We start from the raw sequence: 115,343 nt of genomic DNA, 5'->3' as shown, positions 1-115,343 counted from the left end.
GAAACACCACCTGCACCCGGCGGCGCAACTGCTGGTTGGTGGGCGTGTTGCGCATGGCGGGCTGCTGCCACGCCTGCCCACCCACCTGCAGTTGTCCCGTCGAGGGCAACAGCCCCAGGATGGCCTGGGCCAGCGTGGACTTGCCCGAGCCGGATTCGCCCACCACGCCCAGCGTCTGACCGGGCAGCAATTGCAAGGTGGCGCCCTGCACCGCCACAAACTCGCCTTTTTTGAACCAGCCCTTGATGCCCGGCAGCGGCGTGGGGTAGACCACGCGCAGGTCTTGCGTCCGCACAACGGGCGCGGTGCCTGCGGGCGGGTCGGCCTCGATCACATCGCGGCGCGGCTGGCTGGCGATCAGACGGCGGGTGTAGGCATGCTGGGGTGCGCCGAAGACTTCGGCCACCGGCCCCTGCTCTACCAGCACGCCTTGCTCCATCACCGCCACGCGGTCGGCAAAGCGGCGCACCAGGTTCAGGTCGTGCGTGATCAGCAGCACCGCCATGCCGGTCTGGCGCTGCAGGTCGCTCAGCAGGTCCAGGATCTGGCCGCGCAAGGTCACGTCGAGCGCGGTGGTGGGCTCGTCGGCCAGCAGCAGCTTGGGACTGCTGGCCAGGGCCATGGCGATCATGGCGCGCTGGCGCTGGCCGCCGCTGAGCTGGTGCGGAAAGCTGTTGCCGCGACGCGCGGGCTCTGGGATGCCGGTTTGCGCCAGCAGATCGATGGCGGCCTGCGCGCACTGGGCACCGGTGAGGCCTTTCTTGAGCAGCAGGATCTCGGCGATCTGCTGGCCAATTGTCATCAGCGGGTTGAGCGCGGTCATGGGCTCCTGGAACACCATGGCGATGTCGCCGCCGCGCACGCCGCGCATCTCGCGCTCAGTCATCGCCAACAGGTCGCCCCGACCCTGCAGCAGGGCCCGGCCCGTGATAGCGGCATTGCCCGCCAACCGCAGCAGGCTCAGCGCGGTGATGGTTTTGCCCGAGCCGGATTCGCCCACCAGCGCGAGCTTTTCGCCTGCGGCCAACGAGAAGTTGACGCCGCGCACCACCTCCTTGGCGCCGAAGCGCACATGCAGGTCGTGGACTTCCAGCAGCGCGGGTTTCATGGCGGATGCAGTCATGGTCACAGATCCGCCTTTCTGGGATCGAGCGCATCGCGCAGCGCGTCTCCCATGAAGGTCAGCAGCAACAAGGTGACCACCAGCACGCCAAAAGTGGACAGCGAAATCCACCACGCATCAATGCTGTTCTTGCCCTGGCTCAGCAGCTCGCCCAGCGAGGGCGTTCCCGGCGGTACCCCCAGGCCCAGAAAATCGAGCGAAGTCAGCGCCAGAATCGCGCCGCTCATGCGGAACGGTAAAAACGTGACCACGGGCGTGAGGCTGTTGGGCAGGATGTGGCGCCAGATGATCTGGCTGTTGCTCACGCCCAGCGCACGGGCTGCCTTCACGTAATCGAGCTGACGGTTGCGAAGGAACTCAGCACGCACATAGTCCGACAGCCCCATCCAGCCAAACAGGCTCAGCAAGATGAGCAGCAGCGCAATGCTGGGCGCAAACACCGCGCTGAAGATGATGAGCAGGTACAGCTCGGGCATGGAGCCCCAGATCTCGATGAAGCGCTGGAACGCCAGGTCGGTCTTGCCGCCAAAAAAGCCCTGGATGGCCCCTGTGATAACGCCCAGCAGCACGCCCGTGGTGGTGAGCGCCAGGCCAAACAGCACGCTCACCCGAAAGCCGTACAGCAACTGCGCCAGCAGGTCGCGCCCCCGGTCGTCCGTGCCCAGCCAGTTGTCGCCCGTGGGGGCCGAGGGGTTGGGCGCCTTGGCAAAGTAGTTGAGCGTATTGGGGCCGTAGCGGTTGAGGGTGTACAGCGCCCAGTTGCTGCCGGTGCTCAGCCGCTGCTGGATGAAAGGATCCAGGTAGTCGGTGGGGGTTTCGAAGTCGCCGCCGAAAGTCTTCTCGGGGTAGTCCTTCAGCAGGGGGAAGTAGGTCTGCCCCTCGTAGCGCACGATGAGTGGCTTGTCGTTGCTGACCAACTCGGCGCACAGGCTCACCAGCACCAGGGCGCAGAAGATCAGCAGGCTCCAGTACCCCAGGCGGTTGCGCTTGAAGCGCAGCCAGGCACGGCGGGACGGGGAGAGTGAAATGGGGGTAGCAGCAGGACTCATCGGGGCCATCGGTGCGTTTGGGCTAGTCAAACTTCACGCGCGGGTCCACCCACACATAGCAAAGGTCGCTGATGAGTTTGGTGACCAACCCGATCAGCGTGAACAAATACAGCGTGCCCAGCACCACGGGGTAGTCGCGGCGGATCACGCTCTCGTAGCTGAGCAGGCCCAGGCCGTCGAGCGAGAACAGGGTTTCGATAAGCAGGGAACCTGCAAAGAACGCGCCGATGAAGGCGGCGGGAAACCCCGTGATGATGGGGATGAGCGCGTTACGGAACACATGCTTCCACAGCACCTGGCGCTCGCTCAGGCCCTTGGCGCGGGCCGTGAGCACGTACTGCTTGCGGATCTCTTCGAGGAACGCGTTCTTGGTCAGCATGGCAGTGACGGCAAAGCTGCCCAGCACCATGGCTGTGACGGGCAGCGTGATGTGCCAAAGATAGTCCACGATGCGCGCGCCCCAGCTCAGCTCGTCCCAGTTGGCCGACGTGAGCCCCCGCAGCGGAAACCACTGCAGCTGCCCGCCAAAAATGACCAGCAGCGCCACGCCCAGCACAAAGCCCGGGATGGCATAACCCAGCAGGATGAGCAGCGTGGTCACCAGGTCAAACCGCGACCCGGCACGCACCGCCTTGGCCACGCCCAGCGGCACGGCGACGAGGTAGCTGATGAAGAAGGTCCAGAGGCCCAGGCTGATGGAGACCGGCAGCTTCTCTGCCACCAGTTGCCACACGTCCTTGTTCTGGAAAAAGCTCTTGCCCAGATCAAAACGCGCGAACTGGCCCAGCATCTGGATGAAGCGTTCATGCGCTGGTTTGTCAAAGCCGTACAGGGCCTTGATCTGCTCCAGCCGCTTGGGGTCCACGCCCTGAGCGCCCCGGTAGCTCAGGCCACCGCCTTCGGCACCGCCGCCGCCCACGCCAGCCTTGGCCTCGGCCATGTACTGCTCCACGGGGCCGCCCGGCACGAACTGAATCACCACAAAGGTCAGCAGCAGCACGCCCAGCAGGGTGGGCAGCATCAGCAACACGCGTTTGAGGATGTAGGCAAACATGGGTGGGCTGGCGGGTGGTTATTTCTTGTCGGGCGCGGTCTGCGGTGGAATGCGTGCCCACCAGGTGTCGATGACCCAGCTTTCACCGCTGGAGTACGGTGGCACCGTGGCGGGCTTGGCCAGGCGCCAGGCGTTGTACGCCATGCGATGGGTGCCGGCCGTCCACTGCGGAATCAGGTAATGGCTGTGCGCAATGATGCGCTCCAGCGCATGGCAGGCAGGCAGCAGTTGCGCCTCGGTTTTGGCAGAGGTCATGGCCTTGATCATCGCGTCCACCGCCGGGTTCTTGACACCCGCGAAGTTGCCGGAGTCTTCCGTGTCGGCGGCCTGGCTGCCGAACATATCGGCAAACTCCTGGCCGGGGTTGTTGGTGCCCTGGAAGGCAATCGTGGTGATGTCAAAGTCGAACTTCTGCAGGCGCTGCTGGTACAGCGCAAAGTCCACCGAGCGGAAGCGCAGCGTAACGCCGATCTTTTCCAGGTTGCGGATCCAGGGAGTGATGGTGCGCACGCCACCTTCGTTGCTGTCCATGTACTCCAGCACCATGGCCTCGCCCTTCGCGTTGCGCAGGGCGCTATCGCGCACCTCCCAGCCCGCCTCTTTGAGCAGTGCCTGCGCCCGGCGCAAGTTGGCACGCAGTGACGAATCGCCGTCGGTGCGCGGGGGCACGGTCATGGGACCGAAGGCGGCTGCAGGAATGTCTTTGCGATAGGGCTCCATCAGCGCAAGCTCTTCGGGCGACGGGCTGCCTTTGGTTTCGCAGGCCGTGTTGCCAAACAGGCCATTCACGCGCTGGTAGGCGCCGTAGAACATCTGGCGGTTCATCCACTCGTAGTCCATCGCCAAGCCCAGGGCCTCGCGCACCCGCGCGTCCTGCAGCAGCGGGCGGCGGGTGTTGAGCACGTAGCTCTGAAAGCCCGACGGCAGCTTGTGCTTGAACTCGCCCTTGACCAGCTCGCCGGTGTCGAACTTCTTGCCCGTGACGCGGCGGGCCCAATCGCCTGCGCTGAAGAACCGCATGAGGTCGAACTCGCCCGCTTTCAGGGCCTCCAGACGCGCAGTGTTGTCCTTGTAGATCTTGACCAGGATGCGGTCGAAGTTGGCCGTGCCCTTGCGCACGTTGAGGTCGCGCGCCCAGTACTGGGGGTCGCGCACGTAGGTGATGTCCTTGCCAAACCGCACGGGCCCGATCTTGTAAGGGCCGCTGCCGATGGGGATATCCATCACCACCTGGTCAAAGGGCTTGGCCTTGCCGTTTTCCACCCCCCAGTCGCGGCTGAACACCGGCAAGCCGCCCACGGTGATGGGAAGCTCGCGGTTGGGTTGCTTGAAGCGGTAGCGCACGGTGCGGTCGTTGATCACATCCACGCCCGCCACCTCGATCAGCAAAGTCTTGTACGCAGGCGAGGTGAAGGGACCCACCAGCGTTTCGTAGCTGTGCTTCACGTCCTGGGCCAGCACGGGCTTGCCGTTGTGAAACCGCGCCTCGGGCCGTAGGCGGAAGGTGGCAGACAGTCCATCAGGGGCGACTTCCACGTCCTCGGCCAGCAGACCATAGCCGGTCGCGGTCTCGTCCATGGAGCCCACCAGCAGCGAGTCGAACATCAGCGACGACAGGTAGGCCGGTGCGTTGCCCTTGATGGTGAACGGGTTGTACTTGTCAAAGGTGGACGTGCGCAGGTTGCTCACCAGCCGCAACTCACCGCCCTTGGGGGCCTCGGGATTCACATAGTCGAAATGCGCAAAGCCCGCCGGATAGCGCGGCGCGCCCCACAAGGCATACGCGTGCGCTGCCCACGCTGGAACAGCACTCCCCATCAGCAACAAAGCCAGCCAAAACCGCATGCGACAATTCTGCACTACGTTCGCAGGGGCTTGCAGCCAAAGCCGCATATCCACATGCACCGGGCGCCAAGCCTGCATTCCGCTATTCCACAAGGAGATTTCACATGGGTTTTCTGACCGGCAAGAAGCTGCTCATCACGGGCGTGCTGTCCAACCGCTCCATCGCCTACGGCATTGCCAAAGCCTGCCACGAGCAAGGCGCCGAACTGGCGTTCAGCTACGTGGGCGAGCGCTTCAAGGACCGCATCACCGACTTTGCGGCCGAGTTCAACTCCAAGCTGGTGTTTGACTGCGACGTGGCCAGCGATGAGCAGATCGCGCGCATGTTTGCAGACCTGTCGCAGACCTGGCCGAAGTTTGACGGCTTTGTGCACAGCATCGGCTTTGCACCGCGCGAGGCCATTGCGGGCAACTTTCTGGACGGCCTGAGCCGCGAAGGCTTCCGCATCGCCCACGACATCAGCGCCTACAGCTTCCCGGCCATGGCCAAGGCGGCCCTGCCCTACCTGAACGACAAATCGTCGCTGCTGACCCTGAGCTACCTGGGCGCGCTGCGCTCCATCCCCAACTACAACACCATGGGCCTGGCCAAGGCCAGCCTGGAAGCCAGCGTGCGCTACCTGGCCGAGGCAGTGGGCCGCACCGAGGACGGCCGCAGCATCCGGGCCAACGGCATCAGCGCGGGCCCCATCAAGACGCTGGCTGCCAGCGGCATTAAGGACTTTGGCAAGCTGCTCAGCCGCGTGGCCGATGCCTCGCCCCTGCGTCGCAACGTCACGATTGAGGACGTGGGCAATGTGGCGGCCTTCCTGCTGTCGGACCTGGCCTCTGGCATGACCGCCGAGATCACCTATGTGGACGGCGGCTTCAGCCAGACGGCGGGCCTGAGCGCCGACCAGGTGTAAATCCTCGCCAGGGCTGCACGCTCACTACGTAATTGGCTTCTAGCGCACATAAATCATGCGCTAGAAGCTATTTTTTTTGATAGCACCACCCAATCTATGCTCCGCAGACACTGGCTGGCCTGTATGGGCCTTTCACCCCTGGCGGCACTTGCAATACCCCAGGCCTGGGCCGCCGACGCACCCGCCCTGTTGCTGGCCAATGTGTACCGCCCCGGCATGCGGCTGGCGGACTACTGGGTGAGCGAAAAATACGATGGCGTGCGCGGCTTTTGGGACGGCCACACGCTGCGCACGCGGGGTGGTGAGACCGTGGCGGCCCCGGCATGGTTCACTGCCGGCTGGCCTGAAACTCCCATGGACGGCGAGCTGTGGGCAGGACGCGGCCGGTTTAGCCACGCCCAGTCCACCGTACGCCAGCAGCAGCCGGACGATGCCGCCTGGCGCGAGATGCGCTTCATGGTGTTTGACCTGCCTGCGCACGGCGGCACGTTTGACCAGCGTCTGCCCGCACTGAACAAGCTCGTAGAGTCGCTGGACCAGCCATGGGTGCAGGCGGTGCCCCAGCAGCGCGTAGCCAGCGACGCCGCTTTGCAAAAGCTGCTGCTGCGCACCGTGCGCGCAGGTGGCGAGGGGCTGATGCTGCACCGGGGTGCATCGATGTACCGCGCAGGGCGCAGTGACGACCTCATCAAGGTCAAGACGCACGAAGACGCCGAGGCCAAGGTGGTAGCCCATCTGCCCGGCCAGGGCCGCCACGCCGGGCGGCTGGGCGCGCTGGTGGTGGAGATGCCTTCGGGCCAGCGGTTTCGGCTGGGCGCCGGGTTGACCGACGCGGAGCGCGACCACCCGCCGCCCGTGGGCAGCTGGGTGACCTACCGCTTCAGAGGCACCCACGACAGCGGTGTGCCACGCTTCGCGAGTTTTGTGCGGGTGCGGGACGACATGCCGCCCACCCGCTGACGGGGCCACCGCAAACCCGAGCTGATTTCGACGAGGTGGCGATACGCGAGCTGAGCGCGGCAGCGCATGCCGCCTCGCCCCCATCCGTTGCGCAATCAGTTGGGCAACAACACCTTGTCCACGACGTGGATCACGCCGTTGGACTGGTACACGTCGGCAATCGTCACCGTCGCCGTACCGCCCTTTTCGTCCGTCACCATGACGGCATTGCCGCTGGCCTTGGCGGTGAGTGTTCCGCCCGCCACCGTCTTGAGGCTGGTCATGCCTTTGCCATCGGCAATCATCTTGGACAACGCGGCAGCGTCGTACTTGCCTGCGACCACATGGTAGGTGAGCACCTTGGTCAATGTGGGCTTGCTCTCGGGCTTGAGCAGCGTGTCCACCGTGCCGGCGGGCAGTGCGGCAAATGCCGCATTGGTGGGCGCAAACACGGTGAACGGGCCAGGGCCCTTGAGCGTCTCCACCAGGCCCGCCGCCTTGACCGCAGCCACCAGGGTGGTGTGGTCCTTGGAGTTCACGGCGTTGTCGATGATGTCCTTGCTGGCCAGCATGGGCGCACCGCCCACCATGACCTGCGCCATGGCAGGCATTGCGGCAGCTGCCATGGCAGCGGTCAGAGCGATGGTGGACAGGCGGGCGTTGAATCGAAGGGTCATGAAGATCTCCTGAGTGGTTTGTGAAGGCAGTCACCGCATGAGAGTCACGCGGCTGATAGTCAATACGACCCCAACACCACAACGGATTCAAGCGCATAAAAAAATCGCTCCACCAGCCAAGCCGGGGGAGCGATTTTTGAAGGGCTGGTGCACCGATGCACCTGCGCCAAGACGGGCGCTTACACGTTGCGTCCGTACGGGCCGTCGTCGCCCACCTGCACCAGGTTCTTGGCAGTTGCCAGCGGCTTGGGGTTCTTGCCGGGCTTGCCTTGTTCTGCCACGCAGTCGGCGTAATAGCGCACTTGGCCGTTCTCGTCTTCCACCTCGACCAGGCCGTGGATATCGGTCTCGAAACCGGGGCACAGCTTGGCGAATTCGCGGGCGAACTTGAGGTAGTCCACGATCTTCTTGTTGAACACTTCGCCCGGAATCAGCAGCGGAATGCCCGGCGGGTACGGCGTGACCAGGCCCACAGTGATGCGGCCTTCCAGGTGGTCGATCTCCACGCGCTCGGTGGTGCGGTGCGCGATGTGCGCGTACGCGTCCGAGGGCTTCATGGCGGGCGTGAGGTCCGACAGGTACATCTCGGTGGTCAGGCGTGCAATGTCGTACTTGGCATACATCTCGTGCACGTGCTGGCACAGGTCCTTGAGGCCCATGCGCTCGTAGCGCTTGTGCTGCTGGCAGAACTCCGGAAGGATGCGCCACATCGGCTGGTTCTTCTCGTAGTCGTCCTTGAACTGCTGCAGCGCGGTCAGCAGCGTGTTCCAGCGGCCCTTGGTGATGCCGATGGTGAACATGATAAAGAAGCTGTACAGGCCCGTCTTCTCCACCACCACGCCGTGCTCAGCAAGGTACTTGGTCACGATGGACGCAGGAATACCGGTCTTGTCGAACTTGCCGTCCAGGCTCAGGCCGGGCGTGACGATGGTGGACTTGATCGGGTCCAGCATGTTGAAGCCGTCTGCCAGCTGGCCGAAGCCGTGCCACTTGCTGCCCTTCTTGCTCTTGCTGTCGCTGCGGATGATCCAGTCTTCCGCACGGCCGATGCCCTCGTCGGTGAGCTTTTCAGGGCCCCAGACCTTGAACCACCAGTCGTTCTTGCCGAATTCTTCCTCCACCTGGCGCATGGCGCGGCGGAAGTCCAGCGCCTCCAGGATGCTTTCTTCCACCAGCGCGGTGCCACCGGGCGGCTCCATCATGGCGGCGGCCACATCGCAGCTGGCGATGATGCTGTACTGAGGGCTGGTGCTGGTGTGCATCAGGTACGCCTCGTTGAACAGGTGGCGGTCGAGCTTGGTGGTCTGCGAGTCCTGCACCAGCACATGCGATGCCTGGCTGATGCCGGCCAGCAGCTTGTGGATGGACTGCGTGGCGTAGGTCACGGAATGCTTGGGGCGCGTGCGCTTCTTGCCCATGGCGTGGTAGCTGCCATAGAACGGGTGGAACGCGGCGTGCGGCAGCCAGGCCTCGTCAAAGTGCAGGTTGTCGACATAGCCGTCGAGCATGCCCTTGATGGTCTCGGTGTTGTACAGAACACCGTCATAGGTCGATTGCGTGAGGGTCAGCACGCGGGGCTTGACCTTCTTGGCGTCCACGCCCTTGAGCAGCGGGTTGGCCTTGATCTTGGCCTCGATGGCCTTGGGCTCGAACTCGCTTTGCGGAATCGGACCGATGATGCCGAAATGGTTGCGCGTGGGCTTCATGAACACGGGGATGGCGCCGGTCATGATGATGCTGTGCAGGATGGACTTGTGGCAGTTGCGGTCCACCACCACCACGTCGCCGGGGGCCACGGTGTGGTGCCACACCATCTTGTTGGACGTGGACGTGCCGTTGGTCACGAAGAAGCAGTGGTCGGCATTGAAGATGCGTGCCGCATTGCGCTCTGATTCCCCAATGGCGCCGTTGTGGTCGAGCAGCTGCCCGAGTTCTTCCACCGCATTGCACACGTCGGCGCGCAGCATGTTTTCGCCATAGAACTGGTGGTACATCTGGCCCACCGGGCTCTTGAGGAACGCCACACCGCCCGAGTGGCCGGGGCAATGCCAGCTGTACGAGCCATCTTCGGCGTAATCCAGCAGCGCCTTGAAGAACGGGGGCTGCACGCCCTCCAGGTAGCTCTTGGCTTCGCGGATGATGTGGCGCGCCACAAATTCGGGGGTGTCCTCGAACATATGGATGAAGCCATGCAGCTCGCGCAGGATGTCATTGGGCAGATGGCGGCTGGTCTTGGTTTCGCCGTGCACGTAAATGGGCACATCGGCGTTCTTGCGGCGCACTTCGCCAATGAAGTTGCGCAGGCTCAGCACGATGGGGTCCAGCCCCTCGCCCACCGTGAACTCTTCATCGTCGATGGACAGAATGAAAGCGCTGGCCCGGCTTTGCTGCTGGGCAAACTGCGACAGATCGCCGTAGCTGGTGACACCAACCACTTCAAAGCCCTCGGCCTCGATGGCCTGCGCGAGCGCACGAATGCCAAGCCCCGAGGTGTTCTCGGAACGGTAGTCTTCATCGATGATGATGATGGGAAAGCGAAACTTCATGCGCAGCCTCCAGGGAGCCGTGGCCTGCCCGGCCAAAAAACGAAATAGGCGCGAAGTGTAAGGAATAACGTTGACGCGCCTTTGAACTGCCATTCTTTTGACCCAGAATGTGGTGCAACAAACACAACCACACGAGGAGGTTCGACATGGAGGCATCCACCATCTGGTGGCTGGCAGCGGGGGCCGTGGTCGTGGCAGAGCTGCTGACCGGCACGTTCTATTTGCTGATGGTGGCCCTGGGCCTGGTAGCCGCCGCCCTGGCCGCCCATCTGGGCCTGGCATCCGCGCTGCAGATAGTGTCGGCCGCTATCGTGGGCGGCGGGGCTGTCGTGGCCTGCTACCTGGTGCGCAAAAAGCGACCTGGCGACCCGTCGGCACGCGCGGACCGCAGCGTGAACATGGATGTGGGCGAAACCATCCTCATCGAGAGCTGGAGCCCCGACGGCACCACCACCGTGAAGTACCGGGGCGCCCAATGGACGGCCATCCACCGCCCCGGGGTCACCCCCTCGACCGGCATGCACCGGGTCGCCGAATTGGTGGGCAACCGCCTGCTGGTGGACCCGCTGTAAGCACCGCAGATCCTTTACCGAACCGCCAAGAAAGGCTTCTCATGGAAATTGCCATCGTCCTCCTGATCATTGCCGTGATCTTCATCGCCCGCTCGGTCAAGGTCGTGCCCCAGCAAAATGCATGGGTGAAAGAACGCCTGGGCAAATACGCGGGTACGCTGACCCCGGGCCTGAACTTTCTGATCCCCTTCGTGGACAAGGTCGCCTACAAGCACAGCCTGAAGGAAATCCCGCTCGATGTGCCCAGCCAGGTGTGCATCACGCGTGACAACACGCAGCTGCAGGTAGACGGCATCCTGTACTTTCAGGTCACCGACCCGATGCGCGCCAGCTACGGGTCGAGCAACTACATCATGGCCGTGACCCAGCTGGCGCAGACCTCGCTGCGCTCGGTCATCGGCAAGCTGGAGCTGGACAAAACCTTTGAGGAGCGCGACATCATCAACGCGCAGGTGGTGCAGGCCATCGACGAAGCTGCCCTGAACTGGGGTGTGAAGGTGCTGCGCTACGAAATCAAGGACCTCACCCCACCCAAGGAAATCCTGCACGCCATGCAGGCCCAGATCACAGCGGAGCGTGAAAAGCGCGCACTGATCGCGGCCTCCGAAGGCCGCCGCCAGGAACAGATCAACATCGCCACGGGCGAACGCGAGGCCTTCATCGCCCGCTCCGAGGGCGAAAAACAGGCGGTCATCAACAAGGCCCAGGGCGAGGCCGAATCCATCAAGGCCGTGGCCGAAGCCAACGCCCAGGCCATCGAACGCGTGGCAGCCGCCATCCGCCAGCCCGGCGGCGAACAGGCCGTGCAACTCAAGGTGGCCGAAAGAGCCGTGGATGCCTACAGCCAGGTCGCGTCGGAAGCCACCACCACCCTCATCGTACCCAGCAACATGACCGAGGTGTCAGCGCTGATCGGCTCGGCCATGAAGATGGTGCAGACATCCCAAAAGGCAGGCTGACGGCGCATCGGTCAGCGGAAATTTTCAGGCGATACCGACCTCTGACCGGAATGCCCTAATCCTGTGGCTATAATCGAGGGCTTCGGAGAGGTGGATGAGCGGTTTAAGTCGCACGCCTGGAAAGCGTGTGTGGGCTAATCCCCACCGCGGGTTCGAATCCCGCCCTCTCCGCCACATATCAACCCAGATGATTTCGGTCATCTGGGTTTTTTGTTGTCTGGCGGGCCTTTTTTGCGCACAGCGGCTTTGTGTGCCTCGGCTACGCGCTCAACCTCGCCCACGGGACGCTCCGGTTGATGTGCTGTCACTAAACCCCTTGGAGGTCTGCACATGCTGATGCGTTGGAAGTCCTTCGGTATCTGCTGGGGGCTGGCAACCCTGATGGTGCCAGCATGGGCCGATGGGACGCTGTTCAAAGTGCCCACCCGCGACGGGGTGACCCACAAGCTGTTCTGGGAGGCTGCGCCGAAAGCCAAGGCCACGGTACTTCTTTTTCCAGGCGGCGCGGGCGGGTTCGGCAAGGTGGAGGATGGCCGCGCCACCGGTGGCAACTTTCTCGTCCGCTCTGCGCCGCATTTCATTGCGCGCGGCTACAACGTGGCGATCTTTGGGCGGCCCAGCGACATGGAGCTGGGCTGGACCGAACGCACAGGTGCGGCGCACATGACCGACATCGCCAAGGTGCTGGAATTTGTGAAGCGCCGAAGCGACCTGCCGGTGTGGGTGGTGGGCACCAGCCGAGGCACAGTGTCCGCGACAGCCCTGGCCATTCATGTCAAAGACCCGGCGATTGCAGGGCTGGTGCTGACCTCCAGCATCGTGCGCCGAAGCACACCGGGCGCGGTGCCCGCACAAAACCTGCAAGCCATCGAGCTGCCGGTGCTGGTCTACCACCACGCCAGGGACGGCTGCAAACACTGCCAGGCCAGCGACACGCCTGCCATCCTCGAAGGGCTGACGCGGGCGCCCGTCAAAAAGCTAATGGTGGTGGATGGCGGTTCCAACCCGGTGGGAGACGAGTGCGCGGCGCAGCACTGGCATGGATTCATCGGCATGGAGCAGGAAGCGATTGGACAAATTACCGCGTGGATTCAGGCGCCCAAGCCTTGAACCCTATCCGGCGGGGAGGACACGAGTGGGTTGCTCCAAGGGCCTCCTCCGAAGCACGTCCACAGTGCACTCCAGGCGCCGCTCAGCGGGCCTATTCAGTGCAAATCCCCCAGCTGACGGGAAGCCGAAGGTTTCTGGATTCTTTGTAAAGGCAACAGCCCGTAACAGTTGCCCATAGACACCCGGTATCGCACTTGTCTTACACGCGGAACTGCGGCACTTTGCTGAAATCCTAGCCAGCAGCCATTGAGGTTGCCCTGGGAGGTCATTGCGGCCCCTCACCCCTTTTTGCTGAAAAGTCCTTCATCATGAAACGCCATTCCTTACCGCCGGGAGCGCGCGCGCTGATCGCGTTCATCGGCACCGTGGTGCTGGCAGTGCTGGCGGCGGTGTCGTTGTTGATGCCGGATGTGGCTGTGCAGTCTGTGGACTCGATGTCGAGCGGGCTCACGGGGCTGGATCAGATCTTGTCCACCAGCTTTCTGGACCACTGAGCGCCGGAGCCAGCCGGCATCGTTGGCGCTGCGCTGCAGCGTGTGTGGGTCCAAAGAGCAACACAGTAGCAAAAAGCATAGCATCGGAGTACCATTCGGCGCTGCACACCGGGAGTTTTCGGTGGCATTCTGGAATGGAGGACGATCGTGACCACACGTTTTCGCATCTCTGCAAACCGTTTTTCCTTGATTTATTACCCAAAATTCTGGGGATCGATGGCGCTGCTGGCCGTTTTGGCTGGCTGCTCCAGCCCCCGCGACAACGCCCTGGACGAGTTCTCGCGCTGGTATGACGGTGCCAGGGCCCAGGCGCAGGCAGGGGCCATGAGCTGGAGCGAGCTTTACAAGCAAAGCTTTGACCGCCTCACCGCCCTGCCCCCCTCGCTGCAGCAGGACACGCGCCTTGAAAACACCGTGTTGCTGCTGTCTGTAGCCCGCAAGCTGGAGTCCAACGAAATCAGCCCCCAGCAATTCGCCATGGAGCGGGACGACATCGAGACCCAATTGCAGGCCCGCCTGCGTTGATAGAAGCGGCTGCCAGCGGGGACCAGAGCCCTGCTACTGGCCCAAAGTGACTGCGAGCTCGCCTGTTTAAAAGCCACTTGTCGGCGCCTCGCTCCGGGTATCCAATGCCTCACCCATCGCCCCCGCTTGGCATGACTGGCTAACGGGGCAAGCCCGCCGACTGCTCAACCACCCTCACGCGGCGGCGCAAGGCGTCGGCAGCATCCGTGTCTCCAGCGGCTTCGGCAAGTTGCACCTGCAGCAGCAACCACGCCATCAGCGGCCTGCGCCAGCCCTGTGCCGACGCGGTTTCGGTGGCTGCGGCAATGACTGCGGGGCTGGCCTTCCCTGTCTGCAACAAGACGCCCGCCGCCACCAAGCGTGAAAGGGGGTCGGCAATGCCGGCCAAGCTGGCAGCGGTGCCTGCCGTGGCGACGGCACGCTGTGCAGGCGGCAACAAAGCCACCTGACCGGCTTGAACGCGGCCAGCCAAATAGTCGGCATAGGCCTGCTCGGGCGCTGCGGCATCGGCGCGCAAGGCCTCAAAACGCTCGCAGGGTTCGGTGACCAGACTCGCCACCTGGGCCGCACAGCGCATCAGTTCCAGGCGGGCGAGCAGATCGGGGCGCCCCGTGCGCGCCACTTCGGCGCGGGCACGGTCCCACTCGATTTTTTCCACGCGCGCATTGCCAGACAAGTAGGCCTCGATGGCCTTCTGGGCCGCACCCTGGGCGTTCATCTGCCAGTCAGGCACTGGGGGTTGGCTGGAACACGCTGCCACCGCAAAGGCGCAGCCGATGGACAGGAGCCGCAACGCAGCCCGCAAACGAGGTGCAGCAGAGGGTTTCATGGCAGCTTCAGCTCCGTGTCGCGTGCAAAGGGCCATTTGCGGTTGATCTCGTTGACCAGGCTTTCCACCTTGCGCAGGTTGCTTTCCACCTCGGCACGCAGCGCGCCCAGGTCGGTGGTGGCTTCGCGGGCATTGGCGCCGATGGCCTGGGCCTCCACCAGCACCGCGTCCACCTTCTTGAGGCTGGTGCGGGTGTCGGCCAGCAAGCCGTTGAGCTGGGCCACGGTGGCGCGCACCTCGGGCACCAGCGCGTCCTTGTTGCCCTCGCTGCCAAACACCTGTTTATCGGCGCGAGCGGCCATGCCGTCCAGCCGTGCCAGCAGCGCGTTGGTGCGCTCCAGCGTGGCCACGATCTTTTTCGCGTCGGTTTCGTTGCCCATCAGCACGCCCAAGGCACCGCCCGGGCCATTGAGACGCTCCGTGAGGGCCTTGACGTTGGTCAGGGTGCTGCCCAGCGCGGCGTCGGGCGATGTGAGGGCGTTCAGGTTGGTCAGCAGCTCGCGCGCCGTGGCCATAAGCTGCGGGATCTCCGCCGTGGCGTCGCCGCGCAACACGGGCCGCACGGCGCCATCGGGCAGTGCGGGGTCGGTCAGGATACCGGAGTACGCCCGGATGTTGGTGCCTCCCACCAGGCCGCGCACCAGCGTGAACACGCTGGACTCGCGCAGCCAGTGCGCGTCCTTGCGGGGCACGTCCACCAGGATGCGGGCGTTGCCCGATTCGGCCAGCTCGATGCGCCGCACGCGGCCAATGGGGAAGCCCGAGAAGGTCATGTCCATGCCCACCACCACGCCTTCCGAGTCATCGGCCGTCAGCACCAGCGTCTGCGTGGGCTCGAAAGCGCCCCGCGCATACAGCAGGTACAGGCCCGAGCCCACGATGAGCGCCAGGGTGAACAGCAGCAGCGCTGCAGCCTTGAGTTCCAGATAGGCCACCGGGCGCAGGGTCTCGACCGGGGGAATATCAGCCCCGGCAGGAGGTGCAGCGGGGCCATGCGATGGCTTGGGAGAGTGGTCGTTCATGTCGTGGGGTTGTGCGGGTGGGTCCGGGTGGGTGCGACTGGCGCAGGCCGTCAGTAGTAATTGCCCATGAGCGATGCCACCTCGATCAGCAGCAGCACCGCAAACATGCGGGCCAGGCCACCCAGTTCCGAGTCGGGCTGCGTGCGCTCACCGCTGTCATACAAGCCAGCCGCCATGGGAATGAGCGCCACGGCCAGGCTGAAGAACAGGGTCTTGAGCACAAACACCATGGTCACGCTGGGCGAAAACACTTGGCCGAACATGCGCGTGTAGCTGGACAGGCCCGCCGTGTTGAAGCCGTACACCCCCAGGTACGCCAGCACCAGCGCCACCACGCAACTGAGCGCAGCCAGCGTGACGCAGGCAAACACTCCGGCAATCACGCGGGGCAGCAGCTCGATGCGCACCGGGTCGGAGCCCTGTCGGCGCAGCGCCTCGAACCGGCCGGTGAGCCGCAGATGCGCCAGCTGCGAGCCGTTGGGGATGGTGCAGCGCATGGCCACAAACAAGGCGGCCGTGAGCGGGATCAGCTCCAGCACCAGCACGCGGATCACCATCTCCAGCGCGTAGCGCGACAGGCCGTAGCTCAGCGCCGTGACCACCACGATGCGTGTGAGCACCAGGCTGATGAGCGCGGCCAGCACCGTAAAGCCCAGCAGCACCGGCGCCGTGTCCAGATACAGGTGCCGGGCCAGTGCGCGGCGCGTGCCCTTGCCGTAGCTGGACGGCGACAACACCAGCACCAGCACCACCGCGCCCAGGTACAGGATGCGCCACCAGGCCACCGCCCAGCGCCGCGCCGTGTTCCACACACGTTCGGGCAGGGAGAGGCCGGGAAGGCGCGAGATCATGGGCGGATCATAGCGGGGGCATGCGCCAGGGCAGCCCGTGGCAGGTTGCTGGAGATATTTGGGCCATTTTCGGGCGGTAGCGCTAGAAGAATATGCCTGAGCAGCTATAAATTAAGTAGCAAATAACCCCTACAGAGCCACGCCGCACAACAACTGCTCACACATGCCGTTTGCCCTGGCTGGGCGTGGCGGCGGCGCCCACGGGCTGCGCGTCGGCCCGTGCGTGCAGCGCTTCGATGATGTGACAGGTAGCATCCGCGCCATCGCAGCGGCTGCGCAGCGCCTGCAGGTCAGCCTCCAGCGCCTGCAGCTCGGCCAGGCGGGTGCGCACATGCACCAGGTGTGCATCCAGCGTGTCGCAGGCGGCATGGCAGTCCGTTTTGCTGTCCCAGTCCAGCGCCAGCAGGGTCCTGACCTCGTCCAGCGACATGTCCATGGCGCGGCACAGGCGGATGAAACGCAGCTGGTGCACGTCGGCGCTGCTGTACAGGCGGTAGCTGTTGTCGCCGCGCGCGCCGGGCGGCAGCAGCCCCTCTTTTTCGTAATACCGGATGTTGGCGGCCGACACGCCAGACTGCTGGGCGGCCTCGCCGATGCGGAACTGTGCAGCGTTGGGGTCCATGGGCTTGACCTTCAAGTGACTTCAAGGTTTCCAATGATGCCATCGCTATCACAAACCGCCAGGAGAAAACACCATGTCAGCCCATTGCCATCACGGCCACCACGACCACGGCGCGCCCGGCCACAGCCACGACGCCCCCGCCAGCGCAGACCCGCGCTACCGCCGCATCCTGTGGATTGCACTCATCGTCAACGCCGCCATGTTTGTGGTGGAACTGGGCGCGGGCACCCAGTCGGGCTCGGCGTCGCTGCTGGCCGACGCCATCGACTTTCTGGGCGATGCGGCCAACTACGGCCTGTCGCTGTGGGTGCTGGCCATGGCGCTGACCTGGCGGGCACGTGCCGCGCTGCTCAAAGGGGCCAGCATGCTGGCCTTTGGCGTGTTCGTGATCGGCCGGGTGGCCTGGGGCGTGTGGCAAGGGGTGCCGCCCGAGCCCTTCACCATGGGTGGCGTGGGCCTGCTGGCGCTGGCAGCCAACCTGGGCGTGGCCGCCCTGCTCTACGCCTGGCGCGAGGGCGATGCCAACATGCGCGGCGTGTGGCTGTGCACGCGCAACGACGCGCTGGGCAACCTGGCCGTGATGGCCGCTGCGCTGGGAGTGCTGGGCACGGGCACCGCCTGGCCCGATCTGGTGGTGGCCGCCGTCATGGCCGGCCTGGCCATTAGCGGCGGCTGGAGCGTGATCCGCCACGCACGGCAAGAGCTGGCCAGCACCGCCGGCGCCCCCGCAGCGCACGGGCACTGAGCCATGCGCGTACGCCTGTCCACTCCGCTCCATGCACCGCCCGAATGGGTAGCTGCGCAACTGCAAAGCACCGCCGTGTTTCGCCACATCACGGCGCCCCTAGTGTGGTTCACGCGCCCCGGCGGCGCGCCCTGGCCCGCCCACTGGTCTCCCGGGGATCTGCCAGTGCAGATGTGGCTGCTGGGGCTGCTGGGGCTGCTGCCTCTGGGCACCCAAACCGTGCGCATCTCCATCGAGCCCCCCGCGCAGGACGGCGCATGGCCCACGCTGCGCGACAACGGCGAGGGCACGCTGATGCGGCGCTGGGACCACCGCATCACGCTGCAGCCGCTGCCGGACGGCCGCACGCTCTATACCGACGACATCGACGTGGTCGCGCGCCACCTGCCCTGGCTGATGACGCCCCTGAGCGCGGCGTTTGCCCAGGTGTTCTACCTGCACCGACAGCGGCGCTGGCGCCAGCTGGCGGCGCGCCACGCGGCAGAACCCATGGCTGAGCCCTTGCACACGCAGCGCGCGTTCGACCACCTGTTGGCTGCGTTTGCGCGCGATGCCGGCGCACCACCCGCCACCCGCTGGCACTGGCTGGAGGCCGCGCATGTGCTGGGGCAGACCACGCTGTCCCTGCATTGGCGGTCGCACACAGCGATGCTGCGCTACGCTCTTCAGTTGCGCGACCTGCGCGAGGCCGGTGGACAGGTGCTGCGGCTGGCCCTGGTGCCGCTGGGCCATGCGCTGGCGCGGCTGCCCATTGGCAACACGGGGCGGGCACGGGTGAGTGCGCTGGCGCCCATGGCGCCGCAGCTGCACATCACGCGGCTGATTGACGGGGCGATGGCAGCTGTGTGCCTGCAGACCGCCCCGTTTTTGCCAGAAACTGGCGATAGCGCTTGATTTGTATGCGCTAGCAGCTATCAAATCAGGAGTAAACAACCAACGGGCAGTGCCGCCACCGGGCACCCGGAATTTGACGCACGACAAGCCCGGCATGGGGCTTGCATGGTCCAATCCACTGCCTGTGCGCCGCCCTCTGCCCCGGGGGCTACGGGCACAGCCGTCATTCCTTTTGCTTTTTGCCCATGCCCTCCCGCGCCCCTGCCGCCCCCGCAACCCCTGCCCCACTGGTCGTGCCCCACAGCCTGACGGAAGACGCCGTGGCCATCTTCACCGGGGTGTTGCTCATCTCGGTGGGGGTGGCGTTTTTCACCAGCGCGGGGTTGCTCACAGGTGGCACGGCGGGGCTGGCGTTTTTGCTGCACTACGCCACGGGCATCGGCTTTGGCAAGATCTTCTTTGTGCTCAACCTGCCGTTTTACTGGCTGGCGCTGCGCAAGCTGGGCCGGGCGTTCACGGTCAAGACCTTCATCGCGGTGCTGCTGCTGTCGCTGCTGACTGAGCTGCAGTCGCAGTTCCTGCAATTTGCGCAACTGCAGCCGCTGTACGCGGCCATTGCGGGCGGGCTGATCACGGGAACGGGCTTCCTCGTGCTGTTCCGCCATCGCTGCAGCCTGGGTGGCGTGGGCATTGCCGCGCTGTACCTGCAGGACCGCTACGGCTGGCGCGCGGGCAAGGTGCAGATGGCTGTGGACTGCGTCATCGTGCTGCTGGCGCTATGGACGGTAGATCCCCTGCGCGTGGCCTGGTCCATTGCGGGCGCCGTGGCACTCAACCTGGTGCTGGCCATGAACCACCGGCCGGGCCGCTATATGGCGGTTTAGGGCGGTGTAGTACTACGACGACACCTGCCAGCCCAGCCCACTGTGCAGCCGCTGCTCCAGCGCCTCGATGGGCACCGGGCGGCTGAACAGGTAGCCCTGCCACAGCGTGCAGCCGTGGCGCTCCAGAAACGCGCGCTGCGCCTCGGTCTCCACGCCCTCGGCAATCACGTCGATGCCCAGGCTCTGCGCCATGCCGATGATGGTCTGCACGATGAGCGCGTCGGTGTGCTGGATGCCGATGTTGCGCACAAAGCTCTGGTCGATCTTGAGCTGGTCCAACGGCAACCGCGTGAGGTACGACAGCGACGACTGGCCGGTGCCAAAGTCGTCCATCGAAAAGCGCAGGCCCAGCGCGCGCAGCGCGTTCATCTTGGCGATGGTGTCGTCCACGTTGTCCAGCGCCAGACTCTCCGTCAGCTCCAGCTTCAGGCGGTCGGGCCGCGCCCCGGTCTGGCGCAGCACGGCCACTACCTGCTCCATGAAGTCGGCCTGGCGGAACTGGCGGGCGCTCACGTTCACCGCCAGTTGCAGGTGGGCGGTGGCCGGGTCGTCCTGCCAGCGGCGCAGCTGGGTGCAGGCCGTCTGCAGCACCCACAGGCCGATGGGCAGGATCAGCCCGGTCTCTTCGGCCAGCGGGATGAATTCGAACGGCGGCACCATGCCACGCGCCGGGTGGTTCCAGCGGATCAGCACCTCGGCCCCGACCACATGCTTGCCGCAGCCTACCTGCACCTGGTAGTGCAGCGTGAACTGGCCCTGTTCCAGCGCCGTGCGCAGGTCGTTCTCCAGCGCCGCGCGGGCCGTGACAGCGGCCTGCATGCGGGGGTCAAAAAAGCGGATGCCGTTGCGCCCTGCGGTCTTGGCGGCGTACATGGCCAGGTCGGCGTGCTTGACCACATCTTCCACCGTCTGCCCCTGGCCGCTGAACAGCACGGCGCCCACACTGGTGGTGCTGTGCACATGGTGCGATGCGAGCTGGTAGGGCTGGTTGAGCGCAGCCAGAATCTTCTCGCCCACCGCCTGCGCCTGCTCGGCCGCATCGGTGGCAAGGGCGCCCAGGTCTTCCAGCAGCACCAGAAACTCGTCGCCGCCCAACCGCGCGACGGTGTCGCCCTCTCGCACGCAGGCCGTGAGCCGCTGGGCCACCTGCTGCAGCAGCACGTCGCCCATGTCGTGGCCCAGGGTGTCGTTCAGGGTCTTGAAGTGGTCCAGGTCCAGGCACAGCAGAGCCCCTTGCAGGCCCGCGCGCGCACTGGTGGCAAACGCCTGTTGCAGGCGGTCCATCATCAGGCGGCGGTTGGGCAGGTGGGTGAGCGGGTCGTAGAACGCCAGGTGCTCGATCTCCCGCGCCGCCGCCGCGCGCTGGGTGATGTCGCTGAGGGTGGCCACGTAGTGCGTTAGCACCCCGTGCTGGTCCGTGACGGCGGTGATGGCCATGAAGTGCAAGTTCACCTCGCCGCTCTTGCAGCGGTTCCACAGCTCGCCCTTCCACTCGCCGGTGCTGGCCAAGCTGGCCCACATGGCATCAAAAAACGCCTTGTCGTGGTGGCCCGAGGCCAGCAGGCTGGTGCGGCGGCCCACCACCTCGTCGGCGCTGTAGCCAGTGATGCGGCTGAACGCGCGGTTGGTGCGCAGGATGAGGGTGTCCGCGTCGGTGACGATCATGCCCTCTTGGGACTCGAACGCAATGGCCGCAATGCGCAGTTCGTTCTCGTCGCGCTTGCGGGCCGAGATGTCCTTGCCCACACCCCGGTAGCCGCAAAACACACCGTCGTCATCAAACACGGGCGTGCCGCTGATGGACACCCAGTACGAGCAGCCCTGTTGGTCGCGGCGCTCGAACTCGAAGTCGCGGAACTCCTGGTGGCGCTCCAGCAGCGCGCGGTGTTCTTCCCACAGCGCATCGCTCATGCCCGGTGCGGCCAGCTCCCAGCGGGTCTTGCCCATGTGCAGCGCGGCCTCCTGCACCAGTCGGTCATCGGCCCGGCCCTCGACATGCGTGAGGCGAAACTGCGCGTCCTGCTCCCAGTACCAGTCGGACGACAGCGCCGTAAGGGTGCGAAAGCGCGCCTCGTTGTCCTCCAGCTTGCGACGCACCCGGTAGGACTCGCTCACGTCGCTGAACACCAGCACCACGCCCACGATCTGCCCCTGCGCGTTGCGAATGGGGGCGGCGCTGTCGGCAATGTGGTACTCGGCGCCATGCCGGGCCAGCAAGGTGGTGTGGTTGCTCAATGCCACCACCTGGCCCCGGTCCATCACCAGCTGCACCGGGTCTATCTGCGGCTCGCGGGTGCCGGCGTTGACGATGTGGAAAACCTCGGGCAAGGGCTGCCCCGTGGCCTGCGCCAGGGGCCAGCCCGTCAGGCGCTCGGCCACCGCGTTCATGCGGGTGACGCGGCCCTGCGCATCGGTGGCGATCACGCCATCGCCGATGGAGTGCAGCGTGATGGCCAGGTTTTCCTCGCTCTGGCGCAGTTCGGCCTCGGCTTTCTGGCGGGTCAGCGCCATGCGGTCAAACCGGCGGCCCAGCTCGGTCAGCTCCTGCAGGCCCGTGGCGGGCACGCGCGACACATAGCGTCCCTCGGCCAGCTCGTCCGTGGCATGCAGCAGGCGCCGCAGGGGCCGCATCACGCCGCGCCGCACCCCCACCTGCGCCACGGCAAAGGACAGCACCAGGCCACCCAGCAAGAACGCCATCTCGGTCCACATGCGGCGGTTGGCTGTGGCGTACAGGTTGTCCAGCGGCACGGCCAGGCTCATGGTGGCCACGGGCTTGCCGCCCGCCTCGATGAGTGGCTGGAACACCACCAGCTCAGGGGTGCCATCTGCGCGGGTGCGCTGGCGCTGCCCCTGCGGGGTCTGCAGCACCAGGGCGCGGAACTCGGCATCGGCAAACGGAGCCCCCAGCTCGCTGGCATCGGGCGGGTAGCGCGCCAGCACGCGGCCGTCGGGGTCGGACACGCGGGCCACCGCGCCGTCCGGCAGCCCCAGGTCGGTAAGCCGCAGGCTCCACCACTCCAGCGACACCACCGCCACCGCAGCGGCCACCACGTCTTGCGTGCCCGGCGGAATCACCGGGTAGGCAAAGTTGACACTGGCCACCTGGGCAGCGCGGTCTACCTGGAAGCTGCCCACCGCAAAGTCCCGCCCAGAGATCGTCTGCTGAAAATACGGGCGGTTGGCCACATTGACGGGCGCCTTCAGCGGCCGCGCATTGCACAGCAGCTCACCATCCGCCCGTGGTACGCCGATGTTGACGTAGGTGGTGTTGAGCGACAGCACTTCGGCCAGGTAGCGCCCGCACTGGGGAGCGGAGGGGTCGTGCACCTGCGGCATGGCGGCCAGCTGCTGCAGAAACTGGCGGGTGTTCTGAATCAGCCGTTGCTGGGTGCCGGCCACCGACTGCAGGGTCTGCAGCGCGCGCTCTTCGGCGGCAGCGATCGCGTCTGTGCGGTGGGTCCGTGCCTGGTACACCACCAGCAGCACCGCCGGCAGCGTGGCCCACAGCACCAGCCAGCGAATCCGCGCGGACAAGGTGCTCCACATTCCAGCGACCCATGGGGGCATACCGACCTTTCTGTGCAAGAGAAAGACGCTTGGAAACACGTTGGCCGGGACCTGCGGAAAAATGGACAGGTGGGAACTGACGTGTTTCGTCACATGGTACTGCCCATGTTCCAAAAAGGCATGCACGATTTGCGCGGGTTTGCCCTCAGGGTCCTTGGCCGGTTGCCCCGGCGCGCCGGGCCAGAAAAGGGCGTGCCTGGGGAACCTTGGGCCGCCCCGCCGTATCATTGAAGGATGCGTCGCGGCTTTTTCTTCCTGCTGATGGTGGTGCTGGTCCTTCGGGGCCTGACAGGCACGGCCATGGCGGCGGGCATTGTGGCGCCGCTGCTGCCTGCAGGCCCGGCGCAGCACACTGCGGCGCATCAGCCCATGGCGGAAGGCATGGCCCACGACCACAGCCACCCGCACGATCATTCCGCAACCCTTGCCCAGGCCGAGGGCTTGGCACCCGCCGACGCCCATGCGCACCATGGCAGCCCGGCCGCCGAACCCGCCCTCGACCACAGTGCCAGCCATGCTGCAGCGTGCCAGGACCACGGCACGGGCTGCCCGACTCACAGCAACCACGACCACCACAGTGCCAGTTGCTCGGCCTGCGAAATCTGCCATTCGGCTATGCTGGGCCTGCCCGCATCGCTGACCCCCGCCCCCCTGCCCGCCGGAGCCCTGCTGCCCCTGGCTTCCGCGCAGTTTGACAGCGCCCCCGCAGCGCTGGCCATCAAACCACCCATCGCCTGATCTCCGACGCCCGAAGTGCGTCTGCCATAGCCTGATGGCCCCTGAACAACGGGGTTCGTCGGGCGGCAGCAGTGCACTGTTTTTTCGTTCGTTGTCTGGAGATCGCCATGCGCGCCCCTGCTATTTTTCTCTCCTCGCCGTCGCCCGGGCCATCGTGGCCCATGCGACTGGCTTGTCTCGCCCTGTTGTCGCCCTTGCTGGCGCAAGCCCAGAGCCCATCTGCACCCGACGCTACCCGCGCCGATGCACCCACCGCTCCCCTGCCCTACACGGCCATGCCACCGCAGCCCCCGCTGGTGGACGCCTTGCCCACTCCCCAGGCCTGGCGCCAGGCACACGAGGCCGTGGGCGCATTTCCGCGCGGCCATGCGGACATCGTGGCTTGGGAGGCGCAGCGCGGTTCCGCACCGCCCCCCGCGCCCGCATCCTCCGCAGCGGCCCCCATGCCACACCACCACCAGGGCATGCAACACGGCATGCCCCATGGAAAGCCGCCTGGCACAGCCCATGAGATGCACCACGGCAGCGCAGGGAGTGCCCACCCCGCCCACCACTCCGAACAGAAGGGCAAGCCATGACCAGCACCCACCGCCTTTCGGTGCTGGCCGCCGCCGCCCTGCTGGCGGGCTGCGCCAGCGTGTCGCCCGACGGCCTGCGCAGTGATGTCACATCGCTGACGGCTGGCCGTACCGCCGGTGTGGCGCAGGCGGCCTTGCCTGCCATGGACCCGAGCGCCCGCGCAAGGGCCCAGCAGTCCATCGACGGCTGGCTCGCACAGCCCCTGACACAAGACGCCGCCGTGCGCATTGCCCTGCTCAATAACCCCGGCCTGCAAGCCCGGCTGGCCGCACTGGGCGTGGCCGATGCCGAGCGGGTGCAGGCCATCTCGCTGCCCAACCCGCACCTGACCCTGGGGCGTTTCACCAACAGCCAGGAGCGTGAGATCGAACGCACCCTGGCCTTTGGCCTGATGGATCTGATCACCCTGCCCTGGCGCACCCAGCGCGAGGCCGAGCGCCTGCAGATCGCCACGCTGCAAGCCGCGCAGGACGTGGTGCAACTGGCCGCAGACACCCGCCGTGCCTGGCTGCGCGCCGTGGCGGCCGAGCAGGTGGCTGCCACGCACGACCGCATGGTCGAAGCCGCCGAGGTAGGGGCCGAGCTGGCGCGCCGCATGGCGCAGGTAGGCAACTGGAGCCGCCTGCAGCAGGCCCGCGAGCAAGCCGTGCTGCACGAGGCCAACAGCCAGCGCGCCCGCGCCCGGCTGGCGGCTGCCACCGCCCGCGAAGACCTGAACCGCCGCCTGGGCGTGTGGGGCGGGCAGGCGCAATACCATCTGGCACCGCAACTGCCCCCTCTGCCCGCCACCCCCTTGCCCGCAGACGGTATCGAAGCCACCGCCCTGCGCGAGCGGCTGGATGTGCAGGCCGCGCGCCGCCAGCTCGACACCCAGGCCACGCGCCAGGGCTGGAGCCGTGCAGGCGCCGTGTTTGGCGACATCGGCCTGGCGTACAGCCGCAACACCACCACCGAGCGCGACACCGGCAATAGCGACGTGAAGCGCGGTTGGGAGATCGAACTGCCCCTGCCCCTGTTCGACTGGGGTGGCGCAGCCCGTACCCGCGCCCAGGCCGAGGTGGAGCAAAGCGCCGCCCAGCTGCAAGACACCGCCGTGCGCGCCCGCAGCGAGGTGCGTGCCGCCTGGCTCACCTACCGCACCGCCCTCGACCTGGCGCGCCAGCAGCAGGCGGAGGTCGTGCCCCTGCGCCAGCTCATCGCCGACGAAACCACGCTGCGCTACAACGGCATGCTGGCCAGCGTGTGGGACATGCTGGCCGAAGCACGCAACAGCACGCAGGCCGTGGCCAACGCCATCGAAGCGCAGCGCGACTTCTGGCTGGCCGAGACCGACCTGCAATTGGCGCTGACGGGTACCTCGCCCGGTGCCCTGCAGGGCCTCACCTCCGGCGCCGAGGCCTCCACCACCCCACAAGGCCATTGACATGAACCGCCGCAATTTCTTTTCTGGCGCCGCCACGGCCGTGGCCGCAGCCTCCGTCAGCCGCGTGGCCCTGGCCGCGCTTCCCGAGCCCGCCACGCAGTCCAGCGCCGACACCGCGCCGCCGCTGCACCCGCCCACGGGCCGACCCTACAACCCGGTGGTCACCCTGAACGGCTGGACCGCCCCCTGGCGCATGAACGCAGGCGTCAAGGAGTTCCACCTGGTGGCCGAACCCGTGGTGCGCGAGGTGGCGCCCGGCTTCATGGTCAACATGTGGGGCTACAACGGCCAGAGCCCAGGGCCGACCATCGAGGTGGTCGAAGGCGACCGCGTGCGCATCTTTGTCACCAACCGCCTGCCTGAACACACCACCATCCACTGGCACGGCCAGCGCCTGCCCAATGGCATGGACGGCGTGGGCGGCCTCACCCAGCCCGCCATCCAGCCGGGCAAGACCTTTGTGTACGAGTTCGTGGCGCGCCGCCCCGGCACCTTCATGTACCACCCGCATGCCGACGAGATGGTGCAGATGGCCATGGGCATGATGGGTCTGTGGATCACCCACCCCAAGGGCAGTCACCCGCAGATTGCGAAGGTGCAGCGCGACTACGCCTTCCTGCTCAACGCCTTTGACGTGGAGCCCGGCAGCATGACCCCCAAGGTCAACACCATGCTGGACCACAACATCTGGTGCTGGAACAGCCGCGTGTTCCCCGCCATCAGCCCGCTGGTGGCGCGTCAGGGCGAGCGCGTGCGCATCCGCGTGGGCAACCTCACCATGACCAACCACCCTATCCACCTGCATGGGCACGAGTTTGAAGTGACCGGCACCGACGGCGGCCCCGTGCCCAAGAGCGCGCGCTGGCCGGAGGTGACCACCGACGTGGCGGTGGGCCAGATGCGGCAGGTGGAGTTCATTGCCGACGAACCCGGCGACTGGGCCCTGCACTGCCACAAGAGCCACCACACCATGGGCGCCATGGGGCACGCCGTGCCCACCATGATCGGCGTGGACCATCGCGGACTGGTGGGCAAGATCCAGAAGATCGTGCCCGACTACATGGTGATGGGCGAGCGCGGCATGGCCGACATGGGCGCCATGGAGATGCCGCTGCCCGACAACACCTTCCCGATGATGACCGGCGCCGGCCCCTTTGGCCCGCTGGAGATGGGCGGCATGTTCACCACCCTCAAGGTGCGTGCCGACCTGCCCGCAGGCAGCTACGCCGACCCCGGCGACTACAGGCAGCCAGGCGGCACCCAGGCCTTTGAATGGCAAGGCGCGCCAGCCACCAAACCCCGCCCCGCACGCACCGACACCCCAGGCACGGCCCCGGGCGCCGCCAATGCGCGCAAGCCGGCTGCCAGCGGCCACCAACATTGACGCTACCAATCGCCATGAACACTATCAAATTCATAGCTACCTGGGCAATATGCACTATCGCATTCGGCACTTTTTCTGCCTATGGGCATGAAAACATGCCCCACCGCACCACCACAGCCCCCGTGGTCAAAGAGCAAAAGGACTGGGGCATTGCAGGCGACGCTCAGCAGGTGCGCCGCACCATCACCGTGCGCATGGGTGACGACATGCGGTTCAGCCCCCGCCACATCGAGGTGCGCGAGGGCGACACCGTGCGGCTGCGCGCCGAGAACAAAGGCCAGGTGCTGCACGAGATCGTGATCGGCACCAAGGCCGAGCTGGACGCGCACGCCGCGCTGATGGCCAAACACCCCGGCATGGAACACGACGAGCCCTACATGGCCCATGTGGCCGCAGGCAAGAAAGGCGACATCGTGTGGCAGTTCAACCGCGCAGGGCAGTTCGACTTTGCCTGCCTCATCCCCGGCCACTACCAGGCGGGCATGACCGGCACCATCACCGTGCTCCCCCGCAACCCCTGATGCCAGGAGAAACACCATGACCCTCCCACGCCACCGTTCCACACACGCCCCCGCCAGCCCGCCCCGCCGCCAATGGCTCGCCACCACCCTGCCCCTGCTGGGCGCGGGTTTAGCTGTCGCTTTACTGCCGGGTGAGTCCCGCGCCGCCAACAGCACACCCACTCCGCTGGAAGTGTGGAAAGACCCCAACTGCGGCTGCTGCCAGGACTGGGTGGACCACATGCAAGCCAACGGCTTTGCCGTGAAGGTGCACGCCACCGGCAACAACGCCGTGCGCGCCCGCCTGGGCCTGCCGCAAAAGCTGGGCTCGTGCCACACCGCGCTGGTGGGCGGCTACCTGGTGGAAGGCCATGTACCCGCCAGCGACGTGCGCAAGCTGCTGCAGCAAAAACCCAAGGCCCTGGGCCTGGCCGTGCCCGGCATGCCCGTGGGCTCGCCCGGCATGGACGGCGCCGTGTATGGCGACCGACGCGACCCGTACGACGTTCTGCTGGTGGCCCATGACGGCGGCACACGCGTGTTCAACAGCTACAACAAAAAGGCATCGACATGAAAAAGCACCTCTTCTGCATCCCGCTGGCTGCCAGCCTGCTCGTCTTGGGCACAGGGCCCGCCCTGGCCCAAGCCCCCGCAGCAGCCCCCGCAGCAGCCGCAGCAGCCGCCGCAGACAGCCACAGCAGCCACCACCCCGCAGCCGCCGCATCGCCCGCGCCCCAGGGGGAGCTGAGCGAAGGTGAAATCACCCGGTGGGACCCGCGCACCCTGCGCCTCACCCTCAAGCACGGCGAGATCAAGAACCTGGAGATGCCGCCCATGACCATGGTGTTCCGCGTGGCGGACGCCAGCGTGGTGGGCGATCTGAAACCCGGCGACAAGGTGCGTTTTCGGGCCGAGCAGATCAGCGGCGCCTACCACGTCCAGCGGATCGAGAAAGCGCCCTGAAGCGACTCCACGCGCAGCGCCAGGGCCCTGATGCTGCGCAACTGTCGGACGGCGCATGGGCACCATAATCAACGGCCATGAGTTCCTCCAACACACTGGCTGGCGACGCTGGCAGCATCACCCGCGTGGCAGGCATCGAGGTCGGCCACTTCACCGAAACCCGTCGCCCCACGGGCTGCACCGTCATCATCACCCGCGAGGGCGCCGTGGCCGGGGTGGATGTGCGGGGTGCCGCCCCCGGCACGCGCGAGACGGATTTGCTCCACCCCTCCAACCTGGTGGACAAAGTGCACGCCATCATGCTCGCGGGCGGCAGCGCCTGGGGGCTGGACGCCGCCACCGGCGCCGTGCGCTGGCTCGAAGAGCGCGGCGTGGGCTTTGACGTGGCCGTGGGCCGCCTGCCCATCGTGCCTGCCGCCGTGCTGTTCGATCTGCTGGTGGGCGACATGCGCATCCGCCCCGATGCGGCAGCGGGCTACGCGGCGTGCGAGGCAGCCTCCACCGCCGACCCGGCCGAAGGCAACGTGGGCGCGGGCACCGGCGCGGCGCTGGGCAAGATCTTCGGCATCCAGCGCGCCATGAAGGGCGGCATCGGCACCGCCTCGGTCACCGTGGACGGGGTCACAGTGGGCGCGCTCATCGCCTGCAATGCGCTGGGCGACGCGATCGACCCGGACACGGCACAAGTCATTGCCGGAGCCCGCACCGACGACGGCCTGCGCCTGCGCGACACACGCCGCGCCCTGCTGCGCGGCGACCCGCCCCAGCCCCTGCTGGCGGGCACCAACACCACCATCGGCGTGGTGGCCACCGATGCGGTCATCACCAAGGTGCAGGCCCACCGCCTGGCCGTGGCCGCGCACGACGGGCTGGCACGCAGCATCAACCCCGTGCACACCATGTCCGACGGCGACACCCTCTTCAGCCTGGGCACAGGCCGCAGCGGCAAGAGCCTGGGCATGATGGTGCTGGCCACCATGGCGGCCGAGGCCACGGCCATCGCCACCGCGCGCGCTGCGCGGGCGGCCCGGGCCATCACCACGGCGGAGGGCTTGTACCTGCCATCGGCGGCGGAACTGGGCCGATAAGCTGCCCACCACATGGGGGCGATGCGATAAGGTTCGCCGGACGCCTGCGCGGTCGCCCTGCCGCGAGCAACGCCCTGGGGAGATTCAACGGGCTGTGTCCGTCGCGTCCACCAGCTTGTCCATGCCCTCACGCTCCAGCCGGTAGCTGAGTCGGTCAGCCACCCGGGTCGCGCCCAGCCCCTCATAAAACGCCCGCCCGCGGTGGTTGCCGGCCTTCACATTCCAGTCCATGCGGGCGCACCCATGCTCCAGCGCATAGCGTGCGACCCATGCCATGAGCGCTTGCCCCACACCCGCATTGCGGGCCTGCTCACCCACATAGAGCTCTTTCACCTGGCATTGCCCGCTGCTGTGCGGGTGTGGGTCCACCAGGGAGTGCTGCAGCACGATGGCGGCCAGGCCAACCGCCCGGCCGTCTGCACGCACCGCCACCACCAGGCGCAGCGGTGAGGTCTCGGACAGCAGCCGCTCCCGCAGGTGGGCCCAGACCTGTTCGCGCGCGGGCGCAGGCTGCGGGTCGTCAGGCGCGCGGTAGTGGGCATGGAGTTCACACAGCAGGTCTGCCAGGGATTCGTGCTGGGCTGGGGTTACAAGCGCAATGTGCATGCGCCACATTTTGCAAGCTGCCTATGCTGATAAAAAAGCGCTGCGACCCCGGCCACACCGGTGCCTGGGTCGCCTTCATTGCGCGGCCGCTCCCGCGCAGCTGCGGCAGCAGATCACCCAAGGGCATGGCGCGCGCACCGAGCGATCAGGAAGACCACCTGGTCCTGCGCCTCAACGCCCTCGGCAATCAGTCGCCCGTGCTGAGGGTGTTGCAGACCAGTGCCCTGAGCCTCACCGCCCCATGCCTTGCAGATTGAACGACATGCCCAACAGGTACCGCTGCTACGAAAGTATTTCCACCGTTGGCGCTGCCGACAACCCACCGCAAGGGCGGCTGACCGCCCTATGATGCAGATGGTGGGCGGTGCCCAGGGGTCGGGACCGTCTGCCCCACCCTCATCCCCATGACCCCGGATCGGAACAAGGAGAGTCAACCCATGAGAGACCATACGTTTCAGAAACGTGCATGGCTGCTGTGCCTGCCCTTGCTCGTGGGCACACCGCCCGCACAGGCGCAGGACCAGCTGGTGGATTTGCAGTCCAGCGGCGGCTACACCTCCTACCGCTTGGCGGACGATGTGACCCAGGTGGACCTGGTGGAACAAACCCAGGGAGCGTGCCGCTTCAACCGCACCTGGGGCTATGACCTGACCAACCGCGAGCTGTGGACCAACGGTGGTTGCGGCGGTCGCTTCAAGATTACGCGGACCTATGCCTCTGGCAACAACAGCGGCTCCAATGCCGGGGCGGCGGTAGCGGCCGTAGCCGCCATTGCAGGCATTGCCCTGTTGGCCAACCACAACCGTCACGACGACGACCGGCGCCCCGAGTACCCGGGCTACCCCGGCCAGGGTGGCGACTGGGGGCGCGAGATCCGCGTGGATGGCCGCCTGTGCCTCGATGTGCGGGGTGGCAAGTTCCAGCCTGGCACCACCTTGCAGGTGTACGAATGCAACGGTACGGCATCCCAGCGTTTTACAGTGGGGCGCGGCGGCGAGATCCGCGTACGCGACCTGTGCGTCGATGTGGACCGTGGCGACCCACGGGATGGCGCTCGGGTGGTGCTGTGGTCCTGCTCGGGCTCGCGCAGCCAGAGCTGGTTCACCCGGGGTGGGCAGATCGTGAGCCAGCTCACCGGCAAATGCCTGGATGTGGACGCCGGCCAGGTCCGCCCCGGGGCGCACACGATGGTGTGGCCCTGCAACCGCAGCCCCAGCCAACGCTGGTGGTGGTAAGGAGCCCCCATGCAAAAAAATCTGCAACGGATCTCTGCAAGCGCCTGCTCCCTCGTGCTGGCACTGGCGGCCCACACAGCCAACGCAGCCGACACGGCGGTATCGTCACCCACCACGCCACCCCGCCCTGCCAAGGCCCACAAACCGGTGGCCTCAACCCTCACCCACAGGCTGCAAGCCATCTGCTCGGCAGCCGACCTCAACCACGACGGCAACGTGTCGCTGGACGAGTTTCACCAGGACATCGTGCAGGGCTGGCACAGCCTGGGCCCCGATGCAGAGGGTTACGTCCATCTCGCCCACCTCAGCCAATTGCCCCGCATCGGCAAAGGCCAGCTGAGGCGGCTGGCTGCAGCTGACAAGGATGGGGACGGAAGGCTGTCGTTCACCGAGGTGGTGCAGGCCCGCATGGCCTACTTCGAAGCGGCAGATGTGGACCAGAACGATTTGCTCTCGCTGCAGGAATGCATGGCCTACGAGCGCCAGCGCAGGCGCCTGCCGCAGTAGAAGGCTGCGCCGACGATTTCAACGCTCCCGCCAATCCAAGCCGGAGCAACTCCTGGGGCGTGAAACGTGAAGACAAGTGCTGATATGCGGCGCTATAGCTCCTGCCCGGATAATCCACCGGCTTGCTGATTGCGCGACAGGGCTCCGGAACGACCCTGTTGCGCTGGCGGGTCATCCCGGTTGGCTGAAGCGCCACTTTCGCCCTGTTTTCGCTCCGTTGGTCCATCCCCCATGCCCCAGGCCTTTCGCAATACCTTTTTCACCCTGCGCGATCTGATTGTGTCAGCGGGCCCCCTCGCCTTCCTGGCGGTCGGGCTGCTGGTGCTGGCCTATTGGTGGCTCAACCCCAATCCCCCCAAGACGGTGACCCTGGCCACCGGCCCCGCCCAAAGTGCCTATGAAGAGTTTGGCAAGCGCTACCAGAAGGCACTGGCTGTCGACGGGATTGATGTGGTACTGCTGCCCAGCGAGGGCTCGTCGCACAACCTGCAGCTGCTACGGGACGGCCAGGCTGATGTGGCCTTTGTGCAGGGCGGTACGGCCGAACTGCAGCCCGATGACCCGGACAACCTCGTGTCCCTGGGCAGCCTGTTTGTGGAGCCGCTATGGCTGTTCTACCGCACCGACGCAGCAGAGCGCATGCACAACGCCCCTCGGCTTGATAGCCTGAGGCAGCTGCGCGGCTGGCGGGTCAATGTGGGATCAGAGGGCAGCGGCGTGCCCACGCTGATCGAGCGCCTGTTGCAGGCCAACAAGGTAGAGCCTGGGTCGGTCAAGCTGTCGAGGCTGGAGCAGACCCCTGCCACGGTGGAGTTCCTCGCCGGCCGGCTGGATGCCCTGGTGTTTGCCTCGGCGCCCGAATCGCTGATGGTACAGATGCTGCTGCAGACACCTGGCGTGCAACTGCTGGATTTTGCGCAGCACGAGGCCTACGCGCGGCGGTTTCCGTTCCTCACCCCCGTGACCTTGCCACGCGGCGTGGTGGACCTTGCAGCCAACGTGCCCCAGCGCGATGTCCGGCTTGTGGCCACCACCACGTCCCTGCTGGCGCGCGACGGCACACACCCCGCCCTGCTCACCCTGTTTGCCCAGAACGCCCAAAAGCTGCACAGCGGCGCAGGCTGGTTCAACCGGGCGCGTGAGTTCCCCAACACGCGCGGTAGCGAGCTGCCGATTGCCAAGGAGGGCGACCGGGCCATGAACGAGCCAGTGCCCATGCTGCAACGCTACCTGCCGTTCTGGCTGGCCAACCTGATCGAGCGCATGTGGCTGGTGCTGGGCATCTTGCTGGCCATCATGCTGCCGCTGTCGCGCATCGTCCCGCCGCTCTACCAGTTCCGGGTGCGGTCACGGGTATTCCGCTGGTATGGCCGCCTGCGCGAGATCGAGACCGACCTGGAGATGGGCAAGAGCGACCCTGCAAGCCTGCTGCGCACCCTGGACAGCCTGGAAGCCCAGGCCGAAAAGGTGAGCGTGCCTTTGTCGTATGCGGACGAGCTGTATGCCCTGCGCAACCACATCCACCTGGTGCGCAAAAAACTGCTGCGCGCGTCGGAGGGGGCTGGAGGATCGACCGACTACAGCACTCCGGGTGAGGGGATGACTGAAAACAGCATGAAGGGAACAGGGAGCGCAGCAGGAACTGGGCATTGACCCAGGCTTCAGTGGCCAGTGGCACAAGGCCGCTGGCAGCACTCAAAGAGCCACCCGCAGCGCAGGTGTCTTTCCGCTCAGCGATTCTTGGGGGTCTTGGCACCCGAAGCCGGGGCCAGGGGAGCGGACTTGGACAGCGGCGCCATTCGGGAGCTAGAGCCCGTACGACCCTCAGACGACTTGCGGTCTGCCCCACCCGTCTCCGCAACGCCCGAAGCGCGGGCCGCCGGCTTGGCGGGTTTGGGAAGCTGGGCCGGCACCACGCGCAGCGAGCCTTCAGCCGCCAGCTTGTCTCGCATGCGGCGGGTCATGGACTGGGTGCTGGCATCGGGCGCAGTGAACAGAAACAGGGTGCCGTGCGGGCTGGCCCAGGTGAGTTGGGTGCGCACCACCCGGCCATTGGTCACCAGTTCCACCCACGCCCCGATGACAAAGTCAGCATAAGGGTCGGGGGTGTCCAGCGGGGTCTGAGCGCTGTCCTGCAGGGCAGGAGCGGAAGCCTCGGGCGGTTCAGCCAGTTCTGCCACCTCGGAGACCGCTTCGGGCTCGGCCGCAGGGGCCGGTGCGAGGGCAGCTGGCGCCGGCTTTTCAAAAGCAGCCTGGTGTAACGCCACCAGCCGCTGCAAGAAAGCACTGGTCTGCACCGCTGGGTAGTTGATGGTCTTGAGCCCTTTGCGCAGTTTGGCCAGCAGGCCAGGGATGGCCTCGTTGAGGCGGTCCGTCTCCTGGCGGGTAAGGTCCGGCTGCGCCGTCCACAGCAGCACCGGGACCAGCGCCAGGTAACCACTGGGGTCGTCGTCCTGGCTATCATCGCCGCGCATCACCTGCGCCAGCGCCACCACGTCAGCCCAGGGGCCCGCCGCGAAATCCAGTACGTCCGACGGCACTTTGTCCACATCGGGCAATTTGCGAATATCGGCTGCGATCTTCTCGGCCAGCAATTCGCGCTGCTCGGCCTGCAACTTGGCTTTCTGTTCGGCCTCCTGATGGGCCTTGATCTTTTGTTCCTGAGTGTCCCAGGCCGACTGCAGCGCCTTGAGCACGGTGTCGAAGGGCCCCGCATCCTTGACCTCATGGGCGGACAGGTGGCCCACCGCCTCCGTCACCAGCCGCATGAAACGACTGAAACCAGGCTCCGTCTCTGCAGTGAATGCCAGGCTGCGTTGCGTCAGCTCGTCGAGCAGGCGGCGTGCAGGGTGATTGCTGTCGGTAAAAAACCGTCCGTCGTGGTGCACCAGTTGCTTGAGCGCGGGCTCCAGGCTCTTGACCGCCTGCTGCACGGGAGGCAACAAGCGGGCGTCCTGCGCGATGTTGGCCATCATGCGCCCCACCACCTCCACCGCCATGGCGGTGGACTGGGTTGCGGCCTCCATGGGCATGGCGGCATAGACCACCGGTGCCACGCCAGGCCCCCGCCAGCCGGCCAAGGGCACGGGCAAGGACCCGGGCTGGCTGACCGTGCCGCCCCCGGCCAGTCGGCCCACCAGACGCTCCAGCTGGGCCATGTCTTCAATCGCTTCGGCGGCTGCGCCTGACGGGTAGTAGCCCCCTGCCAGCGATGACTGGGCGCTGACGGCTCCCGCACGGGGGTCCACCCAGCCTGGCTGACCCGCGCCGCTGGGCACCACCACCGCCTGTGCGGGCACGGCTCCGTAGACAGGAGCCGGGGCAAACGGATCACCCCCCGCCAGCATCTGACGCAGGATGCCGACAGTGAGCAGCGCCTCTTCAGCAGCATCCACAGGCATGGGCACCATGGCACCTTGCTGCGACTCGCCGCTCCAGCCCGTGCTGGAACCCATGCCACGCCCGTAGCCGGTGTTGCCATAGTCGCCCATGGGCGCATTCATTGACGGGCCATAGCCCGAATAGCCGCCTCCGTACCCCGTGCCAGGGCCACCGTAGCCAGACCCGCCGTAACCGGTGCCGGGGCCTGCGCCGCGTCCGCCGCCCGAAGGCGTGCCGAGCACCGCATAGCCCACCGGCTGCACGCCATGCTCGCGCAAGCTCTGGGCGGTTTTTTTGTATTCCTCGGCCAGCAGTTTGCCCAGCAGGTCGCGCATGTGCTGCATCCACAGCTGGCGGACCTCTGCGGAAACGCCGGTCTCACCCACCACCTGCTGCAGCGCGCGGATGTAGCTCTCGGGCCTTAGCGGATTGCGTTCAGGCTGCACACTGCGCAAACCTTGCGCAGCGCTCACCAGGGTGTTGAGTTCTGCCAGCACGGCGTCCGTGGCATGGAGCGCAGACTGCTGGGCCTTGGATAGCTCCACCTGGGCCTGCATCTCGCTTTCGTCCATGAGCGAAAGCTCGCCAAAGTCCATGCCGGTGTCGTCGGCCGAACTGCGCCCCTTGGCGACTGCAGGGCCTTCGGCAAAGATTTCGAGCAGGGCCATGGGATAGCCCTTGACCAGCGCTGCCTCGTGCTCATTGAGCAGGCGCAGCGCATCGCTGAGCAAATTGCGCTGCTGGATGTTGCGGCTAGCCGACTCCTCGCTGGTCAAGGCACTCTGGGTGACCTTGACGAGCTGCCCCATCAGGGCCTCGCCCCCGCGAACGGCGTTGACAACGCAGGCGCGGAAAACGGTTCTCAGACGCGAGGCGGGCAGGGACATGGTGGGAGGGAGGAATCGGGCAAGAGGTTTCCAGATGCAATCCTACTTGACCTCGGCCCTTATTTGAGGGCCTTGAAACGCATCCGCTTGGGCTTTGCACCCTCTTCACCGAGTCGCTTCTTCTTGTCGGCTTCGTACTCCTGGTAATTGCCGTCAAAGAACGTCCACTGGCTGTCACCTTCGGCGGCCAGGATGTGCGTGGCAATACGGTCCAGGAACCAGCGATCGTGGCTGATAACCAACACTGTACCCGCGTATTCAAGCAAAGCGTCTTCCAGCGCGCGCAGCGTTTCCACGTCCAGGTCGTTCGAGGGTTCGTCCAGCAGCAGCACGTTGCCGCCTGCGATCAGCGTCTTGGCCAGGTGCAGTCGGCCGCGCTCACCGCCCGACAGCATGCCCACCTTCTTTTGCTGGTCGCCGCCGTTGAAGTTGAAGCGCCCTGCGTAGGCGCGGCTGGCCATGGTGAACTTGCCGATGTTGATCATGTCCAAGCCGCCGGAGATGTCTTCCCACACGGTCTTGTCGTCCGACAGGGCATCACGGTGCTGGTCCACAAAGGCCATCTTCACGGTCGAGCCGATCACGACCTCGCCGCTGTCCGGCTGTTCGCGACCCGCGATGAGCTTGAACAGGGTCGACTTACCGGCACCGTTGGGGCCAATGATGCCGACGATGGCGCCGGCTGGGATGTTCATGGACAGGTTGTCGATGAGCACGCGGTCGCCAAATGACTTGGTGACGTTCTTGAACTCGATGACCTGCGTGCCCAGGCGCTCGGCCACAGGAATGAAGATTTCCTGCGTTTCGTTGCGCTTTTGGTATTCGTAGTCGCTCAGTTCTTCAAAACGTGCGATACGCGCCTTGCTCTTGGCCTGGCGGCCCTTGGCGTTCTGGCGCACCCACTCCAGTTCCTTCTTCAGGGCCTTGGCACGGGCCTCTTCGCCCTTTTGCTCGGACTCCAGGCGGGCCTGCTTCTGGTCCAGCCAGGTGCTGTAGTTGCCCTTGTAGGGGATGCCGTAGCCCCGGTCCAGTTCCAGAATCCACTCGGCGGCGTTGTCCAGGAAGTAGCGATCGTGGGTAATGGCCACCACGGTGCCCGGGAAACGGTGCAGAAACTGCTCTAGCCAATCCACCGACTCGGCGTCCAAGTGGTTGGTGGGCTCGTCCAGCAGCAGCATGTCGGGCTTGGACAGCAGCAGGCGGCACAGTGCGATGCGGCGCTTCTCGCCCCCCGAGAGCAGGCCGACCTTTGCATCCCATGGGGGCAGGCGCAGTGCGTCGGCCGCGATTTCGAGCTGGTGCTCGGAGTCTGTGCCGGCCGTGGCGATGATGGCTTCCAGGCGCGCCTGCTCTGCAGCGAGGGCGTCAAAGTCGGCATCGGGCTCGGCGTAGGCGGCATACACCTCTTCGAGCTTGGCCTTGGCGGCAAACACTTCGCCCATGGCCTCTTCCACGCTTTCGCGCACCGTGTGCTCGTTGTTGAGCTGCGGCTCCTGGGGCAGGTAGCCGATCTTGATGCCCGGCATCGGGATGGCCTCGCCCTCGATCTCCTTGTCCACGCCCGCCATGATCTTCAGCAGCGTGGATTTGCCCGAGCCGTTCAGACCCAGCACGCCGATCTTGGCGCCCGGGAAAAAGCTCAGGGAGATGTCCTTCAAGATCTGCCGCTTGGGCGGCACGGTCTTGGAGACGCGATTCATCGAATAAACGTATTGGGCCATGGAGGGTTCTAGCTCGCGAAAGTGGGCAGGAAGTCTGCATCCGAGCGGGTTTGGAGGACCATTTGGAGCAATCCAAAAAGGCACCGAACGCGCTCTCAAACCTTGGATTATCGGTCCATGCGACAATACCCCCGTTGTGGGCTCCAGTTGCCCGCCACATCAGCACACTGCTGGGGACGAAGGAAGCCACGCTTCCGGGCTCCCAATCCTGAACCTCATCAGCCTGAGACTGGCTCGGCAACCTCCCGGTTGCACGACAGGCGGATACCCAGCGCCCCGGACGGGCGCATCCAATGACATGACATTTGACGAACTGAACCTGGCTCCTGCCATCCTGAAGGCTGTGCACGAAACGGGCTATGAAACCCCCACGCCCATTCAGGCCCAGGCCATTCCCGCTGTTCTGGAAGGCCACGACCTTCTAGCCGGCGCGCAGACTGGCACCGGCAAGACCGCTGCGTTCACCCTGCCCATGCTGCACCGCCTCTCGCAAGGCACTGCACCCAAGAACAAGTTTGGCGGCAAGGGCATCCGCGCCCTGGTGCTGACGCCCACCCGCGAACTCGCCGCCCAGGTCGAAGAATCTGTGCGCGAATACGGCAAGTACCTGGACATCAACTCCACGGTGGTCTTCGGCGGCGTGGGCATGAACCCGCAGATCGACCGCATCAAGCGTGGCGTGGACATCCTGGTGGCCACCCCCGGCCGGCTGCTGGACCTGCAGCAACAGGGCTTTCTGGACCTGTCCACGGTAGAAGTGCTGGTGCTGGACGAAGCCGACCGCATGCTGGACATGGGTTTCATCCACGATGTGAAGAAGGTGTTGGCCCTGGTGCCCAAGGACAAGCAAAGTCTGCTGTTCTCGGCCACTTTCAGCGATGAGATCCGCGAGTTGGCCAACACCCTGCTCAAGAACCCCCAGAGCATTCAGGTCACCCCGCGCAACACCACGGTGCAGCGCATCTCGCAGGTGATTCACCCCGTGGGCCGCGGCAAGAAAAAGCAGGTGCTGCTGCACATCATCCAGCAGCACAACTGGAGCCAGGTGCTGGTGTTCACGCGCACCAAGTTCGGCGCCAACAACGTGGCCGAGTTCCTGACCAAGAACGGTGTGCAGGCGATGGCACTGCACGGCAACAAGAGCCAGAGCGCCCGCACGCAGGCCTTGGCAGGCTTCAAGAGCGGCGAGATCCGCGCCCTGGTGGCCACCGATATCGCTGCGCGCGGCATCGACATTGATGACCTGCCGCACGTCGTCAACTACGAAATCCCCAACGTCCCTGAAGACTACGTGCACCGCATTGGCCGCACGGGCCGTGCTGGCGCTACCGGCGAGGCCGTGAGCTTGGTCTGCATGGACGAAGAAGGCTTCATGATGGACATCGAGCGCTTCACCAAGCAGCAGATCCCCGTGCAAGTCATCGAAGGCTTTGGCCCCGAGCCTGGTGAAAAGGCCGAGCCCATCGCCATGGGCCGCCAGACCATCTGGGGCGGCGCAGGCAAGCCCCCGAGCCGTGACGTGATGCAGGCTGCTGCCAAGGCCGCCCGCACCGAAATGATGGAACGCATCCGCACCAACAAGGCCAGCCAAGGCGGCGGCCAGGGTGGCGGCGGCGAGCGCGGCCCTCGTGCCGGCAATGGCGGCGGTGGCCGCTCCGGCGGCGGCGCGCCCCGCAACGCCCAGGGCCCGGCCGGTGGCGGCCGTGGCGGACAAGGTGGTGGTCGCGGCGGCCCGCGTGACGGCGCATCCCAGGCACCAGCACGCAGCCGGGGCCCACGCCCAGAGGGCGGTGGCGGCCATCGCTACGATGACGCACAACCCCCCCGCGCCAATGCGCACCTGGGCACCCACCTGGGTCACAGCAATCCAGGCCATCGCAGCTCGGGCCATGGTGCGGGCGGTCAGCCCGACCCCATGCGCACCAGCGTGGACAGCATGGCTGAACGCGGTCGCCGTGGTGGTGGCGGTGGGTATCGCAACTCTGGAGGTGGTGGCTATGGCGGCGGATCAGGCGCGGGTGGCGGTGGTGGCCGGGGCAACGGGTCTCGTGGGCCAGGCGGTCCTCGCGGCTCTTTTAACCGCTGAGTCACGCACGGCGCCTTCTGCCCCCGCAGCGGGCGCGCCCGAGACCTCGGGCACCACGGTCCATGTGCTGCATGCCAAGGGGCGGCGAGCCCCCGCGCTGACCCATCCCCGCCTGCAACTGCATGCGGTGGATTTTGCGGCGATGCCTGCTTTGCCCCCGGTGGATGACGTCTACATCACCCTGGGCACCACCATGGCTGCAGCAGGCAGCCAAAGCGCGTTCCGCGCGGTGGACTACGACGCCGTGATGGCCACGGCCCGCGCTGCGCGTGCGGCTGGCGCGACCCGTTGCGGAGTCGTCACCGCCATGGGGGCCAACGCGCAGTCGCGCATTTTTTACAACCGCGTCAAAGGCGAGGTAGAGCGCGACCTGCAGCAGCTGGGTTTCGAGACACTGGTCATCGCGCGCCCCTCCCTGCTCATGGGCGAGCGCCGGGCGCTGCAGCAGGCCCACCGGCCCGCCGAATCGCTGTCACTCAAGCTGTTTCAGTGGCTGAACCCCCTCCTGCCCGCCGACTACCGCGCCCGCCCGGGCGCCGATGTGGCCCGGGCGCTGGTCCATGCCGTACAGTCGGGCCGCCCCGGGCTGCAGGTGCTGTCCGGCCGTGCGCTGCAGCCTGGCTGACAGGCGGCTGCAGCCCTGTGACCACAACGACGCTGCCCGCCCTCCATGCGCCCCACCGAATTCCCCCAACCGCTGGACACCCTGATGGTGGCCACCTGCAATGTGCTCAACCTGGCCAACCCGGGTCGCCTGTTCTACGAGAACCAGGACCCCTACAGCCAGACCGAGTTTGAGCGCAAGATCACCTGGCTGGGCGAGCGCTTTCGGGCACTGAACGCCGATGTGCTGGCCGTGCAGGAGGTCTGGGACGATGCGGCTTTCAAGGGGGCGTTGGGCCGGGGTGGCATGCGCTACGACTTTGTCGCCGTACCAGGGGCCGAGAACAACGACACCCAGCAAGGTGCGCAGGGCACACCCCGGGTGGGCCTGGCCACCCGGCTCAAGGTCGAGGCTGTGCAGTCCTTCGCCGACTTCCCCCCGGGTTTTCAGGTGGACGTGCCCGGCATTGGCCAACACACGCGCTTTGAGCGTCCGCCCCTTGTGGCCACCTTGCGGATGAAACATGGCCAGACCCTCAACGTCCTCACCGCCCATCTCAAATCCAAGCGCCCCAAGTTTCTGCAGGATGCCCTGGGCCAGCCGACCGAGGACCGGGACGACCGCAAGGTGGTCGCACTGGCCTCGCTGCGCTCCCTGATCATGCGTGGCGCCGAGGCCATGGCCCTGCGTTGCCTGGTGATCGACCTGCTGCACCGCACCAGCGTGCCCCTGGTGGTCCTGGGCGACTTCAACGACACCCCCGACAGCGTCACCACGCAACTGATCTGCGCCACCACCGACATTGCCTACGACCGGACGGCCCGCGATGTGGCACTGTTCAATGCGTACGACCTGCAGGGAGATTTCGCCTTGAAAAAAGACGTGGCCTACTCCCACATCCACCAGGGCGCCCCCTACGTGCTGGACCAGATCCTGGTCAGCGAGGAGTTCCTGCCCAACGGGCGCAACAGCGTGGGTGATGTGCGCCGGGTGGATTATTTCAATGACCACCTGCATGAAGGACGCGACCGCACGCGCTCGGACCACGGCTTTGTGCGCGCCCTGTTGCGGTTGAAGCTGCCCAGTCCGCCTCCGGCTCAGAGCGCATCCATGCCGCCCGCCGACGCCACCGTCCCCAGCGACCTCCCCCGCTGATCATGGGGTCCGCCCAAGCCACCACGCGTTTGCAACGGGATGTACGCTGACAAGGAGAGGCGGGTGCGCGCAGGTAACATCCACGTACAAAGCGCCCTACTCGCCCCACATCCGGGGCTCTCTCTGGCAGCCCACACCATGACCCAGCACACATTCCAGCGCGGCCGCGCCGATGCCACCCCGCTTTCACGCCCTGAACCACGGATCACGCGCTGGGCCGCTCCGGCCACACTGGCAGCGCTGCTGCTGACAGCCTGCGGCAGCACCCCGCTGCCGCCCTGGCCCTCCACGCCAACGGCCCAGCAGCGCAGCGCCCCCGCGCCACTGCCGCGCGTCCAGCAAGGCACCGTGGTCCCCGCCCCGCTGGGACAACAGACACCCGCGCAGGTGCCGCCACAGCGCGCCGCCGTGGTGGCCAGCCCCCTGCCCCAATCCGCACCGCTTCTGGTGCGCGACGAAGCGCCCATGGCTCCGCCCTATGGCGATGCAGTGGCCGCGCGGTTCCCCAACCCGTCGGTGGTCTACAGCACCCCCGGTCTGGGGGCCGACCGCAGGGCCTTCACGACCAATGCGGAGGTGGGCCAATGGCTGCGCAGCCTGAGCGACAGCGTGCCCCGTGGCGGCACGCGCACCCAGTTGCTGCAGATCGGCACCTCGCAGCGCGGCGAGCCCATCCAGGGCCTGCTGGTCACACGTGCTGCCGGCACAGACCCTGCCAGCCTGGACAAGAGCGGCCGCCCCACCGTCGTACTGATCGGGCAGCAGCATGGCGACGAACCCGCCGGCAGTGAAGCCCTGCTGGTCATCAGCCGCGAACTGGCCCAGGGCCTTCTTGAACCGCTGCTGGACCGCATCAACGTGGTGGTGGTGCCCCGCGCCAACCCTGATGGCGCCGAGGTGGGCACGCGCGTTACTGCCAACGGCGTGGACATGAACCGCGACCACCTGTTGCTCAATACCCCCGAAGCCCGCGCCTTGGCGCAGGTCATCAACGACTACCGCCCCATCCTCGTCGTGGACGCCCACGAATACACCGTGGTGGGCCGCTATCTGCAGAAGTTCAACGCCATCCAGCGCTACGACGCGCTGCTGCAATACACCACCACCGCCAACTACCCCGAGTTCCTCACCAAGGCGTCGCAGGAGTGGTTTCACCAGCCCATGGTGGCCGCCCTCAAGGCCCAGGGTCTGACGAGTGACTGGTACTACACCACCTCGACCAACCTGCAGGACAAGCGCATCTCCATGGGCGGCACCCAGCCCGACACGGGGCGTAACGTCCACGGCCTGAAAAACACGGTCAGCCTGCTGATCGAGACCCGGGGTGTGGGCATTGGCCGCATGCACATCCAGCGCCGCGTGCATGCGCAGGTCACCGCCATCACCAGCGCCCTGCGCACCACCGCCGAACGCGCCGCCAACCTGGAGCAGGTGCGCTCGTTCGTGGCTCGCGACGTGAGTGCCCTGGCCTGCCGTGACCAGGTGGTCATCGAGGCCGAGGCCACCCCCACCCAGCGCGACCTGGACTTTCTGGACCCCGAGACCGGCGCCGACCGCAGTATTCGCGTGGACTGGAACTCATCGCTGACGCTGCGCAACACCAAGGTGCGTGCGCGACCCTGCGGCTACTGGCTGTCGGCGGACGCCAGTGCGGCTGTGGAACGCCTGCGCCAACTCGGCATCCAGGTCATGCGGGTGGCAGAGCCAGGCTCCGTGCTGGCCGAGAGCTACCGCGAAACCGCGCGCGAAGCCGGCAACCGCCAGGACGTGATCGGCACCATTGCTGGTGGCGGCGACATCGTTCGCGTCCAGGTGTCCACCCAGCGCAGCGCCATCGACGCGCCCGCTGGCAGCTTCTATGTGCCGCTGAATCAGCCGCGTGCCAACTTGGCCGTGGCTGCGCTGGAGCCCGACACGCAAAACAGCTACTTTGCCAACCACCTGATCCAGGAGCTGGGCCAGAGCGCACGCGTGATGGCTGTGCCCTCTCTGGTGTTTGAAGAAACGGATTGACCCTCGCCGTGAGGCCGACCTGTTCAGGGCGTGAGACTGGGATTTGTTGCTCAAACGGGGGCCGATGGGACACTCCGTGAAGACGCCGTCCGGAAGCTGCGCTGCCCCCCGAGTGCCGCTATCAATTTGCTATCAATAAAATAGCTGGTCAGGCATATTCTTCTAGCGCAACCGGCAGATTTGACTCACATCACGCCGGTCCGTGCAGTGGCGCAGGCCGCGTGGCACGGGACTGACGCTCCCGGGCACGCTCTAGCACGTGGCGTGTCATGGCCTGCGCCAAGGCATCTTCTGCCAGGAACACCTGAGCGTGGCTGCATTCCCGCACCAGTCGTTGGGCCTCGTCCTCATTGTGGCTGCGCACCACGATGTCTACACCCGGGTTCAAGGTCTGCGCGGTCTCGATCATCTGGCGCACCTGCAATGCGTCCGGGGTGGCCACCACCAGCATCGCGGCCCGCGCGATGTGCGCCTGTATCAGCACGGCAGGCTCCACCGCGTCACCAAACACGGCGGCCACGCCATCGGCCCGCAAGGCTTCCACCAGCTCCCGGTTCTGCTCCGCCACCACAAACGGAATATCGTTGGCCACCAGCGTTGCCGCCACACGCCGCCCTACCCGGCCGTAACCAACCAGCACCACCTGCCGCGCGAGGTAGCGCGAATCGGTGGTCGTGGGTAACTCGGCCAGGGGGTCATCACGCTGCTCCAGCCGTCTGGCCCACGCGGACCGGGCACGCAGCCAGTCTTGCAACGGTGCAATGGCACGGAACAACAACGGGTTGAGCGCCATTGAGAACAGGGCGCCCGCCAGCACCAGACTGGCCCCCTCCGGCGGCAGCAGGCCCAATGAAGATCCCAGTGCGACCAGAATGAACGAGAACTCCCCAATCTGCGCCAGACTGGCCGATACAGTGAGCGCCGTGTTGAGCGGATACCGGAACGCCAGCACCAGACCCGCTGCGGCCACGGTCTTGCCCAGCATGATGATGGCAACCACCGCCAGCACCTGCAGCGGACGCTCCCACAAGACCGCCGGGTTGAACAGCATGCCGACGGACACGAAAAAAAGCACGGCAAACGCATCGCGCAGCGGCAGTGATTCGTGCGCAGCACGGTGGCTGAACTCGGACTCCCGCATCACCATGCCTGCAAAGAAGGCCCCAAGCGCAAACGACACGCCAAACAGTGCTGCCGAGCCAAACGCAATGCCCACCGCCGCGGCCACCACACACAGCGTGAACAGTTCACGCGACCCGGTGCGCGCCACTTGCCACAACAGCCAGGGAAACAACCTGCGCCCCACCAGCAGCATCAGCGCCACAAACCCGCCCACCTGCAGCAGCGTCCACCCGAGCGTGCGCCAGAGCTGCGCGGCATCCAGGTCGGCCCCGGAGCCGCCTCCCAGCCATCCCCCGAGCGGTGGTAGCAGCACCAGCACCAGCACCATGGCCAGGTCCTCCACCACCAGCCAGCCCACCGCAATACGACCGGTGTAGCTGTCCAGAATCCCCAGCGTCTCCAGCGCACGCAGCAGCACCACCGTGCTGGCCACCGACAGCGCCAAACCAAACACCAGAGCCCCCCCCATGCCCCAGCCCCACCACAGGGCCAATGCCATACCGAGCGACGTCGCCACCATCATCTGCACCACGGCGCCCGGCACGGCAATCTTGCGCACCGCCAGAAGGTCGCCCCAAGAAAAATGCAGCCCTACGCCAAACATCAGCAGCATCACGCCGATCTCCGCCAACTGGCTGGCCAAGGCTGCATCGGCAACAAAACCAGGAGTGAACGGGCCGATGGCCACCCCCGCCAGCAAATACCCCACCAGGGCTGGCAGCCGCAAACGGGCGGCCAGAAAGCCCAGCACCAGCGCTAAGCCCAAGGCGGCAGCAATGGTGTGGATCAGCGTGACGCTGTGTGGCATGGGCAAATGCTCCAGAGGGCAGGCAAAACGAGGGGATGACCCGGTTATAACCGCATCACCGTCCCGGCAGCAAAATCGCCCCGGCGGCAGCGCCAGGAGCACCGGTCAGGGCGGGTATGATTAGCGCCCTGCGCCAAGCAGTTGCGGACACTCCGCAAGCCCGTCCGGCCACACAGCCGGCCAACATCCATCTGCCCGTAGCTCAACTGGATAGAGCAATAGCCTTCTAAGCTATAGGTCGGGGGTTCGAGTCCCTCCGGGCAGGCCAGCCGCCCAGCTGGTAGCTTTCAATCTCCCCACTCATACCAATCAATCCGTTCTGACGAGTGTGGAACAGCCAAGCAATGCGCGCACGGGCTGGATGACGGATGCGGATCAAACACTTCGTCGCGCTCAGCCCCAACCCTAGCGATTGGGCTGCGGCACAGCAGCGTAATTCATGGCGATGGCCTGGACCACGGCGCCGATCAGAGCCGTATCGCCGGCGCTTTGCGGCAACACGTCGCGCACGATCTGGACTGCGTATTGAAGTTGCTCTTTGGCCAAGGCCGCAGACATGGCGTTGCCGCGTTTTTCACTGGGCGACGCGTCGCGAATCACAAGGCTCATCAGAAACTCCCGAAAGGTTAAGCACGCAGTATGCGCCGTGCGGGACTGTGGTGCGCTGAAGGCTGGGTTATTGATGGAGAAAACCTATTTAGTCCGCGAGGCTGCAAATAGATAAGCGCACGACAACAACCTGAGCCCCAAAGCAAAAAGCGCTGCAACATTTCTGTTGCAGCGCTTTGCTGTTTTGGGGTGGCTGATGGGGCTCGAACCCACGACAACAGGAATCACAATCCTGGACTCTACCAACTGAGCTACAGCCACCGTAGCTTTGTATTATAGCCCGGGATTTTGGCCCCGGACATCAAATCGCTTAATTTTCTGCAGTGACTGCCGTCACAGCCTCAGGGCGCGGCGCCTTGATCTGCACCTTGAAGCGCTGCTTGAGCAGTTCATAGTACGCCAAGCCCTCGGCCGTGGCCAACCACTGCACGTATTGTTGGCGCTCCTGCTGCGCACGCTGTGCATCCGGCGCCTGGCGCGGCACCACGCGGTTGACCTTGACCACGGCGTAACCGGCAGTCCCCAAGTCCACGCCCGTCCAGCCGGGAAGTGTCTCGGCGGGGGCTCGCAGCGCGGCGTCGATGAGGGCGCGCGGCAGGTTCTGGGTTTGTTCACGAGAGACCTCGGTCGCTGCAGCCAGGCCAGTGGCAGAAGACGGTGCGGCCTTCCATGCGGCTAGCTTGGCCTCGCCTTCCTTGCGTGCGAGTTCGGCAGATTTCTCAGCCACATACAAGGTGCGGACACGGGCCTTCACTTCGTCATACGGCAGCGTCAGCGCAGGGGTGTACGCGGTCACACGGCCAGCAGCCATCTGGCTGGGGCCCACTTCCACCGCCTCGGTGTTGCGCTTGTTCTGCAGCGAGTCGGTGGCGAAAAGCGCTTCGAGGAACTTGGCATTGGCCAGCGGGCCCTTGGCACCTGCGGCAGGGGTCCGGGTCACGCCCTTGGCCGTCTGGATCTTCAGCTTGAGCTTGTCCGCCACCGGCTGGAGGCTGTCCGCCTGCTCATACACACCGTTGGTGAAGGCTTCTGCCACCTCGGCAAACTTGCGCTGCGCCTGTTGCTGTTTGAGCTCTGCCTCCATGGTGGGGCGCAGTTCTTCAAACGTGGGCTGACGGGGTGTCTTGATATCGGTGAGCTGGATGATGTGGTACCCAAACTCGGTCTCCACCAGGTCGCTGATTTCGCCTTTCTTCAGCGCAAAAGCAGCCTCTTCGAAGGGCTTGACCATGGCACCCCGGGCAAAGAAATTCAGGTCACCGCCCGCAGTGGCAGAGCCCTTGTCGTCAGAGGACTTCTTCGCGACTTCGGCAAAGGTGCCTGGCGCCTTGCGCACCTGGGCCAGCAGCTCGGTGGCACGGGCCTTGGCCTTCTCGCGATCTGCAGCGGATGCATCCTTGGGAGCATTCACCAGGATGTGGCTCGCGCGGCGCTCTTCCTTCGCCGTCATGCGAGCCACGTTCTCTTTGTAGTAGGTCCGCAGGTCGTCTTCACCCAGGGTGATGGAGGCACGCACGCTGTCGAGATCGAGCACCACGTACTCGATGGCTGCCTGTTCCAGTTGCTGGAACTGGGCAGGATGGGCTTTGTAGTAAGCCTCCAGGTCCGCATCCGTGGGGGTAACCTTGCTGGCGAAGTCGGTGGCATTGAAGCGCGCAACCTGGATCTCGCGGCGCTCGTACAAAGCGTCGAGCGCGAGCTTGACCTGGGCATCGGTACCAAATGCAGTGCTCATCACACCACCCATCACCTGGTTCACCGAGATGTCGCGGCGCACATTGGCTTCAAACCCTTCGGGTGTCAGGCCTTGCGCGGCCACCAGGGCGCGGTAGGCGTCAGCATCGAGCGTGCCGTCCGGGCGCTTCAGCCCTGCAATCGCAGGGATTTCCTGCAGGCTGCGGGCCAGGCGGGCATCGCTGGTCACAAGGTGCATCTTTTGCGCCGCAGCTGCCAGCACGCGGTCACGCACCAGGCGCTCCAGCGTGGCATAGCGGGCACTGGGAGAGTCCAGCAACTTGGGATCGACCGAGGGAGACTGGGCACGAATGCGGTCGGTCTCCATGCGATGGGCATTGTCCCAGTCCGTCTGGTTGATGTTGTTGCCATCGACACGGGCCACTACCGGGCTCTTTTCAGAGAAATAGTTGCGGTCGATGCCTACCAGCACAAACGAAGGAATGATCAGCAAGAACAAGAAGATCATCACGATCTTGGAGTGCTTGCGGATGGATTCAAACATGGTCGATCTTTCAGAAGACAAAAAACAAAAGGCGAACTTGCGTTCGCCTTTGTTCGGTGGTGGTGGGTCCTGACGGTCTCGAACCGCCGACCTACTCCGTGTAAAGGAGCCGCTCTACCAACTGAGCTAAGGACCCTACCTAAACTGATCCTCAGTTCAAGGCGTCTTTCAATGCCTTGCCAGGACGGAACTTTGGAACTTTAGCAGCTTTGATTTTAATCGTAGCGCCAGTGCGGGGATTGCGACCGGTGCGGGCAGCACGCTTGCCCACGGCAAAAGTACCGAAACCGACGAGCGACACGGTGCCGCCCTTCTTGAGAGTCTTCTTGACGGCCTCGATCGTGGATTCCAGGGCACGCGCAGCAGCGGCCTTGGAGATGTCGGCGTTGGTAGCGATGTGCTCGATCAATTCGGTTTTGTTCACAAGAAGCCTCTCGGAAAAGAGTTAATGGAATGTCTCGCGGATATCTGGTCTTCACACGCTTGCAAGCACAGCCGGGGGCTGGTGGAGAACAAGCGGGGGAATGACTGGCATACACAGCAGTGGCTGCTGCATCAGATTAAAGCCATCGAGTTTCAGAGTGTCAATACAACACGCTGTTTTGCGTCAGCGATGTTTTGAATTCTAGTCGTATTTCACGCTGCGACAGGGCTTGGCGGGCGTTTTTGTCTCAAACACGCCGTATGGGCAGCATTCCGTATTGACACCCCGCAGCCAGCCGTACTCAACGGGCTGTGAGCGCCTGCGCGATGGCTTTGCCCACATCCTGCGTGCTGCCCGTGCCACCCAGATCCGGGGTGCGAGGAGCACCACTACCGGGTTGCAAAACGGCCTCAATCGCGGCCAGCACAGCGTCGTGCGCAGCGCGGTACCCCAGGAAGTCCAGCATCATGGCGCCGCACCAGATCTGCCCGATGGGGTTGGCGATGCCCTTGCCTGCGATGTCAGGCGCCGAGCCGTGCACGGGCTCGAACAGCGACGGCATGGTGCGTGTGGGGTTGAGGTTGGCGCTGGGCGCGATGCCGATGGTGCCGGTGCAGGCCGGTCCCAGGTCGGAAAGGATGTCGCCAAACAGGTTGCTGGCCACCACTACATCAAAGAAGTCGGGGCGCTGCACGAAGTGGGCCGTGAGGATGTCGATGTGGAACTTGTCCACCTTCACATCGGGATAGGCCTTGGCCATCTCGGCCACGCGCTCGTCCCAGTAGGGCATGGTGATGGCGATACCGTTGGACTTGGTGGCGCTGGTCAGGTGCTTCTTGGGGCGAGACTGGGCCAGCTCAAACGCGAACTTGAGCACGCGGTCCACGCCATGGCGCGACATCACTGTCTCCTGCATCACGATCTCGCGCGGAGTGCCTTCGTACATGCGGCCACCGATGCTGGAGTATTCGCCTTCGGTGTTCTCGCGCACGATCAGCATGTCGATCTCGCCGGGCAGGCGCGGGCTGCCGTCACGGCGCACCACAGGGGCGATCACGCCCGGCATGAGGCGCGCGGGCCGAAGGTTGATGTACTGATCGAACTCGCGGCGGAACAGCAGCAGCGAGCCCCAGAGCGAGACATGGTCGGCGATCTTGTCGGGCCAGCCCACCGCGCCGAAGTAGATGGCCTCATGGCCGCCGATCTGGTCCTTCCAGTTGTCGGGCAGCATCTTGCCGTGCTTTTCGTAGTAGTCCCAGCTCGAAAAGTCGAAGTGGTCGAAATGCAGGTCAATGCCAAACTTGCGGGCGGCCTCGTCCAGAACGCGGAGGCCCTCGGGCATGACCTCTTTGCCAATGCCATCACCGGCAATGACTGCAATGCGATGCTTCGCCATTCAGATGCTCCTGAAAATATAGCTGCCTGCGCTTATCTCACTAGCGCTTCAGACATCAAAGACTTGAAAATTATTTGACGCGCGCCCGGATCTCGGGCAACGCCTTCTGCAGGTAGTACACCATCGACCAGACGGTGAGCACCGCCGACGCCCAGATGAGCCAGGTGCCCCACACGCCCGTGTCGATCACGCCGAACAGGCGCCCGTCGTACAGCAGGAAGGGGATGGCCAGCATCTGCACCGTGGTCTTCACTTTGCCGATCATGTGCACGGCGACGCTCTTGCTCGCACCGATCTGCGCCATCCATTCGCGCAGCGCCGAAATCGCAATCTCGCGGCCGATGATGATGAGCGCCACGAACACATCGGCACGCTGCAGATGCACCAGCACCAGCAGCGATGCACACACCAGAAACTTGTCGGCCACCGGGTCGAGGAACGCGCCGAAGGACGAGGTCTGGTTGAGCTTGCGGGCCAGGTAGCCGTCCAGCCAGTCCGTGGCGGCAAACACGATGAACATCACCGTGGCGATGAGGTTGCGCGTGGCCGGGTCCAGTGGCGCGTAGAACACCCCCACGATCAAAGGTATCGCGACGATGCGCGTCCAGGTCATCAAGGTGGGGATAGTCCAGAACATGGCGGCGATTGTGTCACGGCGCGGCCGTGGACCGGTGCGGGGCTTATCGCAGGGCCTTGTAAATTTCTTCTGCCAACTCGCGTGAGATGCCATCGACGGTCGCCAGGTCCTCGACACTGGCCGCTGCCACGCCACGCACCCCGCCAAAGCGCTGCAGCAGCCGCGCACGCTTCTTGGGGCCCACGCCCGCAATTTCTTCGAGCTGCCCACCGCCCACACGCACCTTGGCGCGCGCAGCGCGCATGCCGGTGATGGCAAAGCGGTGCGCCTCGTCGCGGATCTGGGCCACCAGCATGAGTGCGGCCGAGTCCTTGCCCAGGTAGACCTTCTCACGCCCATCGGCAAAGACCAGTTCTTCCAGCCCCACCTTGCGGCCTTCGCCTTTCTCCACGCCCACGATGCGGGTCAGGTCGAGCCCCAGCGCGGTGAACACCTCGCGCGCCACGCCCACCTGGCCCTTGCCGCCGTCGATGAGCACCAGGTCGGGCAGGCGTGCAGCCCCTTTGCGGGTGGGCGCGCCAGCTTCCGCGTCGGGTGCGGCAAAGTCGATGCCCCCCTCCTCGCGCTGCGCCTCCACCACCTTGCTGTAGCGGCGTGTGAGCACCTGGCGCATCGCGGCGTAGTCGTCTCCACCGGTGATGCCTTCGATCTTGTAGCGGCGGTATTCGCTGCTCTGCATCTTGTGGTGGTGGAACACCACGCACGATGCCTGCGTGGATTCGCCGGCCGTGTGCGAAATGTCGAAACACTCGATGGTGAGCTGGTCCAGGTCTTCAGGCGGCAGGTCCAGAGCCTCGGCCAGGGCCCGCGTGCGGGCCTGCTGCGAGCCCTCCTCGGCCAGCAGCCGCGCCAATTGCAGGTCGGCGTTCTTCTGCGCCATATCCAGCCAGGCGCGGCGCTGTTCACGGGGCTGATGGATCGCGTTCACGCGCAGGCCACTTTGCTCGGTCAGCGCATCCAACAAGGCTTTGTCCACGGGCACGCTGGTCACCAGCAACGGCGGCACGGGCACGCCGATGTAGTGCTGGGCAATGAAGGCTTCGAGCACCAGCGCCTCCACCGGGCGCGCGGGGCGAGACGGGGTAGCCACCGCCTCGTCTGCGCCATCGCCGCCCTCTTCCTCAAACACCGCCGCCGCATCTTCCACATGCACCGGAAAGTACGGCCTATCCCCCAAGTGACGGCCGCCGCGCACCATAGCCAGGTTGACGCAGGCGCGGCCGCCTTGAACGCGCACGGCGAGGATGTCTACATCCTTGTCATCCACCGTCTCGATGGACTGCTGGTGCAGAACGCGCGACAGAGCCTGGATCTGGTTGCGCACTTCGGCCGCCTGCTCGAATTCGAGCTTGTCAGAGTGCGCCATCATCCGCACCTCCAGCGCCTGCAGCAGCTCCTGCGTTTCACCACGCAGCAGCGCCTCAGCATGCTGCACGTCGGCGGCATAGGCCTCCGGCGAAATCAGGTCCACACAGGGCCCGGTGCAGCGCTTGATCTGGTACAGCAGGCAGGGCCGCGTGCGGTTGGCAAACACGGTGTCTTCGCAGGTGCGCAGCCGGAAGACCTTTTGCAGCAGCTGGATGGTTTCCTTGACGGCCCAGGCGCTGGGGTACGGGCCGAAGTAGCGGTGCTTTTTATCGACCGCGCCCCGGTAGTACGCCATGCGCGGAAACACCTGGCCCGGCGCGTCACCCCGCGTGTGGGCGCCCGGCGTGCCGGTGATCTTGAGGTAGGGGTAGCTCTTGTCGTCGCGGAACAGGATGTTGAACTTGGGGTTCAACGTCTTGATGAGGTTGTTTTCCAGCAGCAGCGCCTCGGCCTCGGAGCGCACCACCGTGGTCTCCATGCGCACGATCTTGCTGACCATGTGACCGATGCGTGTGCCGCCATGGTTCTTCTGGAAGTAGCTGGACACCCGGCGCTTGAGGTTGAGCGCCTTGCCCACATACAGCAGCGCATCCTGCGCGTCGAAATAGCGGTACACGCCCGGCAAGGCGGGCAGCGCAGCCACCTGCGCCAGGAGTTCTTCGGAATGCACATCAGACATGGCGCGTATTGTGGCCTCGGGCGCCGCCTGCCCCATTCACTATCAAAAAAATAGCTGCCAGCGCATATTCAACCAGCGCTTGCAGCCATTTTGATCAAAAACACCGCCCCTCGGTCACTCCGCCTCGATCTTCGAGGTCTTCACCACCTGCGCCCAGTTGGCCAGATCGGCCTTCACCTTGTCACCCAGCTGCGCCGGGGTCTGGTAGTCGGCCGTGGCGCCCTGCTCCTGCGCCTTTTGCTGGAAGGCTGCGTTCTGCACCACGGTGCGGATATCGGCCGTGAGCTTGTCCACCACGGCCTTGGGTACGCCGGCCGGGGCAAACACCGCAAACCACGAGGTGGCATCGACCTTGGGGTAGCCCGCTTCGGCCGTGGTGGGCACATCGGGCAGGCTGGGCAGGCGCTGCTTGCCCGTCACGGCCAGCACGCGCAGCTTGCCGCTGGCGATGTGGGGCATGAACGGCGGTGCAGTGCCAAAGGTCAGGTCTACCTGGCCGCCCAGCAGGTCCTGCAGCGCGGGGCCCGTGCCTTTGTAGGGCACGTGGACCATCTTGATGCCGCCCTGCTGCTCCAGCATCGCACCCGTGACGTGCTGCAGCGAGCCGTTGCCCGACGAGGCGTAGTTGAGCTTGCCGGGGTTGGCCTTGGCGTAGGCGATCAGCTCGGGCAGCGTCTTCACTGGCAGGTCGGCCCGCACCACAATGATCTGCGGGGCGGAGATGACGTTGGCCACGGGCTGGAAGTCGCTCTGCTCCCACTGCTTTTGCTTGGTGATGTGGGGCGAGATGACGTGGTAGCCCGAGTACTGCATCAGCAGCGTGTACCCATCGGCCTCAGCCCGCTTGACGGCGCTGGCCGCAATGTTGCCGTTGCCCCCGCCCTTGTTGTCTGCGATGACCGACTGGCCCAGCACCGGCGCCAGGGCCTGCGCCAGCATGCGGGCCGACAGGTCGGTGGTGCCGCCTGCGGCGGTGGGCACCACCAGGGTCACGTTCTTGGAGGGGTAGGCGCCCTGCGCCGCTGCGTGGCCGATAAAGCCCGTGGCCAGCGCGGCGAGGGCCAGGGTGGTGAACTGCTTGCGGGTGGTTGTCATGAAAGCGATGTCTCCGTTGTCGTTGTTGTCAAAAATCTGAAAAGCGAGGAACCGTTGGGTGCAAAGAAAGAAGCGCGGTCAATCGACCGTGGCGCCCGTTTCCTTGACCACGCGGCTCCACTTGGGCAGGTCGGACTGCACCAGCGCCGCCAGTTGCGCCGCCGTGCCCTTGAAGGGCTCACAACCCACGGTGGCCAGTTTCTCGACCACATCCTTGTGCTCCAGCGCGCGGGCCACCTCGGCCTGCAGTTGCGCGACGATGGGCGCGGGTGTGCCGGCCGGGGCAAACAGCGCATACCAGGGCGCCTGGCCAAAGCCCTTGATCGTCTCGCCAATGGTGGGAGCGTCGGGCAGCGCCGCCACGCGCTTTTCATTGACCACGCCCAACACCTTGAGCTTGCCCGCCTTGATGAACGCAATGGCCGACGGCAGGCTTTGCACCGACAGCGGCACCTGTCCGCCCACCACGTCGGTGGCGGCAGCGGCGGAGCCCTTGTAGGGAATGTGTTGCAACTGGATGCCTGCGGCCTTTTGCAGCATTTCGCCGATCAGGTGGTTCAGCGTGCCATTGCCCGCCGAGGCAATCGAATACTTGCCGGGGTTGGCCTTGGCCAGGGACACCATTTCGGCCACGGTGTTGGCGGGGAACGAAGGGTGCGCCACCAGCACATAGCCCGCAGTCGCCACGGGCGCCACGGGGGCAAAGTCCTTCACGGGATCAAAGCCGGGATTCTTGTAGAGCGCGGGACCAATCACGTGGGCGCTGTCGGCTGTGAGCAGCAACGTATAGCCGTCGTTGCGAGCTCGGGCCGTGGCGCCGGTCGCCAGTGTGCCGCCCGCACCAGGGCGGTTCTCCACGATCACGCTCTGGCCCAGTTGCTCACCCAGCTTTTGCGCCACCACGCGCGCAATGGCATCGTTGGCACCGCCTGCGGCCTGGGGCACGACCACGGTGATGGGCTTGGAGGGGTATTTGTCCTGCGCGCCCGCCGCAAAGGCGGCAGAGCACAACACGGCAGCCGTGAAGAGGCGGCGGGACAGTGGGGCGGGGAAGGTCATGGTTTTGTCTCCTGTTGTGATGGGGGGTGCTGGCGCGTCCGCATTCAGCGGGACAGCGCTCTTTCGCGGATGGCATCGAAATCGGCAGGCACCGGGTGCAGCGTCAAGCGCGGCCCCGCCTTGGCGATCTGGCTCGGAATGTCGTGGCCGATGAGCGCAGGCAACTGCTGCGCGGCGGCCACCAGTCGGGCCAGGTCCACGCCCGTGTCGTAACCCATCAGCGCGAGCGCGTGCACGATCTCTTCGCTGCACACATTGCCGCTGGCGCCCGGCGCGTAGGGGCAACCTCCCAGGCCGCCCAGGGACGCATCAAACCGGTCAGCACCCGCGTCGATGGCCGCCAGCACATTGGCAAGGCCCATGCCGCGCGTATTGTGGAAATGCAGGGTGAACTCCACCCCCGGCCAGCGTGCGCGGGCTGCCGCCGTGAGCTGGTGCACCTGCGTGGGGTAGGCCATGCCCGTGGTGTCGCACAGCGTGATGCCGCACACGCCCACGTCCACAAAACGCTGCACCCAGCCAAACACATCGGCCTGGGCCACATCGCCCTCCATGGGGCAGCCGAACACACACGACAGCGACACATTCACCGCCACGTTGGCGCCCTGCGCCAGGGCCACCACCTGCGCCAGCGCCGCGAACGACTGTTCCTGCGTCATGCGCAGATTGGCCAGGTTGTGGGTGGCGCTGACGGACATCACCAGGTTCAGTTCATCCGTGCGCGACTCGATGGCACGCTCGGCGCCGCGCAGGTTGGGCACCAGCGCGGTGTAGACCGTGCCAGGGCGGCGCGTGATCTCGCGCATCACCATCTCGGCGTCTTTCAGCGCGGGGATGGCGGTAGGCGATGTGAACGAAGTCACCTCGATCTTGGACAGCCCGGCTGCAGACAGTGCATTGCACAGCGCGATCTTGTCAGCCGTGGGCACGAAGGCCTTTTCCATCTGCAGGCCATCGCGCAGCCCCACTTCCTGCATGTGGATGCGGCGACCTGCGCCTTGCCAAACGGTGCTGGGTGCGTTCATTGCACGACTCCTTTGCTGCGCAGCAATGCAATCTGCTCGGCATTGAGCCCCATTTCTGCCAGCACCGCATCGGTGTCATCGCCCAGGTGCGGCGCGCTGCTGCGGATGGTGCCCGGCGTGGCCGAGAGCTTGGGCACGATACCCGGCACCTCCACGCTGTAGCCGTCACGCGTCTGCTGGGTCAGCAGCATGTCGCGGGCGCGGTAATGCGGGTCTTCGGCGATGTCCTTGGCGGTGTAGACCTTGCCCGCAGGCACGCGGGCGGCGCCCAATGCATCCAGCACCTGCTGCACGGTGCGCCGCGCGCTCCAGGCGCCAATCGCAGCGTCAATCTCTTCCACACGCGCCACGCGGCCGGTGTTGTTGGCCAGATCGGGTGCGGCGCCCAGGTCGGGCCTGCCAATCGCGTCCATCAGCCGCTTGAAGATGCTGTCGCCATTGCCCGCCACCAGCACCCAGCCGTCCGTGCAGGGGTACGCGTTGCTCGGTGCAATGCCCGGCAGCGCACTGCCTGCCGCCTCGCGCACGGCGCCAAAGGCACTGTATTCGGGAATCAGACTTTCCATCACGTTGAACACGGCCTCGTGCAGCGCCACGTCAATCACCTGGCCTTTGCCGCCGTTGACCTTGCGGTGGTACAGCGCCGTGAGCACGCCGATGGTGCCGTGCAGCGCCGCCAGCGTGTCACCAATCGACACGCCCACCCGCACCGGCACTCGGCCGGGCTCGCCCGTCAGATGGCGCAGGCCGCCCATGGCCTCGCCAATGGCACCAAAGCCTGGCAGGTCGCGGTAGGGCCCCGTCTGGCCGTAGCCAGAGATGCGCAGCATCACGAGGCCGGGGTTGAGTTGGTGCAACTCTTCGGGCGACATGCCCCAGCCCTCCAGCGTGCCGGGGCGGAAGTTCTCGACCAGCACATCGGCCTCGGCAATCAGCTGACGGGCGATGTCCTGGCCTTCCTTTTGGCGCAGGTCCAGCGCCACGGAGCGCTTGTTGCGCGACTGCACCTGCCACCAGACGGAGGTGCCTTCCTTGATCAAACGCCAGTTGCGCAGGGGGTCGCCAGTCTCTGGCGCTTCGATCTTGATCACGTCGGCGCCAAACTCGCCCAGCGTCTTGCCGCAGAACGGCCCGGCAATGAGCTGGCCCATTTCGATGACGCGCACGCCTTGCAGTGCGGCAGGGGAAACGGCGGGGGAAGCAATGGAATCCATGGGTGGGGTTGTCTCCTGAGGCCAGCCCCACGCTGGGGCGGCTCGGGGCGAATGATGCGCAGGGCGCGCGGGGCCGTAAATCGCTCAAGCAACAAGATGCCATCGCAAACCGGCATGGCAGCGGCTGCGCTTGTTACCATCAGGCCCCCATGAAATTCGACCCCGTCTCCCTGCGCCTGTTTGTGGCCGTGATGGAAGAAAGCACCATCGCCGCCGCTGCTGCGCGCGAGCACATCGCCGCATCGGCTGTGAGCCGCCGCCTGGCCGACCTGGAAGACGCGCTGCGTGTGGCGCTGTTCACCCGCAGCAACAAGGGCACCGAGCCCACGGCTGCCGCCTATGCGCTGCTGAACCTGGCGCGTGGTGTGCTCAACGACCTGGACGGCATCGCCAGCCAGATGCGTGACTACGGCGCGGGCGTGCGCGGCCATGTGCGGGTGGTGGCCAACATCTCGGCCATCACGCAGTTTTTGCCCGCGCAGCTGCAGAGCTTCATGGCGCTGCACCCGCAGGTGGACGTGCGGCTGCAGGAGCAGATCAGCACGGCCATCGCCCAGTCCGTGGCCGAGAACGCGGCCGACGTGGGCATCCTCAACCAGGGCCAGTACGGAGACCGCGTGGTGCAACTGCCCTACCGCACCGACGAGCTGGTGCTGGTGGTGCCCACGGGCCATGCGCTGGCGCGCCGCAAGTCGGCCCGCCTGGCCGACGCCCTGCCCTACGACTTTGTGGGCGCGCACCCGGGCAGCGCCATCAACAACCAGCTGACCCGCGCCGCCTCCGAAGCCGGCCTGCCGCTGCGCCTGCGCATGCAGGTCACCAGCTACGACGCGCTGTGCCTGATGGTGGCCGCCGGCCTGGGCGTGGGCGTGATGCCGCGTGGCAGCGCCGCGCTGTACAAGGGCTCGCAGCCCATCCGCGTGGTCACGCTGAACGAGCCTTGGGCGCACCGGCAGCTGGTGCTGTGCGTGCGCTCGGAAGAATCTCTCTCCAGCGTGGCGCGGCTGCTGGTGGACCACCTGCGCGCGCAACCACCGAATTCCGCCCCATGACCCTGCCCCGCCCCCTCCCTGCCCTGCAATGGGATGTATTCTGCCGCGTGATCGACAACTTTGGCGACATCGGTGTGTGTTGGCGGCTGGTGGCACAGCTGGCAGGCCTGGGGCACCGCGTGCGCTTGTGGGTGGACGATGCCTCGGCGCTGGAATGGATGGCCCCTGCAGGAAGCCCTGGCGTGGAAGTACGCCCCTGGGGCGCACCGCCGCCGGGCCCGCACGAGTCCCCCCCCGATGTGATGGTGGAGGCGTTCGGCTGCGACATCGCTCCTGAATTCATAGCATATAGCGCAATTTCTACTAGCGCTTCTGGGCAAAAACGCCCCAAACCGGTCTGGATCAACCTGGAATACCTGTCTGCCGAGGCTTACGTGGAGCGCACCCACCGCCTTCCTTCGCCCATCCTGTCGGGCCCGGCGTCGGGGTGGACGCGCTGGTTTTTCTATCCCGGCTTTACCGCCGGCACCGGCGGCCTGCTGCGCGAGCACCATCTGATGGAGCAGCGCGAGGCGTTTGACCGCAGCGCCTGGCGTGCAGAGCACCGGGCTCTGTTCGGGGCGGGGGACGAAGCGCCGGGCACGCGCTGGGTGTCGCTGTTCTGTTACGAGCCTCCCGCGCTGGCCGACCTGCTGCAGCAATGCGCGCAGCGGCCCACCCAGCTATTGGTCACGCCCGGCCGCCCGGCCGCCGCCGTGCGGGCGGCCTTGGCCGAACCCGTGAACAGCGCAACGGCACCACTCCCGCATGAAAAGCGGGGGCAACTGTCCTTGTCTTACCTGCCCCACCGGCCTCAGCCAGCGTTTGACGAGATGCTGTGGGCCTGCGACTTCAACGCCGTGCGGGGCGAGGACTCCCTGGTGCGCGCGCTGTGGGCGGGCCAGGCCTTTGTGTGGCACATCTATCCGCAGCACGACAACGCCCACCACGACAAGCTCTGGGCGTTTCTGGACTGGCTGCAGGCACCAGCGTCGCTGCGGCGATTCCACGCCACCTGGAACGGACTGGACGCCGCGCCTCTGCAATGGCCCGATGACGACACCCTGGCCGAGTGGACCGCCTGCACCTGCGCAGCCCGTGCGCGCCTGCTGACGCAGGACAACCTTGTGGCGCAACTTTTGGGCTTTGTCGCCGAAAAACGGTAAAATCCGAGGCTTTGCGCAAATCAGGCGCGGCATGTCAGTGCCCACGCCCTGCGCACTTTCGCCGCAGAACATGCACCGGCGCGCAAACCAGGCGGTTTGCCAGCCCGCGCGTTGAGCGGCCCCAACCCAAGCAACTTGCTATGAAAATCGCTCAAGAAATCCGCGCCGGCAACGTCATCATGCACGGCAAGGACCCCATGGTGGTCCTGAAGACCGAATACGCCCGCGGCGGCCGCGGTGCAGCCACCGTGCGCATGAAGCTCAAGAGCCTGATCGGCAACTTCGGCACCGAAGTCGTGTTCAAGGCCGACGACAAGATCGACAACGTGATCCTGGACAAGAAGGAGTGCACCTACTCCTACTTCGCCGACCCCATGTACGTGTGCATGGACACCGAGTACAACCAGTACGAAGTGGAAGCCGAAAACATGGGTGACTCGCTGAACTACCTGGAAGACGGCATGGCCCTGGAAGTGGTGTTCTACGACGGCAAGGCCATCTCCGTGGAACTGCCTACCAGCATCGAACGTGAAATCACCTGGACGGAACCTGCCGTCAAGGGCGACACGTCCGGCAAGGTGCTCAAGCCCGCCAAGATCGCCACCGGCTTCGAAGTGGCCGTGCCCCTGTTCGTGAACCAGGGCGACAAGATCGAAATCGACACGCGTACCGGCGAATACCGCAAGCGCGTCTGAGGCACCTTCTGCCCCAGTCACAAAAGAGGCTTCCCGAGGGAAGCCTTTTTTATGGGTCATTTTTGGGGTCTGGCGCCTGACGGACAAGCGCCTCAAGCTATCAAAAAAATAGCATTCAGCCCCTACAGCACCGTCACACCGGCACGGCGACCAAGTCGTGCCCTTGCGTGCCCACGACGCGCGCCTTGGTGAACTCGCCCACCTTGAGCTGCTTGCTGATCTTTTCGGGCGGCAGCAGGTGCACCACGCCATCGATCTCAGGCGCATCGGCGTAGCTGCGACCTCGGCCACCCTTCTTGCCCATGGCAGGCGCATGGTCCACCAGCACCTGCATGGTCGCGCCCACGCGGCGCTGCAGCTTGGCAATCGAGACTTCCTCGGCCACCGCCATGAAGCGGGCGCGGCGCTCTTCGCGCACTTCCATGGGCAGCATGCCGGGCAGCTCGTTGGCGGCGGCGCCGTTCACGTCACTGTAGGCAAAGCAGCCGGCACGGTCGATCTGCGCCTCGCGCACAAAGTCGAGCAGGTGCTGGAACTCTTCCTCGGTCTCACCCGGAAAGCCTGCGATGAAGGTGCTGCGGATGACCAGCTCGGGGCAGGCCTCGCGCCAGCGCTGTATGCGCTCCAGATTACGTTCGCCGCTGGCGGGGCGCTTCATGCGCTTGAGCACGTCGGGGTGGCTGTGCTGGAAAGGCACGTCCAGATACGGCAGCACCTTGCCCGTGGCCATGAGCGGGATCACTTCGTCCACGCTAGGGTACGGGTACACATAGTGCAGGCGCACCCAGGCACCGTAGGGCTCAGCAATTTCGCCCAGCGTCTGCACCAGCTCCAGCATGCGGGTCTTGACAGGCTTGCCGTCCCAGAAGCCGGTGCGGTACTTCACGTCCACGCCATAGGCCGAGGTGTCTTGGCTGATGACCAGCAGCTCCTTCACGCCGCCCTCGAACAAGGCCTTGGCCTCGCTGAGCACGTCGCCGATAGGGCGCGACACCAGATCGCCACGCATGGAGGGAATGATGCAGAAGGTGCAGCGGTGGTTGCAGCCCTCGCTGATCTTGAGGTAGGCGTAGTGCTTGGGCGTGAGCTTGATGCCCGCCACACCAAAGCCGCCCGGCACCAGGTCCACAAACGGATCGTGCGGCTTGGGCAGGTTCAGGTGGACGGCGTCCATCACTTCTTGCGTCGCATGCGGGCCCGTCACGGCCAGCACACTGGGGTGCATCTGCCGCACCATGTTGCCGCCATCCTCGCCAGCGCGCGCGCCCAGGCAGCCCGTCACGATGACCTTGCCGTTCTCGGCCAGGGCTTCACCTATGGTGTCCAGGCTTTCTTTCACGGCATCGTCAATGAAGCCGCAGGTGTTAACGATGACCAGGTCCGCGCCCTGGAAAGTCTTGGAAGTTTCGTAACCCTCGGCGCTCAATTGCGTGAGGATCAGTTCGGAATCAGTCAAAGCCTTGGGGCAGCCCAGGCTGACGAATCCGACTTTGGGTGTTTTGGTGGGGGCAATTGCTTCGCTCATAACCCCGTATTGTCCCAGTTCCCGCGCAGGGCCGGTAAGGTGGCCCATTCAGTTCCCTGCAGACCACCGTAGGAGCGTGGGCCGGGCACCCGTCAAATCGCGGCGGCGACCCCGGAAAGATTGCCCCTGCGGGTCGGCGGCTCAGAGGGTCAGCGCTTGATGCCAAATGCTCCCAGCATCTGCTCCGTCTGCTTTTGCATTTGCTCCTGCATCTGGGCCAGCATGGTCTGCGATTGCTCGACATAGTTGCCCATCATGCCTTTGAGCATGGGCGACTGCAGGCTCATGAATTGCGACCACATCTCGGGCGTCACGCTTTGCGACTGCTCAGCCAGCTTGGCCTGCACATCGGTAAAGGCCTGGACGTTCTTCTCCAGATACGCGCCCATGAACCCCTGCATGGCATGGCCATAGAAACGGATGATGTTGGCCAACACCGCCTCGGTGAACATCGGGGCGCCGCCCGCCTCTTCTTCCAGAATGATCTGCAGCAGGATGCTGCGCGTGAGGTCTTCGCCCGTCTTGGCGTCGCGCACCACCACGTTCTGGTGGTCCATCACCAGCTGGCGCACCTCGGCCAGCGTGATGTAGGTGGAGGTGTCTGTGTCGTACAGACGGCGGTTGGGGTACTTTTTGATGACACGCTGGGTCGATTTGGACGCAGCGCTTTTCGGTTCGGACACAACGAACTCCTCGGGCTCAAAACCCATGTATTGCAGTGCAGCACATTCTAGGGAGACTGCTGCGCGGCAGCGGCAAAGGAATACCCTGATGATGTCGGGCACCAATGTGTCGCGTGGGCGACTGATGCGCGAGGCGCCGTATGACGTGCAGCCTTTTGCGCTCCGTGCCCCAACAAAAGCCCAGGGCGCAAGAAGATAAAAGCAGAAACGAAAAAGCCACCTTGCGGTGGCTTGCTGCGTGAACACCGGTTGCGGTGCTGTGCCAAGTTTTTGTCAGACTGAAAGCTGGTCTCTTTCAGAAAAAACTTGGTAGGCGCGATTGGACTCGAATGTGTGGGCTCCTATTGCTCCCCTCTGGAATCCTGCTGAACTCACCCGCCAGTGAGCGCCTGAAGCCGCCAGTAAAACCCCAAATAAAGCCCCACACAAGTGGTCTGTCTGCAGGTGAAAAGCCTCTCAGATGCAGGTCAACGCTACCCTTAACCATCACGTCCGCACAGTCGGCTGATGGGGCTCGAACCGGAAACGGGGGGTATCAGGGGGTTTGCAGGGGCGCATGCCAATCGCTCACACCAGGGAGATGCCCCTCGGCTACTCCTTACTACCCCAGGGCCGCCCCCAGGATCGCCCCTGACTTATCGCCTAACCTCGACTTGCATCCTAGGCTGAGACACGTTGCGACCTCCCCTTGATGACCCGATCTGAAAGTCCAGCTTCATGCTGGCGCAGGCTCAAGGAATGAGGTATTGATCGATTTATTGGGGTAATCAGTGCTTCATGTACCCCAATTCACTGTAGCATTACCCCATTCTTTGCTGCCTGGATGATGCTGCATGCACTCGCTCTCGCCCGACTACCTCGCCAAGCTACGTTTCGATGCGCAGCAGTTGGCGACGCTGCGCGCCCTGGGTGAGTACCGGGGCAAGCAGCAACTTTATGTGGCCCAGTCACCCGAGGTCTTGAGCGACCTGCGCCAGGTGGCTGTAGTGGAGTCTACCGAGTCCTCAAACCGCTTGGAGGGCGTTGTGGTTGCGGCGCACCGGCTCAAGTCACTGGTGCTCAAAAACGCCGCGCCGCAGAGCCGATCCGAACAAGAAGTGGCAGGCTACCGCGACGCGTTGAGCCTGATCCACGAAAGCGGGGACCAGATGCCGTTCTCGGAAGGCACCGTGTTGCAGCTCCACGGCATCTTGTATCGCTACATGCCCCAACCAGGCGGGCACTGGAAGGCGACCAACAACGACATCATCGAGCGCCACCCTGATGGCAGTTCGCGCATCCGATTTCGGCCGGTGGCTGCGCATCTGACGCCCATGGCGATGACCGACATGATCGCGCGCTACCGCACGGCGCTGGATCAACATCTGGCCGACCCGCTGGTGCTGGTGCCGCTGGTCGTCCTTGACTTCCTCTGCATCCATCCGTTCCCGGATGGCAACGGACGCATGGCGAGACTGTTGACACTGCAGCTGCTCTACCACTTCGACTACGCCGTGGGCCGCTTCATCAGCCTGGAGCGGATTTTCGAGGAATCGAAAGAAAGCTATTACGAGACGCTGGAGGCCAGCTCGCAGCACTGGCACGACGCTGCCCACAACATCGCCCCGTGGCTGGATTACTTCTGGGGTGCCCTGTTGCGCGCCTATAAAGAGTTTGAAGAACGGGTCGGCACCATCGAGCGCGGGCGCGGAGCCAAGGGCGACCGTGTGCGCGCTGAGATTCTCAAGCGCCAGTTGCCCTTCTCCATCTCGGAAATTGAGGAAGCCTGTCCTGGCGTCAGCCGCGACATGGTGCGGGTGATTCTCCGCGCCATGAAGGCTGAAGGATTGATTGAACCAAATGGCAAAGGCAGAGGTGCCAAATGGCAGCACAAACAGCCATGACCCTCTGCAGGGCCGCCGTGGCCCTTGGCGCGTCACGCGCCCACAAAGAAGACAAGGGAGAGAAGAACCGTGGATGACGTTTTTCAGTTTCGCAACCAGTTGGTTGACCGTTACAGCAACTTCTCTCGCAGCTTTGTTCGCATTGCCGCAGATGACATCCAGCAGGAAGTTGAACGCCAGTACCAGGATGGTCGCTATTGGCCCGAGCCACTGGTTCAGATCAATCCCAACTACCAGCGCAAAGGCACTGTTCAGTCGTTGGCCGCGGAAGGTGTGTTGCACCCCGTGTGTGCGGACGTCTTTCAGGTTGGGAAGCCCGAAGGCCATCCGCAACCGCTCCACCTCTACGCCCACCAGTTGCAGGCTCTCGCCAAGGGGCAGGCAGGCCAAAGTTATGTCGTGACAACCGGGACGGGATCCGGCAAGTCACTGTCTTTCTTCATCCCCATCATTGACCGCATCATCAAAGCCAAGGCAGAAGGGGGTAAGGCGCGCACACGGGCCATCGTCATCTACCCGATGAACGCGTTGGCAAACAGTCAATTGGAAGAACTCGACAAGTTCCTCCATGGCTACGGGTCAGATGAACGCCCATTCACCGTCGCACGGTACACCGGTCAGGAAAAAAAGTCTGAGCGCGATGCCATAGCGGACAACCCGCCAGACATCCTGCTCACCAACTTCATGATGCTGGAGTACATCCTCACCCGCTTCGATGATGTGGATCGCAGGGTGGTGGACCATTGCGAAGGCTTGGAGTTCTTGGTGTTGGATGAACTCCACACCTATAGAGGCCGGCAGGGAGCCGATGTGGCCCTGCTCGTTCGTCGCCTACGCGAACGGCTCAAGGCCGACAAGCTTGTATGTATCGGCACCTCCGCCACCATGTCGAGCGCGGGCACCCAGGCAGATCGCAACCGCACCGTGGCCGAGGTGGCCGCCAAACTTTTTGGCGCCCACATCAGCGAGCACGATGTGATTGGCGAAACGCTGGAACGCGTCACGAACCCGCTCAGAGACGTCGCGGCGATTGCCGCCGAATTGCCAGCCGCCGTCATGCGCGAGCATTTCGGATGGCCAGACTTTGAAGCATTTCAGCGTGACCCATTGTCCATCTGGGTTGAGCTCAACCTTGGCATTGAGCTACCCGATCACGAACCCCCAAGACGAGCCAAACCCAAGACACTTCAGGTCGCCAGCGAGAATTTAGCGCTGGACGCCAAGTGCGACGTGGCGCAAGCTCGAGCGGCGTTGCAAAAGTTTCTGGTGGCCGCCCATGAGGTGCGAACACCTCAAGGGCGCCCGCCCTTTGCCTTCAAGCTGCACCAATTCATCAGCGGCCCCGGCAAAGTGCTCACCACGCTGGAGGCCTCAGGTCAGCGGCACATCACCTTAGATGCGCAACGCTTCGCGCCAGGTCGGCAAGACGAAGGCGTGCATCTGTATCCCGCTCACTTTTGCCGGGATTGCGGCCAAGAGTACCTGCCTGTGTGGCAGTCTGGGCAACGCCCCCTCACCTATCTGCCCAGAGAGATCGACGACGTCAGCGCGGACGACAATGAAGACGCCAGCTACGGGTTTCTCTGCCCAACGAAAGGCGGACAGCAGTACGGCGGTCAGATCGACGATCTGCCTGAAGCGTGGCTGGACCTGAGCCGCGAAGAGCCGAAGGTCAAGCCAGCCTACAGAAAGGCCATCCCCTATCGTGTCGCCGCCGACCCTCAGGGGCACGATGGGTCAGGTGAGGATTTCTGGTTCATCCCAGGCAAATTCCGCTTCTGCCTGAGTTGTGGCGTGGTGCATGAGGCACATGGCAAGGATGCCAACCGCCTATCCAGCCTGTCCGGTGAGGGCCGATCCTCGGCCACCACAATGATCGCGTTGAGTGCCCTGCAACAGCTCTTTGCTTTGCCCGATCCCTCGCCTGGGCAACCCGACCCACGCAAGCTCTTGGGGTTCACCGACAACCGGCAGGATGCCGCCTTGCAGGCAGGGCATTTCAACGACTTCATCTTCTTGCTGACCCTGCGTTCGGGCCTGATTGGTGCCCTGCAGGACAACGCTGGCGTGCTCAACGAAGAGCAGCTTGCTGATGCTGTGTTCAAAGCGCTTGGCTTCCAACAGGTGGAGCAAAGCATCTTGGTGGAGTACCTGCGCTCTCCCAAGCTGATGGGTCTGGCACGTCAAGAGGCACAGCGCACCCTGCGCTTCATCATCGCGTATCGACTGCTGCGTGACCTGCGCAGAGGCTGGCGATACAACAACCCGAATCTCGATCAGCTCGGTCTGCTGGCCATCCGCTATCGCGGCCTGGACGAGTTTTCCGCAGATGCTGGTGCATTCGCGGAAAACAAGGTGCTATCCAGTCTCAGCCCGGCACACCGCACTCGATTGAGCGAGCTGCTGTTTGACAATCTGCGTCGCCATCTGTGTCTTGAAACCCGATATCTTGACCCTGTCGAGCACGACAAAGCGCGTACGAGCGGCCACACCTACCTCACGGAGCGCTGGGCTTTTGCTCCTGATGAAAAACTCGAAACGGGCCGCTACCTGATTCTGGGCAAACGCCCTGAATACAAAGGCAAACCACGAACCGACCTTGTCACCGGCGGCGCGCGCTCGCGATTGCTGCGGCTGGTCAAGACATCCAGCTTCTGGCAAGACACCGTCTTTGCTGGTGAGGTCAAACGCTGGAAGGACCCTGAATGGGTTGAGCTCATCGAGGCGCTGCTGCGCGCCGCAGGCAACTACGGCTATGTTCAGAAGCACGCCATCGACGCGCAATTGGCAGGCTGGCGCCTGAACGCCGCCGCCTTGGACTGGTGCCTGACCAGCGATCAGGCGCTTGGTGACGACAGTCGGGTCAACACCTTCTTCCGAGAGCTCTACCTCAGCGTGGCCGATCTGCTGCGCCTGCCGTCTCACCCCCTGTTCGAGTTCGAGGCCCAAGAACACACCGCACAGGTTGACGCCCCCCGCCGCCAGCTGCTGGAACAGCGCTTCCGCTACACCGACAAAGACCGCAACGACTGGTCGCAGAACCCCGCGCACGAGGCTCCGTTGGAGCGATTGCCCGTCATGTTCTGCTCACCCACCATGGAGCTGGGAGTGGACATCTCCGCGCTCAACACCGTGTATCTGCGCAACATGCCGCCCACACCAGCTAATTACGCGCAGCGCAGCGGCCGGGCGGGCCGCTCCGGCCAACAGGCTTTGGTCGTCACCTACTGCGCGGCCCTCAGCCCGCACGACCAATGGTTCTTCCACCATGCCAACGACATGGTGCATGGCGTGGTCCGCGCGCCCACACTGGATCTGGCCAACCGCGACCTCGTGGACAGCCACCTGCAGGCCGTGTGGCTGGCCAGCACGCAAACCCCGCTGGATGCCAGCATCGCCCCAATGCTGGATCTGGACCAGCCAGGCAAGCCGCTCAAGCAGAGCTACCAAGACGCCTTCAACGCACCAGGTGTGCGTGAACGCGCCATGGGCAGCGCGCAGCGCGTCGTGGACCAGCTTCTGACCGACTTGAACGGTAGCCACTGGTTCACAACTGCGTACGTGCAGCAGGTCATCGAGCGCGCTCCCCAACAGTTTTCGGGCGCCCTGGAGCGCTGGCGTGTCCTGTTCGACGCCACTCGGCAGCAGATGAACATGGCCGACCAAATCGTCAAGAGCCATACCGCATCGCACGCCGAGCGCCAGAACGCCCAACGCCGCTACGGTGACGCGGCACGGCAGTACGCCGTGCTCCTCAAGTCGGGCAACAGCCAGAACACCGATTTCTACACCTACCGCTACCTGGCCAGCCAGGGTTTCCTGCCGGGCTACAACTTCCCGCGCCTGCCCCTCATGGCCTGGATTCCAGCCCGCGGCGGGCAGACCACCAACGGCAAAGATGACGAGGGCAGCATGGTCAGCCGCCCCAGGTTCCTGGCCCTGTCTGAGTTCGGACCGCGCAGCCTCATCTACCACCAGGGGCGCATGTACCGCGTGGTGCGTGCCAAGCTCAACGTGGGCAATGCCGACCACATCTCAGGCAACAGCCAGCTCTCAACGATCACCTCCTTGGTGTGCAGCCAATGCGGCTACGGCCACCTGGGCGAGCCGGGCGGCGGGCAGCCGCTGGTCAACCGTTGCGAAAACTGCGATGCGCTGCTGACGGAAACCGACTGGGTGCGCGAGCTCTACCGCATCGAGACGGTCGAAACCCTTCCGGTCGAACGCATCTCCATCAACGACGAAGACCGTCAGCGACAAGGCTTCGAGCTGCAGACCACATACCGTTTTCTGCCCGGGCCCGATGGCAAGATTCAGAAACAGAAAGCCGACGTTCTGCAGAGCGAGGAAGCTCTGGCCGAACTCAGCTACGCGCCGGCAGCACGCATCTGGCGCATCAACCGGGGATGGCGTCGCCGCAAGGACAAGGAGCAACTGGGCTTCTACATCAACCCCATCACAGGCACCTGGAGCAAGCAGGATGCCCCGGATGCGGGCGACGACAACGGCAACGATGACGCGCTCATGGACAAGGTGCCCAACCAGCGCATCGTCCCTTTCGTTGAAGACCATCGCAACCTGCTGATTCTGGCGCCGGTGCATGCGCTTTCGCTGGAGGCCATGGCCACGTTGCAGGCTGCGCTCAAACGTGGTGTCGAGATGACTTTTCAGATTGAAGAGTCCGAGCTCGTGGCCGAGCCATTGCCAAAGCTCGACGAACGCCGCGCGCTGCTGTTCTATGAGGCCGCAGAAGGCGGGGCGGGCGTGCTCACCCGGCTGGCCAATGACTCCGCCGGCTTGGCCCTGGTTGCACAAAATGCGCTGCGGCTCCTGCATCACAGAGATCCCGCCGATGGCATCTGGCGGATTGAAGACCTGTCTGCGCTGGAAGAAACCAATGATCTCGGCAACCACATCTGCGAGGCTGGCTGCTACCAGTGCCTGCTCTCGTACTTCAACCAGCCTGACCACGAGCACATCAACCGCCGCAACCCCGAGGCGCTCAAGCTGCTGGTTGCCATGGCCAACGCTCAGGTCAGGTTGCGCCCCTCAGATGACAGTTCACCGGCCGGCCAAGCCGGCACCGCCGGTGCTGAACCAACAGATGACACGCCCCAGGCGCGCTGGCTGGCTGCCCTGCATCAGGCAGGCCTCGCTACGCCAGACGCCCTGAACATCCCCGTAAATCAGGGCGCAGCCACCGCCGCGGCGCAGTACAAGGCCGCGCGCGCCTTGGTGTTCCTCAGCCCGGTCGATGCCGCCACAGCCGCCTCGCTGCAAGACAAGGGCTGGCAAGTGCTGGACTTCTCCGAACCCGAACATTGGTCCAAGCGCTTCGCTGAACACCCAGCCGTGTTCGGTTCGGCCAGCTGATATCCCTAAACGCATTCCATGACAACCCTTGAACACGACTTTCAGCCTGGCAACCTAGTTCGCGCCCGTGGCCGCGAATGGGTGGTGCAGACCGACTCGCACCGCGACTGGCTGCGCTTGCGCCCTCTGGGCGGCGCCGAAGACGAAACGATCGCCCTGATCCCCGAGCTGGAACTGGCGCCAGTTGAACACGCCACTTTTGACCTGCCGGATCCAGCCCTCGCTGGCAACCATGCGGCAGCCGTCCTACTACGCGATGCTTTGCGCCTCACGCTGCGCGCCGGTGCTGGCCCGTTCCGGTCGTTCGGCAACATCGCGGTGGAGCCACGCGGCTACCAACTGGTGCCACTGCTAATGGCCCTGCGCCTGTCCACAGTTCGCCTTTTGATTGCCGACGACGTGGGCATCGGCAAAACCATTGAAGCCGGGCTGATTGCCCGCGAGTTGATGGACCGAGGAGAAATTGCCCGTCTCGCCGTGCTGTGCCCACCCCACCTGGTCGAGCAATGGCAATCCGAGCTCGAAACCCGGTTCAACCTCCATGCCGTCGCGCTCACGGCATCGTCCGCCGCCCGTGTCGAGCGCGAACTGCCTCACGGTGTGGCCCTATTCGATCACCACCCCGCGGTGGTGGTGAGCCTGGACTACATCAAGAGCGAACGCAACCGCGAGCAGTTCATCGCCACGGCGCCCGAATGCATCATCGTGGACGAGGCCCACACCTGCGCCAGCAGCGGCGCCGGCAAGCAACTTCGCTTTGAACTGTTGCAGCGACTGGGCAGGAACGAGCACAGGCATCTGATCCTGCTCACGGCCACACCACACTCCGGCGACGAAGTCGCCTTCTACAACCTGCTGTCGTTGCTGGATCAGCGCTTCCTGGCGCTGCAAGGTCGCATGTCGGCCAGCGATCCACTGCGCCAGGAACTGGCTCGCCATTTCGTGCAACGCCGTCGCAAGGACATCGCCGAGTGGCAGGCCGAAACAGAAGACGGCCGCGGCTTTGCCCGGCGCATGAAAACCGAGCTGACTTACCAGCTCAGTGGCGACTGGGGCAACTTCTTCGACGCCGTGCAGGACTACTGCCGCGAACTGGCAGAGACCGCCGAACGCGAGGGGGTGGCCGGAGGTTCGGGCCTCATGTGGTACGCCACGCTCGCCTTGCTGCGTTGCGTGGCATCCTCCCCTGCCGCTGCGGTCAAAGCTTTGACCACGCGTCTTGAAGGCACTCAGTCCGAAGAAGACCTGCTGACCGACGAGCGCCTGCACGATGGCGCGGCCGATGACCTGTCGGCCAGCGACCTGGAACCTCCAGCTCAGGTGCAAGACGCGTCCCGCCTGCAAGAACTCATCACCACGGCCAAGCGTCTCTCCGGCCAATCCGGCGACCCCAAGCTGGCCGCCTTGATTCAGCATGTCGGCCAACTGCTCAAAGACGGCTACCACCCAGTGGTGTTCTGCCGCTACATCGCCACCGCACACTACGTGGCGCACCACCTCAAGACGAAATTTCCCCAGGCCACGATCGAGGCCATCACAGGCGAATTTACGCCCGAAGAGCGGCGTGAGCGTGTGGAGGACATGGGCGAAGCCGACAGCCGCATCCTGGTGGCAACTGATTGCCTGTCTGAAGGCATCAACCTGCAGCACCTGTTCACCGCAGTCGTCCACTACGACCTGGCCTGGAACCCCACGCGCCACGAACAACGCGAAGGCCGGGTAGACCGCTTTGGCCAGCAAGCCCCTGAAGTGCGCTGCACCATGCTCTACGGGCAAGATAACCCGATCGACGGCTTTGTGCTGAAGGTCATCTTGCGCAAGGGCGAGGCCATCCAGAAGGAGCTGGGCGTGATGGTCCCTCTGCCCGAAGACGATGCCCGCATCAACCAAGCCTTGGTCAAGGCCGCGCTGATGCGCCGCGAGCACAGGGCACCGGCCATCATGCTGCAAGAGTCTTTCGACTTTGGCGAGCCGGAGCGCCTGCTCGCACCCTTGCAGGCCCAGTGGCAAGACGCACTGGAAAAGGCCAAGGCCAACCGCACCGTGTTTGCGCAGCGCCGCATTCGCCCCGACGAGGTAGTGCCCGAGTGGCATAAACAGCAGCAGGCCCTGGGTGCGCAAGCCGATGTGAAGCGCTTTCTGCAAAGCGCCTGCGTACGCCTGGGCTCACCACTGGACAACACGCGCCGCGCCAACCAGGTGCGCTTCACCCCTCAACACCTGCCCGAGGCCTTGCGCCTGCGCCTGGCCGATGAAGGGCTGGACGCAGCTCAGCTGATCGATTTCGACGAGCTGCACCGCAGCCACCCTCTCGTGGGCCTGCTGGCCCAACACCTGCTGGAAGACGCACTCGGCAACACCCAGCCCGTAGCAGCCCGCTGCGCGGCCACGCTGACCAACGACGTGGAAGTGGCAACCACGCTGTACCTGCTGCGCGTGCGACATCAGCTCAGCTACGTGCGCCGCCGCGAACCCTTCCAGATGATGGCCGAAGAGACCGTGGCCTTGGCCGTACGCGGTCGGGCAAACCCAGAGTGGCTGGCCGATGACCAGGCAGCCCGCCTCATCGAGTGCACACCCAGTGGCAACCTGCCGCCAGAGGCTGTGCAGCGCGAGGTGCGCCACGCCCTCGAATTCCTGGCCGCCCACCCTCAGCAGTTGCAAGCTCTGGCGCAGCAACGCGCCCATGCCCTTCTGGACGACCACAAGCGGGTGCGTGAAGCCGCTCGCGACGTGGGCCAGTACAACGTCAAACCCTGCCTGCCGGTGGATGTGATGGGCGTGTACGTGCTCCTGCCCGATTCGCTGTAAGCCTGAGCCAAGAAAAACATGAAACGCATACGCAACAGCAAGCACCAGGCCACGCTCAACCTGCCCACCATTCAACTGGAAGGCAGCCTGTTCCTGCCCGACCAGTTGGAGAAGGCCGCGCAAGGCCGCGCTCAAAGCCAGACCGAGGTCGACTACGGTGTGCCCAAGGGCGTCAAGCTCAAAGACGAGTACAGCCGCGCCTTCCAGATTGCCTGCGCGCAGTGGCAACACTTCGCCGCCCAATTGGACCGTGCCGACGTAGACGCCCACCGGCTCACCATCGGTTTCGTGAGCGAACTGCTCCGCGACGCCTTGGGCTACACCCCGGTACAGCCCTCCACTTCGGTGCAAGTGGCCGCCATGGCCTACCCCGCCAACGTGATGGCAGGACGTGTGGCAGTGTTGGTGGCTCCGCACAACCTGGCTCTGGACGATGCCGACCCACGCTTTGCAGTGGCGGGCAGTGGCAACCGCAAGAAGTCCGCCTTCCAGGCCATGCAAGAGCTGCTCAACGCCAGCCCTGAGCACACCTGGGGCATCGTCAGCAACGGCAAGCAACTCCGTCTGTTGCGCGATGCGGCTTCGCTCACCCGACCTACCTATCTGGAATTCGACCTAGCCGATCTGCTGGGCGGCCAGCGCTATGCCGAGTTCGCCAACGTGTGGCGCCTGCTGCACGGCAGCCGTGCACCGCAGTCTGGTGGCGCCGCGTGCGTTTGGGAGCAATGGCGTGTAGCAGGCAAAGCCGAGGGCACGCGTGTACGCGACGGTCTGCGCAGCGGGGTCGAGAAAGCCCTGCTCACCTTTGGCGAAGGCTTCCTGCAGCACCCCACCAACGATGCACTGCGCGCCGCGCTGCACGAGGGCAGCCTGACCAAGGACGCCTACTTCCAGCAACTACTGCGCCTCATCTACCGGCTGATCTTTGTCTTCACCGTGGAAGAGCGCGGTGTATTGCATCCGGTTGATGACAGCGCCGAGGCCTTGGCTGCCCGAAAGGCCTATGCCAGCGGCTATTCACTGGGCCGGTTGCGTGAGCTGTGCCTAAAGCGCCGTGCCCGCAACCGGCATGACGACCACTGGCAGGCCATCCGCATCGTCTGGCGCGGCTTGGCGCACGGCCAGGCACGTCTGGCGCTGCCCGCTCTGGGCGGCCTGTTCGCGGAAGATCAATGTCCGCAGCTGGACGCCGCGAGCCTGCACAACACCCACATGCTCGCCGCGCTGCAACACCTGCGCTGGGCCGTCATCACTCAGGGCAAAGCCAGCAGTCTCACCCCGGTGGACTATCGCAACATGGGGCCAGAAGAGCTGGGCAGCGTGTACGAAAGTCTGCTGGAACTGGTACCTACCATCGATCTGCCTGCGCGCCGTTTCGGCTTTGTCGGCATCACCGAAGAAGGCAGCACCGCTGGCAACGCCCGCAAAACCTCGGGCAGCTACTACACGCCCGACAGCCTAGTGCAGGAGCTGATCAAAAGCGCGCTGGACCCCGTCATCGAACAACGCCTGCAGGCGCGCACCGACAATCCCACCGAAGCCCTTCTGTCCATCCGCGTGATGGACCCCGCCTGCGGTAGCGGCCACTTTTTGCTGGCAGCAGCCCGCCGGCTGGCAGAGAAGCTGGCCGAACTGCGCAGCGTTGAGAGTGGACAGGAAGGTGCCGTGCGCCCGCAAGATTACCGCCACGCTTTGCGTGAGGTGGTGGCCCACTGCATTTTTGGGGTCGACCGCAACCCCATGGCCATTGAACTGGCCCGCACTGCACTATGGCTGGAAGGCTTTGAAGAAGGCCGTCCTCTGAGTTTTCTGGATCACCACCTGCAGGTAGGCGATGCCCTCTTGGGCATCACCGATCTCAAGACCCTGGAATTCGGCATCGCGAAAGATGCGTTCAAACCCTTGTCGGGTGACGACAAGGAGGTGTGCAAAGCCCTGGCCAAGGCCAACACGGCCGCGCTCAAACAGCTCGCAACCGAACGCAAGAGCCGACAAGCCCGGCTGCAGTTGGAAGATACCCACGGTCTGACACAGCTGCGGGCCATCGAAGCCCTGCCCGAAAGCAGTACAGCTGAAATAGAGGCCAAGGCCCAAGCCTACGCCCGCTATCTGCAAACAGCACGCACCAGTCACCTGGCGGCCGCGGCCGACGCCTTGCTGGGCGCCTACTTGCTACCCAAGACTGCGGCCAACGCCATTCCGACCACCACCACCCTTGTTCTCACACTGCAAGGATCAACCCTGCAGGCAGTGCATCAAGCAGCGCTGGCTTCCGCACAAGCTGCATGCCAACACGCCAGGGTATTTCACTGGCCACTGGCGTTTCCGCAGGTGTTCGCCCAAGGTGGCTTCGACTGCGTGCTAGGCAATCCACCGTGGGAACGCATCAAGCTTCAGGAAGAGGAGTTCTTTGCCACCCGCCACCGTGACGTGGCTGAGGCCCGCAACAAGGCCGAGCGGGCGCAGCGTATCCAGTGGCTCAGCGAGGGCGTACTGTCGCGGCATCTTTCCCCTGACCTGGCTCGTGCCACACACGAGGACGAAGCCGAGAAGCGCTTGTACGCCGAGTTCATTGCTGCCCGTCGCACGGCAGAAGCAGCCAGCCTCTTTGCCCATGTGGGCGGCGAAGACGGGGGCCGCTACCCACTAACAGGTGTCGGCGATGTCAACACCTACGCGCTGTTCGCAGAGACCATTCTGCAGATCCATGCACGTGACGGACGTGCTGGCTTCATCGTGCCCACCGGCATTGCCACCGACGACAGCACCAAATTGTTCTTTGGGCAGCTTATCCAGCAGCAGCGCTTGGCAAGCATGTTTGGCTTCTGGGAAATTCGTCGGCTATTCCCAGGAACCGACAGTCGCGATTCATTCTGCCTTCTCACCCTTGGTTCTGCACATCAAGCCAACTTCATCTTTCATGCGAAGGAGCTAGCGGATCTCAGCGATGAACGCCGCCGCTTCAGCCTCACACGCGACCATTTCCGACTCATCAACCCTAACACGCTGACCTGCCCAATTTTCCGCAGCGCACGCGATGCCGAACTGACCAAAAAGCTGTACAGCGCTGCGCAGGTGCTGATGAAAGATGCTGTGGTCGCAGGGGATGGTAAGGACTCGCGCGTGCTAACGCCTGCTGTCAACCCGTGGGGGATTTCATTCATGCGCATGCTCGACATGGCGAACGATAGCAATCTGTTCTCCAATGGGCCTGCCCCAGATCGGTTGCCGCTGTACGAAGCCAAACTCATTCACCAGTTCGATCACCAGTGGGCAACCTACACGACCGACGGCAATAGTCGTGATATGACGCCGAATGAAAAGCAAGATCCCCAGACGCTTGTAACTCCACGCTACTGGGTAAGCAAGGTCGAGGTGGAACAGCGTTTGCAAGACAAGGGCTGGACGCGGGGGTGGTTGATGGGATGGCGGGACATCTGCCGTGCGACTGACGAGCGCACGGTGATTGCCAGCGTAATACCGCGGGTCGGGGTTAATCACAAAACCCCGCTCTATTTCGTGCGACCAACTCTTTCAGTCGCTCACAGCGCAGCGCTTCTGGCCAACTTTGACTCGTTAGTCCTTGACTACGTAGCACGCCAGAAGGTTGGAGGAACTTCACTTTCTTACTTCTACCTCAAGCAGCTACCGTTTTTGGAACCCGAGCGCTACGCCAAGGCCGACCTGGCCTTCATCGTTCCGCGAGTGCTGGAGCTAACCTATACCGCGCACGACCTTTCCGACTGGGCCAAGGATCTAGGATACGAGGGTGCGCCTTTCGCTTTCGACCTTGACCGTCGCGCCATCCTCCGAGCCGAACTAGACGCCTACTACGCCCGCCTGTACGGCCTGACTCGAGACGAACTGCGCTACATCCTCGACCCAGCCGATATCCTGGGCAAGGACTATCCCAGCGAAACCTTCCGGGTGCTCAAGAACAATGAGCGCATTCCCGGAACGGAGCAATACCGGACTCAGCAGTTGGTGCTGGCTGCATGGGATGCGTTGGAAGTTCCACATCCAATCACGGCGCCGGAACCCAAGCCAGTGCGCCGCAGGGCTCCATTGCCGATCTACGCAGAAGGAGGCACTCCGGCTTCCGCCGCAGAAGATTGGCTTGCGGGACTGATAGTCGATGTGCTTCAACAAGCCGGACCTTGTGATGACAATCAGCTTCGGAGAATTCTCGGCGCCCAGCTCCCAGATGAAACTCCGGATGCTGAGGTTCTTCATGCTTGGCTGGCACCCGTGAATACCGACCGTTGGGGTCACATTTGCAGTTGGCTTCGCGCTCTGTTGGGTGTTCCGGTGACAGCTCCCCTGTCAATCCGTGATGCTCAAGCGCAAGCAGAAGTCCTGGGTGACCATCGCACCGAGGCGCTCGCTCGCGCTTTGATAGCGGCTCGTCGCCAACAAGAAGCCGCGCTGGCAGAAGCTCTGGCAGGTTCCACATCGGAAGTTCGGCCCGACGAAATACGCAAACAGGGATAAAAATCTATGGATGAGGCAGCCACTCCACCCATTAACCATGCCAGACCACGCCTGTGGGTGGAAACACTGTGGCTGCTGGATTCGCTGACAGCTCAGGAACCGTTACGCGAGATTCCCTTGCGGCGTGGACTCAACCTAGTCGTTTCGCCGCCCGGCAAAGGCAGCGCCGGCCACGGGGTCGGGAAAACAGCCTTCTGCCAGTTGTTGCGCTTCGTTCTGGACGACCCCCTCTGGTCCGATGGCTCGACACTACGCGACGAACTGCTGCACAGCCGCGAGTTGAAGGAAGGGGCGGTGGCAGCCCGCGTGCACGTGGGCGGCGAGGTGTGGTCCGTTCTTAAACCCTGGCTGCATCAAAAGCAATACCGCGCATCCCGCACGGCCGACTGGCGACAACTGGCTGCCAACGAAGTCGAAAACGAATTCAGCGCCTACCAAGCTGCGCTACGGCAGCATCTGGTGGAGATACTGCCCGTGCAAAAACTGCCCGGGTCCGAGCAGGCCATCGAATGGCACCAGATCCTGGCTTGGTGTTCACGCGACCAGAATGCCCGCTATCAGAACTACTACCAATGGCGTTCGGATGGCGTCAGATTCAGCCTGCCAGCCAAGTCGCCCGCCGCGCTGATGCAGATCGTGCTGGGCCTGATGCACGATGCCGCGACATTGCAGGAGTTGGACGGCACAGCGAAAACGCTGGAGGAGCACAAAACCAACCTGCAAGACCTGCGAGAGGAGCCCGCACGCTTGCTCAAGCACGTGCGCCGCCAGTTGACACGCCGCCTCAACGTTTCGGCCACCACGCCCTTCCGGCAGGATGGCTTGCTCGAACTCCCTAACCTCGTCGGACTCGCCAAGCAGCGGAAAGATGCCTATGAGCAAGAACTGCGCGATATAGAAGCTGAAAGGCAAGAGCTCGCGGCGACTCGTCAACGATGGCTGGAAGCGCGTGCCCCGCTGAAAAGCAGCATGGACCTTCTCAACAACGAAATCCAGCAGATAGAAGCCTTGATTGCTGGCGACATGCAACGCGTAACGGAACTGCAAAACGAGGCTTCGTCATTGCAGCAACAGCTACCCACACGTTGCGATGCCGGCAATCTGCTGCGTAAGGATTGCAGCTACGTGATCAATCGAATCGAGCAAACGCAGCTTGATCGAAGCCAGCGCATCACAGGGCATCAACGATCCAAGCGGGCTCTAGAGAATGACATGCAGCCCCTGCGCCGCAGGCTCCAGGAATTGGAAGCCGAGGCCGCCCCCATGGATGTACAGCTGGCCGATATCGACCAGCGCAGCGCCAACCTGAGCACAAGGCAGGCGCAATCCTTGTCTGCGGCCCAGCTGCTCGACGATGTCCTCGAAGACTACGAGCACTACGACGGAATCGCCACAGGCAAGTCACCGTCAGCCGATATTGCCTCGGTGGAGCGCCAACTTGAATCGGCTCAGCGTCGCCATGACCAGCTTCAAATTCAACTTGATAAAGAACGTTTAGCGTTGAAGGGGCGGCATCAGGTCATCAGCAGTGCCATGCACGCAGTTGCCAAGGCCCTTCCCTCATTTAATTGGGGTGTGCTGAGTGACGACGACAAGAGCCGCAGTCGCCCCTTCCAGATGGGGCCGATGCACTCAACAACCTTCAGGGTTCTCGAAATCCTGGCAGGAGACATCGCCTGCCTGCTCGACAGCAGCAACGCACAAAGCTATCACCCGGGGTTCCTGTTGCATGACTCGCCCCGGGAGGCCGAAATGAGTGAATCCATGCTGTGGGCTCTGCTGGGCCATGTGGCATCAGATGGAAATGATTCATTTCAGTACATCGTCACAACGTCGACAGAACCTGTCGAGGCGTTCCGTCCTCACGTACGTCTCAGGCTCTCAGCAGATAGCGACGACGGTTTTCTTCTGCGTCATCGTGTGGGCGTGGGGCAGATGCCTTTGACCTGAGAGCACGACGCATGGGATCGCTCCAACAATTCCCACCGATGAACCTGCTGCAACGCTCATTGATTGAAAAAGCGGGCCACGATCATGGCTTCGAGCATGTAGTCGCCAGCGAGCCGGCTGGCGTACTGCTGGCCTCGGCCAGGCACGCTGCAAGTGCACAGGTAATCGCCCAGCCCGCAGGCGGTTACCTGCTGCGCTTGCGCGCCGAAACGCCAGCCCTGCTACCCGAGATGCGCCGCTCATTTCCCCAGCAGCGTCAAACCGATGGCTTTTCTGCCGACACGGTAGCGAGCTTGGCGACTTTGCTTCGCCGCGCCGCAGGTTTGGCGCGTGCCCTGCCCAGCCAAGCTGCCAACGACTATGAAGCGACAGTGGCCGGCCAGTTGGCTCAACTGCCACCGAACCTTGGCGGAACAGAGGTGGAACGACTGGTCCGTCAGCGAGTAGGACAGCAGAAATTCCGGGAGGCCATGCTCGACTACTGGGGTGGCGCCTGCGCTGTGACAGCTGTGACACTGCCCGAAGTGCTTCGCGCCAGCCATGCAAAACCATGGGCAGAGTGCGCCAGCGATGCGGAGCGACTGGACGTGTTTAACGGCTTCTTGCTGGTGGCCAATCTGGATGCGCTGTTTGACCGGTTTCTGATCAGCTTCGACGATGGCGGCAGACTTCTGATCTCGCCAACACTGAAGGATGAGGTCCGCATCCAACTCGGACTTCATCCTGGCATGGCACTGCGCTGGCTCAGCGATGCGCATCGCGTGCACTTGGCTTGGCACCGATTGCGGTTGAACGCAGGGGTGGCCTGAACAATCAGGGCCCAGGGCGTCTTCGCACTTTTCGCAGGCCTTGATTCGTGATCTTCACAGCAGCTCCACGATTTGAAATGTCGTGATCCGACACCTCGCCGGTGTGGTCCTGCTGCAATACCAGTTGTGCATCCTTGCGACTCCGCCACGGCTGCAAATCGGATGCGCGGTCGTCAACGACGTTGATGGCGTGCGCAACTCTCTGCGGGGATGGCCGTGGCTCCCTCATTGCAGCCAACCTGGCCTTCAAACGCATCAACTTGCCCGCCTGCTCTTCAAGGGCTGCCACCTGCGCATTCCGGCGTCGCAATCGCGCATTGAGGCTGGCTCGCCCTCGGGCTGCAGCACCATTGAGGCCTACGTGGATAGTGGGCAGCCTTTGAATCCCTCTGACCTTGAAGCTGCGGTGATCAACACGCGCATTGGAGCCCTTGCGGGCAAGCGCGGTGTTCACCGCGTCCTGCCAGCGTGGCCGCAACCAGGACACCGAATCCGCTGCGCCACTTCGCTTGCAAGCAATGGGGTCAAGCCTCTCTGCCTTTTTGCCGAGCACGCCGTCGGCGTCGACCGTGCATGCGGTCAGGAGCAGGTGCGCGTGAAAATTTCGGTCATCGCCATCACGGGATGGCGCGTGCAGGGCGCAATCCACTCCGACACCAAACTCGGTGGCGATGTCTTGGGAGAAGCCGAAAGCCAACGCGGCGCGCTCGCCAGCATCCAGCTCGTTGGGAAGCGCGAGCACAACTTCGCGCGCGAGCACAGCATCACGCCGGCGGTGGTGCAGCTCCAGGTCGTTCCAGAACTTTTCGCGATCCCGCACAAGCCGGCCACCCGGCAGGTGGATGCGCGCATCGAGCACGCCCTTGCGGCGGCGGTAATCAAAGACCTGGCCGGTGCGTTGATCGGTGATCAATGCGCCGGCGCGATAGGCCGCCGCAGCTGTCGCAGATCGGCCGCTGGCGCGAGCAATGGGCGGGCGGGCGCTCAAATGAAAAATTGCCATTCGCAGTTCCTCAGGGGTGTCGGGGCTCAGCCCTGACCGCACGTAATCCTGCGAAGCGGGATTACTCTAAGTGCGCCCTTCGGGAATAAGCCGTCCGCGCCTCTTATCCAACAGCCATTTGCAACAAAGGCCAAATGAACAGGGGCAATACGTGTCGCGCAGCCCCACAGGTGGCACGCCGATTCATACACTGACTGTACTGATCAAACGTATCCAGGAACGAACATGGCCCACCCAAACATCGCGTCGATTGACCTCAAACTCGCGCAACTCAAGAACCAGCGCGCCCAATTGCTGGCGCGAGAATGCGTCGCGGAAAGAAAACGCAGTACGCGGCAGGCGATCATCATCGGGAAATGGATCATGTCCCGGAAGCCCGAACTCGTGGCCGCGATTGTCAAAGTTCTGGAACGCGACCAGGATCGTTCCGCGTTCGGCTTGCCGCCCAGTGCCGACAAAGCGAAGACCCCCTCGGGCATCACGCAAGTGGATATCCTGCTTCCCCCAGACGACACGGAGGCGACACCGGCGTGAGTGACAAGCTTCGGATGTGATCATCGCGTCCGAGTCTCCATGACGGGCCCTGGCCGATGCGCTGCAGCCTTGACGTTTCAGTTGGGCATGAAGCCCATCGTTGTCCGTCGATGCGATGCTTGCCCCTCCTTGCGCAGCGAAGGCCAGTCCTGCGCAAGGAGGTGGTCGCGCTCGGCGAGCACGGCCCGCGCCAGTGCGATCTCCAGGTGCAGCTTGATAGAGCGCGGGCTCATACTCGCGATCTGCGGCTCCACAGTCGCAGGCAGCTCCGTCGAAAACCGCAGTGCCAATTTGCGGGCGATCGCGCCCAGCATCTGGCGCGCGATGCCGATCAGTTCTGCCGCGGATGGCGCAGCGATGGTGAACACGAGCATCCGCGATAGCAGGGCAGCCGGAACGCGGTCGAGATCATTGGCCGTCGCGATCAGCCTCACATGGCTGGCATCGAAGGTGAGATCAGGCAATGACTGATCAACGAAGTGCCGTGCCGTGTCTTCCTCGAGGAGCGAATACATCGGCGCGAGCGCGCTGTAGGCTCCGGTGTGGCATTTGTCGATTTCATCCAGGATCACCAGGCTGTTGGCGACGGGCGGGTGGCCTGCGCGGCCCCATGCGAGCAGCTCAAAAAGTTGCCCCGGTGACGCATTCGCCCAGAAGGTACTCGACCCTGCGAGGCTGCTGGCGTTGGTCTCGGCAGCCATGCACAGGAACAACGGCGGCGGTGTGTTCAGCAAGTTCGCCAGCGCGTGAGCGAAATGCGTCTTGCCGATGCCTGGGTCGCCCACCAGCAAGATGGGCGCCAGGCGGTGCGGCAGCCCTGCCGCATACAGCGACACATGCGGCCGGATCACAGTTTCGATCGGCTCGGAGAAGTTGGGGAAGTTTGCCGCGAAGGCGTCAAGGTGAACCCGCCACTCCTTCTGCGGCGAGGCCATGGGGCGATCAAGGCCGCTCAATGCCAGACGCTCCAGGGTTTGCGCCACGCGCCGCCCGGCATCGCTGTCCCGGCCTTTGACCCGCTGCTCGAGTTGCTCCGCGTCTTCGGCAAACCGGAAGACGCGGACAGGTTCGCACTGCCTGGGTCCCGTGACCAACCCCAGCAGGTCGAAATCATGATCAGTCTCGGGAAGATCGAAACCCGAACCGTTGTTAGGCCGCGCCGACGCCTGCGCGTGCACATCTTCGGCGACGCGACGGTGATGCAGTTCTTGCAGCACATCCGCGATGCTTGCAAGGAGCGCGTGTTCAGCGTCGGTGCGCAGGGGAATGATGTCGAAGAAGATATTCAGAACGCCGTCAACGACATCGCAGCAGACCATGGCATGGCGAGGCGGCTTGTGCCGCAGGATCAGGATGGCGGCACGCAGGAAGGTTTCGCTCAGTTCACATCCATCGCGGGACATGGTGGGACCCAGGCGGGTGTGCAGCCAGTCCGGGCATTCGAGCAGCGGCAGGACGTTGGCGACGCCAACGGTATCGGGGAACAGGGGTGAGGTCATCGACAGTTTTCCAAGTGGATGCGGACGGTGTCCGCGATTGCGCCGTCAGGTACGGCGCGCCAACTTGGAAAAGGGATAGCCTATCTTCGAGAGATGTCTGCGCAGTCGATCGTCGAACGCTCACGCACGGCCAACAAAGGCGGTGAGGATGGAGCAATCAGCGAATGGTTCATTTGTAAAGCGACGGGAGCAGATTAAAGCAGTGGCAAGTCAGCTGAAACGATAGATAGAACTGTACCTGCGCATCAGCGATTCAGGCAAGAAAAACGAGACCCGTAAACACTCTGTACGGTCGACCAAGAGGCCTGCACCATCACTTGTTGGCGATGCCCTCGGGGTCTTGAAGAATCTCTTTATAGGCACGCTCGAACTCACGCGCGAGCACCGGCAGGCTACAGCCCAACGAAGTCGCAATCTTCACCACCCCGACCAAATTTGGCACCGTGCGACCGTTCTCGATCGCGGACATGTTGGAACGCCCTATGCCTGCTCCAAGCCCCACAGCTTCCTGCGAAAGCCCCTTGGATGTCCGTAAAACAACGACTGCCTGACCGAAAGCCTTCGCGATCATCGGATCGCTGGATTTGGTGCCGACCGGTCTGCCCCGGAGGATTTTCTTGCTTACTGTTGCCATCCCTGCAGGGTCGGCTTACGTATGCATAAAAACCACACTTAATTAAATACGTTAATGATAGAGTTTGGGACTTGGGTCGTTGCGTATTCGGATATCGCCGACCACGTCGCCGCACTGATACGCGGCCCCACCAACTTGGATATATCGAACCAATGAAGTTGCAACGTCCGCTGGATACCCTGGCGCCGATCACCCTGGCACTGCTGTGCCTGGCCGTTCAGTACACCGCCCACGCGGAAACCAAAGAGCAAAAGCTCAGCCCACAAACGGTGGCCGTCGCAGCTACCACCACTCAGCCAACGACTCCCCACATCACTTACACGGACCTCAATGCGGAGCGAGCAGCAGTTGCAGCCCGCCGGGACGTGGACCCTGCGATCAATGGGTCGGTCAAGGACCTCATCCAGCCGGTCCAATCCAGCGCAAACCTGCGCTGACCCGCCCCACCGCCAGTAAACCGGATGCCCGTATCGCATTTAACTGAAGCACCGCTGCAGAAGAGCACTGCCGTGCAAGCAAGGTTTCATGTCCCCGGTGCCCACGAGGAGGTGCATCAGCTCCTGCATTCCAGATGACGTCCCCTGTCAACTTTTCCTTTGTACAAACAACTATGGGGTCGTCATGATCGAATCCGCTTTACTCATCATCTACGCTGCTGTGTCTGTCGGACTGGCAGTCTGGATCCGTCGCGCCTTCAAGCCAAGGGTAGATTGGTCGCATCCAAACATGCGCAAACCCGTATTCGCAGGGAATGTGCGCAGCAGTGGCGGCAGCGGGGCACTCGGCGCAGCTGACGCCATCAACACAGCCGCGCTGAGCAGCGCGTCGCCAAATGCTGTCATGGCGTTCATCATTGCCGTCGCCGGCCTCATCGGCGGCGTTATCGGTGCTGGGGTACTGCCGGCTTTGGTGGGCGGCATCGGTCAACCAGGCTGGGGTGGCATGATGGCACTGGTGGTGGCAATGCTGGCATGGGTGTGGATTGGTGGAACCCTTGCGCTCCCCATGCTGGCGTTCGCGTTCAGCCTGATCCCGCTACTTATCGGAGGCGCATTACTCGGTGTCGTCGGGCTCTTCGCCTGGCAAACCATGAACGAGATCCAACACCGCCCGGCGGCCGGGGACGGAAAGTGGCAAGTGGCTTTCGGAGCCAGGGTTGACTACAACCTGTGTGCAGCGGGAGCGAGTCTGATCACGCTCGGCAATCCGGTCGAGATCAGCCGCAAATGCAAGCAAAGGGCTGTCGGTCCTCATCCCATCGAAGGGAAGTTTGCAGGTGTTTACAGCTGTAGCAAGGGCCAGAACATCGCTGCGATCGTAGAAGTCCGGCCGTACGGCGCGTTCCGAGATGGGATGAAGCAGGCGGAAATGCAGTTTGGAGATCGCCCGGAGGTGGCGTTTCCGGCCGGAGAATTCTCAGGATCATTTCACCGGACCAACACCTCTGGCGAGTTCCGCTCCAATGATCTGAAATGGACGCAAAAGCCAGGACCACAGTGGGGCAAGCCTGATGGGTTGTCTATCACCGCCAATCCTGCTGGCGGGATCAGTGTGCAACTCATGAACACACCGTGCAGCGTGATGCAGGCCAAACGCTGCCAGGCGAGCCAATCAGGTCAAGTACCGACGTGTGAGACCGAGTTCGCACAGCAGGGGGTCAAGCTTCGCCGCGCCGCGACCATGAAAGAGTGGTGGAAGGAGCTCGAGGCAGACGAAGCGCGTCGGAACAAGGCGCGCAATTCGCCCTGACCGGCCGAAAGCCCGGCGGGCTCTCGCCCGCCGGATCTCCCAAGGTCACGCAGCGTGGCGCTGATTGAGTGGCAACGACGCGGATTCAGGCGCATCATCAACAGCGTTCTGCTGCAATTGACCCAGCCGTTCGAGTTCGATTGTTTGCGCAATACAACGCGCGTCCAGAGCTGACGCGAGGTTGGACAGGCGCAGAATTTCCTTATGCGCCTCCCGTTCGGTTCCGAGCCAATGTGCCCGTTCCGCATGCAGCTGCTGCAATTGAGAGTCCAACTTGGCCTCGCGGGATGCAGCCTCATCCGCGCGCTTGAGTTGTGCATCGGCCTGAGATTTAGCTACAGCTTCCGACTGCTTCGCAAGCGCCAAATCGTCGCTACTCGCTTTCAGAAGTTTTCGTGTGCTGTCCACGGTGGCTTCGAGGGTTGGCACCATCTTCAGCTGCATGATCGAGAGAACGAGCTCCTGGCGCAGTGCTTCTGCCTTCTCACGTTCACTGTGGGCGCGCTGGTCCGCTTCAGCGATGGTCGCAGCTGACAGGGTGCGGAGTTCCTCAATCTCACGAACACGCAGGGCTCGCTGTTCGTCGATCTCGCGGCCGCGCTCCTGCAGTTGAACCTCTTGCTGCAGCAACTGCACCCGTGCAGTGGCCAGGGATGCGTTGCTGCTTTGGAGCTGCGCCTCGATCTCGGCCATCTGTTTCGCCAATTCATCGAAGGCATCTTCTGCCTCCTTGGCACGCGAGTTGGCGTTGTCCGATGCCTTCGCTGATTCCTGCACGATCTGGACACGGACCAGGTCGCCGATGGCCGGATTGATCACGACGCTGCTGGTACGGCGAATTTCACGGGCCACCTTCCAGTCACGGACCAGTGGTGTGAGTTTTGTTTTCGAGCCACCGCCGATGAACTCCCGAATCGACTCCACGCTGGGTTCAGCCCCGCTTTTCTCGATGAAGTCTGCCGCCTCAGCGACGGTGCTTGGGGTAATGTCGAGCATTTTGATTTTCCTGTTGGGTATTGAGTGTTGTGCTCTGATAACGATGAGGGTGTTACCAGGCGTTATCGCGTTACGCATTACGTGGCGTTATCGCCAGTAAATAGCACTGGTAGTTGCTGCGGATGGTTCGGCAAAGCAAAGCATCGGCACACCCCTCGCAGTTGCATACAACTTGACCTGGCGGGCCACGTGCATTGGCCTCCAAACGGACGGCACCCTGTAGAACAGCAGTTCGCCCATTTCGCATCAAAGTGCGTAGGCCTATGGAAAGACGCCTCACCAGACCTGCGACGGCAACACACTTCCGGCGCTCTGGCCATGACTCCCGCCAAGAAGCTGCCGTAGTCACTGAATGAGCCAGATCTAGCTGAGTAGAACTGCTACGGAAGGCGGACCTAGAAGGCACGCGGATACGCGTCGTAAACGCGGCAGTGCCTGTATGAATCAAACGGCAGCTCGCTCATTGACTGCCCCTTCTAGTCGGCAAACCGTTGCGTCATCTCCGGACGTCCCCGCTCCAAAGGCTTCTGCCAGACGTGCTCGACCAAACCCACCATCCGCATCCGGCAACCACCGTGCGTAAGTCTTCTCGACCATGGACGGTGTGGTGTGCCCCAACTGGGCAGAGACGTAATGCACGCGCGCGCCCACCCGCAGCAGGGACGTCGCAAACGTATGGCGCGTGCAGTACGCCCGGCGTGGCGCGATCCGCAAGGCCTTCAAGCACGGCTGCCACACGTTCTCGCGTGGGCTACGTCCGTCGTACCACGCCTTGTTGGTCCAGGGGTTCTGGAAGATCTCAGCGCCCTCATGCCGAGTCCACGGCTTCATCACCTCCAGCGCTTCCATCGCCAGAGGTGAGAGGTCGACATCGCGAACCCCACCTTCGGTCTTCGTCGGCCCGACCCGCCCGCGGAATGACTTGGCCTTGTTCACACTCACGCGGCGACTCGAGAAGTCCACGTCGCTCCACAGAAGTGCCACACATTCTTCCGGTCGCATACCGGTGCTGAACATGAACGCGAAATACGCCAAGCAGCGCGGATCCCTGTTGGCACGGATCCATCGAAGGATGCGATTCATCTCGTCCATCGTGACCGGATCGGGATTCACCTTTTCACGTTGGCGCATCTTCAGATTGAACAGCCAATCAGGCAGCTTGGCGTTGTCCGCCCGAGCCAGTTTGAGTGCGCCGCGAAGCGGCGTCATGGCATTATTGAACCGGCGGTTGGAGGGCCACGGTCTGCTGTTGACGATTTCCAGGACGCCGGTGGTGCTCAACCGTGCCACCGGCGTGTTCTCACCGAGGAGGCCCTTCCACATGATCACGTCGTTGGCATATTGCGACCGCGTGGCGTCCGCCAGGCTGGGGCCATTGATGCGCATGAACGCGTCCAGATACTCCCCCACCATCGTGTAAGCACCGCGCTCACGCGCAAGTCCTAAAGCGATCTTGGAATTGGGAAAGTATTCAAGGTAGTCAAACACACCATGTTTGATCTTCTCCAGCATCGTGACGAGATCTTTTTGGGCGGCAGCCTTGTTCTTCAAGGTGGGTGGCACGTCCGTCAACACTTCACGGCAGCGTTTGCCCTGGTATTGAAAGTAGACGCGTAAGGTGTTTCCGTGCACCTCGACGCCACCGGTTGCTTTGCGTCCCATCGTCAGCCCCCCACCGCACTGCGGGTAGATGGCGCAGACCAATTTTCTTGGTCCATGCACGCGCACGGCGGACGTGCAGCAACGTAAATAGCGAAAGGAATTTGGGCACGGTTAGTGCCCCGACTGTGTCGGATTGCAGGCATGGGTGGTCCAGCTCAAGTTCCCTGAAGGGAACGGAAACCGGGTCACCCTCCGTTGCCGAAGCAGCCCCCATACCCAGGATTTCTGGGGGCCCGGACATTCATTTCTGCGACAGTTCACAGTTCCATGGGTGGACCCCATGGCAACGGTGAAACGAGTGGTTAACCCGCGTCGTCAGCGTCCTAGTCAGTTGTGCTGTTTGCCGTGCAGTCCGGACGCCCACTTACCTTGCGGGGTGCTGCTTCGACTTATGTTTTTAGAACACAACCTTGGAAAAAATTCTGGCTTACCTCATGCGCCCTTGCAAGTTTTTCGCGTATCAAATGCAAGGCCTGTAGCCGCCTCACAACTAACTGAATGCATAGTCACTGGATCAGCTCGACCAGGACACTGCATCACTTGCAGGACCGCCCTGCGCTATTGCATCTCCACCCACTTCTCGTAGCCCTGCAGGTCGATAAGCAGTCCGGCATCCACGCGCCGAAATTGCCGGCCTTCAATCCATACACAGCGCTGGATCATTTTTTGCACGGCGTCAGGTGTCCAGCCGGTCATCTCGCAAAACCTTTTCAGGCGGACGTATCGGGTCATGCGCTCAATCATTCTGGGAACTCCATCAAAAGATCGCCTTGCCCGACCAAGCGCTGACGATCGCGCTCAATGCCTGCGAGGTTGTCACTGTTGAAAGCCCACCACCGCACACGGAGCTGCGACAGGAGGACAAAGTCACCAGCATCGCGCTTGGCCACGATGTAGCGGTACTGACCGCTGCCTTCAACCACACTTTTCCATCGACCTTCATCCATTCGAAAGAACTGCTCGTTACCAGCCACAGTGGCCGTCCGCTTCAACGCGGCATCCACGGCGTACTGAAGGTGGCCTTCCATCTGCTTGAGCGGTGTACCTTTCACGAAGAGCGTGGCAACCGGCGATGCATGCCTGCGCCGCTTGATCGGATGCATGTCCCACAGCACGTGCGCGGTGTAGATCAGCTTCAGCCCACGCAACTGAGAGATGGCGTGAAGCACGCGCTCCTCCGGATTCGCCTTGCTGCCTCGTGCCCGGATCTTGCCCAGCGTCTGCCGACCGAACGTCTTGGAGATTTTCTGCTGCAACGGCTCCTTTGCGGTCACGACGCAATACAGAGGGTGCCCCTGGATTTCGCCACTATCGGAGATCGGCAGCACGTTTGTGTCATGTTCGCTCAGCGGGGTGAAGTCGCCACAAATGACAGCAGGATCAACCCCGCCGAACCGGCCAAAGTCCTGCGCTGCGTGAAGCGCCAGGAATGTCACTAGCACGTCCTTGGCTGCGTCCATGGTCGAAATACGTGACTTACCGGCTGGAGCACTCAGATCGCGTGTACAGATGGCACGCAAAGGTGACCTCAAGCCATCAATGAACCCGCAATCGATGCAAACCCATTCTTTCTTGATCGAGTCTTGCAATTGGTATTGCGCCGGCGTGGATGCATAGTCAGGGTGGGGCAATGCGATAGTCCCGAGCTCCAGCAATTCTTTGAGTGCGGACTGCGCCCGTTCGTAGCTCATGCCGGAACGCAGATGGATGCTCTTGGCTCCGTGTGTAGAGACTCTAGGTGGGAGGTCGTTTCTATGACTCACCCCCCAGGAGAGCACGATGAAGGCCACCAGGGCATTGAGACTGCCTCGCTCGGCCACATACTGTGCCTCGGGCAGGCTGCACTGGAAATAACCTCGGGACGTCTTCTTCGGGCTGTTCGGTTCAGGCTCACCTCGCGCATCACTTTCTTCCGTCAGCGCTGAGGCCACGAAGGGATTCTGTGGGCCACTGGTTTGTTTGTCTGGTTGGGGTTCTGTCGGCATGGTTTCAGGTGTCCGTATTCTTTCGTTCGGCCGCGATCAAGAGATCGCTTTCGCCACCCATTTGCAAACCTCCTTGAGAGAGGTGTTGACATTGAATGAGCAAAGGTGAACGACTCTGGAATCGCGCGATGTAGGTCCATCGACGTGTACGCTATGGACTGTTTGAAGACTGGACCGCTTGAAGCCTCGAATGATTGATGGCTTGATCTCTTGAAGCTCTGGCCATCCCTCGCCAACCTTGTAGGCGCGCGAGTTTTGACGCTTCAATGGATACATCAGCGGCTGTCCAGCCCCCTGCTCTCCAATAGTTACTGCCGCATGGATGCGACGGGGGCCAGAGTCACGCCAAGGAGAGACGCAACCGAATGAACGATATCGAAGTAATCGTCGATGTCTTCTGCCATGAACAGCCCCAGCAAATGAGGCACTTTGACGCCTTGCAAAATCAACTGCTCGACTTGGTCGAACAGCTCAAAGGCGGACTCGGTTTCAAGATCGAAGTTATCGGCTGAACAGTCTGGAAACTGCGACAGAACGGACCGAAGCACATGGCGGCTCTCGCGGAGCACCTTGATGACCTGCAGGGTGTCGGGGTTCTCGGGAACATGAACGCCGAGAGATTCGAAGATTTCTTTGATGGACACAGGAGCCTTCAGTTAGCTCAGCACTGATAGGTCCAGAGGGGCGTTTCGCTCATCAACCTGTCAGTGATAAGCGGGTTGCTTACCACCACGTACTTCTAGAAGTACACGACTAAGGTCGAAGGCGGCCCGGTGCCAACAACAAATACACACACGCTGCTTTAGGCCGCGAAGGTTATCCCTCGCTCAAACTTCGGGAATCCCGAAGGCGTTATCGGCGGACCGAGAACGCATACATTGAAATTAGCAGCGCGGACTGGATGCTAGGGGATACAAAGACGAAGTCAAAGCTTTTTCAATCGCGCTGCCTGCGATTGGAAGCTGATGGCTGTGCGATGACCAGCACTGTTGGTTAGTCTCAGGTGCCCGAAATCATCAAAGTGATCGGACCGCAACCCGACCGGTTGGGCAGATGAATGGCAAGCAAAAATTCATTCCAAATCAACGCGTTAGATTGCATTCAACCAATTCCCTGAAAAGCAACGCCATAGATCCAACACCAGCTGAATTCCGCCCTGGCGATGCAATTCTCCATCGTTGCAATAATGCAACGCACCATGATCCCTTTGGGCGGAACTTGACTACAAATGCGCCCAGCGCTTGGGACCGACTTGATGGCTGCAATGCAGCGATTGCAATCGCCGGCCATTCGCAGCTGACGGAGTGCTTTGTCTGAAGAAGCGGTCATTTGGCAGACTGCGCGTATTGCGACGTGAGCGCCTGAATTGCCACGGGACGTACGCCAAGGAATTGGGTAATTTGTAGAGATAACTACATCATTGCAACAGCCATTACGGCACACTAAGCTGCCGCCATGTCTCTCACCTCTGACTCTTGGCTGGCCTTTGTCGTCAGTCTCCCATCTGCGGCAGCGACGGCGCGCATGCGCATTTGGCGCGCTGTCAAGGCACTGGGCTGTGCTGCCCTACGCGACGGGGCGTACCTATTGCCAGCACGGACGGAACAGGCTGCGCAACTGCAAACGCTGGCCGACGAGACCCTGCAGGAAGGCGGGCAAGCCTGGCTGCTCCATGTGCATGCCCAGGACATGGCTGAGCAAGCGGCCTATCAGGCACTGTTTGACCGCACAGCCGACTACATGCCTTGGCTGGACGAGTTGGCGCAAGCCCGCCAGCTTTTGCCCACGCTGGTGGGCGCCGAGCTTCAGCGCTTGCAGCGCCGATATGCGCGCACCTACGAGGCGATCCGCAAGATCGACTTCTTTCCGGGCGAAGCCTCCATCCGGGCCGAAGCCCAGTGGCGCGACTTCACCAACGCCGTGGAGGCCTTGCAGTCACCCGGCGAGCCTCAGGCCACAGCGGGCCGTATTGCACGGCGTGACCGCATGCAATACCAAGGGCGGCTCTGGGCGACGCGCCGCCATCTCTGGGTCGATCGCGTGGCCAGCGCCTGGCTCATTCAGCGCTTCATCGACCCCAGCGCGCGCTTTGTGTGGCTGAACGCCATCACAGACTGCCCTGCGGATGCACTGGGCTTTGACTTCGACGGCGCCACGTTTTCGCATGTGGGTGAGAGGGTGACGTTTGAGGTGCTGCTGGCGAGCTTTGGCCTGGACGGTGATCGCGGCCTGCAGCGCCTGGGGGCCATGGTGCATGCCCTGGATGTGGGGGGCGCGACCACGCCCGAAGCGGGTGGCTTCGAAGCCGTGCTGGCCGGTGCACGCAAGCGCTGGCCAGACGACGACACCCTGTTGGCCGATGTGGGCGGGGTGCTGGACTCGCTCCATGCGCATTTCTCTACCCACCGCAAACGGTAGCACCTCACCCCCTCAGGAATGAACATGAACGATCCCAAGGTAACGGCAGCGCCGGATGCCAGCACTACCAGTGCTCCTGTCTACACGCTGTGGCAACTGGTGCTGTACATGCTGCGCCTGGGCACGCTGGGCTTTGGTGGCCCCGTGGCACTGGTCGGCTACATGTACCGCGATCTGGTGGAGCAACGCGGCTGGATTTCAGATGCCGACTACAAGGAGGGCATGGCCCTGGCCCAGCTCATGCCAGGCCCTTTGGCTGCGCAGTTGGCCATCTACCTCGGCTATGTGCATTTCCGCTTGTGGGGCGCCACGCTGGTCGGCGTGGCGTTTGTGCTGCCGTCTTTTGCGATGGTGGTGGCACTGGGGGCTGCCTACAAAGCCTACGGCGGCATCTCCTGGATGCAGGCAGTCTTCTATGGCGTGGGCGCCTCCGTCATCGGCATCATTGCCTTGAGTGCCTACAAGCTCACGACCAAGAGCGTGGGCAAGGACAGGCTGCTCGGGGCCATCTACCTGGTCAGCGCGGGCGTGACCATTGCCACCCAGTCCGAAGTGATCTGGGTCTTTCTCGGCGCGGGGTTGTTGGTGTGGGCCGTGCGCGGCCCATTGAAGCGGGCTGGGGGGCGGCTGCACAGCATGGCATGGGCAGCCCCCATCGCCGGGGCACTCAGCCTGGACCACCTCGACTGGCAAAAGCTCGGGCAGATTGCCGCGTACTTCACTTATGCAGGGGCATTCGTCTTTGGCAGCGGCCTGGCCATCGTGCCGTTCCTCTACGGCGGGGTGGTCAAAGAGTACGCATGGCTGACCGATCGCCAGTTCGTAGACGCCGTGGCCGTGGCCATGATTACCCCAGGTCCGGTCGTTATCACCACCGGGTTCATCGGCTTCCTGACCAGCGGCTTCTGGGGCGCGGTCGTCGCGGCAGCAGCGACTTTTCTGCCCTGTTATCTGCTCACAGTGATCCCGGCGCCGTACTTCAAAAAGCATGGCAAGCATCCCGGCGTGGTCGCTTTCGTGGATGGCGTCACCGCCGCCGCCGTGGGGGCCATTGCAGGGGCCGTAGTCGTACTCGGACAGCGGTCCATCGTTGATCTGCCCACCGCTGCGCTGTTTCTCGCCACCGCTGCGGTGCTGTGGCGGTTCAAGAAGCTGCCCGAGCCTGTGGTGGTGCTTGCCGCCGCCTTGATGGGCCTGGTCGTCTATCCGCTGGTTGCCCACGTCTGACACTGACCATTTGATGGAGAACATCATGAATTACCAACTCCGCCCGCTGACGCTGAACCCCGATCAACTCTCTGGCCTGTCGAGCCGCCTGATCACCAGCCACCACGAAAACAACTACGCGGGTGCCGTCAAGCGCCTGGACGCCATACGGAGCGAACTCGCAGTGTTGGACTGGAGTGCCGCAGCGACCTTTACCATCAACGGTCTCAAGCGGGAGGAGTTGATCGCCGCCAACTCGGCCTTCTTGCACGAGCTGTATTTCGACAACCTGGGCGGCGACGGCGTGCTGCCATCCTGCGGTTTGTCCGTCGCGCTCACGCGCGACTTTGGCTCCGTCGAGGCGTGGCGCAGCCAGTTCATGGGGCTGGCCAAAGCAATGGGCGGCGGATCTGGATGGGCACTGCTGTCTTGGTCCTCGCGTGAAAGCCGCCTCATCAACCACTGGGCGGCCGACCACACGCACCTCCTGGCGGGCGCCACGCCCGTGCTGGCGCTGGACATGTACGAGCACGCCTACCACATGGATTTCGGCGCGAAGGCGGTAGCCTATGTCGATGCCTTCATGGCCAACATCCAGTGGGACAAGGTATACAAGCGCTACGGGGCGGCCGTCGAGGCGGATGCGTTGGCATTTGGCATCGACACAGGCGCTGCGCTGGCCGGAGCGGCAGGTGCGCTTGACGTGCGACGTGAGGAGGACTATCTGCAAAGCCCGCAGGTCATTGCAGGAGCGTCCTGGCGCGACCCGTCGCGCGTGTTGGAGTGGAGCCAAGAACTGGACGCCACCAAGCCGGTGCTGTTGTATTGCTTGCGCGGCAAGGACATTGGCCGCTCTACCGTCCTGGCGCTCCGGGCACGTGGCATGGATGCACGCTACATCGTGGGCGGTATTGAAGCCTGGCAAGCCGCTGGCCTGCCTCTGGAAACACAAGGAGGTGTAGCATGAAATGGGTCACCCGCGAGCGCCCGAAGATCGACCGCATTGCCTGCCCTTGGCTCATTGCCCGCTTCATCGACAAAGAGCCTGAATTCCTCTATGTGCCTTCTGCCTCGGTGCTTCAGGTGGCAAAGGACACGGGAGCGATCCCCTACGACGTGCCTGGCGTGGAAATGACCCACGACGGTGACCTGTGCAGCTTCGACGCCTTTCTCAAGAAGTACGAACTCACCGATCCCGCCTTGCAGCAACTGGCCGTGATCGTGCGGGGCGCGGATACCTCCAGGCTGGACTTGGCACCGCAATCGTCGGGCCTCTATGCGCTGTCGCTGGGCCTGTCCAAGACCTTCAGCGACGACCACGAGATGCTCAGGCATGGCATGGTGATGTACGACGCACTCTATGCGTGGTGTAAGTCCTGCCAGGCTGAAACCCACAATTGGCCGCCGAGCGTGGCGGCATGACAGCGGGTGTTGTGCGGTTGCTCCGCCAATTCATCTGGGCGCTGTGTGCGCATGTCCTGTGCGGAATGCTTGTGCCCTTCGCCTGCGCGGCGCCCCCTGAAGCCAAACTGACCACGGCGCAAATCCGTGCCACGCTCGGCGGGCACCATGTCACCGATGGGCGCCATTGGGGGCATGACTACTTTCTAGATGGGCGCCTGGAGCGTTCAGAGAACGGCCGCACGCGCAGCGGACGCTGGAGCGCGCAGAACAACCAACTGTGCCTGCTGCTGCCCGAGGTCAGCAAAGAGGCCCCTGTGTGCTTTGACGTGGTTCGTCTGGGGGGAGAACTGCAGTACCGCGATGCCGGGAGCGTGGTGTACGCAGGCACAGTCAGAAAGAACATTACGCCCCCGGCTCGGTGAAGAGTCTCGTCAGCCTCTACAGCGTGCGCTCCGTCTGAGGCCCATGGGGAACCTTGCGGACCATCTTCGGTTGGTCACAGTCCCAGGCATTGAAGTAGACCTCGTCGCCCACAGCCATGCCGGAGCCCGGGTCCACTTTGGCGAAGTACCCACGGGTTCGGGTGACTTGCCGCCATCGGATGACTGCAACTTGGTCGGTGGGACCGAGATCCAATTGCATGCAGCGAGAACCGCCCATCTTCAAGAATTCATCTGCTGGGATCAACTTGGTCACTTTGCCGACTCTCCAGCCTTCGTTCCAAGCGAACCGATTCTCGTAGACGGGCGTGCTGCAGCCCGAAATCATCAGGAATGCCAACGCCGCAACCAGCGAAAGCATCGTTTTCTTCATCATCAAAGTTCCATTCGACAGACTTGGGACATCTGATCGGCTCAATGTCTGTGCTGGTGGTGAATATCCGGCGCGTGGGGATGGGCGTGGGTCACTGGTTCGTGGAAGTGCGCGTGGCTATGGCTCCCCGTCGGCATCACGTCATGCGAGTGCGAATGATGTCCATCGTCATGACGGTGGGCGTGCTCATGTTCCATCGTCTCATGCGTATGTTCATGCCCGTGGCTCTCGGCCAAATGCAGCAGCACCCCCGCAAGCATCAGAACGCCACCGAGCAGCATCAACCACCCCGCAGACCGTTCGCCGAAGCCGAAAGCTACAGCCGCACCAATGAAGGGAGCGAAGGCAAACACGGAGCCAGTCCGCGCCGCACCAAAAGCCCGCTGTGCCAGAAGGTAGAACCGAAGACTCAAGCCATACCCCGTGGCCCCCACGGCAAAGAGCCCTAGAGCAGCCGTCAGGGAGGGTAATGGCTCTCCCCACAACATGGCAAGACCGGCCGTCGCAGCGGCTCCCAGCGAAGCCTTGGCCATCACGACCTGGCTGGGATCGCGTTCAGCCAGTCCCCGGGACAAGGTGTTGTCCACGCCCCAGGCCACTGTCGCCAGCAGCACGGCAAGTAGACCGAGCAACTGCGTGCCGCCCTGCAGGCCCTGGTCCATGACCAAGGCCATGCCGCCCGCCAGCAACAGAAGCATGGCGGCCCACACGCGGCGGTCCATGGTTTCGCTGTACAGCCACCATGCCAACGTGGCGGTGAACAGAGCTTCCAAGGTGAGCATGAGAGACGCGCTGGCGCCGCTCGTGTGTTGCAGGCCCCAAGACAGGGCGACAGGGCCCAGAGCGGCACCGAACCCCGCCATAGCTATGAGACGCCAGGCATCGGATCTCTGCAACCTTGCCTCATGGGCTGCAGTCCGCAGGGACAAGGCACCGACGACAGCCGCTCCTGCGTACAGCAGGGCGGCCGTCGTGAACGCCCCCAGCCCTGCACCCAGCCGCTGGACCATGGGTGTACTGATGCCGAACAAGGCCGCAGCCAGTAAGGCCAGCAGGCCGCCTCGCAAAGCTGGCAGGGACAGAGATTCGCTCGCCATGGGTGCCTTACTTGACGGTGAACCGCACCGTGATGCTCTTCTTGCTATTGGTGGTCAGCACCGCGACTGCCTTCGCCCCTTTGGACAAGGTAACTCCCTTGGCCTCCAGTTTGTTCCCACCTGCAGGTTTCAGGGGCGCTTCGGACTTATCCGCACCGTTGAGCACTGTCAGCTTGCCCTCGAACCGTGAGGCATCCGCATCTTTGCCGTGGTCTTGGAGGTAGATATTCGCGCCATCGGTAGTTGCGACTAACTCAAACGACAAATCGGCAGCGGTTTGAACGACTCCGCCATGCACAGGGGCGGCGGCACCGTGGGCTATGGCAGCAGGCGCATTTGCCAGGGATGCCATCACGATTGCGGTGGCTGCTATCAGTTGGGAGAAGTTCTTTTTCATGATCATTTGGGTCGCCTTTCGTTGAGTTTGTTTCACTGGAGCGCTTCAAAAGGCAGCGCTCCGAGGCCTCTATCAAAAAGTTGGAAGTAATACAGTCGCAGTGAGGGATCAATAGGCCTCCTGGCCTAGGGGTTCGCTTTCGGCTTGTGCGCTGCCGCCCTCAACTAGGCGCCGGGTGGCTCTTTCGCCAAAAAGCCAGAACATCACGGGCGTCAGCAGCGTGTCCAGCAAGGTAGAGCTGACGAGTCCACCAAAAATCACGACCGCCACCGGATGGAGAATCTCCTTGCCGGGAGCATCGGCCGCCAGCAGCAGCGGGGTCAGCGCAAAGGCAGCCACCAGCGCCGTCATCAACACCGGGGTCAACCGCTCCAGCGAGCCGCGCACGATCATGGGTTGGCCAAAGACCTCACCCTCAAACTTGCACAGATTGATGTAGTGGCTGACCTTCAAAATCCCGTTGCGCGTAGCAATGCCCGCCAGCGTGATGAAGCCGACCATGGAGGCCACGGACAGACTCACCTCCGCCAGCCACATCGCTGCAACACTGCCAATCAGCGCAAGCGGAATGTTGGCCATGATGATCCCGGCCAGCACAGCCGACTTGTAGCGCACGTACAGAACGAGAAAGATCATCGCCAAAGACACCAGCGACAGTCCAACGATCAGTTGCATGGCCTGCTCCTGGGCCTGGAACTGCCCTTCGAGGCTCAGGAACGTCCCAGGGGGCAGAGGTGTTTTGGCCATCACCGCACGAATGTCGCCGATGACGCGGCCCATGTCGGAGCCGTCCGTGTTGGCATAAACGACGATGCGGCGACGGCCGTTTTCCCGGCCAATCTGGTTGGGGCCGTCGGTCTCCTCCACCGACGCAATCGATGAGACCGGTATCCGCCCCGCAGGCGTGTCGATCAGTGTGCGCGCCAGATCCTGCGGGCTGCGTTTGTCATCGGGCAGGCGCAGCACCAGTTCATAGCGGCGAAGTCCATCCACGATCTGCGCACCATGGGCCCCATCTGTCAGGGCCTGTAGGACCCGCACAGCCTCCCCCGGGGACAGTCCGACCTGCGCAGCCTTGCGGTGATCCAGCCGTACCGTGATCTGGGGAATTAGCACCTGCTTTTCCACCGTCAAATCCACCAGCCCTGGAACGCCCGAGAGTCCCTGGCGCATCTGCTCAGCCAGGCCCCGCAAGGTGTCCGTGTCATCGCCGAAAATCTTGAGCGCGATCTGCGCCCGCACCCCTGACAAGAGGTGATCCAGGCGGTGGGAGATAGGCTGGCCAATGGCCACCTGGGCCGGAAGGACGGCCAAACGGGCACGGATGTCCGCCATGACGGCTTCTCGGTCGCGTGCGGATCGCCTCAGGTCCACGTCGATCTCGGCCGAATGCACGCCTTCGGCATGTTCATCCAGCTCGGCGCGTCCCGTCCGGCGCCCGACCTGGGTGACTTCAGGGACTTCAGCGATCAGCGTCTCCGCCAACGCGCCCATGCGATTGGCTTCCGCCAGCGCAGTGCCTGGGTTGAACACCATGCCCAGCACCAGCGAACCCTCATTGAAGGCAGGCAGAAAAGCGCGTGGAAAAAACGGGACGCTTGCAGCTGCTACAGCTACCGCCAGTGCAGCGACAGCCATCAGCACCTTGGCGCGAGAAAACGACCAGCTGAGCACTTGCGCATCCCGCCGCTTGAGCCAGGCGACCAGGGTGCTGTCACCATGGTCCAACCGTTTCATCCCCGGCAACAGGTAAAGGCACAGCACGGGCGTCACCGTCATCGAGACCAGCATCGATGCCAGCACCGACACAATGTAGGCGATGCCCAGGGGCGTGAACAGGCGTCCTTCAATGCCCGGCAGCGCAAAGAGCGGCACAAACACCAGCACCACGATGGCGGTGGCGTAGACGATGCCCGAGCGGACTTCCACGCTCGCCCGGCGCACGACCTCCAGCATGGACAGTGGATTGCCCTGGGCACGGTTTTGCTTCAGCCTGCGCAGGATGTTCTCCACATCCACCACCGCGTCGTCCACCAGTTCGCCAATGGCAATGGCCAGGCCACCCAGAGTCATGACGTTGATGGACTGGTCCAGTAGCCGGAACACCATGGCCGTTACGGCCAGCGACAAGGGAATTGCCACGAGCGAGATCAGCGTGGTTCGCGCGGACAACAGGAAGGCGAACAACACGATGGCCACCATGATGGCGCCATCACGCAAGGCTTCGGTCACGTTGCCGATGGACGCCTCGATAAAGTCCGCCTGGCGAAACAACACCTTGGGAGCAGCCAACCCCACTGGCAGCCCTTGTTGGAGGTCCCCCAATGCTGCCTCGATGGCATGGGTGAGCTGCACGGTATCGGCCGCTGGCTGCTTTTGCACACTGACGATGACGGCAGGCGCGCCGCTGTATCCGGCGTCGCCACGCTTCATGGCTGCAGCGAACCGGACATTGGCCACCTGTTCCAGCAAGATGGCCCGGCCATCCTTCCACGCCACCGCCACGCCCTGCAGGTCCTCGACACGATTGGTGCGACCGATGTGGCGGATAAGGAATTCACGGCTGTTGAGGTCGATGAAGCCACCGCCCGCATTCCCCGCAAAGCCTCGAAGGGCCTGCTCGATCTGCGTCAATGTCACCCCGAACTGCGCCATGCGCGCGGTGTCCGGCTCCACCCGCAGCTGGCGTACTTCGCCGCCGATAGGGATGACCTGAGACACCCCTGGAATCGACAGCAGTCTGGGGCGCAGCACGAAGTCCGCGTACTCGCGGGCCTGCATGGGTGTCGCTGCAGGGGATTTGCCATCGCCTGCCGTCAAGGGCAGAGCAATGAGCATGACTTCGCCCATGATGGAAGACACTGGCCCCATGACGGGCGTGATGCCCCCCGGGATTTGCTCCCGCACCAGCGCCAGACGCTCCGCCACGAGCTGGCGGTTGCGGTAGATGTCGGTCCCCCAATCGAACTCGGCATAGAGAATGGACAGGCCCACACCAGACGTAGAGCGCACCCGCGTGACTCCGGGCATACCGTTGAGCGCGGTTTCCAGAGGGAATGTCACCAGTTGCTCGACTTCTTCGGGTGCCATACCTCCGGCTTCCGTCAAGACGGTGACCAGGGGTTTGTTGAGGTCGGGAAAGACATCGACTGGCGTGCGCCACGCGGTGATAGCCCCGTAGACCATCAGCAGCGCCGCGACCGCCAGGACGAACAGGCGGTTGTGAAGGCTGTTCCTTACGATCCAATTGAACATTGCGTGGGCTCCGTTCAGCGGATCTGTGCGATCAGCGGTGCACCTTGCACCACCACGCGGTTGTCAGCGCCCAGGCCCTGCGTGACGACCACCGTGGCGGCGTCCAGGGACCGGTACTGCACCGGCTGGGGAATGTAGCGCTCAGCACCGGACTTGATCCAAACCACCGGTTCGTTGGCACTGTTGCGCACGACGGCCTGCGCAGGCAGGACGAAGCCTTTGATCTGCTCGTTCAGCCAGGCCACGACGGTGACGGGCTGTCCGACCGCCAGCGGCAAAGCCTTGCCCGATTGCTCCGTGACCGCCCTGAAGGTCATTGGCAGCACGCCATCGCGCAAGCTACGCGCAGCGCCGATCAGCTGCAACTTGACGCCAGGCACCCCCTGCAAGTGGGCTGTACCCGTGCGTGCGGGCAAGCCAGGATCTGCCGTAGTGGCCTCCACCAGCACGCGTGCAGGGTCAATCACCTCGAACAACACTTCGCGGGCCTCAACCACCTGGCCTTTGGTCGCATCAGCCCTTGCAATCACCCCGGAGACGGGGGCCAGCAAGGCCTCTCGTGCAGCCAGACTCGCGCCAATGCTTTTTTCGCGCGCGCTGAGGCTCTGCAGCTCAGCACGTGCCGCCTCGATCTCCTTGCGTGGCACCGTGCCCTCGAGGGACTGCAGCCGCTGCACACGCTGTGCAGCCAGTTCTCGGCCACTACGCAACTCTGCCAATTGGGCTTGCTGGTTTGCCAAGGCATAGGGCTCTGCGTGGTGAGCCACATAGGCCAGCACCTCCCCCTGGCGCACGGTCTGGCCAGCGACCGGTAGCCCGCGAGGGGCCGCTTCGATGCGGCCCCCATGGATTGCCTGAACCCGACCGCTCGCATTGGGGTCCACTACCACCCGGCCCGACAACTCGATGGTGGCTGCGGCCTGGGTTTCCGGTGTCAACTGCGTGCGGATGCCCAAGCGCCGTTGGGCGAGCATCGGAACGTTGACACTACCGTCTGGCAACCGCATCAAACCGGATGCGTTGACCGCCGTGGGGGCGTCCAGATGCTCACCGTTCGGGCCATGGGCACCCGGCGCTGCAACGGCAACAGGTGGGAACATCGCCGCGATGCACGTGATGACACTCAAGCCGAAAACATGGAGCATGCTGGTTGCCTTGGTTTTTTGCGTCGATGAGTTCACAGCGCACCTCCTTTGGAGGACGTACCTGCAGCCTTTGGCGTGCGACCAAAGAACCAACCGACCGCCGCCAGGACGACCAGGGCCAGAGCCAGCCAGACCGTTCGGGAGGGCCCATGGGCGTGACCGTCGTCGTGGGAGTGGCCATGGTCATCGAGCGCGGCGCCCGCGACCTTGAGGTTGCCGTCTAGAAGATCGGAGTCATTGCCCGCCAGTACGGTGACCACCATGGGGTGGTCACCGGGCGCCGCCAGGGCCTTGAGCATGTTGGCATCGTCGATGGCGTAGTCGCCCATGTCCGCATGGAACTTGGCAGGGGCCTTGAGATTGCCCGTCTCTACTTCGACCGTGGCGTTGAGCACAGGTTCGTTGGTGGCAAAGCGGTTGATCAGGATGGACAACTCTCCGCCCTGCAGTCGGCCCACCAACTCGAAGGCTTCCGAGCGAGCCTCAAAGCTGGGTACGGTGCCGCTTTGGGCCCCAGCTTGAGCGGGGGCATCCAAGTGCTCGCCATTGGGACCGTGCGCACCTGGAGCGGCATAGCTGGGTGTTCCGGCAAGCACCAGCAAGGCCAAGCCTGTTCCCAGCAATGAGAGGCGGCAACGAGAGGGGAATAGATTCAAGAGATTCATGGAAGGATTCCGAGAGATTGCTGGAAGCGGGCGCGGGCCAAGCCCAGAGCCACTTGCTGGCGCGCGAAGCTGGTGTCGGCCTGGGTAGCTGCAGCGAGCGCGCGCAACAACTCCGGCAGCGGTGTTTCTCCAGCTTTGAAAGACCGATCAATGAGCGTGGCACGCTCCCGCAGGAGTGCCGAGCGCTGGCGCTCTGCCTCCAGTTGCTGCTCGGCCGTGTGCACCGCAGCCTGCGCCATCGCTGCGTCAGCAGCCAGCCGCTCCTCGGTTCGCTGTTTCGTGGTCAGCGCTACGTCCAGCTCACTCAGTGCGGCAGCTTGCAGCGGTTGGTTGCGGCTCGCTGTGCCCAGGGGAATGCGCACGCCGACGCCGATGCTGTTTTGAGCCGACTCACCCCGCCCGGGGGTGTCTTGTCGGATGCGCAGCAAGAGCTCTGGAGGGTCGCGCCGCGTGGCGGCCACCACGTCTAGCCGCTTGCGAGCGCGTTCAACCGTCAATGCAGCGACCCGCGCATCCGGGTGCGTTTCAACGGCGAAGTGCCCCCCGCCTGGTGAAACTGCAGCACCATCAGAAACTGGGACAGACGGGAGATCAGGCGCCAGGGCTATGCCCGTCAGGGTTGTCCATTGAGACAGGCTGGCGCTCAGACGCTGCCGTGCAGCCATCTGTGCAGATTGCGCAGCCAGCGCTTCGGATTGAGCGACAAGCGCATCCGCATGGGCCAGATCACCCGTTTTGACACGGCGGCGCACGTCATCGGAGATCTCCTGCAAAGATCGCACTTGGGCGTCAGCCAGGTCGGCCTCGGCCTTTTGCGCGGCAATGCCCCAGGCAGATTCCCGCACCAGTCCCGCGAAATGCAGGCGCCCCGCTTGAACGGCAGCCTGTGACAGCTCTACATCGGCATCCACAGCAGCGCCGCGTGCGCTGCGCTGCCCAGGCAGCCATAGCGGCCAGGCCAGGCCAGCCTCAGTCTCCCGGCGTCCAGCCGATGTTTGCCAGCGGTCGTCCCTGTAGGACAACTCCAGTGCTGGGGGCGCCGCCCACGGGCTGGAGATCGCCACCCGTTCGGCAGCAACCCGCTGCGTCTGACCTTCAGCTTCTCTAGCCTGCGTAGCACGCTGCCATGCGGCATCCACAGCTTGTGCAAGTGTCGGAGCCACAGGAGATGCCGTGGCAGAAAGTGAAGGGGCGGTGTTGGACTGCGCAAGCGCAGCGCCGACGAGGGCGCAGCTCAACGCGCAGCCTGTGGCGCAACGCACCGCAAGCCTGGAAATAACAAAACTCACGTGATTCCTGACCGATCAAAGGCAGCAATCCGGGATCTTTGACGCGTCAGCGCCTGATCAAAAGGACTGCCGCACCGATGAACAACCCCGCTTTCGTGTGAAAAGCGGGGCGCTAAGGGTGGATCAGGAAAACCGTCTGGGAGGTCGTCGCAAACCGTCCAGATAGGGTGACGGGCTCACGGTTTCGTCGGTCACTGCTGGGGCTGGCGAGCGGTCGAGAGAATGCGACAGCAAGGGGAAATGGAGAAGTGCTACGGTTCCTGGGCCTGCTTCCGCGAGCATGTGCTGGATCGACTCCTGGGAATCGTCTTGGTGCATCACACCGTGTTCGTCATGGTGGTGCGCGGCACCGTCCAAATGCATCTCAGCGTGCACCACCTGGAATGCTCCCTCATGGTCGAACGCGACCACCTGACGGGCCGTTGCGAAGGCCTGGCAGAAGAAGGAGAGCAACAGGATGACTGCGAGCAGTCGGCGCATGAAGTACGAAATGGCTATTGAGAATTGATCGCGATCATAGCGATACTGGAATGGTTACATCCGAATTCCATGCCAAACGGACAGGTTTCGCAAGTGATCGGTCCATGGCGAGGTCACGGCTGAACAGCTTCTCACCCGGGATTACACCGCCCAGGAGGTCGGTGACTTGGCAATGTCCGGCATCCGCTTTAGCGGACATCCAATCGCTCAGTTTGAACGACAGCAATCAGCCTTTAGGCGACGGTTGTCATTATGGTTGCTGTCCTGCAAGCCCCGTTAAATTTGATCAGCGGAAGTATGCGCATACTACAGCCACCAGGTTCGCTTCGGGACATCGCCTCGTTCGGCCTTGCCTTGTGTAGCGACGGTGACAGCCTAGATCATGCGATTGATCGTGCTGATCGAGCGATATATTGCGCTAAACGCTCGGGACGACATAGGGTCGAGGGGATTTAAGTCGTAGCTACCGCACAAGGAGCATCTACCGGACGCCCCTACATGTGAACGCGACGTCGTATTCCTTTATAGACATTGGCGATCACTCATAAGTCGCACCTGAGCGCCCGCTATCAATAAAACCCCAATAAAGCCCCAAACGATGAATCAACAAAAGAAAAAGCCTTCTAGACCGTTGATCTAGAAGGCTTTATACCAATGGTTATTTGGTAGGCGCGATTGGACTCGAACCAACGACCCCCACCATGTCAAGGTGGTGCTCTAACCAGCTGAGCTACGCGCCTGTCGTTATCAAGACCACGATTATAGCCATAAAAAACAGCCATTCGGGCTCGACGCGCTACAAATCACACATTTCGCGGGGAGCGGGCTCACAGGCAAGCCCGCGAGCGCATCACATCAACGCCGGCGGGCAGAACGGACGCCCTGCACCCCCGCCACAATGCCCAGCACCTTGTTCAGGCGGCCCGAGTCCGACACTTCCACCGTGAAAGTCATCCAGGCCGTGCCTTTGACGGACTGGGTCTGCACGCCGATCACATTGGTTTTTTCGCGCGCAAACACTTCCGAGATATCGCGCAACAGGCCCTGGCGGTCGGCGGCTTCCACCGCCACGTCCACCGGGTACACCGCGGTCGATGCCGAAGGCTTGGGCGCGCCCCACTCCACATCGATCACGCGTTCGGCATTGCGTGCCGCCATCTCGCGGAAGTTGCTGCAGTCGGCACGGTGCACGCTCACCCCCTTACCGCGCGTGACAAAGCCACAGATGGTGTCTGGCGGTGCGGGCTTGCAGCACTTGGCCAATTGCGTCATCAACGAGTCGATGCCCACCACCAGTACTCCGCCCTTGGGGGCCGAATCGTTGGTGCGTGTTTTCTTGAGCAGCAGGTAGTCGTCGGGCTGCAGCACGGGCTCGGGCGGGCGCAGCACCGTTTCGATGTTGCGCAGCGAAAACTCGTCCTTGCCCACCACTTCAAACAGTGCATCGGCCGACTTGAAGCCCAGCTGCACCGCCAGGTCGTCGAGCTTGACGGCAGTCTTGCCTTCGCGCTGCAACAGCTTTTCGACCGCCTCACGCCCCCGGGCAATGGTCTCGTGCGTGGCCTGGGCGTTGAACCAGGCGCGCACCTTGGCCTTGGCGCGGTTGCTGGTGAGATAGCCCAGTTCCGCATTGAGCCAGTCGCGCGAGGGGCGCCCTTCCTTGACGGTGGAGATTTCCACCGTCTGCCCGTTCTGCAGCGGCGTATTGAGCGGCACCATCACGCCATCGACCTTGGCTCCTCGGCAACGGTGGCCCAGGCTGGTGTGCACCGAGTAGGCAAAGTCCACCGGGGTGGCGCCCTGAGGCAGCTCCACCACGGCCGCATCGGGCGTCAGCACGTAGATGCGGTCTTCAAACAGGCCACGGTTGGGCAACGCGCCCGCCAGGTCCCGCTCCCACGCCAGCAGCTGGCGCAGCACGGCAATCTTGGCGTCGTACTCGCCCGTCGCAGACACACCTGCGTAGCCTTTGGCACCGGCCTCCTTATAGGCCCAGTGCGCTGCCACGCCATGCTCGGCGTGTTCGTGCATGGCCTGGGTGCGGATCTGGATCTCGATGGGCTTGCCGTTGTCGTCCCGCACGATGGTGTGCAGTGACTGGTAGCCGTTGGGCTTGGGTTTGGCGATGTAGTCGTCAAACTCCTCCACGATGGGCTTGAACTGCTCGTGCACCCAGCTCAGGGCCGCGTAGCAGTCCTTCACCGTAGGCACCACCACGCGCAGCGCGCGGATGTCGAACACCTGGTCGAAGTTGAGTGACTTGCCGCGCATCTTCTTGACGATGCTGTAGATGTGCTTGGGCCGGCCCGCGACGGTGGCGCTGATGCTGCGGGCGCGCAAATCGGATTCGAGCCGCGCGCGCAGCTGCTCCATGTAGACCTCACGCTCGCCGCGCTTTTCGTCGAGCAGGCGGGCCACTTCCTTGTAGGTGTCGGGCTCCAGAAAGCGGAAGGACAGGTCCTCCAGCTCCCACTTCACCTGCCAGATGCCCAGGCGGTTGGCCAGCGGCGCAAACACCTGCAGCGACTCGCGCGCCAGGCTGGGCGACACGGGGCGCTTGCTGGCCGCGTGAAAACGCAGCGTCTGCAAGCGCGAGGCCAGCCGCAGCATCACCACACGCAGGTCGCGCGAGAAGGCCAGCAGCATCTTGCGCACGTTCTCTGTCTGCACGGCCGGGTCGTCCAGCGGCGCGGCCGCGCGGGCCTGTTGCTGCACGCGCATCAGCTTGGTGGTCTCCACGGCCAGCGCGGCAAAGTTGGCGCCAAACGCCTTGGCGATCACTTCTTCGGGCTTGTTCAGGTGGATGCAGGCATGCACCAGATAGCTGGCCGCCTGCATGGCTTCGGAGCCGCCAATGCCCTTGAGGATGGCGGCCACCGCATCGGCGTGGGCCAGCGTGTTCTCGCCAGAGTCGAGCGTTTCGCCCGCCATCAGCGGTTCGGCAAACGCGCGCGCCCGGGCCAGTGCGTTCACCTGCTCCGGCAGGGTGTGCGCCGTGGCGGCGATGAGCTGAGGGACAGCGTCGGTCTGGGGGGTGAGAGACGCTGGCGCAGGGGGGTTGGTTTTCATCCGGCCACAGCGCCTTCTGCCGCCAGCAAGAAATCCACAACTGCGGCGACCTGATCTTTAGCCACCAGCGTGGGCGCGTGGCCCACACCGTCAAACTCCACCACCTGGGCGCGGGGCCCGCGCTGCGCCATGGCCTGCGCCGTATCGCGCGAGAGCAGGTCGGACTGCGCACCGCGCAACAGCAACGTCTGGGCCGTGATGTGGTCATACAGCTGCCACAGCGCCGCCTCGCCCGCCGCCGCAGCCTCCTGCGTCAACGTCTTGAACGGCACGGCAATCGCCGGGTCATAGTGCAGCGCAAGACCGCCTCCGGCGGACTGCGGCAGCTCGCGCACCATGGCGCGCGACAGGTCCAGCCACTGGGCGGGCGTGTGGGGGCCAAAGCTGGTGGAGATGGCCCACATTGCATCGGCAGCCTGCTGTAGCGATGCAAACCGCGCGGGCTGCCCCAGATACTGTCCGATGCGCTGCAGCGCCTGCCACTGGATGACAGGCCCCACATCGTTCAGCACCAGCCGACGCACAGGCACCGGCAAGGGCAGGCCCGGCTGGCCGGTGATGCCCATGCCGATGAGCCCGCCCATGCTCGTGCCCACCCAGTCCAGCATGGTGATGGGGGCTTGCTGGTGCAACTGCGCCAGCAATGCCAGCATGTCCGCCGCGTATTGGGGAATCTGGTAGCCCATGGGGTCGGCCAGCCAGTCACTGCGTCCCCGGCCCACCACGTCGGGGCAGATCACCCGTGCATGCTGGCTCAGCACGCGGGCCAAGGTATCAAAATCGCGCCCCTGGCGCGACAGGCCGTGCACGCAGACGATGACGTGCGGGTGCGCCGGGTTGCCGGTGGCGTTCCACTCCCAATACGCCATGCGGTGCTGCTGTGCGGGAGCGGGTGCGCGGTCTGGAGTCTCCGGCGAGGCCGCGGGGCCTGGGCACAGTACGTAGTTCAGCGTAGGTTCAATCATGGGTGCGAAATCCGGGGGCAGCGCTCGATAATGCTGTGGTCGTTGGCACCCATCGCTTGCCCCTGAGTGCCGACTTTTTCTTGTCGTCGCATCGTAATTCATTCGGAGAGACTCCCATGCTGAAAGGCAAAACTGCCCTCGTCACCGGCTCCACCAGCGGCATTGGTCTTGGCATCGCCAAGGCCCTGGCGCGCCAGGGTGCCAACATCGTGCTCAACGGCTTTGGCGATGTGGATGGCCCCCGTGCCGAGGTGCTGGCGGCCGGCGAGGCTGCGGGCGCCCAGGTGGCTTACCACGGCGCCGACATGAGCCGTGTGGCCGACATCGAAGACATGATGAAGTACAGCGCCAGCCAGTTTGGCCGCGTGGACATCCTGATCAACAACGCAGGCATCCAGCACGTAGCCAATGTGGAGAACTTTCCCGTCGAACGCTGGGACTCCATCATCGCCATCAACCTGACCAGCGCCTTCCACACCTCGCGCCTGGCCCTGCCCGCGATGAAGAGCGCCAACTGGGGCCGCATCATCAATGTGGCGTCGGTGCACGGCCTGGTGGGATCGGCCCAGAAGTCCGCCTATGTGGCCGCCAAGCACGGCATCGTGGGCCTGACCAAGGTCACTGCGCTGGAGAATGCCACCACCGGCGTGACCTGCAACGCCATCTGCCCCGGCTGGGTGCTGACGCCACTGGTGCAAAAGCAGGTGGACGCCAAGGCCGCCGAACACGGCATCTCCAATGAAGAAGCCAAGAAGCTGCTGCTGGGCGAAAAGGAGCCTTCGATGCAGTTCACCACGCCCGAGGAGCTGGGCGAGCTGGCCGTGTTCTTCTGCTCCCCCGCCGCCAACAACGTGCGTGGCGTGGCGTGGAACATGGACGGCGGCTGGGCTGCTCAGTAAGCCAGCGCCGAGCAATCGCTCTGCTTTTGATAGCTGCCTGCGCTTATTGCACTAGCGCTTGCAGCCGTTTTTATTTCAAACAGGGCACACCCAGCGACTCAGGGAGCTCAGAGGCCTCAGCGCATCTGCACCGAGCCCGACACGTTCACCGTGACCTGGGCCTTGCCCGCTTCCACCGGCACGGCTGAGTCCGAGAACGACGCCGCCTTGGCCTCGGCGGCCATCATGCGGGGCCGGGGGCCGGGCGACATTTCATTGCTGTTCACCGCCACTTCGCGCAAGCTGTAGTTCGCAAATCCAAAGCCCTTGGCCAGTTCGGCAGCCCGGGCCTTGAACTGCTCGATGGCCTGGGTCTGGGCCTCGGACTCCACCTTGGCGCGGGCCTCGCGCGACAGGCCAAACGCCACCTGGCTGATCGCCAAGGTCTGAATCTTGCCGGCGGTGGCCGTGATGCGTGCAAAGTCACGGCCCTCCAGCACCAGTTCGGCCCGGCCCTGCCAGCCGTTGATCTTGCCGTCCTTGCCGTAGCGCGGGTACAGCCCGAACGGACCGGTGCGCACGTCCAGCTGTCCGGGCTGCGCATTGCGCTTGGCCTCGGTCAGTGCAGCATCCAGCGCCTGCTTGAGTTGGGTTTGCACGGTAGCGGCATCGGCGGCCTCTTTGCTGGTGGCAAGGTTGAGCACCAGCAGGTCTTGCTGCACCTCCACCGTGCCCGTGGCCGACAGCTGCACCACGTTGCGCAGCTCAGGGGCCGGTGTATTTTGGGCAAAAGCGGCGCTTGCGCAGGCGATCAATGCACTGGCAGCTATCAATTTGGTAGTTTTTTTCATCATCACACGGTCCTTGTCATTGGTGCACGCCCCGGTTGCCAGGGGTGCGGGGCACCACCTTAACCGCAGTGCGCGACGCCCTTGACAAAGCCATGTCGCACGAGGTGCGAAGCTGGGCAAAACTTGTAACAGTTGGTCAAACCCGGCCTCCAAACCCGAACTTCGGCGTTCCAACTGGTCAGAATTGGCTCTGTTACAAATTGGACTTGAGATCAACATGGCCACAACACCCAATCGCACCGACAAAGTTCTGGTAGTGGACGACGACGCCCGCATCCGCGACCTGCTGCGCCGCTACCTCACCCAAGAGGGTTTTGAAGTCATGGTTGCCGAAGACGGCAAGGCCCTCAACCGCCTGCTGCTGCGCGAGACGGTGGACATCATCGTGCTGGACCTGATGATGCCCGGCGAAGACGGTTTGTCGATCTGCCGCCGCCTGCGCGCCGCCAACGACCGCACCCCCATCATCATGCTCACTGCCAAAGGCGAGGACGTGGACCGCATCGTGGGCCTGGAAGTGGGCGCCGACGATTACCTGGGCAAGCCCTTCAACCCGCGCGAGCTGCTCGCCCGCATCCACGCCGTGCTGCGCCGCCGCCCCGCCCAGGAAGCCCCGGGCGCCCCCTCGGGCGACAACGAAGTCGTCACCTTTGGCCCCTTCACCTTCGATCTGGGCACGCGCGCACTGCAGCGCAACGGCGAAGAACTGCCTTTGACCACCGGCGAATTCGCCATGCTCAAGGCCCTGGTGCGCCACCCGCGCCAGCCCCTGTCGCGCGAAAAGCTGGCTCTGCTGGCCCGCGGCCGCGAGTTCGAGCCCTTCGACCGCAGCCTGGACGTGCAGGTCTCTCGCCTGCGCAAGCTGGTGGAAGTGGACGCCGCTGCGCCCCGCTACATCCAGACCGTCTGGGGCGTGGGCTACGTGTTTGTGCCGGACGGAACGAGCTGATAGTTCATGGCCAACACTGAGGGCAAGCCGAGATCTTCGTCCCGCAAGTCTGTCACCGCCCCCTCCGACGCCACCAGCCCTGCCCCGCTGGAGGCCATTCGGCGGGCGCGGGAACAGCGTGCGCGCGTCGGTCTGAACCTTTTCTGGCGCACGTTTTTTCTGCTGGCCCTGCTGCTGGTGGGCAGCATCCTGGCGTGGCTGCAAACCCTGCGCGCGCTGGAGTTTGAACCGCGCACGCTGCAGACAGCGCAGCAGATTGCGTCGCTGGTGAACCTGAGCCGCGCGGCGCTGGTGCACTCTGACGCCATCGCGCGCGTGTCGCTCATCAAGACCATGGCCGACCAGGAGGGGGTGCGCATCCTGCCGCGCGAGCCCAAGGACAAGTACGCGCTGCTCGATCCGACGGCCCTGGGCAACCGCCTGACCGACGAGTTGACCATGCGCCTGGGCCCTGACACCATCGTGGCGCAAAGCGTGAACGGGGAAAACGGCCTGTGGGTCGGCTTCAACATCAACGGCGACCCCAACTGGCTGCTGATGGACCGCTCGCGCTTTAGCCCGGCAGGGGGACGCACCTGGCTGATCTGGCTGATCACGGCCGCCGCGCTGTCGCTGGCCGGCGCTGCGGCCATTGCACGGCTGATCAACCGCCCGCTCAAGCAGCTGTCCTATGCGGCCAACCGCGTCAAAGACGGTGACTTTGCCGCCAGCCACCTCGACGAAGAAGTGGTGACCAGCGAAATCCGCGAGGTGAACATCGGCTTCAACCGCATGGCCCAAAAGCTGGCCAAGCTGGAACAGGACCGCGCCGTGATGCTGGCAGGCATTTCGCACGACCTGCGCACGCCGCTGGCGCGCCTGCGGCTGGAAACCGAGATGAGCGTGACCGACGAAGTGGCCCGCGAGCACATGGTGGCCGACATCGTGCAGCTAGACGCCACCATCGACAAGTTTCTGGACTACGCACGGCCCGACCACGTCACGCTGACCCCGGTGAACCTGCATGCGGTGGTGTCGTCATGTGTGTACGCGGTGCAGGACCACCGCGAGCTGCAGATCACCATGGCGGTGCCTGAGGACCTGAACGTGCTGGCAGACGAGGTGGAATTGGCCCGTGTGATCTCCAACCTGCTGGAAAACGCCCGGCGCTACGGCAAGAACGAGGACACGGGCATCACCAACGTGGACATCGCCGCCAAGAGCCGCGAAAACTGGGTGCTGATCAAGTTGCGCGACCACGGCGCTGGCGTGCCGCCAGAGCAGCTGTCCAACCTCACCAAACCGTTCTTCCGGGGCGACTCGGCGCGCACGGCAGCGGCGGGTGCAGGCCTGGGGCTTTCGATTGTGGACAAGACGGTGCAGCGCATGGGCGGCATTTTTGCGCTGGCCAACTCCAGCACCGGAGGCCTGGTGGCCCACCTGCAACTGCAGCGCGCCACCAGCCTGCCCGAAGGCGTGGACCCCAAGCAGCGCCTGCAGCGCCCATCCGTCAAGCGCCAGCTGCCCCGGCGAAGGGCGGAAGACCGGATGGCCTGATCCCCTGCCCTGCCACCAATACAAAGCCCTCCACTGGAGGGCTTTGTGTTTTTCACCCGCCTCAGCGCACCATGCAAGGTGACTTGTTGTTGAACTTCCAGCCAGGGATCAGGTACTGCATCGCAATCGCATCGTCGCGGGCCCCCAGGCCGTGCTGCAGGTACAGGCGATGGGCGCGCTCAACCTCGTCCATGTCCAGCTCCACCCCCAGACCGGGCTTCTCGGGCAGGTCAATGAAACCATTCCTGATCTGGAACGGCTGCTTCGTCAGGCGCTCGCCATCCTGCCAGATCCAGTGCGTGTCGATCGCGGTCACGCGGCCCGGGGCAGCGGCGCCCACGTGGGTGAACATGGCCAGCGAAACATCGAAATGGTTGTTGGAGTGCGAGCCCCAGGTGAGGCCGAAGGCCTGGCACATCTGCGCCACACGCACTGATCCGGCCATGGTCCAGAAATGCGGGTCTGCCAGCGGAATATCCACCGACTGCAGCGCCAGGCTGTGCGCCATTTCGCGCCAGTCGGTGGCCACCATGTTGGTGGCGGTGGGCAGGCCGGTGGCGCGGCGGAACTCGGCCATCACCTCGCGGCCCGAGAACACGCCTTCTGCACCGCAGGGGTCTTCGGCATAGGCCATCACACCGTGCAGGTCGCGCGTGAGGCGGATGGCGTCTTTCAACAGCCAGCCGCCATTGGGGTCCAGCGTCACGCGCGCTTCGGGGAAGCGCTCGTGCAGCGCGCGGATGGCCTCGACCTCTTCCTCGCCACGCAGCACACCGCCCTTGAGCTTGAAGTCGGCAAAGCCATAGCGCTGGTAAGCGGCCTCGGCCAGGCGCACGATGCCCTCAGCCGTCATCGCTTTTTCGTTGCGCAGGCGGAACCAGTCGTTGTCGGCGCCGGGCTCGGTGCGGTAGGCCAGATCGGTCTTTGCCCGGTCGCCCACATAGAACAGGTAGCCCAGCATTTGCACCGATGTGCGCTGCACGCCGTCGCCCAGCAGCGCGGCCACGGGCACGCCCAGGTGCTGGCCCAGCAGATCGAGAAAGGCCGACTCCACCGCCGTCACGGCATGGATGGTGATGCGCAGGTCAAAGGTCTGCAGGCCACGCCCGCCCGCATCGCGGTCGGCAAACTGGGCGCGCATGGCATTGAGCACGGCGTTGTGGTGACCCACGGGCTGGCCCACGATGAGCGGTCGCGCATCTTCGATGGTCTGGCGGATCTTCTCGCCGCCGGGTACTTCACCCACGCCTGTGTTGCCCGCGCTGTCACGCAGGATGAGCAGGTTGCGCGTGAAGAATGGACCGTGCGCGCCGCTCAGGTTCATGAGCATGCTGTCGTGGCCCGCCACAGGCACCACGCGCAGCTCGGTGATAACGGGGGTGCTGGTGGCAGATGGATTGCAAGAGTTGGTCATGGTGGTCAGAAAACGAGGATGAGGCGCGCCCGGCGCCTCGTGGCAGGGCTCAATCAGCGGTGATTTTTCGGGTCTCGATCACGGTCTTCCAACGGGCGAATTCGCGCGCTTGGTAGGCGGTGAAGGCTTCGGGCGTGCTGCCGACAATCTCCAGGCCCTGGTCCAGCATGCGCTTTTTCACGGCAGGGTCGTTGATGGCTGCGATGGCGGCGTCCGCGAGCTTCTTCTTGAGTGCAAGCGGCAGGCCCTTGGGTGCGGCCATGCCCTGCCAGGAGTACACCTCAGCACCGGCCACGCCCGCTTCGGCCAGCGTGGGTACATCCGGCAGCACAGGGCTGCGCTTGTCGCCCGTCACAGCGATGGCGTGCAGTTTGCCCGCACGGATGTGCTGCAACACGGCGTTCACGTTCTGGAACGAGAACTCCACCTGCCCGCCCAGCAGGTCGTTGATGGCCGGTGCGCCACCCTTGTAGGGAATGTGCAGGCCTTCGGTGCCACTCTGCTGCCAGAACACTTCGGCAGAAAGGTGGTCTGACGAGCCGTTGCCCGAGCTGGCAAAACTCACCTTGCCAGGGTTGGCCTTGAGCTGGGCGATCACCTCCTTCACGGTGCGCGCCTTCTGTCCGGGGGCTGCGACCAGCACGTTGGGCGCCTGTACCGGCACGGTGATGTAGTCAAAGTCCTTGAGGGCGTCGTACGGCACGCTCTTGAGCAAGTGCGGCGCCACGACAAAGGCACCCAGCGACGACACCAGCAGCGTGTAGCCATCGGCTGGCGCGCGCTTGACCATGCCCGCGCCCAGTGTGCCCGTGGCACCCGGGCGGTTGTCCACCACGAAGGTCTGGCCCAACTTGTCGCCCATGTGCAGGGCCATGGCGCGGGCCACCATGTCGGTGGAACCGCCGGCCGGGAACGGTACGACGATGGTCACGGGTTTATCGGGCCAGGTGGCAGCAGCTGGCGCGGCGGTCTGCGCAGATGCGGCAAAGGCAAGGCCACAGGCGGCAGCAACAAGCAACAGTTTCTTGGCAACGAACATGAGGGTGTCTCCGAAAGTAGTGATGGCAGGCCCTCTGCGGGGCCTCGGGTGTGGATGAGGAAAGGAATGAATCCGCAGACCGCGCTTACTGCGGCCCGAGCTTGTCAATCAGCGCCTTGAGCTCTTCCATCTCGCTGGGCTTGAGGTCCACCAGCGGCGCCCGCACTGGCCCGCCGTCATGGCCCACGATGCGCGCACCCGCCTTGATGATCGACACGCCATAGCCCTCCACCCGGTTGCGGATGGCCAGGTACGGCATGAAGAACGACTTGAGCAGCCGGTGCTGCGTGGCCG

93 protein-coding genes, 5 tRNA genes and 1 pseudogene (1 of these 99 running past the window's edge) are annotated in these 115,343 nt (G+C 63.9%); 48 read left to right on the top strand and 51 right to left on the bottom strand.

Translation table 11 applies throughout. The annotated features are described in order from the left end of the window. The 4 genes in view from ACODSM_RS14750 to ACODSM_RS14735 are tightly spaced (at most 18 nt apart) and all read right to left on the bottom strand, a layout consistent with a single transcriptional unit that may run on beyond the window. On the bottom strand, positions 1-1,123 hold the 5' portion of the coding sequence (locus ACODSM_RS14750; RefSeq protein WP_488805782.1) for an ABC transporter ATP-binding protein. 512 nt of this gene lie to the left of the window's left edge; only the first 1,123 of its 1,635 coding nucleotides appear in the window; its start codon is at positions 1,121-1,123; its stop codon lies off the left edge, out of view. A gap of 2 nt (positions 1,124-1,125) precedes the next feature. Further along, positions 1,126-2,181, bottom strand: coding sequence for an ABC transporter permease (locus tag ACODSM_RS14745; protein WP_488805781.1), 1,056 nt, complete (start codon positions 2,179-2,181; stop codon positions 1,126-1,128). Positions 2,182-2,194: 13 nt separating this feature from the next. Next, a complete protein-coding gene (locus tag ACODSM_RS14740) occupies positions 2,195-3,226 on the bottom strand; it encodes a microcin C ABC transporter permease YejB (protein WP_060984856.1) in 1,032 nt (343 codons plus the stop codon). An 18-nt stretch (positions 3,227-3,244) separates the two neighbouring features. Further along, positions 3,245-5,071 carry an extracellular solute-binding protein gene (locus tag ACODSM_RS14735; RefSeq protein ID WP_488805780.1) on the bottom strand — a complete coding sequence of 609 codons (1,827 nt, stop codon included), beginning with the start codon at positions 5,069-5,071 and terminating at the stop codon, positions 3,245-3,247. A 104-nt stretch (positions 5,072-5,175) separates the two neighbouring features. Here ACODSM_RS14735 and fabI point away from each other — a divergent pair, with 104 nt between their 5' ends. After that, positions 5,176-5,976 carry an enoyl-ACP reductase FabI gene (gene fabI / locus ACODSM_RS14730; RefSeq protein WP_015014680.1) on the top strand — a complete coding sequence of 267 codons (801 nt, stop codon included), beginning with the start codon at positions 5,176-5,178 and terminating at the stop codon, positions 5,974-5,976. Positions 5,977-6,072: 96 nt separating this feature from the next. Then, positions 6,073-6,936, top strand: a complete 864-nt coding sequence (locus ACODSM_RS14725) for a DNA ligase (RefSeq protein WP_488805779.1) — start codon at positions 6,073-6,075, stop codon at positions 6,934-6,936. Between the two features lie 95 nt (positions 6,937-7,031). On the opposite strand, the gene ACODSM_RS14720 is transcribed toward ACODSM_RS14725, so the two are convergent. Next, on the bottom strand, positions 7,032-7,592 hold the full coding sequence (locus ACODSM_RS14720) for a fasciclin domain-containing protein (RefSeq protein WP_488805778.1): 561 nt from the start codon (positions 7,590-7,592) through the stop codon (positions 7,032-7,034). 179 nt (positions 7,593-7,771) lie between these two features. After that, positions 7,772-10,138: an arginine/lysine/ornithine decarboxylase gene (locus ACODSM_RS14715; protein WP_060984861.1), complete on the bottom strand. Its 2,367-nt coding sequence runs from the start codon at positions 10,136-10,138 to the stop codon at positions 7,772-7,774. A 146-nt stretch (positions 10,139-10,284) separates the two neighbouring features. Between ACODSM_RS14715 and ACODSM_RS14710 the strand changes: the two genes are divergently transcribed. The 6 genes from ACODSM_RS14710 to ACODSM_RS14685 all read left to right on the top strand — a co-directional run bounded on the left by ACODSM_RS14710 (position 10,285) and on the right by ACODSM_RS14685 (position 13,798). Then, complete coding sequence (locus tag ACODSM_RS14710) at positions 10,285-10,710, top strand: NfeD family protein (RefSeq protein ID WP_015014684.1); 426 nt, start codon at positions 10,285-10,287, stop codon at positions 10,708-10,710. A gap of 41 nt (positions 10,711-10,751) precedes the next feature. After that, a complete protein-coding gene (locus tag ACODSM_RS14705) occupies positions 10,752-11,669 on the top strand; it encodes an SPFH domain-containing protein (RefSeq protein WP_309824820.1) in 918 nt (305 codons plus the stop codon). Positions 11,670-11,753: 84 nt separating this feature from the next. Next, a tRNA-Ser gene (locus tag ACODSM_RS14700) sits at positions 11,754-11,843 on the top strand. 156 nt (positions 11,844-11,999) lie between these two features. Then, the gene (locus ACODSM_RS14695) at positions 12,000-12,779 is read left to right on the top strand and encodes an alpha/beta hydrolase (protein ID WP_488805777.1); all 780 of its coding nucleotides are present in this window, start codon (positions 12,000-12,002) and stop codon (positions 12,777-12,779) included. 308 nt (positions 12,780-13,087) lie between these two features. Further along, complete coding sequence (locus ACODSM_RS14690) at positions 13,088-13,273, top strand: hypothetical protein (protein ID WP_488805776.1); 186 nt, start codon at positions 13,088-13,090, stop codon at positions 13,271-13,273. 186 nt (positions 13,274-13,459) lie between these two features. Further along, entirely contained in the window at positions 13,460-13,798 is a 339-nt protein-coding gene (locus ACODSM_RS14685) for a hypothetical protein (RefSeq protein WP_295944347.1), read from the top strand. A gap of 139 nt (positions 13,799-13,937) precedes the next feature. Here ACODSM_RS14685 and ACODSM_RS14680 read toward each other — a convergent pair whose 3' ends face one another. The 4 genes from ACODSM_RS14680 to ACODSM_RS14665 form a co-directional block, all read right to left on the bottom strand. Beyond that, positions 13,938-14,627 carry a hypothetical protein gene (locus ACODSM_RS14680; protein ID WP_488805775.1) on the bottom strand — a complete coding sequence of 230 codons (690 nt, stop codon included), beginning with the start codon at positions 14,625-14,627 and terminating at the stop codon, positions 13,938-13,940. Next, positions 14,624-15,649 (bottom strand): MlaD family protein, encoded by a 1,026-nt coding sequence (locus ACODSM_RS14675; RefSeq protein WP_488805774.1) that lies wholly within the window; start codon positions 15,647-15,649, stop codon positions 14,624-14,626. The genes ACODSM_RS14680 and ACODSM_RS14675 overlap by 4 nt, the downstream gene beginning before the upstream one ends. A gap of 50 nt (positions 15,650-15,699) precedes the next feature. Continuing rightward, positions 15,700-16,500 (bottom strand): MlaE family ABC transporter permease, encoded by an 801-nt coding sequence (locus ACODSM_RS14670; protein WP_110961197.1) that lies wholly within the window; start codon positions 16,498-16,500, stop codon positions 15,700-15,702. A gap of 157 nt (positions 16,501-16,657) precedes the next feature. Beyond that, positions 16,658-17,122, bottom strand: coding sequence for a Cd(II)/Pb(II)-responsive transcriptional regulator (locus ACODSM_RS14665; RefSeq protein ID WP_488805773.1), 465 nt, complete (start codon positions 17,120-17,122; stop codon positions 16,658-16,660). Between the two features lie 73 nt (positions 17,123-17,195). Here ACODSM_RS14665 and ACODSM_RS14660 point away from each other — a divergent pair, with 73 nt between their 5' ends. The 3 genes from ACODSM_RS14660 to ACODSM_RS14650 all read left to right on the top strand — a co-directional run bounded on the left by ACODSM_RS14660 (position 17,196) and on the right by ACODSM_RS14650 (position 19,585). Beyond that, positions 17,196-17,867 (top strand): cation efflux transmembrane domain-containing protein, encoded by a 672-nt coding sequence (locus ACODSM_RS14660; protein ID WP_488805772.1) that lies wholly within the window; start codon positions 17,196-17,198, stop codon positions 17,865-17,867. A 3-nt stretch (positions 17,868-17,870) separates the two neighbouring features. Next, positions 17,871-18,761 carry a DUF3703 domain-containing protein gene (locus ACODSM_RS14655; protein WP_488805771.1) on the top strand — a complete coding sequence of 297 codons (891 nt, stop codon included), beginning with the start codon at positions 17,871-17,873 and terminating at the stop codon, positions 18,759-18,761. Positions 18,762-18,946: 185 nt separating this feature from the next. Then, a complete protein-coding gene (locus tag ACODSM_RS14650) occupies positions 18,947-19,585 on the top strand; it encodes a YitT family protein (protein WP_110961196.1) in 639 nt (212 codons plus the stop codon). A gap of 12 nt (positions 19,586-19,597) precedes the next feature. Here ACODSM_RS14650 and ACODSM_RS14645 read toward each other — a convergent pair whose 3' ends face one another. Next, the gene (locus ACODSM_RS14645; protein WP_488805770.1) at positions 19,598-23,155 is read right to left on the bottom strand and encodes an EAL domain-containing protein; all 3,558 of its coding nucleotides are present in this window, start codon (positions 23,153-23,155) and stop codon (positions 19,598-19,600) included. A gap of 234 nt (positions 23,156-23,389) precedes the next feature. On the opposite strand from ACODSM_RS14645, the gene ACODSM_RS14640 reads away from it, so the two are divergent. The 8 genes from ACODSM_RS14640 (at position 23,390) to ACODSM_RS14605 (ending at position 29,830) form a co-directional block, all read left to right on the top strand. Further along, a complete protein-coding gene (locus ACODSM_RS14640) occupies positions 23,390-23,893 on the top strand; it encodes a hypothetical protein (RefSeq protein WP_488805769.1) in 504 nt (167 codons plus the stop codon). Positions 23,894-24,054: 161 nt separating this feature from the next. Then, a complete protein-coding gene (locus ACODSM_RS14635) occupies positions 24,055-24,471 on the top strand; it encodes a hypothetical protein (protein WP_488805768.1) in 417 nt (138 codons plus the stop codon). Then, positions 24,468-25,895, top strand: coding sequence for a TolC family protein (locus ACODSM_RS14630; RefSeq protein WP_488805767.1), 1,428 nt, complete (start codon positions 24,468-24,470; stop codon positions 25,893-25,895). The genes ACODSM_RS14635 and ACODSM_RS14630 overlap by 4 nt, the downstream gene beginning before the upstream one ends. 1 nt (position 25,896) lies before the next feature. Further along, positions 25,897-27,279: a multicopper oxidase family protein gene (locus ACODSM_RS14625; protein WP_488805766.1), complete on the top strand. Its 1,383-nt coding sequence runs from the start codon at positions 25,897-25,899 to the stop codon at positions 27,277-27,279. 14 nt (positions 27,280-27,293) lie between these two features. After that, on the top strand, positions 27,294-27,800 hold the full coding sequence (locus ACODSM_RS14620) for a cupredoxin domain-containing protein (RefSeq protein ID WP_488805765.1): 507 nt from the start codon (positions 27,294-27,296) through the stop codon (positions 27,798-27,800). A gap of 16 nt (positions 27,801-27,816) precedes the next feature. Then, complete coding sequence (locus ACODSM_RS14615; protein ID WP_488805764.1) at positions 27,817-28,353, top strand: DUF411 domain-containing protein; 537 nt, start codon at positions 27,817-27,819, stop codon at positions 28,351-28,353. Continuing rightward, positions 28,350-28,742, top strand: coding sequence for a copper-binding protein (locus ACODSM_RS14610; protein WP_488805763.1), 393 nt, complete (start codon positions 28,350-28,352; stop codon positions 28,740-28,742). Before ACODSM_RS14615 ends, ACODSM_RS14610 begins: the two co-directional genes overlap by 4 nt. Before the next feature lie 77 nt (positions 28,743-28,819). Next, a complete protein-coding gene (locus ACODSM_RS14605) occupies positions 28,820-29,830 on the top strand; it encodes a P1 family peptidase (protein ID WP_488805762.1) in 1,011 nt (336 codons plus the stop codon). 84 nt (positions 29,831-29,914) lie between these two features. Here ACODSM_RS14605 and ACODSM_RS14600 read toward each other — a convergent pair whose 3' ends face one another. Then, positions 29,915-30,436 (bottom strand): GNAT family N-acetyltransferase, encoded by a 522-nt coding sequence (locus ACODSM_RS14600; RefSeq protein ID WP_488805761.1) that lies wholly within the window; start codon positions 30,434-30,436, stop codon positions 29,915-29,917. 437 nt (positions 30,437-30,873) lie between these two features. On the opposite strand from ACODSM_RS14600, the gene ACODSM_RS14595 reads away from it, so the two are divergent. From ACODSM_RS14595 to ACODSM_RS14585, 3 genes are all read left to right on the top strand, one after another. Then, the gene (locus tag ACODSM_RS14595) at positions 30,874-31,671 is read left to right on the top strand and encodes a lectin (RefSeq protein ID WP_488805760.1); all 798 of its coding nucleotides are present in this window, start codon (positions 30,874-30,876) and stop codon (positions 31,669-31,671) included. Between the two features lie 9 nt (positions 31,672-31,680). Continuing rightward, positions 31,681-32,178 carry an EF-hand domain-containing protein gene (locus ACODSM_RS14590; protein WP_488805759.1) on the top strand — a complete coding sequence of 166 codons (498 nt, stop codon included), beginning with the start codon at positions 31,681-31,683 and terminating at the stop codon, positions 32,176-32,178. Positions 32,179-32,409: 231 nt separating this feature from the next. Further along, positions 32,410-33,831 (top strand): TAXI family TRAP transporter solute-binding subunit, encoded by a 1,422-nt coding sequence (locus tag ACODSM_RS14585; protein ID WP_488805758.1) that lies wholly within the window; start codon positions 32,410-32,412, stop codon positions 33,829-33,831. 77 nt (positions 33,832-33,908) lie between these two features. Here ACODSM_RS14585 and ACODSM_RS14580 read toward each other — a convergent pair whose 3' ends face one another. Continuing rightward, positions 33,909-36,446: a DUF1631 family protein gene (locus tag ACODSM_RS14580; protein ID WP_488805757.1), complete on the bottom strand. Its 2,538-nt coding sequence runs from the start codon at positions 36,444-36,446 to the stop codon at positions 33,909-33,911. A 59-nt stretch (positions 36,447-36,505) separates the two neighbouring features. Continuing rightward, complete coding sequence (ettA, locus tag ACODSM_RS14575) at positions 36,506-38,167, bottom strand: energy-dependent translational throttle protein EttA (protein ID WP_015014713.1); 1,662 nt, start codon at positions 38,165-38,167, stop codon at positions 36,506-36,508. Positions 38,168-38,465: 298 nt separating this feature from the next. Here ettA and ACODSM_RS14570 point away from each other — a divergent pair, with 298 nt between their 5' ends. The 4 genes from ACODSM_RS14570 (at position 38,466) to ACODSM_RS14555 (ending at position 44,025) form a co-directional block, all read left to right on the top strand. Further along, positions 38,466-40,253, top strand: coding sequence for a DEAD/DEAH box helicase (locus tag ACODSM_RS14570; protein ID WP_110961182.1), 1,788 nt, complete (start codon positions 38,466-38,468; stop codon positions 40,251-40,253). Beyond that, on the top strand, positions 40,165-40,878 hold the full coding sequence (locus ACODSM_RS14565; protein ID WP_488805756.1) for a Rossmann-fold NAD(P)-binding domain-containing protein: 714 nt from the start codon (positions 40,165-40,167) through the stop codon (positions 40,876-40,878). Before ACODSM_RS14570 ends, ACODSM_RS14565 begins: the two co-directional genes overlap by 89 nt. Before the next feature lie 45 nt (positions 40,879-40,923). Beyond that, the gene (locus tag ACODSM_RS14560; RefSeq protein WP_488805755.1) at positions 40,924-42,012 is read left to right on the top strand and encodes an endonuclease/exonuclease/phosphatase family protein; all 1,089 of its coding nucleotides are present in this window, start codon (positions 40,924-40,926) and stop codon (positions 42,010-42,012) included. A 138-nt stretch (positions 42,013-42,150) separates the two neighbouring features. Further along, positions 42,151-44,025, top strand: coding sequence for a M14 family metallopeptidase (locus ACODSM_RS14555; RefSeq protein ID WP_488805754.1), 1,875 nt, complete (start codon positions 42,151-42,153; stop codon positions 44,023-44,025). 190 nt (positions 44,026-44,215) lie between these two features. Here ACODSM_RS14555 and ACODSM_RS14550 read toward each other — a convergent pair whose 3' ends face one another. After that, positions 44,216-45,955 carry a cation:proton antiporter gene (locus ACODSM_RS14550; RefSeq protein ID WP_488805753.1) on the bottom strand — a complete coding sequence of 580 codons (1,740 nt, stop codon included), beginning with the start codon at positions 45,953-45,955 and terminating at the stop codon, positions 44,216-44,218. 191 nt (positions 45,956-46,146) lie between these two features. On the opposite strand from ACODSM_RS14550, the gene ACODSM_RS14545 reads away from it, so the two are divergent. Beyond that, positions 46,147-46,223: transfer RNA gene (locus ACODSM_RS14545), tRNA-Arg, on the top strand. A gap of 137 nt (positions 46,224-46,360) precedes the next feature. Here ACODSM_RS14545 and ACODSM_RS14540 read toward each other — a convergent pair. The 12 genes from ACODSM_RS14540 to ACODSM_RS14485 form a co-directional block, all read right to left on the bottom strand. Beyond that, positions 46,361-46,564 (bottom strand): hypothetical protein, encoded by a 204-nt coding sequence (locus ACODSM_RS14540; RefSeq protein WP_291447646.1) that lies wholly within the window; start codon positions 46,562-46,564, stop codon positions 46,361-46,363. 185 nt (positions 46,565-46,749) lie between these two features. Next, a tRNA-His gene (locus ACODSM_RS14535) sits at positions 46,750-46,825 on the bottom strand. A 49-nt stretch (positions 46,826-46,874) separates the two neighbouring features. After that, the gene (locus ACODSM_RS14530; protein WP_060985364.1) at positions 46,875-48,803 is read right to left on the bottom strand and encodes a SurA N-terminal domain-containing protein; all 1,929 of its coding nucleotides are present in this window, start codon (positions 48,801-48,803) and stop codon (positions 46,875-46,877) included. 60 nt (positions 48,804-48,863) lie between these two features. Further along, positions 48,864-48,939, bottom strand: a tRNA-Val gene (locus ACODSM_RS14525). A gap of 15 nt (positions 48,940-48,954) precedes the next feature. After that, a complete protein-coding gene (locus ACODSM_RS14520; RefSeq protein ID WP_008906675.1) occupies positions 48,955-49,227 on the bottom strand; it encodes an HU family DNA-binding protein in 273 nt (90 codons plus the stop codon). 301 nt (positions 49,228-49,528) lie between these two features. After that, complete coding sequence (locus ACODSM_RS14515) at positions 49,529-50,623, bottom strand: tartrate dehydrogenase (protein ID WP_488805752.1); 1,095 nt, start codon at positions 50,621-50,623, stop codon at positions 49,529-49,531. A gap of 70 nt (positions 50,624-50,693) precedes the next feature. Continuing rightward, positions 50,694-51,260, bottom strand: a complete 567-nt coding sequence (gene pgsA / locus ACODSM_RS14510) for a CDP-diacylglycerol--glycerol-3-phosphate 3-phosphatidyltransferase (RefSeq protein WP_488805751.1) — start codon at positions 51,258-51,260, stop codon at positions 50,694-50,696. A 43-nt stretch (positions 51,261-51,303) separates the two neighbouring features. Beyond that, complete coding sequence (gene uvrC / locus ACODSM_RS14505) at positions 51,304-53,307, bottom strand: excinuclease ABC subunit UvrC (RefSeq protein ID WP_488805750.1); 2,004 nt, start codon at positions 53,305-53,307, stop codon at positions 51,304-51,306. Positions 53,308-53,421: 114 nt separating this feature from the next. Continuing rightward, positions 53,422-54,402, bottom strand: a complete 981-nt coding sequence (locus ACODSM_RS14500; RefSeq protein ID WP_488805749.1) for a Bug family tripartite tricarboxylate transporter substrate binding protein — start codon at positions 54,400-54,402, stop codon at positions 53,422-53,424. Positions 54,403-54,480: 78 nt separating this feature from the next. Continuing rightward, a complete protein-coding gene (locus ACODSM_RS14495) occupies positions 54,481-55,461 on the bottom strand; it encodes a Bug family tripartite tricarboxylate transporter substrate binding protein (RefSeq protein ID WP_488805748.1) in 981 nt (326 codons plus the stop codon). A gap of 44 nt (positions 55,462-55,505) precedes the next feature. Further along, a complete protein-coding gene (locus ACODSM_RS14490; protein WP_476018640.1) occupies positions 55,506-56,486 on the bottom strand; it encodes a hydroxymethylglutaryl-CoA lyase in 981 nt (326 codons plus the stop codon). Then, on the bottom strand, positions 56,483-57,700 hold the full coding sequence (locus ACODSM_RS14485) for a CaiB/BaiF CoA transferase family protein (protein ID WP_488805747.1): 1,218 nt from the start codon (positions 57,698-57,700) through the stop codon (positions 56,483-56,485). Before ACODSM_RS14485 ends, ACODSM_RS14490 begins: the two co-directional genes overlap by 4 nt. Before the next feature lie 149 nt (positions 57,701-57,849). On the opposite strand from ACODSM_RS14485, the gene ACODSM_RS14480 reads away from it, so the two are divergent. From ACODSM_RS14480 to efp, 3 genes are all read left to right on the top strand, one after another. After that, the gene (locus ACODSM_RS14480) at positions 57,850-58,752 is read left to right on the top strand and encodes a LysR family transcriptional regulator (RefSeq protein WP_488805746.1); all 903 of its coding nucleotides are present in this window, start codon (positions 57,850-57,852) and stop codon (positions 58,750-58,752) included. Next, positions 58,749-59,897 carry an elongation factor P maturation arginine rhamnosyltransferase EarP gene (gene earP / locus ACODSM_RS14475; RefSeq protein ID WP_488805745.1) on the top strand — a complete coding sequence of 383 codons (1,149 nt, stop codon included), beginning with the start codon at positions 58,749-58,751 and terminating at the stop codon, positions 59,895-59,897. Before ACODSM_RS14480 ends, earP begins: the two co-directional genes overlap by 4 nt. Before the next feature lie 140 nt (positions 59,898-60,037). Continuing rightward, positions 60,038-60,592: an elongation factor P gene (efp, locus tag ACODSM_RS14470; protein ID WP_015014732.1), complete on the top strand. Its 555-nt coding sequence runs from the start codon at positions 60,038-60,040 to the stop codon at positions 60,590-60,592. A gap of 133 nt (positions 60,593-60,725) precedes the next feature. Here the strand turns inward: efp and rimO are convergent, their stop codons facing one another. Together rimO and phaR are read right to left on the bottom strand one after the other, a co-directional pair. Further along, positions 60,726-62,117, bottom strand: a complete 1,392-nt coding sequence (gene rimO / locus ACODSM_RS14465) for a 30S ribosomal protein S12 methylthiotransferase RimO (RefSeq protein WP_488805744.1) — start codon at positions 62,115-62,117, stop codon at positions 60,726-60,728. A gap of 149 nt (positions 62,118-62,266) precedes the next feature. Further along, the gene (gene phaR / locus ACODSM_RS14460) at positions 62,267-62,827 is read right to left on the bottom strand and encodes a polyhydroxyalkanoate synthesis repressor PhaR (protein ID WP_015014734.1); all 561 of its coding nucleotides are present in this window, start codon (positions 62,825-62,827) and stop codon (positions 62,267-62,269) included. 806 nt (positions 62,828-63,633) lie between these two features. On the opposite strand from phaR, the gene ACODSM_RS14455 reads away from it, so the two are divergent. From ACODSM_RS14455 to ACODSM_RS14430, 6 genes are all read left to right on the top strand, one after another. Further along, a complete protein-coding gene (locus ACODSM_RS14455; RefSeq protein WP_488805743.1) occupies positions 63,634-64,683 on the top strand; it encodes a Fic family protein in 1,050 nt (349 codons plus the stop codon). Positions 64,684-64,752: 69 nt separating this feature from the next. After that, entirely contained in the window at positions 64,753-70,056 is a 5,304-nt protein-coding gene (locus ACODSM_RS14450; RefSeq protein ID WP_488805742.1) for a DEAD/DEAH box helicase, read from the top strand. Between the two features lie 18 nt (positions 70,057-70,074). Beyond that, complete coding sequence (locus tag ACODSM_RS14445) at positions 70,075-72,867, top strand: DUF8741 domain-containing protein (RefSeq protein WP_488805741.1); 2,793 nt, start codon at positions 70,075-70,077, stop codon at positions 72,865-72,867. A gap of 18 nt (positions 72,868-72,885) precedes the next feature. Continuing rightward, entirely contained in the window at positions 72,886-77,358 is a 4,473-nt protein-coding gene (locus ACODSM_RS14440) for an Eco57I restriction-modification methylase domain-containing protein (protein ID WP_488805740.1), read from the top strand. A 6-nt stretch (positions 77,359-77,364) separates the two neighbouring features. Beyond that, positions 77,365-79,308 carry a chromosome partitioning protein ParA gene (locus ACODSM_RS14435; protein ID WP_488805739.1) on the top strand — a complete coding sequence of 648 codons (1,944 nt, stop codon included), beginning with the start codon at positions 77,365-77,367 and terminating at the stop codon, positions 79,306-79,308. A gap of 38 nt (positions 79,309-79,346) precedes the next feature. After that, positions 79,347-80,117, top strand: a complete 771-nt coding sequence (locus tag ACODSM_RS14430) for an HNH endonuclease (RefSeq protein WP_488805738.1) — start codon at positions 79,347-79,349, stop codon at positions 80,115-80,117. A 4-nt stretch (positions 80,118-80,121) separates the two neighbouring features. Here the strand turns inward: ACODSM_RS14430 and ACODSM_RS14425 are convergent, their stop codons facing one another. Continuing rightward, the gene (locus tag ACODSM_RS14425) at positions 80,122-81,120 is read right to left on the bottom strand and encodes a MobA/MobL family protein (protein WP_488805737.1); all 999 of its coding nucleotides are present in this window, start codon (positions 81,118-81,120) and stop codon (positions 80,122-80,124) included. A gap of 225 nt (positions 81,121-81,345) precedes the next feature. On the opposite strand from ACODSM_RS14425, the gene ACODSM_RS14420 reads away from it, so the two are divergent. Beyond that, the gene (locus tag ACODSM_RS14420; protein ID WP_488805736.1) at positions 81,346-81,654 is read left to right on the top strand and encodes a hypothetical protein; all 309 of its coding nucleotides are present in this window, start codon (positions 81,346-81,348) and stop codon (positions 81,652-81,654) included. Between the two features lie 77 nt (positions 81,655-81,731). Here ACODSM_RS14420 and ACODSM_RS14415 read toward each other — a convergent pair whose 3' ends face one another. Together ACODSM_RS14415 and ACODSM_RS14410 are read right to left on the bottom strand one after the other, a co-directional pair. After that, positions 81,732-83,153, bottom strand: a complete 1,422-nt coding sequence (locus tag ACODSM_RS14415; RefSeq protein WP_488805735.1) for an AAA family ATPase — start codon at positions 83,151-83,153, stop codon at positions 81,732-81,734. A gap of 313 nt (positions 83,154-83,466) precedes the next feature. Next, complete coding sequence (locus ACODSM_RS14410) at positions 83,467-83,787, bottom strand: helix-turn-helix domain-containing protein (protein ID WP_488805734.1); 321 nt, start codon at positions 83,785-83,787, stop codon at positions 83,467-83,469. 152 nt (positions 83,788-83,939) lie between these two features. Between ACODSM_RS14410 and ACODSM_RS14405 the strand changes: the two genes are divergently transcribed. Then, on the top strand, positions 83,940-84,224 hold the full coding sequence (locus ACODSM_RS14405; protein ID WP_488805733.1) for a hypothetical protein: 285 nt from the start codon (positions 83,940-83,942) through the stop codon (positions 84,222-84,224). A 184-nt stretch (positions 84,225-84,408) separates the two neighbouring features. Next, positions 84,409-85,536, top strand: a complete 1,128-nt coding sequence (locus ACODSM_RS14400) for a hypothetical protein (protein WP_488805732.1) — start codon at positions 84,409-84,411, stop codon at positions 85,534-85,536. A gap of 45 nt (positions 85,537-85,581) precedes the next feature. Here ACODSM_RS14400 and ACODSM_RS14395 read toward each other — a convergent pair whose 3' ends face one another. From ACODSM_RS14395 to ACODSM_RS14375, 5 genes are all read right to left on the bottom strand, one after another. Then, entirely contained in the window at positions 85,582-86,532 is a 951-nt protein-coding gene (locus ACODSM_RS14395; protein ID WP_488805731.1) for a DNA-binding protein, read from the bottom strand. 444 nt (positions 86,533-86,976) lie between these two features. Then, positions 86,977-88,194 carry a site-specific integrase gene (locus ACODSM_RS14390; protein WP_488805730.1) on the bottom strand — a complete coding sequence of 406 codons (1,218 nt, stop codon included), beginning with the start codon at positions 88,192-88,194 and terminating at the stop codon, positions 86,977-86,979. 558 nt (positions 88,195-88,752) lie between these two features. After that, on the bottom strand, positions 88,753-88,938 hold the full coding sequence (gene xisR / locus ACODSM_RS14385) for an excisionase family protein (RefSeq protein ID WP_488805729.1): 186 nt from the start codon (positions 88,936-88,938) through the stop codon (positions 88,753-88,755). After that, positions 88,935-90,179 (bottom strand): hypothetical protein, encoded by a 1,245-nt coding sequence (locus ACODSM_RS14380; protein WP_488805728.1) that lies wholly within the window; start codon positions 90,177-90,179, stop codon positions 88,935-88,937. Before ACODSM_RS14380 ends, xisR begins: the two co-directional genes overlap by 4 nt. 308 nt (positions 90,180-90,487) lie before the next feature. After that, the gene (locus tag ACODSM_RS14375) at positions 90,488-90,823 is read right to left on the bottom strand and encodes a hypothetical protein (RefSeq protein WP_488805727.1); all 336 of its coding nucleotides are present in this window, start codon (positions 90,821-90,823) and stop codon (positions 90,488-90,490) included. An 811-nt stretch (positions 90,824-91,634) separates the two neighbouring features. On the opposite strand from ACODSM_RS14375, the gene ACODSM_RS14370 reads away from it, so the two are divergent. The 5 genes from ACODSM_RS14370 (at position 91,635) to ACODSM_RS14350 (ending at position 95,629) form a co-directional block, all read left to right on the top strand. Next, on the top strand, positions 91,635-92,597 hold the full coding sequence (locus ACODSM_RS14370) for a chromate resistance protein ChrB domain-containing protein (RefSeq protein ID WP_488805726.1): 963 nt from the start codon (positions 91,635-91,637) through the stop codon (positions 92,595-92,597). Positions 92,598-92,621: 24 nt separating this feature from the next. Then, on the top strand, positions 92,622-93,824 hold the full coding sequence (locus ACODSM_RS14365; protein WP_488805725.1) for a chromate transporter: 1,203 nt from the start codon (positions 92,622-92,624) through the stop codon (positions 93,822-93,824). A gap of 25 nt (positions 93,825-93,849) precedes the next feature. Further along, a complete protein-coding gene (locus ACODSM_RS14360; protein ID WP_488805724.1) occupies positions 93,850-94,770 on the top strand; it encodes a Fe-Mn family superoxide dismutase in 921 nt (306 codons plus the stop codon). Further along, a complete protein-coding gene (locus ACODSM_RS14355; RefSeq protein ID WP_066695669.1) occupies positions 94,767-95,225 on the top strand; it encodes a chromate resistance protein ChrB domain-containing protein in 459 nt (152 codons plus the stop codon). Before ACODSM_RS14360 ends, ACODSM_RS14355 begins: the two co-directional genes overlap by 4 nt. Before the next feature lie 65 nt (positions 95,226-95,290). Continuing rightward, a complete protein-coding gene (locus ACODSM_RS14350) occupies positions 95,291-95,629 on the top strand; it encodes a hypothetical protein (RefSeq protein WP_488805723.1) in 339 nt (112 codons plus the stop codon). Between the two features lie 16 nt (positions 95,630-95,645). Here the strand turns inward: ACODSM_RS14350 and ACODSM_RS14345 are convergent, their stop codons facing one another. The 7 genes from ACODSM_RS14345 to ACODSM_RS14315 form a co-directional block, all read right to left on the bottom strand. After that, positions 95,646-96,023 carry a hypothetical protein gene (locus ACODSM_RS14345; RefSeq protein WP_488805722.1) on the bottom strand — a complete coding sequence of 126 codons (378 nt, stop codon included), beginning with the start codon at positions 96,021-96,023 and terminating at the stop codon, positions 95,646-95,648. Positions 96,024-96,061: 38 nt separating this feature from the next. After that, positions 96,062-97,117 carry a DMT family transporter gene (locus ACODSM_RS14340; RefSeq protein WP_488805721.1) on the bottom strand — a complete coding sequence of 352 codons (1,056 nt, stop codon included), beginning with the start codon at positions 97,115-97,117 and terminating at the stop codon, positions 96,062-96,064. A 7-nt stretch (positions 97,118-97,124) separates the two neighbouring features. Next, on the bottom strand, positions 97,125-97,514 hold the full coding sequence (locus ACODSM_RS14335) for a hypothetical protein (RefSeq protein ID WP_488805720.1): 390 nt from the start codon (positions 97,512-97,514) through the stop codon (positions 97,125-97,127). 108 nt (positions 97,515-97,622) lie between these two features. Further along, positions 97,623-100,769 (bottom strand): efflux RND transporter permease subunit, encoded by a 3,147-nt coding sequence (locus tag ACODSM_RS14330; RefSeq protein WP_488805719.1) that lies wholly within the window; start codon positions 100,767-100,769, stop codon positions 97,623-97,625. Positions 100,770-100,783: 14 nt separating this feature from the next. Beyond that, the gene (locus ACODSM_RS14325; RefSeq protein WP_488805718.1) at positions 100,784-101,869 is read right to left on the bottom strand and encodes an efflux RND transporter periplasmic adaptor subunit; all 1,086 of its coding nucleotides are present in this window, start codon (positions 101,867-101,869) and stop codon (positions 100,784-100,786) included. A gap of 77 nt (positions 101,870-101,946) precedes the next feature. Beyond that, positions 101,947-102,579: a hypothetical protein gene (locus ACODSM_RS14320; RefSeq protein ID WP_054257475.1), complete on the bottom strand. Its 633-nt coding sequence runs from the start codon at positions 102,577-102,579 to the stop codon at positions 101,947-101,949. Next, positions 102,576-103,643, bottom strand: coding sequence for a TolC family protein (locus ACODSM_RS14315; protein ID WP_488805717.1), 1,068 nt, complete (start codon positions 103,641-103,643; stop codon positions 102,576-102,578). Before ACODSM_RS14315 ends, ACODSM_RS14320 begins: the two co-directional genes overlap by 4 nt. A 465-nt stretch (positions 103,644-104,108) precedes the next feature. Here ACODSM_RS14315 and ACODSM_RS14310 point away from each other — a divergent pair, with 465 nt between their 5' ends. Beyond that, the gene (locus tag ACODSM_RS14310) at positions 104,109-104,369 is read left to right on the top strand and encodes a hypothetical protein (protein ID WP_488805716.1); all 261 of its coding nucleotides are present in this window, start codon (positions 104,109-104,111) and stop codon (positions 104,367-104,369) included. 642 nt (positions 104,370-105,011) lie between these two features. Here ACODSM_RS14310 and ACODSM_RS14305 read toward each other — a convergent pair. The 3 genes from ACODSM_RS14305 to ACODSM_RS14295 all read right to left on the bottom strand — a co-directional run bounded on the left by ACODSM_RS14305 (position 105,012) and on the right by ACODSM_RS14295 (position 108,382). Next, a tRNA-Val gene (locus ACODSM_RS14305) sits at positions 105,012-105,088 on the bottom strand. 115 nt (positions 105,089-105,203) lie between these two features. Continuing rightward, positions 105,204-107,417, bottom strand: coding sequence for a RelA/SpoT family protein (locus ACODSM_RS14300; protein ID WP_488805715.1), 2,214 nt, complete (start codon positions 107,415-107,417; stop codon positions 105,204-105,206). Then, complete coding sequence (locus ACODSM_RS14295; protein WP_488805714.1) at positions 107,414-108,382, bottom strand: alpha/beta fold hydrolase; 969 nt, start codon at positions 108,380-108,382, stop codon at positions 107,414-107,416. The genes ACODSM_RS14300 and ACODSM_RS14295 overlap by 4 nt, the downstream gene beginning before the upstream one ends. Before the next feature lie 116 nt (positions 108,383-108,498). Here ACODSM_RS14295 and ACODSM_RS14290 point away from each other — a divergent pair, with 116 nt between their 5' ends. Then, the gene (locus tag ACODSM_RS14290) at positions 108,499-109,281 is read left to right on the top strand and encodes a 3-hydroxybutyrate dehydrogenase (protein WP_056064213.1); all 783 of its coding nucleotides are present in this window, start codon (positions 108,499-108,501) and stop codon (positions 109,279-109,281) included. A 116-nt stretch (positions 109,282-109,397) separates the two neighbouring features. Here ACODSM_RS14290 and ACODSM_RS14285 read toward each other — a convergent pair whose 3' ends face one another. Further along, a complete protein-coding gene (locus ACODSM_RS14285; RefSeq protein ID WP_056746745.1) occupies positions 109,398-110,111 on the bottom strand; it encodes an SIMPL domain-containing protein in 714 nt (237 codons plus the stop codon). A gap of 217 nt (positions 110,112-110,328) precedes the next feature. Here ACODSM_RS14285 and ompR point away from each other — a divergent pair, with 217 nt between their 5' ends. Further along, positions 110,329-111,060, top strand: a complete 732-nt coding sequence (ompR, locus tag ACODSM_RS14280; RefSeq protein WP_015014739.1) for an osmolarity response regulator transcription factor OmpR — start codon at positions 110,329-110,331, stop codon at positions 111,058-111,060. A gap of 6 nt (positions 111,061-111,066) precedes the next feature. Next, the gene (locus ACODSM_RS14275; protein WP_056064216.1) at positions 111,067-112,596 is read left to right on the top strand and encodes a sensor histidine kinase; all 1,530 of its coding nucleotides are present in this window, start codon (positions 111,067-111,069) and stop codon (positions 112,594-112,596) included. Positions 112,597-112,657: 61 nt separating this feature from the next. Here ACODSM_RS14275 and gudD read toward each other — a convergent pair whose 3' ends face one another. The 3 genes and pseudogenes from gudD to ACODSM_RS14260 all read right to left on the bottom strand — a co-directional run. Continuing rightward, positions 112,658-114,010, bottom strand: a complete 1,353-nt coding sequence (gene gudD, locus ACODSM_RS14270) for a glucarate dehydratase (protein ID WP_395453944.1) — start codon at positions 114,008-114,010, stop codon at positions 112,658-112,660. A 49-nt stretch (positions 114,011-114,059) separates the two neighbouring features. Next, positions 114,060-115,049: a Bug family tripartite tricarboxylate transporter substrate binding protein gene (locus tag ACODSM_RS14265; RefSeq protein ID WP_488805713.1), complete on the bottom strand. Its 990-nt coding sequence runs from the start codon at positions 115,047-115,049 to the stop codon at positions 114,060-114,062. A gap of 85 nt (positions 115,050-115,134) precedes the next feature. Then, a pseudogene (locus ACODSM_RS14260) lies at positions 115,135-115,343 on the bottom strand (5-dehydro-4-deoxyglucarate dehydratase); the annotation flags it as partial.

The sequence above is a fragment of the Acidovorax sp. FG42 genome (assembly GCF_057809195.1).
This window is presented reverse-complemented; position numbering and strand designations above follow the sequence as displayed.

What these genes read in the sequence shown, in the direction of transcription:
- ACODSM_RS14495 (WP_488805748.1), bottom strand. Translation starts at nt 55,461, where the DNA reads ATGACCTTCCCCGCCCCACTGTCCCGCCGCCTCTTCACGGCTGCCGTG.
- ACODSM_RS14295 (WP_488805714.1), bottom strand. Translation starts at nt 108,382, where the DNA reads ATGATTGAACCTACGCTGAACTACGTACTGTGCCCAGGCCCCGCGGCC.
- ACODSM_RS14705 (WP_309824820.1), top strand. Translation starts at nt 10,752, where the DNA reads ATGGAAATTGCCATCGTCCTCCTGATCATTGCCGTGATCTTCATCGCC.
- uvrC (WP_488805750.1), bottom strand. Translation starts at nt 53,307, where the DNA reads ATGTCTGATGTGCATTCCGAAGAACTCCTGGCGCAGGTGGCTGCGCTG.
- ACODSM_RS14330 (WP_488805719.1), bottom strand. Translation starts at nt 100,769, where the DNA reads ATGTTCAATTGGATCGTAAGGAACAGCCTTCACAACCGCCTGTTCGTC.
- ACODSM_RS14710 (WP_015014684.1), top strand. Translation starts at nt 10,285, where the DNA reads ATGGAGGCATCCACCATCTGGTGGCTGGCAGCGGGGGCCGTGGTCGTG.
- ACODSM_RS14355 (WP_066695669.1), top strand. Translation starts at nt 94,767, where the DNA reads ATGAAATGGGTCACCCGCGAGCGCCCGAAGATCGACCGCATTGCCTGC.
- ACODSM_RS14605 (WP_488805762.1), top strand. Translation starts at nt 28,820, where the DNA reads ATGAGTTCCTCCAACACACTGGCTGGCGACGCTGGCAGCATCACCCGC.
- ACODSM_RS14340 (WP_488805721.1), bottom strand. Translation starts at nt 97,117, where the DNA reads ATGGCGAGCGAATCTCTGTCCCTGCCAGCTTTGCGAGGCGGCCTGCTG.
- ACODSM_RS14440 (WP_488805740.1), top strand. Translation starts at nt 72,886, where the DNA reads ATGAAACGCATACGCAACAGCAAGCACCAGGCCACGCTCAACCTGCCC.
- ACODSM_RS14365 (WP_488805725.1), top strand. Translation starts at nt 92,622, where the DNA reads ATGAACGATCCCAAGGTAACGGCAGCGCCGGATGCCAGCACTACCAGT.
- ACODSM_RS14310 (WP_488805716.1), top strand. Translation starts at nt 104,109, where the DNA reads ATGGAGAAGTGCTACGGTTCCTGGGCCTGCTTCCGCGAGCATGTGCTG.
- ACODSM_RS14320 (WP_054257475.1), bottom strand. Translation starts at nt 102,579, where the DNA reads ATGAATCTCTTGAATCTATTCCCCTCTCGTTGCCGCCTCTCATTGCTG.
- ACODSM_RS14455 (WP_488805743.1), top strand. Translation starts at nt 63,634, where the DNA reads ATGCACTCGCTCTCGCCCGACTACCTCGCCAAGCTACGTTTCGATGCG.
- ACODSM_RS14650 (WP_110961196.1), top strand. Translation starts at nt 18,947, where the DNA reads ATGCCCTCCCGCGCCCCTGCCGCCCCCGCAACCCCTGCCCCACTGGTC.
- ACODSM_RS14590 (WP_488805759.1), top strand. Translation starts at nt 31,681, where the DNA reads ATGCAAAAAAATCTGCAACGGATCTCTGCAAGCGCCTGCTCCCTCGTG.
- ACODSM_RS14360 (WP_488805724.1), top strand. Translation starts at nt 93,850, where the DNA reads ATGAATTACCAACTCCGCCCGCTGACGCTGAACCCCGATCAACTCTCT.
- ACODSM_RS14615 (WP_488805764.1), top strand. Translation starts at nt 27,817, where the DNA reads ATGACCCTCCCACGCCACCGTTCCACACACGCCCCCGCCAGCCCGCCC.
- ACODSM_RS14550 (WP_488805753.1), bottom strand. Translation starts at nt 45,955, where the DNA reads ATGCCACACAGCGTCACGCTGATCCACACCATTGCTGCCGCCTTGGGC.
- ACODSM_RS14630 (WP_488805767.1), top strand. Translation starts at nt 24,468, where the DNA reads ATGACCAGCACCCACCGCCTTTCGGTGCTGGCCGCCGCCGCCCTGCTG.
- ACODSM_RS14660 (WP_488805772.1), top strand. Translation starts at nt 17,196, where the DNA reads ATGTCAGCCCATTGCCATCACGGCCACCACGACCACGGCGCGCCCGGC.
- ACODSM_RS14640 (WP_488805769.1), top strand. Translation starts at nt 23,390, where the DNA reads ATGCGTCGCGGCTTTTTCTTCCTGCTGATGGTGGTGCTGGTCCTTCGG.
- ACODSM_RS14680 (WP_488805775.1), bottom strand. Translation starts at nt 14,627, where the DNA reads ATGAAACCCTCTGCTGCACCTCGTTTGCGGGCTGCGTTGCGGCTCCTG.
- ACODSM_RS14645 (WP_488805770.1), bottom strand. Translation starts at nt 23,155, where the DNA reads ATGCCCCCATGGGTCGCTGGAATGTGGAGCACCTTGTCCGCGCGGATT.
- ACODSM_RS14530 (WP_060985364.1), bottom strand. Translation starts at nt 48,803, where the DNA reads ATGTTTGAATCCATCCGCAAGCACTCCAAGATCGTGATGATCTTCTTG.
- ACODSM_RS14490 (WP_476018640.1), bottom strand. Translation starts at nt 56,486, where the DNA reads ATGAACGCACCCAGCACCGTTTGGCAAGGCGCAGGTCGCCGCATCCAC.
- pgsA (WP_488805751.1), bottom strand. Translation starts at nt 51,260, where the DNA reads ATGTTCTGGACTATCCCCACCTTGATGACCTGGACGCGCATCGTCGCG.
- ACODSM_RS14715 (WP_060984861.1), bottom strand. Translation starts at nt 10,138, where the DNA reads ATGAAGTTTCGCTTTCCCATCATCATCATCGATGAAGACTACCGTTCC.
- ACODSM_RS14415 (WP_488805735.1), bottom strand. Translation starts at nt 83,153, where the DNA reads ATGACCTCACCCCTGTTCCCCGATACCGTTGGCGTCGCCAACGTCCTG.
- ACODSM_RS14370 (WP_488805726.1), top strand. Translation starts at nt 91,635, where the DNA reads ATGTCTCTCACCTCTGACTCTTGGCTGGCCTTTGTCGTCAGTCTCCCA.
- ACODSM_RS14405 (WP_488805733.1), top strand. Translation starts at nt 83,940, where the DNA reads ATGAAGTTGCAACGTCCGCTGGATACCCTGGCGCCGATCACCCTGGCA.
- ACODSM_RS14430 (WP_488805738.1), top strand. Translation starts at nt 79,347, where the DNA reads ATGAACCTGCTGCAACGCTCATTGATTGAAAAAGCGGGCCACGATCAT.
- ACODSM_RS14540 (WP_291447646.1), bottom strand. Translation starts at nt 46,564, where the DNA reads ATGAGCCTTGTGATTCGCGACGCGTCGCCCAGTGAAAAACGCGGCAAC.
- ACODSM_RS14445 (WP_488805741.1), top strand. Translation starts at nt 70,075, where the DNA reads ATGACAACCCTTGAACACGACTTTCAGCCTGGCAACCTAGTTCGCGCC.
- ACODSM_RS14620 (WP_488805765.1), top strand. Translation starts at nt 27,294, where the DNA reads ATGAACACTATCAAATTCATAGCTACCTGGGCAATATGCACTATCGCA.
- ompR (WP_015014739.1), top strand. Translation starts at nt 110,329, where the DNA reads ATGGCCACAACACCCAATCGCACCGACAAAGTTCTGGTAGTGGACGAC.
- ACODSM_RS14600 (WP_488805761.1), bottom strand. Translation starts at nt 30,436, where the DNA reads ATGCACATTGCGCTTGTAACCCCAGCCCAGCACGAATCCCTGGCAGAC.
- ACODSM_RS14350 (WP_488805723.1), top strand. Translation starts at nt 95,291, where the DNA reads ATGCTTGTGCCCTTCGCCTGCGCGGCGCCCCCTGAAGCCAAACTGACC.
- ACODSM_RS14410 (WP_488805734.1), bottom strand. Translation starts at nt 83,787, where the DNA reads ATGGCAACAGTAAGCAAGAAAATCCTCCGGGGCAGACCGGTCGGCACC.
- ACODSM_RS14485 (WP_488805747.1), bottom strand. Translation starts at nt 57,700, where the DNA reads ATGGATTCCATTGCTTCCCCCGCCGTTTCCCCTGCCGCACTGCAAGGC.
- ACODSM_RS14725 (WP_488805779.1), top strand. Translation starts at nt 6,073, where the DNA reads ATGCTCCGCAGACACTGGCTGGCCTGTATGGGCCTTTCACCCCTGGCG.
- ACODSM_RS14335 (WP_488805720.1), bottom strand. Translation starts at nt 97,514, where the DNA reads ATGAAAAAGAACTTCTCCCAACTGATAGCAGCCACCGCAATCGTGATG.
- ACODSM_RS14420 (WP_488805736.1), top strand. Translation starts at nt 81,346, where the DNA reads ATGGCCCACCCAAACATCGCGTCGATTGACCTCAAACTCGCGCAACTC.
- ACODSM_RS14400 (WP_488805732.1), top strand. Translation starts at nt 84,409, where the DNA reads ATGATCGAATCCGCTTTACTCATCATCTACGCTGCTGTGTCTGTCGGA.
- ACODSM_RS14275 (WP_056064216.1), top strand. Translation starts at nt 111,067, where the DNA reads ATGGCCAACACTGAGGGCAAGCCGAGATCTTCGTCCCGCAAGTCTGTC.
- ACODSM_RS14555 (WP_488805754.1), top strand. Translation starts at nt 42,151, where the DNA reads ATGACCCAGCACACATTCCAGCGCGGCCGCGCCGATGCCACCCCGCTT.
- ACODSM_RS14395 (WP_488805731.1), bottom strand. Translation starts at nt 86,532, where the DNA reads ATGCTCGACATTACCCCAAGCACCGTCGCTGAGGCGGCAGACTTCATC.
- ACODSM_RS14740 (WP_060984856.1), bottom strand. Translation starts at nt 3,226, where the DNA reads ATGTTTGCCTACATCCTCAAACGCGTGTTGCTGATGCTGCCCACCCTG.
- fabI (WP_015014680.1), top strand. Translation starts at nt 5,176, where the DNA reads ATGGGTTTTCTGACCGGCAAGAAGCTGCTCATCACGGGCGTGCTGTCC.
- ACODSM_RS14585 (WP_488805758.1), top strand. Translation starts at nt 32,410, where the DNA reads ATGCCCCAGGCCTTTCGCAATACCTTTTTCACCCTGCGCGATCTGATT.
- ACODSM_RS14610 (WP_488805763.1), top strand. Translation starts at nt 28,350, where the DNA reads ATGAAAAAGCACCTCTTCTGCATCCCGCTGGCTGCCAGCCTGCTCGTC.
- ACODSM_RS14735 (WP_488805780.1), bottom strand. Translation starts at nt 5,071, where the DNA reads ATGCGGTTTTGGCTGGCTTTGTTGCTGATGGGGAGTGCTGTTCCAGCG.
- ACODSM_RS14720 (WP_488805778.1), bottom strand. Translation starts at nt 7,592, where the DNA reads ATGACCCTTCGATTCAACGCCCGCCTGTCCACCATCGCTCTGACCGCT.
- ACODSM_RS14300 (WP_488805715.1), bottom strand. Translation starts at nt 107,417, where the DNA reads ATGAAAACCAACCCCCCTGCGCCAGCGTCTCTCACCCCCCAGACCGAC.
- efp (WP_015014732.1), top strand. Translation starts at nt 60,038, where the DNA reads ATGAAAATCGCTCAAGAAATCCGCGCCGGCAACGTCATCATGCACGGC.
- earP (WP_488805745.1), top strand. Translation starts at nt 58,749, where the DNA reads ATGACCCTGCCCCGCCCCCTCCCTGCCCTGCAATGGGATGTATTCTGC.
- ACODSM_RS14285 (WP_056746745.1), bottom strand. Translation starts at nt 110,111, where the DNA reads ATGAAAAAAACTACCAAATTGATAGCTGCCAGTGCATTGATCGCCTGC.
- ACODSM_RS14480 (WP_488805746.1), top strand. Translation starts at nt 57,850, where the DNA reads ATGAAATTCGACCCCGTCTCCCTGCGCCTGTTTGTGGCCGTGATGGAA.
- ACODSM_RS14635 (WP_488805768.1), top strand. Translation starts at nt 24,055, where the DNA reads ATGCGACTGGCTTGTCTCGCCCTGTTGTCGCCCTTGCTGGCGCAAGCC.
- ACODSM_RS14695 (WP_488805777.1), top strand. Translation starts at nt 12,000, where the DNA reads ATGCTGATGCGTTGGAAGTCCTTCGGTATCTGCTGGGGGCTGGCAACC.
- ACODSM_RS14675 (WP_488805774.1), bottom strand. Translation starts at nt 15,649, where the DNA reads ATGAACGACCACTCTCCCAAGCCATCGCATGGCCCCGCTGCACCTCCT.
- ACODSM_RS14665 (WP_488805773.1), bottom strand. Translation starts at nt 17,122, where the DNA reads ATGGACCCCAACGCTGCACAGTTCCGCATCGGCGAGGCCGCCCAGCAG.
- ACODSM_RS14345 (WP_488805722.1), bottom strand. Translation starts at nt 96,023, where the DNA reads ATGATGAAGAAAACGATGCTTTCGCTGGTTGCGGCGTTGGCATTCCTG.
- ettA (WP_015014713.1), bottom strand. Translation starts at nt 38,167, where the DNA reads ATGGCCCAATACGTTTATTCGATGAATCGCGTCTCCAAGACCGTGCCG.
- ACODSM_RS14325 (WP_488805718.1), bottom strand. Translation starts at nt 101,869, where the DNA reads ATGTTCCCACCTGTTGCCGTTGCAGCGCCGGGTGCCCATGGCCCGAAC.
- ACODSM_RS14570 (WP_110961182.1), top strand. Translation starts at nt 38,466, where the DNA reads ATGACATTTGACGAACTGAACCTGGCTCCTGCCATCCTGAAGGCTGTG.
- ACODSM_RS14515 (WP_488805752.1), bottom strand. Translation starts at nt 50,623, where the DNA reads ATGGCGAAGCATCGCATTGCAGTCATTGCCGGTGATGGCATTGGCAAA.
- ACODSM_RS14390 (WP_488805730.1), bottom strand. Translation starts at nt 88,194, where the DNA reads ATGGGACGCAAAGCAACCGGTGGCGTCGAGGTGCACGGAAACACCTTA.
- ACODSM_RS14265 (WP_488805713.1), bottom strand. Translation starts at nt 115,049, where the DNA reads ATGTTCGTTGCCAAGAAACTGTTGCTTGTTGCTGCCGCCTGTGGCCTT.
- rimO (WP_488805744.1), bottom strand. Translation starts at nt 62,117, where the DNA reads ATGAGCGAAGCAATTGCCCCCACCAAAACACCCAAAGTCGGATTCGTC.
- ACODSM_RS14670 (WP_110961197.1), bottom strand. Translation starts at nt 16,500, where the DNA reads ATGATCTCGCGCCTTCCCGGCCTCTCCCTGCCCGAACGTGTGTGGAAC.
- ACODSM_RS14745 (WP_488805781.1), bottom strand. Translation starts at nt 2,181, where the DNA reads ATGGCCCCGATGAGTCCTGCTGCTACCCCCATTTCACTCTCCCCGTCC.
- ACODSM_RS14290 (WP_056064213.1), top strand. Translation starts at nt 108,499, where the DNA reads ATGCTGAAAGGCAAAACTGCCCTCGTCACCGGCTCCACCAGCGGCATT.
- ACODSM_RS14690 (WP_488805776.1), top strand. Translation starts at nt 13,088, where the DNA reads ATGAAACGCCATTCCTTACCGCCGGGAGCGCGCGCGCTGATCGCGTTC.
- ACODSM_RS14595 (WP_488805760.1), top strand. Translation starts at nt 30,874, where the DNA reads ATGAGAGACCATACGTTTCAGAAACGTGCATGGCTGCTGTGCCTGCCC.
- phaR (WP_015014734.1), bottom strand. Translation starts at nt 62,827, where the DNA reads ATGGGTTTTGAGCCCGAGGAGTTCGTTGTGTCCGAACCGAAAAGCGCT.
- ACODSM_RS14565 (WP_488805756.1), top strand. Translation starts at nt 40,165, where the DNA reads ATGGCGGCGGATCAGGCGCGGGTGGCGGTGGTGGCCGGGGCAACGGGT.
- ACODSM_RS14425 (WP_488805737.1), bottom strand. Translation starts at nt 81,120, where the DNA reads ATGGCAATTTTTCATTTGAGCGCCCGCCCGCCCATTGCTCGCGCCAGC.
- ACODSM_RS14380 (WP_488805728.1), bottom strand. Translation starts at nt 90,179, where the DNA reads ATGCCGACAGAACCCCAACCAGACAAACAAACCAGTGGCCCACAGAAT.
- ACODSM_RS14625 (WP_488805766.1), top strand. Translation starts at nt 25,897, where the DNA reads ATGAACCGCCGCAATTTCTTTTCTGGCGCCGCCACGGCCGTGGCCGCA.
- ACODSM_RS14580 (WP_488805757.1), bottom strand. Translation starts at nt 36,446, where the DNA reads ATGTCCCTGCCCGCCTCGCGTCTGAGAACCGTTTTCCGCGCCTGCGTT.
- ACODSM_RS14435 (WP_488805739.1), top strand. Translation starts at nt 77,365, where the DNA reads ATGGATGAGGCAGCCACTCCACCCATTAACCATGCCAGACCACGCCTG.
- xisR (WP_488805729.1), bottom strand. Translation starts at nt 88,938, where the DNA reads ATGATTGAGCGCATGACCCGATACGTCCGCCTGAAAAGGTTTTGCGAG.
- ACODSM_RS14655 (WP_488805771.1), top strand. Translation starts at nt 17,871, where the DNA reads ATGCGCGTACGCCTGTCCACTCCGCTCCATGCACCGCCCGAATGGGTA.
- gudD (WP_395453944.1), bottom strand. Translation starts at nt 114,010, where the DNA reads ATGACCAACTCTTGCAATCCATCTGCCACCAGCACCCCCGTTATCACC.
- ACODSM_RS14560 (WP_488805755.1), top strand. Translation starts at nt 40,924, where the DNA reads ATGCGCCCCACCGAATTCCCCCAACCGCTGGACACCCTGATGGTGGCC.
- ACODSM_RS14500 (WP_488805749.1), bottom strand. Translation starts at nt 54,402, where the DNA reads ATGACAACCACCCGCAAGCAGTTCACCACCCTGGCCCTCGCCGCGCTG.